Raw genomic sequence first — 115,343 nt, forward strand, 5'->3', positions numbered from 1 at the left:
CCATTATGGCTGCAAAGCTCACCGGCTGTAGCCAAATCATCGCCGTCGATATTCATGCGAACCGCCTTGAGCTGGCACGTGAACTCGGCGCAACCCACGTGATCAATGGCAAACAGGAAGATAGCGTTGCGGTTATTCGCCAACTGACCGGCAAAGGCGCGCACTACGCCATCGAAACGACCGGCGTCGCCGCCATCGTTCTGCAGGCAATCCACGCGATTAAGCCGTTAGGCACGGTGGCGGTCGTCGGCTTTACGGGCGATATCACCTTTAATGTCCAAAACGATCTCATGGCGGAAGGTAAATCATTGATAGGAGTAATCGAAGGAGACGCCGTGCCGCAGCTGTTTATCCCGCAGCTGGTACAGTTTTATAAACAAGGAAAATTCCCCATTGATAAGCTTATCGAATTCTATCCGCTCGAAGAGATTAATCAGGCTTTCGCAGATTCAGCTTCCGGTAAAGTCATCAAACCGGTGGTGCTGATGTAATGCGGGCGGCTCTTTGCGAAACAAAGAGCCGCAAGTAAAGATTATTTCACACTGACGTCGATACCGGGGAAGTACTTCGCCGCCAGACGGGTGATAGTGCCGTCGGCGCGCACTTTATCAATTGCCGCGTCGAGCTGTTTTTTAGTTGCCTCATCGCCCTTGCGCAAGCCGTAGCCAATACCGCTGCCCAGAATCGTATCATCAGCCACCGGCTTACCGATAAAACCGAATCCTTTACCCTGCGGCTTACTGAGGAACCCGGCCTGCCCGGCCGCGGACATCACCAGCGAGGCGTCGATACGGCCGTTAAGCAGATCGGCCCACGCCATGTTCTGGTCTTTATAGGAAACCACCGTGACGCCGTGTTTTTCCCAATGCTCTTTGGCAAAGGTTTCCTGAATCGAGCCCTGTAGCACGCCGATGGTTTTGCCCTTCAGCCCATCCGGCGTCGCCTGCATACCGCTGTCGGCCTTGCCCACCAGCTGTGAAGGAATACGGTAGATCGGCTGGGTGAAATCAATACTCTTGCGCCGCTGTTCGGTAATGTTCATCGCCGAATTAATCGCGTCGAATTTCTTCGCCACCAGTCCCGGAATGAGCGCATCAAAGGAGGTTTCGACCCAGCTGCATTTCAACTGCGCGGCCTGACAAATCGCGTTGCCGAGGTCAATATCAAAACCCTGCAACTCCCCTGCCGGATTACGGCTTTCGAACGGCGGATATTCCGCCTCCACGCCGTAGCGTAATTCGCTAGCGGCAAAGCTTGATACGGTACACAGCATTCCCAAAGCAAGAGTTAGGGCTTTTATTTTCATCGTCTGGCTCCTTAACGCGGCTTAACGCGGCACAGCGCCTGCGCGCCGGCCCGCAATGTGGCTTCATCTTTGGCAAAAGAGAGCCGAATCAGTTTGTTATCAGTACCATCGGTATAAAATGCCGATAGCGGAATCGTGGCGACGCCGTATTCGGTAATCAACCGCTTCACCATCTCGCTGTCATGCTCATCGCTGAAATGGCGATAATCCGCCAGCATGAAGAAAGAGCCGGCGCTCGGCAATAAGCGGAACGGCGAGTCTTGCAGCAGTTGCTGGAGCAAATCACGCTTTTGTTGATAAAAAGCGGCCAGCGACAGCCATGAAGCCGGGTTCTGCATATGCTCTGCGAAAGCGTACTGCATCGGCGTATCGGCAGAAAACATGAGGAACTGATGTACCTTGCAGATCTCATCCATCAGCGCCGCTGGCGCCACGCAATAACCAACCCGCCAGCCGGTCACGTGGTAGGTCTTGCCGAAGGAAGAGATAATCACGCTGCGTTCCGCTAGCTGCGGATGGGTCGCCATGCCGTGATGCTTTTCGCCGTCGAAGACTACGTGCTCGTAGACTTCGTCGGACAAAACCACGATATCGGTATTGCGGATCAGCATCGCCAGTTGATTAAGGTCGTCGGCGGATAATACCTGGCCGCTTGGATTATGCGGCGTATTAATAATGATCATCCGCGTCTTCGGGGTAATCGCGGCGCGCACCTCGTCCCAGTTAATCGCGAAATCCGGCACGGTGAGCTTAATCGCCACCGGCGTCGCGCCTTGCAGACGCACTATCGGGGCATAGCTATCAAACGAAGGCTCAAAGTAAATCACCTCGTCGCCAGCATGTACCAGCCCGGCAATGGCGGAATAGATCCCCTGGCTGGCGCTAGCGGTAACCAACACTTCGTTATCGACATCATATTGCGTGCCATATAACGTGGCGATTTTGTCAGCGATACGCTCTTTTAAAGCCCGCAGGCCGGTCATCGGCGCGTATTGATTATGTCCGGCGGTCATCGCCTGCGTCACGCCGGCCACCAGATGTGGGTCGCAGGCAAAATTAGGCGCACCCTGAGAGAGATTAATCGCGTTATGCTGCGCTGAAAGCTGGCCAATAACGGTAAAAATCGTGGTGCCGACATCCGGCAATTTCGAGCGAGTGGTGACCGAAGCACTAAGAGCCATGATTAATCCTTTCTCGTTTTATTTGCATATCCATTCAAACCAAAGCGACTTCAGGCGACAAGCGAATTGTTATCATAAGAGCTATGCATTCCGATCATGGCTCAGGACGCCTTTAAAACATGACGGGGCTAACACTCAGGCCATAAACCACAATTTTTGTATGCCTTATACTATTCAATTCTTTATAATCCCCAGCGGTTCTAAGGCTACTGACCGTCTTAGAGAAATTTAGAATATATCTCTTTCCGGCATTTCAGGTGCTGAATGGGGCAAGAGGCAAATCTTATGTTTATTACGCCAGCGTATATCGCGTTATTTTTAATCGCATCATGGGGACTTTTTAAACTCGACCAAAAAAGCAACTCGTTATCAAAAAGCGTTTTTATCGCTATCTTTCTCGGCGCCCTTCTCGGATTATCGCTCCATTTCATTGCCAACGAACCGCGTAAAACGGTCATTGATTGGTACAGTATCGTCGGCAACGGCTATGTTAATTTGCTGAAACTTGTCGCGGTTCCGCTGATTTTTATTTCAATTTTGTCAGCGATTAACAAACTCGAAAATAGCGCCGGCATTGGCCGAATGTCCTTAACCATCGTCGCCTGCATGCTGTGTCTGGTAATGATTGCGGGTTGGGTCGGCCTGTTTACCGCTAACCTGATCGGTCTCGACGCCAGCGCATTCAGCCATATGCAATCGACGCTGACCGCCGAAGACGTCAGCAAAACCGCAGCCGTTTCGCTACCCCAACTGGTCACTTCGCTGATCCCGACAAATATTTTTCTCGACCTGACCGGCGCGCGCAGCGTATCGGTTATCGGCATCGTCATCTTTACCCTGCTGGCCGGCGTGGCGTTATTGAAGGTGAAAAAAGAGGCGCCGGAGGAAGGTCAAAAATTAAGTAGCGGGATTAACGCGATTCAAATTTGGGTGATGAAGATGGTACGTATCGTCATAGCGCTGACGCCATACGGTGTCCTCGCATTGATGGCAAAAGTCTTTTCAACCTATCAGCTAGCGCAATTCACCAGCCTGCTAGGCTTTATCGCCGCCTGTTATCTGGCAGTCGCCATGATGTTTATCGTGCATGCGATTCTGCTGACTATTAGCGGTCAAAATCCTCTGCGCTACTTTAAAACGGTGTGGCCGGTGCTTACCTTCGCTTTTGTTTCCCGCAGCAGCGCGGCTTCGATTCCATTAGCGATCACTGCTCAGGAAAAATTCGGCGTGCCGAATACCATCGCCAACATTGCCGCCTCTTTTGGTTCCAGTATGGGGCAAAACGGCTGCGCCGGAATCTATCCGGCCATCATGGTGGCCATGATTGCGCCCACGCTAGGTATCGACCCACTGTCGTTCTCGTTTTTAGCCAGCTTACTTCCGGCTATCGCTCTGGGCTCAATTGGCGTCGCAGGCGTCGGCGGCGGCGGGACATTTGCGGCGTTGATTGTCCTGTCTACGCTCAACTTCCCGGTGGCGCTGGTCGGCATTTTTATCGCCATTGAGCCAATTGTCGATATGGCGCGTACCGCGCTGAATGTGAATGGGTCGATGATGTCTGGCGTACTGGCGACGCGGCTATTGAAAAATCAACGTACAAAGTCGCACCCTGTCGCCTCGATGAGTGAATAATCCCGTCTGATTGAAGCGGCGGCCAGGCCTGAAAACTGGCCGCCAGCTGTTTATTTCTTGCTCAACAGGTTAAAACTGGTCATCAGGTTCCGATAATCCGGAATGTGGTTAGAGAACAGGGTTCCCAATCCTTCAATATCATTGCGCCAGTCGCGGTGCAGCTCACAGGCCACGCCAAACCACGACATTAACTGCACGCCCGCCTGAGACATACGATCCCACGCCGCATCACGGGTGATCGGGTTAAAAGTACCGGAAGCATCGGTCACCACAAAGACGTCGAATCCCTCTTCAATCGCCGACAGCGCCGGGAAGGCCACGCAGACTTCAGTGACGACACCGGCGATAATCAGCTGTTTCTTACCGGTGGCTTTTACCGCGTTGACGAAATCTTCATTATCCCAGGCGTTAATATTGCCGGGACGAGCGATATAAGGGGCGTCAGGGAACTGTTCTTTCAGTTCCGGCACCAATGGGCCATTAGGGCCATTCTCAAAACTGGTGGTCAGAATCGTCGGTAGTTTAAAGTATTTAGCCAGATCGCTGAGAGCAAGGACGTTGTTCTTAAATTTATCCGGCTCGATATCACGAACCAGTGAGAGCAGCCCGGTCTGGTGGTCAACCAGTAATACTGCCGCATCATTTTTATCCAGACGAACATAAGGTTTAGACATGGTGGCTCCTTTTATACACATCAACTAATCGGTGAGAGACGTTGTATCAACGAGACTAATAATAGTGTAAGCACTGGATGACGATTAGATGGCAAAAACGGGACGCATCGTCCCAATTTCGCAACGATGCGTGGCATACTGCCCATGATCAAAATGCATAGCTGGAGCCAACATGTCGCGTAGCGCCCTGCCTTTTCATACCGTAGAAACGTTTCTGATAACCGCGAGGCATCTCAACTTAACCCATGCCGCGCAGGAGCTGTGCCTGACGCAGGGGGCGGTCAGCCGACAGATCGCCGCGCTGGAGAGCTGGTTTGGCTTCCCGCTATTTGAACGCCACGCCCGCGGGCTGCGGCTATCTCCGCAAGGCAGCGCGCTTTATCCTGAGCTGCAGTCGGCATTCGGCCGCCTGTTAACGGTAGCCGAGCAGGCGCGCCAGCAGCAAACTGTCGTGCGCCTGAAAGCGCCTACCTGTGCGATCCGCTGGCTGGTGCCGAAACTACTGGAGATAGAACGACGTTATCCGGAATTGCAGGTGGCGTTGACCACCACCACCGAACATAGCGTCAACTTTAAGACTGAGCCCTACGACGCGGCGATTATCTTCGGCACCCATCAAAGCGCCGGCGACTTGCTGTTTGAAGAGGCCCTCACGCCGGTGGCCAGTCCCGATACGCCGTGCGATCCCCAGCTATCAGGCACTACATTTCTCCATCCGACGCGCGATAAAACCGACTGGCTGCTGTGGCTGGCGCACTTCCCGCATGAACCTGCGCTAAAAATGCATAAAAACCAATATTTCGACACCATGGACCTCGCCATCACCGCCGCGATGCAGGGGCTCGGCGTGGCCATGGCGGACGAAACGCTGGTTGCGGAGGATCTTCGTACCGGGCGACTCTGTCGCCCCTTCTCGCTCAGCGTCAAAACCGGCGCCAGCTACCGGCTGGTCGTTCGCCGCTCGCAAAGTAAGGCCGACGGTCTGGCGCGCTTTCGCGCCGCGCTGGTTAATCCAGCGTCACATGATGCTTCATCACCCGGCGAAACAGCGCCAGCCGCGCGCGCATAAAGCGGTTCTCCACTTTAAAGCCCGCGCGCTTGTTGAGTCCGATACGCAATAAACGGTCCCGCCTGCGCTGACAGGCAGGCCAGCGTACAGGGCCCGTTAACTCGCTGCACTGATTGCCTGCCAGCCTGGCAAAATTAGTCCAGTAGTCGGCGACCTGCGCGGCGAAGGCTTGATCCGCCTCACTGGCGTACTGACAGACCGGCTCGGCGCGGGTCAGGTTGTCAAAAACGTAAACCACTTCATTGCCATGCCAGGCGCCATGGAGATAAGTTTCATGTTCCGCTTCGGCCACATAGTCAAACCAGTAGCGCCAGCACGGTTGCCCGAGACGCTGCTGCGCCTGCATGACAACATACCCCAAAGTCGTGAACGCCATATCGCGGCACACTTCTCTGCCTAACGCTTCATCACCTTTGACGCCTGGATACAGCAGTTTGATAAGCCCAAGGCCAAAACGGCGTTCGCGCCGCAGTTTTTGAATCTGCCCGGCAATATCGACGCCAAATACCGCCATCACGCTGGCCTCATCGCTATTGGAGCCAATCATCACCGGCATCGCATGCTGACGTCCTTTAAAGAACGTGTCGAGCATAGGCTCCGGTAGCACCGCATCGCCGACAATCGGCGCCGGGCCAATATTCAGCGGCGCTGTCAGCGCCCAAAAAGCATCGGCAGGGATTGCCCGCAGCTGTTCCGCGCTGGCATCGGCAAGAGAAAAATGTTCCGCCAGCAGCTTTCCCTTCGCCAGCGCCTTTTCCCGCGGTAAATCCGGTAAGGTATAACCGCTTTGTACGATCGCTTTATGGAACAATCCCTTCGCTTTCGGCGACGCCATTAACGACAGGACGCTGCGCGCCCCCGCGGATTCGCCGAACAAGGTGACATTGGCGGCGTCGCCACCGAAAGCGTGGATATTGTCCTGTACCCAGCGTAGCGCGGCTATCTGATCGAGCAGCGCAAAATTATACAACCGCTCGTCCTCTTCGCCTTCCAACGCCGGATGAGCGAAAAAGCCGAGGTGTCCAAGACGATAGTTCACCGTGACCACCACCACCTCGCGGCTGGCCAATGCGCTACCGTCGTAGGGCGGCAGGCTGCCGGCGCCGATGGTGTAGCCGCCGCCGTGCAGCCAGACCATCACCGGGAGCGGCTGCGAGCGGGCGGCGGGCGCCCACACGTTGAGATACAGACAATCTTCTGAGAAACGGCCAGGATCGCCGCCGCCCAGTTCACGACAATATTCGATATCCTGCCAGCTGGCGGCGGAAAAGGTATCGGCCTGACGCACGCCCTGCCAGCGCTCTGGTGGCTGCGGCGAACGCCAACGCAGCTCGCCAACCGGCGGCTGCGCGTAGGGAATACCGCGCCAGATATGGATACCCTGTTCACTGGTGCCGGATAGCGTGCCCTGCCGCGTTTTCACAAGCGGCGTAGATGAATTCTGCATAACAACGTCCTTTTGCAAGTTATGCCATGCAGAGTACCGATTTTAAAGCAGACCGCAACGGCGTTTACTGCGTTCCTCCGCCTGTTGATATAGCTCGAACTCATCGAGGACCTCACAGCCTAACGCCGCTTCAAAAGCGTCACGGCTGGCGTTACCGTGGCTGCGGGCCTGGGTTTCGTTGCCAAGATTTGATTGGAAAATCCCCGCGGCGCTCACCGGTAAAAAATCTTCATAAACAATCGGCTGCGCGACTACCCAACCGCGCTCGATCAGCGGTTGCGGATCGTCGCCGGGGCCAAAAGCATGGCGGTGCGCTTCTCCTGCGGGGGTCAGGCGATAGCGGAACCACGCCAGCCCCTGCTGACGCAACAGAAATTCGCTGTCAGGAAACTGGCAAAAGACCTCCTGCAAATGGCGCTGGTGGTTAAGGTTGTCTTTACCGACCCCGGCCTCATTCAGTAAGCGGTCATACAGCGCTCGTCCTTTCGGCGTCAACGCGACGCCGCGTTGTTCAATTTCGCCAAAGCGCGCGCTGTGCGTGCCTTTATGTTCACCGGCGAACATCACCGGCTCTTCCAGCGCTTTAAAACTGGTTTGTCGCAATAAAATCGGCACCTCGCGGCGCGGCGGCCCCTCAATGAGCGCTTTCGGTTCAATACCACACTGCGGCATCAGCGCCTGAATCCGATCGATATCGAGCGTACGCGGCGTCAGATGGTTGATGTGGCAACCGGGGAAACAGACCACATCGGCAATCAACCGGTGCTCATTATGCAGTGCGTGATAGGTTTGCTCGTCAACGGTGGCGTGACGGTGCCAACGAAAAGTTTCCAACGCTTCGTTGACGAATTCGCGCGCTTCTGCTGCCGTGAATTCCCCCCTATCTTCGTGTAACGCAATCAGCTCACGGCAGCGCGGCGTAAAGATATCGCGACGCGCGAGAATATCCGCCGCTTGCTGGCGCAACGCCTCGTTGCCGATCAGTTCAAGACGCAGCAAGGAGGTGAAAATGCGAAACGGGTTACGCGCCAGCGCCGCATCATCGACCGGGCGAAAAGCGGTAGAATGCACGGGTACCCCAGCCTGCGACAGATCGTAATAGCTAACGGGATACATCCCCATAATGGCAAACATGCGACGCAGGGTCGCCAGTTCCTCCGCCGTTCCCACGCGGATCGCGCCGTGGCGCTCAACGTTCAGCCGTGCCAGTTCGTCGGCATTAGCCAATTGTTCATGTAATTTCGGGTTGTGTTCCAGGACCGCCAGATTCACATCCGCCACCAACTCCAGGAGGGTTCCATACTGCGGAACTTCCTGCTGGTACATTGCCGACATAGCCTGTGAAAAGTTTTCCCGAATCTCATCAGCCGTGATGGTGTTCGCCATGATGTCTTACCTCCAGTGAATACTTCCTGGAGTGTAGGAAAGCGCGTTAAGAGTGGCGGGAAGAATTTACAAACTGTGATGCGGATAACCTGCTACCGCGTTTCGCCTGTACAAATCATAACCGCTGGTTATGAAAAATTAGATTTAATTTCACTTTAAATTAACAAAACATTTACAGAGACTGTTTCTGGCGAAATTACAACAACATGCCTCTCTTCCGTTTGATGGAGTACCCTATGAATAATAAATGGTCACCGCGCGAGGTCGTACATCGCGATTACAATAGCCATCCGCCGGCACTGGCGCCGGGATACAAAACCAGCGTGCTACGCTCGCCGCGCAATGCGCTCATCTCCCTGCAAAATTCACTTTCTGAGATTACCGGCCCGGTGTTCAGCAGCGAAGACCTTGGTCCGCTGGATAACGATCTCATTCTCAACTACGCCAAAGACGGCCTGCCGATTGGCGAACGAATTATCGTCCACGGTTACGTGCGCGACGGCTTTGGCCGGCCAATGAAAAATACGCTGGTCGAAGTGTGGCAGGCCAATGCCGGCGGCCGTTACCGTCATAAGAAAGACCAGTATCTGGCGCCGATTGACCCCAACTTCGGCGGCTGTGGACGGGTGCTGACCGATGAAAACGGTTATTACTGTTTTCGCACGATCAAACCCGGCCCCTACCCGTGGCGTAATCAGGTTAGCGACTGGCGACCGGCGCATATTCACTTTTCGCTCTCCGGCGATGCCTGGGCGCAACGACTGATTACCCAAATGTACTTTGAAGGCGATCCGCTTATTAAACAGTGTCCGATTGTCAGAACCATCAATAACGATGATGCCGTGCGTACCCTGATTGCCGAACTGGATACCCACGCCGCCGTGCCGCTCGATAGCCTGGCCTATCGTTTTGACCTTGTGCTGCGCGGCCACCGCGCCACGCTGTTCGAAAACCGTACTCAAGGGGCCGCCCAATGAAAGACTATTTAGCTGAAACCGCCTCGCAGACTGCCGGGCCCTATGTGCATATTGGTCTGGCGCCGGACGCTGCCGGGTTTCATATTTTTGAGAAAAACTTTGGCCCCAACTTAGTGAGCGCGGAAACCAAAGGCCAACGTATTACGATTGAAGGACGGGTTTTCGATGGTTCCGGAACGCCTGTACGCGACGTGCTGCTGGAACTCTGGCAGGCTAACGCCGACGGGCGTTATAACCATCCCGACGACCGCCAGCAGAGCAAGGCTCTGGACCCCAACTTTCGCGGCTGGGGCCGCACGTGTTCAGACTTTGCATCCGGCGTCTGGCGCTTTCAAACCATCAAACCCGGCGCGGTCGTCGGCCGTGACGGACGTGTGATGGCGCCGCACCTCAATCTGTGGGTGGTGGCGCGGGGTATCAACATCGGCCTGAATACGCGGATGTATTTTGCTGATGAGCAGGCGGCAAATGAACAGGATCCGGTATTGAATCTGATTGAATGGGAAGTTCGCCGCCAGACGCTTATCGCGCAACGTGAAGTGCGTGGAGATGAAATCGTCTACCGCTTTGATATTTATTTACAGGGCGATAAAGAGACCGTGTTCTTCGATATTTAATTTCCCACCAAAATAACTCCCTTTTTCCTTGCCCCGTCGACCACGGGGCTTTTTAACGCGCCTGACAGAAATGACTTGTAAGACAATAAGATCAAATGTTAATAATATTTTGCTAACTAGTTATCAAAATTAAACAACTTCGCTTGCTACCGAGACAGCTCTGTTTTTAACATCGATTATGGAAAAAAATGGTCTCTTCAGTCAGCGCATTCGCTTGCGCCATTTACATACTTTCGTCGCCGTCGCACAACAGGGAACCCTGGGGCGGGCGGCAGAAACCCTGAATCTTAGCCAACCTGCGCTATCAAAAACGCTCAACGAGCTGGAGCAGTTGACCGGTACCCGTCTCTTTGAGCGCGGGCGGCTTGGCGCGCAGTTGACGCTGGTTGGCGAACAGTTTCTTACCCATGCGGTCAAGGTGCTGGATGCCCTCAATACCGCGGGCCAGGCTCTCAATCGTAAAGAGGGCATGAATAGCGATGTGGTACGAATTGGCGCCCTGCCAACCGCAGCGCTCGGTATTTTGCCTACGGTGATTGGTCAATTTCATAAACAGCAAAAAGACATCACCTTACAGGTCGCCACCATGAATAACACCATGCTGCTGGCGGGGCTGAAATCCGGCGATGTCGATATTGGTATTGGGCGCATGTCCGATCCGGAGCTCATGAGCGGCCTCAACTATGAACTGCTGTTTCTTGAATCGCTAAAACTGGTCGTCCGCCCCGGCCACCCGCTACTGCAGGAGACGGTAACGCTCAGCCGGGTGATGGAATGGCCGGTAGTGGTCTCACCAAAAGGGACCATTCCGCGGCAGAATGCGGAAACGCTACTGCAAAGCCAGGGCTGTAAAATTCCCCCCGGCTGTATTGAAACGCTGTCGGCCTCGCTTTCGCGCCAGCTCACCGTCGATTACGACTATGTCTGGTTCGTCCCTTCCGGCGCGGTGAAAGACGACCTGCGTCGCGGTTTGTTAACCTCATTACCTATCGCCACCGAAGGCGCCGGCGAGCCGATCGGTATTCTTACCCGGGTGGACGCCAGCTTGTCGCAGGGGGCGCAAACTCTACTGAGCGCGATACGCAAATCCATGCCTGCCTGACCCTCAATGGCCGTTACCCCGAATCAACACATTGGGGTAATGGCACCGCTACGTTTATTCTTCTGCCACTTAATATATACATCACGCTAATCAATTAGTGCGAAATCATTCATTAACATTTGCGCTCATTTCATTAACAGATTTATCATAGCCATGATTTCACCATTTGGTTCATGTGAAATGAATTCATCTTTTGAAATCACCTTTATGAAGCTTTACAGAGCTTCACTCAAAAGCAATTTCCATTTGCACTTGATTCATTTGGTACACGCCTGGCAAGGGGTGGTATAAGGAGACAACATGGCTACGGGCAACGTGCCGCGCGGATTCCCCCGGATCCTGCAGTGGCTACTCGCCGGACTGATGTTAATCATCGGTCTGGCAATCGGCATTTTAGGCGCCAAACTGGCAAGCGTCGGCGGCACCTGGTATTTCGCCATTATGGGACTGGTGATGGTTATCGCCTCCCTGCTTATTTTCCGCAATCGTCGCGGCGGTATCGTTCTTTATGCCGTCGCCTTCGCAGCTTCCATTGTTTGGGCTATCAGCGACGCAGGCTGGACCTACTGGCCGCTGTTCTCACGCCTGTTTGCGCTTGGCGTTCTGGCTTTTCTGTGCGCCATTGTTTGGCCTTTCCTTTCCAGCGCTCCGGCCAAAAAAGGCGCGGCCTTCACCCTCGCGGGCGTGCTGGCCGTGGTACTGCTGGTCAGCTTTGGCTGGATGTTCAAATCCCAGCCGCTGGTCAGCGCCAGCGAACCCGTGCCGGTAAAACCGGTACAGCCAGGTGAAGAACAAAAAAACTGGGAGCACTGGGGTAATACCACTCACGGCGACCGTTTTGCCGCGTTGGATCAGATCAATAAAAACAATATCAACCGGCTACAGGTTGCCTGGATTGCCCATACCGGCGATATTCCGCAGAGTAACGGTTCCGGCGCGGAAGACCAGAATACGCCGCTGCAGATTGGCGATACACTCTATGTTTGTACGCCATATAGCAAAGTCCTGGCGCTGGATGTCGATAACGGCAAAGAAAAATGGCGCTACGACTCGAAAGCGACGGCGCCGAACTGGCAACGTTGCCGCGGTTTAGGCTACTACGAAGATAGCCAGGCACAGGCTAATGCCGTTGCCGGGACTCAGCCTGCCGCCTGTGCCCGCCGCCTGTTCCTGCCGACTACCGATGCGCGTCTGATCGCAATCGATGCCGATACTGGTAAAGCCTGTGAAGCATTTGGCGAACACGGTACCGTCGATCTCAGCGTCGGCATGGGGGAAATCAAACCTGGTTATTATCAGCAGACCTCTACCCCGCTGGTGGCCGGTAACCTTGTTGTCGTTGGTGGTCGCATCGCGGATAACTACTCCACCGGTGAACCACCGGGCGTAGTTCGCGCTTTTGACGTGCATACCGGTAAACTGGCCTGGGCCTGGGATCCGGGTAATCCGCAGCTGACCGGCGTACCGCCGGAAGGACAGACCTACACGCGCGGGACGCCGAACGTCTGGTCCGCAATGTCTTACGATGCCAAACTGAATCTTATTTATCTGCCAACCGGTAACGCCACGCCAGATTTCTTCGGCGGCGAACGTACGGCGCTGGATGATAAATACAGCTCATCAATCGTTGCGGTCGATGCGACCACCGGTAAAGTGCGCTGGCATTTCCAGACCACCCATCACGATCTGTGGGATTTCGACCTGCCTTCGCAACCGCTGCTGTACGATCTGCCGGACGGTAAAGGCGGTACGACGCCGGTACTGGTGCAAACCAGCAAGCAGGGCATGATCTTTATGCTTAACCGCGCGACGGGCGAACCGGTCGCTAAAGTGGAAGAACGTCCGGTCCCGGCTGGTAACGTTAAAGGTGAACGCTACTCGCCGACGCAACCGTACTCTGTCGGCATGCCGATGATCGGCAACGAAACGTTGAAAGAATCGGATATGTGGGGCGCCACCCCGGTTGACCTGCTGCTGTGCCGTATTCAGTTCAAAGAGATGCGCCATCAGGGTGTCTTTACACCGCCGGGTGAAGACCGCTCCCTGCAATATCCGGGCTCGCTTGGCGGAATGAACTGGGGCAGCGTGTCGGTCGATCCGAATAACGGCCTGATGTTCGTCAATGACATGCGCCTTGGACTGGCTAACTACATGGTGCCGCGAGCGAAAGTGGCCAAAGATGCCAGCGGTATCGAAATGGGTATCGTACCGATGGAAGGTACGCCGTATGGCGCAATGCGTGAGCGTTTCCTGTCGCCGCTGGGTATCCCCTGCCAGAAGCCGCCGTTCGGCACCATGTCGGCGGTTGATCTGAAAAGCGGTAAGCTGGTCTGGCAGGTTCCGGTGGGTACGGTAGAAGATACCGGTCCGTTGGGTATCCGCATGCATATGCCGATCCCTATCGGCATGCCAACGCTGGGAGCTTCGCTGTCTACCCAGTCTGGTCTGCTGTTCTTCGCCGGCACCCAGGATTTCTATCTGCGCGCCTTTGATACCGCCAACGGCAAAGAGATTTGGAAATCTCGCCTACCGGTGGGCAGCCAATCCGGCCCGATGACCTACGTTTCACCGAAAACCGGTAAGCAGTACATCATTATCAACGCCGGCGGCGCGCGTCAGTCTCCCGATCGCGGCGATTACATCATCGCTTACGCTTTACCCGATCAAAAATAAAACCAGGGCCCCGTTCAGGGGCCTTTCTTTATCTCCCCGGTTTCAGATTCCATTTAGGCGCCGATCTTCAGGCTTTTGTTACTATGGAAGCTCATTTCTCAGGCTGGATAAACAGGGAGGAAGCCATCATGGTTTTGATGAAAGGCTCAAGCGCGCTGCTTTTGGCCGCGTTACTATCGGGATGCGCCAACGAGGAACCACCACAGCTTTATCGCCACGACTTTGTGTTGAAGAATCCGCATACGGGTATGCCGCTGCCCTATCTCCCTTACCAAATCACCACGCCAGACGGTATAGTCTTTAAGGGCAGAACCGATAAAAACGGTTTAACCGTAGAAGCGATATCGACTATGCCGGGAGAATTTAAGATCAATATGATCCCTGAGTCAGCACTATAAGTTTCTTCGGCAGGTTCTGATTTTAGAATGTTTTATTACGTTATGTTATTATTGCGAACAGTTATCAATAACAACATGACAAGGATAAAAGATGAAAGGAGCCCTCTATCACCTGCCGATCGGCGCACTCTTATTAGCCGCAACCACCTCGGCCCAGGCGCTGAAAGCGCCAGAAGTGGATTTACGCGACCCGACGCTGTGGGAAGAGAAAAAGGTCAATCCGCTAAACGATGTCTCGGTCCCCTGCGAAGTGGCAAACGGCCCGGATTGTCCCATCTGGGAAGATCAAAAGTCCGATATTCAGCGAGAGAGAGAGCGGCGGGAGCAGCGACGTTGGCAATCCGGCTATGAGCACTGGCGCAAGTATTAACGCAACCAGAAGTCAACCCGGGCGATAGATGGCCCGGGTTTCGCTATCAGCAATACTTAGTTATCACCGAAGTGAATAACCGTACGAATCGATTTACCTTCATGCATCAGATCGAAGGCTTCGTTGATCTGGTCGAGCGGCAACCGGTGGGTGATAAACGGATCGAGGCGAATCTTACCCGCCATCGCGTCTTCAACCATTCCCGGTAGCTGGCTACGCCCTTTCACCCCGCCGAAGGCGGATCCGCGCCATACCCGGCCGGTAACTAACTGGAACGGACGGGTCTTGATTTCCTGACCGGCGCCCGCGACACCGATGATGACGCTCTCACCCCAACCTTTATGGCAGCACTCCAGCGCCGCGCGCATGACGTTGACGTTACCGATACATTCAAAACTGAAATCAACGCCGCCATCGGTTAGCTCGACAATCACGTCCTGAATCGGTTTATCGTAGTCGTTCGGGTTGATAAAGTCGGTGGCGCCCATCTCTTTGGCGAGGGTAAATTTATCCGGATTAGTGTCGACCGCCAAAATGCGTCCGGCTTTCGCCTGCACCGCGCCCTGAATCACCGCCAGGCCAATACCGCCCAGCCCGAACACCGCGACGCTGTCTCCCTCTTTCACCTTCGCGGTATTATGTACCGCGCCGATACCGGTGGTGACGCCGCAGCCCAACAGACACACTTTTTCCAGCGGCGCCTGCGGGTTAACTTTTGCCAGAGAAATCTCGGCGCAAACGGTGTATTCGCTGAAGGTGCTGGTGCCCATATAGTGATAAATCGGCTCGCCGTTATAGGAGAATCGCGTGGTGCCATCCGGCATCAGACCTTTCCCCTGCGTGGCGCGGACCGCCTGGCAGAGGTTAGTTTTGCCAGACTTGCAGAATTTGCATTCGCCGCACTCGGCGGTATACAGCGGAATAACGTGATCGCCAGGTTTCAGGCTGGTCACGCCCTCGCCGACTTCAACGACGATACCGCCGCCTTCATGGCCCAACACCGCCGGGAACACGCCTTCCGGATCGTCGCCAGAGAGAGTAAAAGCATCGGTGTGGCAAACGCCGGTGTGGGTGATTTTTACCAGAACTTCGCCTTTCTTTGGCGGCGCGACGTCAATCTCCACGATTTTTAACGGCTGACCGGGGCCAAAGGCAACTGCTGCACGTGATTTCATACTGTCCATTCCTCGTCGTGATTTTATTTTAAATAGGATCGTAGCAGGTGACCGACTTCCGCCATGCGGGCGGCGCGTTGGTCCGGGGTGGTATCGCCGCTAACCAGTTCATCCTGCAGATGCATCTCCACCAGCTCGCCCATCAAACCGTTGGCGGCGCCGCGAATGGAGGCAATCTGTTGGAGGATAGTCATGCAGGGTTCGCCGGACTCCAGCGCGCGTTCCAGCGCTTCAACCTGCCCGCGAATACGGCGTACGCGGCTAAGCGCACGCTTCTTGTCTTCTGGTGAATGTGGCACGAGATGCCCTCCATATCATATAGGGGGGTATACTATATTTATTTAGTTAAAGTGGCAAATTGAAACGCCGCTAACAACCATAGCATAGCGGCGCAGGTTTACCTTAATCGAGAGTGAGGCTCATGGCTATACAGCGTAACTCGGCGTTGGCCATTTTCGAATAATGGCTCTTTTCGCCTTGTGAAACAAAGCCATGGCGTAGATAAAAGCCCGCCGCATTGGGGGTCGCCTCAAGCGTAATGGTTTCGAGCCCCCGTCGGCGAGCTTCGGCGATAACCGCCGCCATGATCAAATCCGCGCATCCCTGCCCGCCCCACTCCGGCAGCGTAAAGATCGCTTCCACGCTTAAGGACTCAATATCGAGATAGCCGGTCGCGATAGGTTGGCCCAGCGTATTTTCCACGATATAAAACGGATTATCGGCAACGGCGTGACGATACCCCTCGGGCATCTGTTCCGGCGTCCAGGCGTCAATCAATTCAGCGCCATAGCTTTGACGACAGCCATGGCGAATCGCCTGATTACGGATATTCCACAACGCAGGGGCTTCATCGGGTACCGCGCGTCTCACTCTCATCGCTACTCCTGTTTTTTATGGCGTCGCTCGCGGACGGCTGGCCTTCATTGGGATGCGCGATACCACCAGCGCCCCCAAAACCAGGAACCCGGCAACGAGGTAAAATCCGGCGTTAAAGCTGCCGGTTAAATCCTTCAGCCAGCCGAATAATAGCGGACTCATGGCCGATCCCATATTACCCGTCGCGTTAATCACCGCAATGCCGATCGCTCGTGAGCGCGGGCTGATGGACTGATCTGGCGTGGTCCAGAAAATCACCATCGCCGCATAGGCCCCTGCCGAGGCCATAATTACCCCCAACAGTTGCATCACGCTATTTGACCCGTGCGCCGCCAGCATCCAGCCCGCGGCGGCAAACAGGTAGGGCAATAACGTGTGCAGCTTACGTTCCTGTAAGCGGTCAGAACGTTTACTCCACCAGATCATCGCCACAATGGTACAGATATGTGGTACGGCGCTAAGCAAGCCGATGGCGATATTACTGCTGCCCTGGTTAAAGCTTTTAAGGATCAGCGGCGTCCAGACGCTGAGGGCGCTTAAAGTATTACAGAGAAAGAAATAGGCCAGCGTATACATCAACACCACCGGGGTGAAGACGTCGCGCCAGAGGCTGCCTTTCCCCTGCTGCAGCGCGCTCAGGCTGGCGCTACCGTTCGGTTGCACCAGTCGTAGTTTGTCCTTCTCCATCATCTCGCCAAGGCAACGTTTGTCCTCATCGGTGAGCCATTTGGCCTTTTGCGGACTGTCGTCAAGATAGAACCAGACTACCGCCCCCAACAGCACCGATGGAAATCCTTCCAGCAGGAACAGCCACTGCCAGCCTTTAAGCGCCAGCATGCCATCCATACTGAGAATATAGCCGGAGACCAGCGACCCCAGCGCCATCGTCACCGGCATGGCAATCATAAACAGCGCATTAGCACGCGCTCGGTAGTACGCCGGGAACCAGTAGGTTAAGTAGAGCAGAAGCCCCGGAAGAAAGCCGGCTTCGGCAATCCCCACCAGCATGCGCAGCAGATACAGGCTATTTGGCCCGGTCGCGAACATGGTCGCGGTCGATGCTATCCCCCAAACCACCATAATGCTGGCGATCCAGCGGCGGGCGCCAACGATCCCCAGCATGATGTTACTGGGAATACCGAAGATGACATACATCGCGTAGAACAACGTCGTCGCGAGGCCGAACATGGTGCTACTCAGTCCCAAATCCTGGCTCATGGTGAGCCCGGCAAAGCCGATATTGATACGATCAAGAAATGAAAAGATAAAAAGCAGAAACAGAAAAGGAATTAAGCGACGGAACAATTTATTGATAACCACCTGTTCGCGCGGGCTCAAGCGTTCAGCGCCCCCCGCATCGGCGACAGGAGGGGAAGTGGCCGGTATACTATCGGTCATGTCAGGGTTTCCTTTTGCTCATCGGTATTGAAAATGCAGGCGTTTTAGCCAATGACGCTGCGGATACCGCTGAACGTGCCTGGGTGTCGTTTCGACGACCTCCCGGCTGGATTCAATCCACCGCACTGAGATTCTTATAGAACCTTTCGTTTCGTTTAGACATTTTTATTTACATACTCGATACAAATTTGCAGCATAAGTAACATTTCACGAATCATTTATTGGCGAGTTAACGGAAACAAAAAACCCGCCGGTTGGCGGGTTCAGGCATGTCAGGCGTAGTACTCAACGCTTGCGCGGCATCATGCGCAGCAGCGTATTATCTTTCCATAAATAGTGATGCAGCAGCGCCGCCAGCGCGTGCAGGCCAATCACGAAATAGCCGATATTGGCAAGTAAGCCGTGCAGCCCCTTAAGGCTGTCGACCAAAGCGAAGTTGCTTTGCGCCGCAAAGGGCATCGTCAGACCGAAAGCAAACCACGGGTTACCGCGGTAATACATCATTGCCATGCCAATCGACGGTAGCGCGATAAACAGCAGATATATCACCAGATGGCCAAGATGGGCGAAACCGGTCATCATCGGCGAGGGTTTAGGAACAATCGGCGGCGCCGGAGACTTCAGGCGCACCAGCAGTCGTGCAATCATCAGGACAAAAATGGAAATGCCGCAGGAGACATGGATCATGTTTATCACCGGACGGTCGCTGCGCGGGAAAAAACCGCGCAGTTCCATCGCCGCGTAGGCGACGACAACCAGTAAAAAGACCAGCCAGTGAATTCCTATCTGCAGGCCAGAATATTTATCGCGCATGAACAAACCTTAATGGAAGTGTGATGTTGTTAACATAACCGCCTTCCCTTAAATTTTCATTAACCTTTACCGAGGCTTAAAAAACAGCGTTAGCGCGAATTGAATAGCATCAGGGCTCTTTTGCAAAGAGCCCTGGGCGATGTTACTGCTCGGTGAGTTGCAGTTCAGCAATGACCGGCAGATGGTCACTGGCCGCTGACCAGTTAAATTCCGGCGAGTTATGCGGAATCTCCAGCTTCTTCACATCCCACTTTTGCCCTTTGAAGGTGAAAATATGGTCGATATCAATAGCCGGGTTAACGGCAGGCCAGCTACGCGTATCGGTCCCCTGCTTCGACACTTCGTTAAAGAAATAACCGATCTCTTTCACCGGCTGTTCTTCACGGGTTGAATTGAAATCGCCGGCCAGGATCTTAATTGAAGAAGCGATATCTTTAAAATCAGACGCCGCATCGCCAATACTCAAATCGAGAAGATAACGAGCCTGCTCTGTACGCATGGTGGGATCTTTTTGCCAGTCGAGATGGGTCACCATAATAATCGGCGCGGAATCAAAACCCGGTACATCAACCTGCGCCAGTAGCGCCACGCGCTGTTCCGCATTGCCTGACGGCAGCTTAACCACCTGAGAATGCAGGATTTTGTATTTTGACAGCAGCCCCAGCCCGTACTCTCCGCCGTCAAAATCAAGCGCTTTACCAAAGGCATAATGCATATTGTTGGCATCGGCAATCGTCTTAAGCTGATCGATTTTCTGGCTGCGCTGGGTTTTGTTATCGACTTCCGGAACGGCGATAATATCGGCGTTAATTTTTTTAATCGCTGAATTAAGTGCCGTAAAATCGGCCACATTATCAGAAGCTTCATTCTTGCCAATATTATAGGTTGCTATGCGTAGTTTCGGCTGATGCTGGGTATAGACTTTATCCGGCACCCCGCCTTTTTGTACCGCAAGTATTTCATTACCAGCAAGTTTCTCAGCTGCCTGGACGTTGGCCGCCAGACAAGCCAGCGCCACCATAGTCAGTGCAATGCTCTTTTTCATTGGTATGCTATTCCCCTTGTTTAAGTATTCTTATATTAAGGGTACCGAGTGAAGACATTGATTATCGTGATGTATAGCGCAAACTTATAACGCAGAGTGAATTAAGTATCCCGAAAGATTTGAGGTTATCCACAAAACGAGTCGGTATCAGATCGCATAGTTTGTGGATAACTCGCTACAGGCCCCGTCACTCCAGCCATCCCGCCTTGTGTTCATTATTCAACCACATAGCGAACCAAATGCCCGCAATAGAGTAGGATATTGGCTGTTAATCGGATTCGCCGAGGGTGATGATTCTGTCCGCGGTTTGCAGGGTCGTTTCACGGTGAGCAATAATTATTCGGGTTATATTCAACTTTTTCATTGCCAGACTGACGTCTTTTTCACACTCTGCGTCCAGTGCGCTGGTGGCTTCATCCATGAATAATATATCCGGACGGCGGTAAAGCGCCCGGGCAATAAAAATCCTCTGTCTCTGTCCCCCAGATAGCCCCTCCCCCAGTTCTCCGATTAAAGTCTCATACCCCATTGGCAGAGCCAATATCACGTCATGAATGCTGCTTGTCCGGGCACATTCTCTCATCCAGGCATCATCAACATTTTCAGTGAATCCGCAGATATTCTCCCGAATAGAGCCAGAAAACAGCCGGTCATCCTGCATCACGCAGGCGATCAAGCGATGATAGTTATTTATACCCAGTTGCCTGATATCCGTACCATTCATTAAGACAGCCCCTGATATCGGTTCAGACAAGCCGCACAGTACTTTAAGCAGCGTGGTTTTCCCCGAACCAGAGGGCCCGGTAATGGCCACACTCTCGCCTGCTCGAATCTTGAAACTGAGGCCGCTAAAGACGGGTGCTGACTGGCTGTCGTAACGGAAGCTTAGCGCTTTAATCTCCAGGCTGGCCGGAGACATGGTTGCCTTTAATCCTGAATCTGGTTTTCTTTCTTCCTTTTCATTCAACGCGATATCCGAAATCCTTTCGTTATGCAGGCTCATCATACGCAGCTGTAATAAGAAGTTGACCAGCGATCCTACCCGGTCAGAAAACTGTGCGCGGAATGCGCCAAATGCCACAAACATGCCGATGGTCATTTGGTTCTCCATAACCAGACTGATGCCCAGCCACAGAATAGTCACCTGATCGCACGTCGCCACAAGCGTGTTAATGCCGCCGAAGAACATATCAAGACGGCTGAGTCTGATACCGGTATTGATGGCATCAATCTTCAGGTTCAGCCAGTGGCTCCCACGCCGTTCTGCCATTCCCTGCATTTTAACCGTAGCTATTCCGTAGAGTGTTTCCATAAAATATGAACCAGCACGGGCTCCGGCGATTAACGCTTCTTCCGACAGCTGGCGGTACCGGCTATAGGTCAATATACGAATGAAGACATATACCGCTGTAAAGCCCAGTACAAAAACCGTCAATTTTCCACCGTACAGGATAAGCATCAACAAGAGACCGGCAACCATGATGCTGTCCATCATTGCCCCCACCACACTGGTTGTAAACGTGGCGCGAAGCGCATCCAACGAGCTGAAGCGGGAGTGAATATCGCCCATCTTTCGTCGCTCAAAATAGGTCAACGGCAACTGAAGCAGATGACGGAATAGCCCCGACTGCCATTGCACATTTATCAATGACTCCATCGCAAGGGATGACCATGCGCGGATCACGCTAACCAAAGTACGCCCCAAAATAAAAAACATCAGGACTCCACAGATAAGCATGAGCAGTCCCCGGTCATTCGCAGGAATAGCATGATCCATTACCAATTGGGTACCGACAGGCATCACCAGGCCGATAGCTTCAATAATCAGCGACAGACAGAAAATTTTGCTCAGTACGCCCCGGATACCCTGCACGCTGCTGATTAACGCCCGTATTCCGATTCGGCTTTTTATCGTTTCCTGCACAAATGTACTGCCGGGCCAGACCTCCAGCGCCACTCCGGTGAAGCACTGTGACATTTCATCGGTCCCGACAGTTCTTCGCCCCCTGGCTGGATCATGAAGCACGAAGCGATTCTTACGTACGCTGACGAGCACCACGAAATGATTAAAATTCCAGTGCAGGATACAGGGCATTCTGAGAGCATTAAGTTCATGGAGATCCAGTGACAATGCCCGGCTTTCCATCCCTAACTCAATCCCGGTTTGCTGAACACTGGCAAGCGAGGCTCCACGGGCAGACAGATTTATTTGGCGACGTAGGGCGATCAGGTCGATATTACGACCATAATGTCCGCATATCATCGCCAGACAGGCCAGTCCACATTCTGACGTTTCTGTCTGATGAACGACCGGGACTCGCCGCCGAAATTTCAGATCCAATTTCTCCTCGATGGATGATATGAAGTGGTTACGGTTCATGAATCGGCCCCGTAACACTGCGCTTCATATCGTAGAATGGCGAGAGCATCCACTGATAGATTTTACGTTTTTCCAGAAATAACGTGCTCTGTGCCTTCATGCCATTTTCCAGAGGCAGACGCTTGCCGGCGTAGCTGACAGCCTGCTTTTCTGGACTAATCACAACTTTGTAGTAAGCAGCCGCACCTGCCGCAGAGTTAATCGGGGCGGTCGTATAGGTCTGCATTTCGCGGTGGGAGGCTGGCGTCCGGGAAATGAGTGTGACTTTTGCCGAGAACTGACCAAATTTTTCAGCCGGAAAGGCTTCGTAGCGTATATTCACCCTATCACCGACTGAAATATATGGAACGGCTTCATTGGGTACCCAAAGAACCAAATAATAGCGTTGTATTTTTTCTGGAATTATCTGCAGCAGACTGTCGCCTTCGCTGACCATCTGACCTGGGGTGACGCTTAATGAATCAATTTTGCCGTCTGATGAGGCACGAATGATAATATCGCCTCCCGCATCGGTATTAATCCGCTCTTTCTGTAGCTCATAACGCTGCAGTTCCATCTGATAAACCCGATTGTCAAATTCCGCCGCCTGCGTCTGAATTTGACTTTCCAGATTGGTTAACTGTAGAGCATTTTGTTCATGCTGCGCGCTCAGGCTGAGCAAACTATTATGCTGCTGGTAGTACAAGGCCACCAGACTGGTTAACTGGTCTTTATTAATCAACCCCTGCTGCTGGTACCGTCGGTAATTATCCATGTTATTTTTCATTAATTTTATTCCCTCCTCAGCGCGCCTGACAATGCCTGCCGAGCGTTCAAAAGAGGCGCTATACTGTATTTTCTGTTGCTCAAGCATCCGCAAAGTGGTTTCCTTACTCTCTCTAAGGCGAGTGATAATCTCGGCGATGCGCTTCAATTGGTTTTCGATATCCTGTCGTTGAGTCTCATTGACCACGCCTCTACGTGTACTTTTACTGACATCAATTTGATAAACAGGATCACCCTTTTTTACAGGGTCCCCTTCCCGGACGAACTGTGTCGCGACAAATCCCTGGAAACCGGAATAGACATTAACCGGTCTCGGCCAGGTGGTAACTTCACCTTGCACGCTAATACGTCGTGTATAAGTGCCGGTGCTAATTAAAACAATGAAGCAGACGAAAAAAAGCGCGCTGGTAATTATAACCAGCCGAGAGGAGAGTCCCGGTAGTAATACTGCTTTGCCACACCATGTTTTATCCCTGTTTTCGAGCGCTTCCTTACGAAACATATTTCATTCCCGCTATGGCTAAGCCTCTCCGGAATACTGGAGGAATGACACATACTGAATACCAATTACGACCGCGTTCATCAGCGCATGAAGAATAATTGGCATCAGTATTCCGCCGGTTTTTATTCTCCCGATAACCAGCATCAGCGAAACCAGAAATAATATCAGGAACGATCGCCAGTCTATGTACTGTAAATGACAGGCTGAAAATACAACAGACACAGCGACAGCCGCCGCATAATTGTTATTCCCGAGCCAGTATTTAAACACACTGAAAAGACAGCCGCGGAAGACCATCTCTTCATAAACAGGAACCAATAGAATCATCACAATGGCATTTAGCCAGAATACATGCCCATCCAGTCGCATCTGTGAAGCTGACCAGTTTTCAGTCTGATAGCCTGCAGTGACAAAAGGCAACAGAAATTGGATCAACAGAATACACAGGAAAAGTATAATAAAAATGCCGAAACGAAAATTCCCTCTCCCCATGCCCTCGCGTTTGTAGAAATAGAGATAATAAAGGGGGGCAATTGCCAGAAACTCCAGTCCGAAAAGTAGTGGATAGAGATATCCCGTTATCATAAGGTCTTTGCTGCCCTCGAAAAAAAGCGGCAAACATGTGATGCCAAAAAATAGCGCAAATATGGCAAAACAGCCGGTTACGGCTTTGTTTCTTGCAATATTGTACTCGCGGTTATATCCGTCAACGTTCATTTTTTATTCCATCGGCGCCAAAAGGCGTGGACGACTCCCACTCGACTGACAAACTTTAATTATGGCTAGTTTTAAAGGTTAAGAGATGGAAGAGCTGATAACATGCTCTTCCATACGCTAACAGCTATCCTTATTGGCTTTTAGACTGGTTTATACCCGTACGCCAATCAGCATCTGTCAGTAACAAATATCATTGAGGTTATTCGGACTCCAGTAGCATTCTCTGCCTGCTGCTGCATTCCACGCTTCGGATGGAAGGTTAGCTGGTTTTTGTTTGAGCGTTCCGCCCAAACCAGATGGGGACATCGCTGGGTCCGGTGTTTTTGTTGCAGCCCAGTCATAAACCTGTCCCCCTGCGATCCCACCGGTTATGGCACCAGGAGTTCCGCCTACAAATGTGCCAGCTCCAGCGCCGATTCCCTGAGCAATTTCCCGCCCAATATCCCCCCCTGCACCGGAGACCATACCCAACTGTTTATTTGTCAGCTCTTTCATCTTTCATATTCCTTATGTAATTCAATAGCCAAAAATAAGCATTGCTCAGAAAATATATACATCCAACGGCAAACACAGGCAGCAGTGCTCTGGGTGCCGATAAAATATCTGCATCATCAACAAAACATCGCACAACGAGAAAACAGAATATAAGATAGAAAAGAGAATGCTCCCGGCAAGGATAATATCTTTAAACACCTGCATTATGATTTACCCTGCAGATTTTCCTTCCCGCATTTCATGCCAGCAGGATGGAATTTCGGCATGATTTTTAAATTTTTAAGCTATGGGTTGATAATTATTCCTCAGGCCGCAATCCATTTTCTATTCATCCCTGTATTATTCCTAATGCAAGGTTACATTAATATGACCAGATGTCAATGAATGATATTCATTCTCATTATCAATATTGTGCTGAACCACCGCTATAGTTATCAATACAGCCTCGATGTGGCTATATCCTTCTGCCCTTTTTCTAATTTCTGTTATTGTGATGTAGATCATATTTACCACTCAACGCCGCATGAAATAGCGAACAATGGTAGGCACTCTTTTTGTTGTACTGTCGCGGTAAGAACATTGGAACCACCTCCGACCCGGCGTTATACTTCCTTCGCACCATCTGGCTCCACGTGACAGTTACTGAAGACGCTTCAGGCAGGTAACTTAGCAATAGAAACACCTCAGGTGAACTGCTAAGCCACTGAAAGGTAGGATTTACTCTTCCCGCTCTGCCTGAAGAAGTTTTAACGTATCAACTTCACCACCAGGAGAGTATCCATGAGTAAACTTGGGATTAATGGATTTGGTCGTATTGGACGCTTAGTACTTCGTCGTCTGTTAGAAGTGAATAGCCCGCTGGAGGTCGTGGCCATCAACGATCTCACCTCACCGAAAGTCTTAGCCTACCTGCTTAAACATGACTCTAACTACGGTCCTTTCCCATGGAGCGTTGATTTTACAGAAGATGCGCTGATCGTTAATGGTAAAAAAATCACCGTTTACGCAGAGAAAGAGGCCCAGCATATTCCGTGGAAAGCCGCAGGCGCAGAGGTGATTGTTGAATGCACCGGCTTCTATACCTCGGCGGAAAAATCGCAGGCGCATCTGACCGCCGGCGCGAAAAAGGTATTGATATCCGCCCCTGCCGGCGAGATGAAAACCATTGTTTATCACGTCAACGACGACACCATGAGCCCGGATGACACCATCATCTCGGTTGCATCCTGCACCACCAACTGCCTGGCGCCAATGGCTAAAGTGCTGAACGATGCCTTCGGCATTACCGTGGGCACCATGACCACTATTCACGCTTATACCGGGACGCAATCTCTGGTCGACGGGCCGCGCGGCAAAGACCTGCGCGCCTCGCGAGCGGCGGCGGAAAACATTATTCCGCACACCACCGGGGCGGCAAAAGCCATCGGTCTGGTGATCCCGGAACTCAGCGGGAAACTGAAAGGTCACGCCCAGCGCGTGCCGACTAAAACCGGCTCAGTGACGGAACTGGTTTCCGTATTGGCGAAGAAAGTCACCGCTGAAGAGGTTAATCAGGCCATGAAAAATGCGGCGGCGAACAATGAATCTTTCGGCTACACCGAAGAAGAAATTGTCTCCTCCGACATTATCGGCAGCCATTTCGGCTCAATCTATGATGCGACTCAACTGGAGATCATGGAGGCCGGCGGCGTACAGCTTGTGAAAACCGTGGCCTGGTACGATAACGAGTACGGCTTTGTTACCCAGCTTGTCCGCGTACTGGATAAATTCGCGAAGTAAACTCAGAACCAGCGGATAGCTGCGGCTATCCGCCTTGCTCCCTACCCCAGCGTTCTGGCGTTCAGCGCCTCGCTCAATAGCGTATCTTCACGCAAGCATTGCCACGCCGCGCTAACATCGCGTGGGAAATCGACGTGGGTAATAAACCCTTTACCGTTGGGGCCATAACCCTGCGCGTTATCCAGCAGACGCGGCAGCTCGCCAAGCAGCAGCGCCAGATAACGCCCCACTGGCCACAATCCACTATCGTCTCCGTTGAATCTCAGGCCAGCAGCGCTGTTTTCAAGCCGCGGCGAACAACCGGGATAGCTCCACCACTGCGGCTGCGCCGGTGCCTCCTGCCAGACGCGGGCAAACGTCGCCATCGTCCGACGCTGCATGGTCGGGTCCTGAATCACCACGCCAGAGGAATGATCCAGCCCACGCTCTTCCAGTAACCGGCGGGTAAACCACGCGTTTTCGCCGCAGTTGGTTGAACGGTCTTCCACCACGATGCGATCGCGCGGTATTTGCCAGAAACGTTCGGCGATATCCGCCAGGATATGCGATTCCGGACGCCCCTCTACCCGCAACGCCTGATAGTGCGGATGCTTTTGTACGGCGTCGTAAAGAAAGGTCGTCGAATGACCAATACCGCCGCTTATCAATAGTGGAATCTGCCTCTGAGCCGCGAGCCGACAGGCGGCGTCAATGGTCGGGATCACCGCGTTACCGGCCAACACCGCAATCTGCGGCTGCGCATTCTGCGGCAAATCATCCTGCGCCAACCAGTCGCCGATGAGATTGGCCGCCGCTAACGTGTCGTGTGAAAGCGCCGGGAAATGCTCTGTCATACCCTTTCCTTCTTCTGTCCTGATCCAACAATGAAGTGTCGGGCGACATCATAAACCGCGCTACGGCGAAAAGGAAAATCCGGCAGCCACGCTTCAGCTGCCGGGTATCATCAGGCGCTGGCGTTATCCAATGCCAGTTGCCCTTCGCGCTTCTGTTTCACTTTCCAGAAGCACCATAGCGCAATAAACCACACCGGCGAAGCTATCAGCGCCAGCAGCGTATCCGGGTCGAAAATCATAATGAAGATCGAGAAGGCGAAAAACAGCAGGCTCAGCCAGCACATCGCCACTCCCGCCGGCATTTTAAATTTCGACCGCGCGTGCAGGTCCGGACGTTTATGACGATACACCAGGTACGCTACAAGAATCATACCCCAGCTGAAAACCACCATGATCGCCGCCAGCGTTGAAACGATGGTGAACAACGTCATCACGTTTGGCACCAGGAACAGCAGTAACGTACCGCTCAGCATGCAGAAGCAGGAGAACAGCAGGCTACGTACCGGAATGCGGGTATTACGTGAGAGTATACGGAACTGCCAGTGCGCATGTTTTTCCACCGACAGACCGTACAGCATGCGGGTACTGGAGTAAACGCCGCTGTTCGCCGACGACATGGCCGACGTCAAGGCGACAAAGTTAATTACCGCGGCGGCGGCAGGTAGCCCGGCCTTGGCGAACAGGGTCACGAACGGACTGGCATCCGGCGAGACGCCAGGCCATGAAGCCACGGCAATAATGACCACCATCGACAGCAGATAGAAAATAATGATGCGCAGCGGCAGCGCGTTAATCGCCTTCGGCAAGATGCGCTCAGGATCGCGCGTTTCCGCCGTCATGGTGCCGAGCAGCTCAATACCGGTGAAGGAGAAAATCGCTATCTGGAAACCGGCGAAGAAACCGGTCACGCCGTGGGGCATAAAGGCCGTCGGGTCGGTAATATGACCTAACGAAGCCTTCACGCCATCCGGCGAAGTCCAGCCAATAGCAATCATCCACGCGCCGGTCAAAATCAGCGCGATAATGGTGATGACCTTAATCAGCGCAAACCAGAATTCGGCCTCGCCGAACATCTTTACCGACAACAGATTAAACAAGAACAGGATCCCAAGCGTACTCAGCGCGGGCATCCACGCCGACATCTCCGGGAACCAGTACTGCATATAGCTACCGCAAACCACCACGTCGGCGATACAGGTCACCACCCAGCTAAGCCAGTAGGTCCAACCCAGATAGAAACTGGCCTGCGGGCCAAGATAGTCGCCGACGAAATCCGCAAACGAACGGTAATCCAGGCGGGTCAGCAACAGCTCCCCCATCGCCCGCATCACCATATAGGTAAAGAAACCTACCAGTAGATAGATAAGCAGAATGGATGTTCCGGCGACGGCGATGTTTCTGCCCGCCCCCATAAACAGTCCAGTACCAATAGCGCCGCCCAGCGCAATCATCTGAATGTGCCGGGCGCCAAGGCCGCGTTTGAGCTGCGACGGGCACTCCCCGTCGGCGGCAGGATGAACCTGCCCCTCACGTTGATGTTCAGTCATGTTGATTCCTTCAAGCAGGCATGGAAAGGCTTGGCGCGGTAGCGGTCAGCAGCAGCCCGGCGCGTTGACCGGCGGCGACGCCCGCATTCGGAAACAGGATGTAGGGGGCGTCGGCATTGACCACCCAGGTTTTCTGTGCCTGACGGGCGATTTCATAGCCTGCCGGCAGCGCGGTAAAGTTTTCGATTTTCGGGTCGAGATTCAGGGTAAAACCGTTCTCGCCCTTGATGATGCTCTGCTGCACCACAAAGTATTCGACCGGCGCTTTGCTACGCGGCGGCATGATGCCGTCGGCGATCAGCGCGCCGATAGCCAGTTCGGTGGCGGCAAACAAGCGCAGATCATTTTCACCGAATGGCATCACCTTCCCCAGTTCCAGCGTGGCGCTTTGCGCGCCGAACTTCTCGCTGGTGAAGTGGGTAAAGGTGCCGCCCGGTTCGGTATGACGCACGATGGCATCCATACCGCTGGCCTGCAACAGCTGATAAAAATCTGCGCTGTAGTCGCCATCATGAGCGGGCAGCAGCGCAAACTGCCGATATTTCGACCCGCGAATAGCGGTATGCAGATCGAGATGCGTGCGCGACACCTTGCCGTGGACATCGGCGCTACGGAAGAAGGCCTGTACGGCCATCTCCAGTTCAAAAGCGCGACGCGACTCGTTCCCGGGCATCGCCGCCAGATGGCGGCCGCCAAACAGCCGGTTGAGATCGTTATGCAGATAGCGACGGCCGGCGCGAATGGCGGGCAAATTGCCGAACACCACCAGTAGCGCGTGGGTCAGCGGCTGCTCGCCCAGGCTTAATCCCTGCAGGATCTGCAGCAACATTTCAATCGGCGCGGTTTCGTTACCGTGCACCCCGGCAGAAAGCACCGTCGCCTGTCGCCAGGGCGTTTTTGGCAGCAGTTGCAGAATGCCATCGCCTAACCAACTGGCTTCGATAGTCGGCGGAAAGGTCCATGTCTGCAGTTTACAATGCAGTAAATCGTTGACGTTTTGTTCCATTCCCGGCCCCTTATCGCTGGAAGTCATAAATCGCGCCCAGATGTAAAATCTGCGTCAGCTCGTCCAGCGCCTGATAAACCTCGCGCAGCAGCTGCGGGTCGGCGAGGTCGCTGGCATGCAGGCGATCGCGATAATGCTTTTCAACCCACGCGGTCAGTTGCTGGTAGCGTTCGTCATTCATCAGGCTGTGAGCGTTGACCGCCGCACGCTCAGCGTCATTAAGCACCACCCGCAGACGTAAACAGGCCGGGCCGCCGCCGTTGCGCATGCTTTCACGTAGATCGAATGCCGCCACTTCATCGATAGGCGATGCGCTATCGGCGGCGAGAGCAGAGAGATAACGCCAGACGTTTTCACGCTGACGGCACTCTTCCGGCACCACAATCAACATTTTGCCATCGGCTTTGCTGAGTAACTGGCTGTTGAACAGATAAGAGGCCACCGCGTCATCGAGGCTAACCAGCTCGTCAGGGACTTCAACGCTGGTGAATGGAATATTCAGACTGGCGTTGCTCTCCTTCAGCGTCGCCAGCACCTCCCGCTGCTGCAGGAAGGCGTGCTGATGATGGAACAGCACGTGGCGGTTGCTGACGGCGATAACATCATTGTGGAATACACCATGGTCGATAGCCTGCGGATTTTGCTGAGCGAATACGGTGTACTGCGGGTCGAGCTGATGCAGACGCGCCACCGCTTCGCTGGCCTCCAGCGTCTGGCGCGCGGGGTATTTAGCTGGCGCAATGCCGCCGCTGGCGCGCTTACCATAGACAAAAAACTGCACGCCCTGGCGGTCATAATCCCCACAGAAACGGTTATGGTTCGCCGCCCCTTCATCACCTAAATCGCCATGCTGCGGCAGCGCCGCGTGATGCGCGAAGTAGCGTTCATCGGCGAAGGTCGCCCTGAGGATGGCCGAGGTGATCGGTGCTTCCTGCATGCGGTGCAGCTTATTGTTGAGGTTCGCCACCGTAAAATGCACTTTTCCATCAGCGCTATCGGCCGACGGCGACACGGTGGCGGCGTTGGCGGTCCACATCGAGGAAGCGGAGCTAAAGGCCGACAATAGCTGCGGGGCCTCTTTAGCTGCACGCTGGATCACCTGCTCATCGCTGCCCTGAAAACCAATGCTGCGCAGCATCGTCATATTTGGCCGCGGCTGCGGCGGCAGAATGCCCTGTACAAAGCCACGATCGGCCAGGGTCTTCATCTTATAAAGTCCCTGCAGCGCCGCCTTCTTCGGGTTAGATAAACCGTCGCGGTTGTTTTGTGACGCTTCGTTGCCTACCGACAACCCGGCGTAGTGGTGCGTTGGCCCCACCAGACCGTCAAAATTCGCTTCAAATCCAGACATAGTGTCCTCACAAAAAACGGTTATCAGAATGGCAGACCTGGCGACGTCGTCGCAGGCAGCGTCAGCGTTTCGCTGACCAGAGAAGCCATCGGCCAGGCGCAATAATCGGCGGCATACCACGCCGAAGCGCGATGGTTGCCGGAGGCGCCGACACCGCCGAAAGGCGCTTTACTGGAGGCCCCGGTGAGCGGTTTGTTCCAGTTAACGATCCCGGCGCGCGCTTCGTCGGCCAGCTTGTCGAACAGCGCCGGATCGGCGGAAATAAGCCCCACCGCCAGGCCGTAGCGAGTATTATTGGCAATCGCGATCGCCTCATCGAACCGGTCGTAACGAATCACGGTGAGCAGCGGGCCGAAGTACTCTTCATCCGGCACCGCGATCCCGGTGACGTCGATAATTCCCGGCGTTAACACGGTAGAGTGAGGATCCGGCTGACTCATGCGCAGCAGCACTTTGCCGCCCAGCGCTTCCAGCTTCGCCTGCGCCGCCAGCATGCCCTGCGCGGCGGTTTGCGAAATCACCCCGCCCATAAACGGCTGCGGTTCGGCGTTCCATTTACCGGCGCGAATCTGCCGGCTGGCATCAATCAGTTGTTCAACAAGCGCATCGCCCTGTTCACCGCGCGGTACCAGTAAACGACGCGCGCAGGTGCAGCGCTGCCCGGCGGAGATAAAGGCCGATTGAATAATCACGTTGAGCGCCGCAACGCTATCGACAACGTCGGCCACGATCAGCGAATTATTGCCGCCCATCTCCAGCGCCAACATTTTCTCCGGCTGACCGCCGAGGTAACGGTGGAAGTGGAAGCCAGCGGCGGCGCTACCGGTAAACAGCACCCCGTCGATATCGCGGTTTTCCAGCAGCGCCTGGCCGGTATCTTTCGCCCCCTGCACCAGGTTTAGCACCCCATCCGGGATCCCGGCCTGCTGCCATAGCTGAACGGTGAGTTCCGCGGTTGCGGGCGTCAATTCGCTCGGTTTAAATACCACGGTGTTACCGGCGATCAGCGCCGGGATAATATGGCCGTTCGGCAGATGCCCCGGGAAGTTGTAAGGGCCAAACACCGCCATCACGCCGTGCGGCTTATGGCGCAGCAGCGCTTTGCCGTCCGGCATAGCGGACTCGCGATAACCGGTACGTTCGGCGTAGGCATCAATGGAAATCCCGGCTTTGCCGATCATCGCTTGTACTTCAGTAAGGGTTTCCCACAGCGGCTTGCTGGTTTCACGGGAAATTAACGTCGCCAGCGCCTCTTTATTCTCTTCCAGCAGCGCAGCGAACCGCTGAACCACGGCAATGCGTTCGCTTAATGGACGACGCGACCAGCCATAAAACGCCTCGCGCGCGGCGGCGCAGGCGGCCTGCACGTCGGCTGCGCCCGCACTTTGCGACTGCCATAAAACGGACTGGTCTTCCGGCGCCAGCTTAGTTAACGGCGCGCCTGCGCCCTGCTGCCACTTACCTGCTATAAACTGTGCGTTTACCGCCATGATCTGTTTTCCTCTGGGTTGAGTGTCACCGCGTGAACCCGGTCGGTGGCATTGACCTGCAGGGCGTCCAGCGCCTGCTGATCGAGCGCTCCCGGCGTCTCTTGCGCGATGAGCACCGCGCGGAAATTATCAAACTGTCCGTTGGCGACGATGGTTGGCGTCGCCTGCGGCGTCATCAGCTGCAGCGCCGGCAGCGAATAGCTCTCTCTGATGGCGCGAATATTATCGGTTTCAGCTTCCAGTACCGGGCCGGCATCGAAGATGTCGACGGACCCGCGCCAGCTAAACCCCTCTTTTTCGAGAATAGCCCGCGCCGGCGCGGTGTTGGCATGAACCTGGCCTATCACTTCGCGGGCATCATCCGGCAGCAGCGAGATGTAAATCGGGTAGGCCGGCATCAGTTCGGCGATAAAGGTTTTCATTCCTGTACCGGTGAGGCGATCGGCATCGGCGAAAGGAATGTCGAAAAAGTGGTGCCCCAACGCATCCCAGAACGGTGAATTCCCCTGCTCGTCGCTGCGCCCGCGCAGCTCGGCAAACAGATGCGACGAAAACCACTCGCGGAACGCGGCAATAAAGACAAACCGCGCTTTGGAGAGCAACAGGCCATTGCGGTTCTTCTGGTACTCAGGGTCAAGAAATAGGGTACAGAGTTCGCTGTGACCGGTATGGTCGTAGCTTAAATTGAGCAATTCCTGATGCTTATAAACCCCAAGCTCTTTGGATGCCCGTACCGTCTTCTGAATACGAAAATTGTAGAACGGTTCGTCGAGCCCCACCGCGACCTCAATGGCGCTAACGCCGACAACCCGGCTCAGTTCGGTATCTTCCAGAACAAACAGAAACCCCTGTTCGCCACGCGTCAGCTTGCCGGCAAAGGTTTCTACGCTGCGTTTAATCCGTGCGGCAAGGCGCACGGCATCATTCGGCAGCGATGTCATTCCCACGCCCGCCCGGGAGGCAAGGCGAACAATATCATCGAGGTCGTTTTCCCGTACGGGACGAAATAACATCATAGGCCGTCTCCCGGATTAGCTGATTAAGCGGGCGACGGCGCGCTCAAGGCGCATGAAGGCTTCATCAATATCCGCCAGGGGAATATTGAGCGCAGGGGCGAAACGCAGGACGTCCGGCCCGGCTATCAGCGCGATCAGTCCCTCTTCCGCCGCCAGATTGGTCAGCGCCTTGGCTTTTCCTCGCAGATGACTTGCCAGTTCGGCGCCAATTAGCAGCCCCATCCCGCGTACGGCGCTGAAGACATCATATTTAGCGTTCAGCGCATTGAGTTTATCGACAATAAGGGTATGGCGTTCGCCCACGCCCGCCAGCAGCGCGCTATCCATTTGCGCCAGCACGCTATTAGCGACGGTCGCCGCCAGCGGGTTGCCGCCGAAAGTCGTGCCGTGGGTACCCGGCTGGAACACTTGCGCCCAGGCCTCTTTCGCCAGCATCGCGCCAATTGGGAAGCCGCCGCCCAGCCCTTTTGCGCTGGTGAGAATATCCGGAACTACGTTGTAGTGCTGGTAAGCATACAGTTGGCCGGTACGCCCGGCGCCGGTCTGCACTTCATCAAAAATCAGCGTTGCTTCATGCTCGTCGCACAGCTCGCGCAGTGCCTGCAGGAACGGCGGATCCGCCGGCATGACGCCGCCTTCGCCGATAATCGGCTCGACGATGACTGCGCAGGTGCGGGAAGAGAACGCTGCTTTCACCGCGTCGATGTCGTTATACGGCAGATGGGTGATGTTCTGCGGCAATGGCGCATAGTCACTGGAGTATTTCGGCTGCCCCCCTACGGTCACGGTAAACAGAGTGCGGCCATGGAAGGAGTTCTTAAAGGCGATGATTTCGCTCTTGTCGGCGCCGAATTTGTCGTGTGCATACTTGCGCGCCAGCTTCAGCGCGGCTTCATTGGCTTCAGCACCAGAATTACAGAAGAAGATTTTATCGGCGAAGGTCGACTCCACCAGGGTTTTCGCCAGCTGCAGCACCGGTTCGTTGGTATAGCCGTTGCCGATGTGCCACAGCTTATCCAGCTGCGCTTTCAGCGCCGCGGCCAGGGCCGGATTAGCGTGACCCAGCGCGTTAACCGCAATGCCGCCAGCCACGTCAATGTACTCTTTACCCTGCTGGTCCCAGACGCGGGAGCCCGCCGCTTTCACCGGGATAAACGGCGCGGGAGCGAAACACGGAACCATATAAGCATCAAAATCTTCGCGAGTGATACTGCCTGACATAACAATTCTCCGGAACGAGGATCGGCGGCATAAATTGGCCAATCGTGAATAGTCGAATTTAACAATTTCCCTTTAGCCGTTTTCAGGGCGCACACGTCCCGCTGCGATGACAAATATTTTCACCACAACTGAAATAAGCCATTTTATTTGTATGGGTATATGTTAATTCACGGTTAATACCTTGTGTATTGCGTGAGCTAATGCTGGGCCCTGACACGCAACAAAGTCAATACAACCTCGAATCATTTTATTCACTTTTAGAGGATCATCAAGATAATGAAAAATATGAAAAAATTATTTCCATATTCACTTATCTGCATAAAATATGCATATTGATGCATGACATGCAGGCGCCTGGCCGTGCTTATTTATTCAAATGCAACCCCAAAAAACTAACAAAAATGTAAAATTCGGAATAGCCGTCAAATACTGGTTTATAAAATTGGTGATAACATTCATCACACAGATTTTACTGCTGTACCTATTCCACGGTTTTACACGACACAAATAACATTGAGATACAGGACTCTTATGGAAAAGTTATCTTACGCATCTGAAAGTAGTACATCTCCATGGACCACTTACCTGCGCCAGATCGACCGCGTCGCGCCGTATCTGGGCGACCTCGCCTACTGGGTGGAAACTCTGCGTCACCCGAAACGCGCGCTGATCGTTGATATTCCGGTGCAGATGGATGATGGCACCATCCGCCATTTCGAAGGCTATCGCGTACAGCACAATCTATCGCGTGGACCGGGTAAAGGTGGTGTTCGCTACCATCCGGATGTCGATCTTAACGAGGTAATGGCGCTTTCTGCCTGGATGACCATTAAGTGCGCCGCGGTCAATATTCCTTACGGCGGGGCTAAAGGCGGCATCCGCGTCGACCCGTTCTCACTGTCTGAAGGCGAGCTGGAACGTCTGACTCGACGCTATACCAGCGAAATCGGCATTATCATTGGGCCACAGAAAGATATCCCGGCGCCGGACGTTGGCACCAACGGTAAAGTGATGGCGTGGATGATGGACACCTACTCCATGAATCACGGCACCACTATCACCGGCGTGGTTACCGGTAAGCCGATTCATCTCGGCGGTTCGCTGGGTCGTGAAAAAGCCACCGGCCGCGGCGTCTTCGTCACCGGTCGTGAAGTGGCTCGTCGTAACGGTATCGAAATCGAAGGCGCGAAAGTCGCGCTGCAAGGTTTTGGTAACGTTGGCAGCGAAGCCGCTCGTCTGTTCGCAGACGTTGGCGCGCGTATTGTCGTTATCCAGGATCACACCGCGACCCTGTTCAACGAAGGCGGTATCGACATGCAGGCGCTGACCGCATGGCAGGCCGAGAACAAGAAGATTGCTGGTTTCCCAGGTGCGCGTGAAATCGCCAAAGAAGATTTCTGGACCACCGAGATGGATATCCTGATCCCGGCGGCGCTGGAAGGCCAAATCACCCGTGAGCGCGCGGAAAAAATCAGCTGTAAGCTGATCCTCGAAGGCGCCAACGGCCCAACCTACCCGGACGCCGACGACGTGCTGGCCGACCGCGGGGTGATCGTGGTTCCGGACGTTATCTGTAACGCCGGCGGCGTGACCGTCAGCTACTTCGAATGGGTACAGGACATGGCGAGCTTCTTCTGGAGTGAAGAAGAGATCAACGCCAAGATGGACCGTATCATGACCGATGCTATCGTTCACGTCTGCGATAAAGCCGCCGAGAAAGCGTGTTCTCTGCGTACCGCGGCCTACATCGTCGCCTGTGAGCGCATCCTGCTGGCGCGTAAAGATCGCGGCATCTACCCGGGCTAATGTCCGGTTAATCCAGATACTAAACCCGGGTTCGCCCGGGTTTTTTTATTTTTTCTCCACGTGCCAGCCGGCCTTTTCCACAAAAAACGCACATTGCGTTAACCTATTTTTATCTTCGTGACTTGAAATCGGTAAATCGCCGCGCCTAAAATCATTAGAGCTCTAATGAATTTGTAGGCGGAACATGGATAACCGACAGCTTAACTTTTCCCATCTCTTATACTTAACCGCGCATCACTGGCGGCTGGCGGTTAACCGGCGGTTGAAAAATCTTGGCATGAGCCAGGCGTCATGGGTGGCGGTGTCAGCCATTGCCCGCAACGAGCAGCCCCTATCGCAAAGCGAACTGGCGCAGGAACTCGGTGTCGAAAGCGCCACCATCGTCCCGCTCATTAACCGCCTGGTCGAACTTGAACTGGTGGAGCGCGTTAAGCCTGACAGCGATAAACGTAAGCGTCTGTTGGTCGCCACCGCAAAAGGGATGGCGCTTTTCCATCAGGTAAAAGCGGTCGCCGACGACCTGCGCGAGGAGATCCTCACCGCCATCACTCCGGAAGAGCGTGAGCAAACCCACCGGGTACTGGAAAAGCTGCTGCACGAGGTGGAAAAGAAATAATGCCTCGTCGCGATGCTAATCCCTATGTGCCCCACGACTGGGCGCCGCATGAAAAACCGGCGATGCTCGGTTCACCGTCGACGCCCATCCACAGTACGCCAAAACGTGTCGCTTACGGCATCGTCGGATTGCTGGTATGCCTGACCGGCGCGCTGGGTAATGCCGTCGTTACCGCCAACCTGCAGCTGCTGCAGGGCACTTTTGCCGCCTGGTCGACGGAAATTGCGTGGCTGCCGGCGGTCTACGTCATGACTAACGTCTCCATCAACCTGCTGCTGGTGAAATTTCGCCAGCAGTTTGGCCTGCGCGCCTTTACTGAAGGCTTCCTGGTACTGTATGTACTGGTCACTTTCTTCCACCTGTTCGTCAACGACCTCAGCTCGGCGATGATGGTGCGTGCGGCGCACGGCATGGTGGCAGCGGCGTTAAGTTCACTGGGAATTTACTATCAGGTGCAGGCCTGGCCGGCGCGCCACCGTCTGAAGGCGTTGACCATTGGGATCACCGGATCGTCGCTGGCGATCCCGTTGGCGCGTCTGTTCTCGACTGAATTACTGCAGATTGACGAATGGCGTGGTCTCTACTTCTTTGAGCTCGGGCTGGCGCTGGTGTCGCTCGCCTGCGTCATTGCGCTTAAACTGCCGCCCAGCGACCGCAAAAAAGTGTTTGAGAAGAAGGACTTTATTACCTTCTTCCTGCTGGCGCCCGGTATGGCTTTGGTCTGCGCGGTGCTGTCGCTGGGCCGTCTGGACTGGTGGTTTGAGGCACCGTGGCTTGGCTGGTCGCTGGCGGGTGCGGTGGTGCTGATCGTTTCGGCTATCGCCTTCGAGCATAATCGCACTAACCCGCTGCTTAACACCAAATGGCTTTCCAGCGGCAGTATCATTCGTCTCGGGCTGATTATGCTGCTGATACGCATCGTGCTGGCGGAACAGAACACCGGAGTCATCGGCTGGCTGCAGTACGTCGGCTTGCAAAACGAGCAGATGACCAATCTGGCATGGTCTATTTTCGCCGGTATCGTCTGCGGTATCGTCGCCAGTTGCCTGACGCTTAACCCGCAGCGCCTCTACTGGCCCACCGCGACCGCGCTGGCGTTGATCATGATTGCGTCATTGCTTGATAGCCAGTCCACTGCCCTGACCCGTCCGGAACAGTTGATGTTCAGCCAGTTTTTACTTGGCTTCGGCAGTGCCTTCTTCCTCGCGCCGGCCATGCTGGCGGGAATTGGCGGGGTGATTGCCGACCAGCGGAATCTGGTCAGCTTCTCGGTTCTGTTTGGCATGAGCCAAAATATCGGCGGCCTGCTCGGCTCAGCTATCCTCGGTACTTTTCAGACCTGGCGCGAAAAATTTCATTCCAGCCAGTTGGCCGATCAGATAACCACGCTAAACCCGCTGATCGTCGAGCGACTGCAGCAGTATAGTCAGATGTACCAAAGCCAGATTGGCGACAGCACGCTATTGAACGTGCAGGCTACCACGCTGCTGCAAAACGCCTCGACGCTACAGGCCAATATTCTCGCCTACAATGACACTTATCTCCTGACGGCGGCGATCTCTGCCGCAACGCTGGTGTGGATTTTCTGGCGCTTAATCAGATTGCGAATCACCGCCCGTATCGCGTTAAAACGCGCAACCGGCAACAAATAATAAGATAATTTTTACTCTGGAGTGGTTATGAGTCAGCAGGACGCGGCCAGGCAACAGGCCAATACCCGAAACAACATCCGCGTGGTGTCTATTTTTACCGCCGCGGCGATCGGCATCGTCGGCGTATTGGTTATTCTTTACGCCTGGCAGTTGCCCCCTTTCACCCGGCATAGTCAGTTTACCGATAACGCTTACGTGCGCGGTCAGACGACGTTTATCAGTCCGCAGGTTAACGGGTATATCACCGCGGTGAACGTCAAAGATTTCGATACCGTTCAGCCGGGACAGGTGCTGTTCCAGATTGACGATCGCATCTATAAACAGCGGGTGCACCAGGCGCAGGCAACGTTGGCGATGAAACAGGCGGCGCTGAAAAACAATCAGCAGCAGCGGAAAAGCGCCGAAGCGACCATCGTCAAAAACGAGGCCGCCTTGCAAAACGCCCGCGCGCAGAATCAGAAAACCCAAGCCGATTTAAAACGCGTACAGGAACTCACCGCGGACGGTTCGTTATCCATTCGCGAACGCGACTCTGCGCGGGCCAGCGCGGCTCAAGGCGCAGCCGATATCGAACAGGCGAAAGCCACACTGGAGATGTCGCGCCAGGATCTGCAGTCCACTATCGTCAATCGCGATTCGCTGGAGGCCGATGTGGCCAGCGCCAAAGCGGCGTTGGAGCTTGCCGAAATCGACCTGCAGAATACGCGGATTATCGCCCCGACGGCCGGGCAACTGGGGCAGATCTCCGTACGCCTCGGCGCCTATGTCAGCGCCGGTACGCATTTGACCTCGCTGGTACCGCCTCAGCACTGGGTTATCGCCAACCTGAAAGAGACACAGCTCGCCGAGGTGCGCGTCGGCCAGCCGGTCACCTTCTCGGTCGATGCGTTGAACAGCGAAACCTTCCACGGCAAAGTACAAAGTATTTCGCCAGCGACCGGCGTCGAATTCAGCGCGATCTCGCCGGATAACGCGACCGGCAACTTTGTCAAAATCGCCCAGCGGATCCCTGTCCGTATCGCGGTCGATGAGGGGCAGAAAAACAGCTATCGTCTGCGTCCGGGGATGTCGGTGCAGGTGACGATTGATACCCGCGCGGAGAATAAACAATGATCCGCCCGTTAACCCTTGCCGTGGCGCTGGCGCTGGTCGGTTGTCAGTCTGCCGATGTACCACGTGCGGAGCCCACGCTGGCGATCCCGGCCGCCTGGCGTGCCGATGTGGGTCCTTCCAGCCCGGTGGAAGGCGTGTGGTGGCGCAATTTTCACGATAGCGCGCTTAATCAGTATGTCGATCGGGCGTTGCGCTACAACAGCGACGTCCTGATCGCCCGCGAGCGGGTTAACGAGTATCAGGCGCGCGCGTACGCTGCTGATAGCAGCTTATTCCCCTCGCTTGATGCCAGCCTGACCGGTACCCGCGCTCGCGCACAGTCCGCCGCGACCGGTCTGCCCATCCACAGCACGCTGTACAAAGGGGGCCTGACCGCCAGCTATGACGTCGATATTTGGGGGGCCAACCGCAGCGCCGCCAGCGCAGCCGAAGCCAGCCTTGAAGCGCAGAAAGCCGCTGCCGCTGCCGCTAATCTGACCGTGGCGACATCGGTCGCCGTCGGCTACGTCACCTTGTTGTCATTAGACGAGCAGTTGCGGGTCACCCGCCAAACGCTGAAATCGCGAGAAGATGCGTGGAATCTGGCTAAACGGCAGTATGAAACCGGCTATACCTCGCGCCTGGAGCTCATGCAGGCGGATTCCGAACTGCGCTCGACGCGGGCGCAGATCCCGCCATTGCAGCATCAAATCGCGCAACAAGAGAACGCCCTGAGCGTTCTGTTGGGCGACAATCCCGGTGCGGTAAAACGTAACGAGTTCGCACAACTTAGCCCGCTACGCCTGCCCTCACAGTTACCCTCGACGCTAATGAGCCGCCGTCCGGACATTGTGCAGGCTCAACGCCAACTGGTGGCCGCTGATGCCACCCTCGCGTCGTCGCAGGCGCAGTTGCTGCCTTCCATCAACCTGACCGCCACTGGCAGCCTGCAGGACAGAACGCTGCCGGATCTGCTCGACAACCCGCTGCGGTTATGGAGCCTTGGCGGCAGTATTCTGGCGCCGTTACTCAACCGTCAGGCGCTAAATGCGCAGGTTGATGTCTCGATGGCCCAGCGCAATCAGGCGCTATACGGATATGAGAAAACCGTACGCGGCGCGTTCAAAGAGGTGAACGATAGCCTGGATGCCATCAGCCGCTACGGCGAACAGTTAAGCGAGCTCCAGGAGCAGGAATCGGTCGCCGCAGAAACGTTGCGTATCGCGCAGAACCGCTATCGTAACGGCTACTCTTCCTATCTGGACGTGTTGGATGCGCAACGTACGTTGTTCTCCACTCAGTTGAGCGTGGTACAGGTGAAAAATAATCTTCTACTGGCACAGATTGATTTGTACCGGGCGCTGGGAGGCGGCTGGTCTGACTCATCAGCGAGCTAAAACGGGAAATGTTATATGCAACAACAGTGGACGGCAGTAGACAAATATCTGGTTGAAACGTTAATCCCCGGCGATCCTGTACTCAATCGGGTGCTGGAAAATAATCATCGTGCCGGGCTACCGGCGCACGATGTCGCCGCCAATCAGGGGCAGTTTCTCGCCCTGCTGGTACGGCTTACCCAGGCTAAGCGGATACTGGAGATCGGCACCCTCGGCGGCTATAGCACCATCTGGATGGCGCGCGAGCTTCCTGCCGACGGCCAACTACTCACGCTGGAGGCCGACGCGCATCATGCCCAGGTGGCGCGCGAGAATCTGCAGCTGGCGGGCGTTGGCCAGCGGGTCACGCTGCGGGAGGGGCCGGCGCTACAGTCTCTGGAGGCGCTTGGCGAATGTCCCGCTTTCGACCTGATCTTCATCGATGCCGATAAGCCGAATAATCCCCATTATCTACGCTGGGCGCTACGTTATTCCCGCCCAGGAACCTTAATTATTGGCGATAACGTGGTACGCGACGGTGAAGTGGTCAACCCACAGAGCGCCGACGAGCGCGTTCAGGGCGTGCGTCAATTCATTGAGATGATGGGCGCCGAGCCACGGTTGACGGTAACGGCGCTGCAGACCGTGGGCACTAAAGGCTGGGACGGCTTTACTCTGGCGTGGGTAAACGCTTAAGCGAGTAGCCCCGGTAAGCGCAGCGCCACCGGGGACAACCAGCCAGGTTACGGCGTAATTTGCTCCATTGCCTGCAACACGCGTTTGTCCGAGATGGGATACGGGGTACCCAACTGCTGAGCAAAGAAGCTGACGCGCAGCTCTTCGATCATCCAGCGGATCTCCTGTACGTCGTCGTCATCGCGGCGATTCGGCGGCAGCTTATTCAACCACTGCTGCCACGACTGTTGCACGCTCTCGACTTTTAGCATCTGCGCGCGGTCACGATGCGGGTCGATTGCCAGCTTCTCAAGACGCTTTTCAATTGCCTGCAGATAACGCAGCGTATCGCCGAGGCGGCGGAAACCGTTGCCGGTAACAAAGCCACGATAAACCAGACCCGCCATCTGCGCTTTAATATCCGACAGCCCCAGGGCCATCGTCATATCTACCCGCCCTTTCAGACGCTTATTGATGTTAAACACCGCCGTCAGGATCTGCTCGACCTGCTTTGCGATATCGACCACCGTGTCGTTCAGTTCGGCGCGCACTTTATCGTGCAGTTTACTAAAGCCCTCTTCGGTCCACACCGGGCCGCCGGCTTCATCGATAAGCTTGTCAACACCACAGGAGATGCAGTCGTCAATCAAATCCAGCACCTTGCCATAAGGGTTGAAATAGAGTCCCAGTTTGGCTTTGTTGGGCAGTTTCTCGTGCAGATATTTAATCGGCGATGGAATATTAAGCAACAGCAAACGGCGTAGACCACGCCACATCGCCTGCTGCTGTTCCTGTGGATTATCAAACAGTTTGATGGCGACGCTGTCACGCTCGTCCACCAGCGCCGGCCAGGCTTTAACTTTATAGTTGCCGCGCTTCTGTTCGTAACTCTCCGCCAGGGTGCCGAAACTCCAGATATGCAGCCCGCTCTGTTCAATACCATCATCGGCCACCGCCGAGAGCGTCTCCTGAACTTTACCTTTAAGCGCATCCTTCAACGCCTGCAGAGAGCGTCCTTCCTGCAGTTTCTTATTTTTGTCATCCACCACCCGGAAAGTGATTTTCAGGTGATCGGGCACCTGATCCCACTGCCAGGATTCGCGGTCGATGGTCACGCCGGTCATTTTACGCAACTCACGCTCCAGCGAATCCAGCAGAGGCAACGCCAGCGGCGTCGCGCGGCCTAAAAACGCCTCGGCATAATTAGGCGCTGGGACGAAATTACGCCGAACGGGTTTCGGCAACGATTTGATTAACGCGATGACCAGCTCGCGACGCAGGCCGGGGATCTGCCATTCAAATCCGGCTTCCTCTACCTGGTTGAGCAACGGCAGCGGAATATGAACCGTTACGCCATCGGCATCCGCACCGGGTTCAAACTGATAGCTAAGACGCAGTTTAAGATTGCCCTGATGCCAGAAATTCGGGTAGTCCAGTTTACTGACCTGCTCCGCCCCCTCTTTAATCAGCATGCTCTTTTCAAAATTGAGCAAGTCTGGCGTTTCGCGGCTGGCCTGCTTCCACCACTTATCAAAGTGGCGAGCGGAGATGACATCGTGGCTAATGCGCTGGTCGTAAAACTCGAACATGGTCTCGTCATCCACCAGGATGTCGCGACGGCGCGACTTATGCTCCAGCTCTTCGATTTCAGCGCGCAGCTTCAGGTTATCGCGGAAGAAAGCATGCCGCGTCTGCCAGTCGCCCTCTACCAGCGCGTGGCGGATGAACAGCTCACGACACAGCGCCGGGTCAATCTGGCTATAGTTGACCTTACGCGCGGCGACGATTGGCAGACCGTAGACGGTGACCTTTTCTGTCGCCATGACCGCGCCCTGCGACCGCTCCCAGTGCGGTTCACTATATGAACGTTTAATCAGATGCTGGGCCACCGGCTCGACCCACTCCGGCTCAATGCGGGCGGCAATGCGCCCCCACAGGCGGCTGGTCTCCACCAGTTCCGCAACCATAGTCCACTTCGGCGGCTTCTTGAATAGACCAGAGCCGGGGAAGATAGAGAACCGGGCATTACGGGCGCCGGTATACTCCTGTTTATCGGAGTCCTTCATCCCGATATGCGACAACAAACCGGTCAGCAGCGCGGTATGAATTTCACGGTACTCCGCTGGCTCGCTGTTGATCGGCAGGCCGAGTTCTTTCACGACCTGGCGCAGTTGGGTGTAAATATCCTGCCATTCACGCACGCGTAAATAGTTGAGGAAATCCACCCGGCACTGGCGGCGGAACTGATTCGAGGAGAGCGCCTTTTGCTGTTCGCCGAGATAGTTCCACAAATTGACAAACGCAAGGAAATCAGACTCTTTATCGTGGAAGCGACGATGCTTTTCATCAGACGCCTGCTGCTTGTCCATGGGGCGCTCGCGCGGATCCTGAATCGACAGCGCGGAAGTGATGATCATCGCTTCACGCACGCAGCCATGTTTCTGCGCTTCCAGCACCATCCGCGCCAGACGCGGATCCACCGGTAGCTGGCTAAGCTGGCGGCCCAGTGGGGTTAGCTTATAAGCCGTTGCCTGCTCATCGGTAGTGATGGCGCCGAGCTCTTCTAACAGACGCACGCCATCCTGGATGTTGCGCTTATCCGGCGCTTCGACAAACGGAAACGCGGCGATATCGCCCAGCCCCAGAGCGGTCATTTGCAGAATGACCGAGGCCAGGTTGGTACGCAGAATTTCCGGGTCGGTAAATTCCGGCCGCGACAGGAAATCGTCTTCCGAGTAAAGACGGATACAGATACCTTCTGACACACGTCCGCAGCGGCCTTTACGCTGATTAGCAGAGGCCTGTGATACCGGCTCGATAGGCAGGCGCTGCACTTTTGTACGGTAGCTATAGCGACTGATGCGCGCGGTACCCGGATCGATAACGTATTTGATACCCGGAACCGTTAGCGAGGTTTCAGCAACGTTGGTTGCCAGGACAATACGCCGCCCGCTATGGGACTGGAAGACCCGGTTTTGCTCACTGTTTGATAAACGAGCATACAGCGGCAGCACTTCGGTATGACGCAGATTGAGCTTATTCAACGCATCTGCGGTATCGCGGATTTCCCGCTCGCCGCTCATAAAGATCAGGATATCGCCGGGGCTTTCGCGCCCCAGTTCATCGACGGCATCAAAAATCGCCTGGAGCTGATCGCGTTCGGTATCGTCCGCCTCTTCAACAATCGGACGATAACGTACTTCAACCGGGTAAGTCCGCCCGGAAACTTCGATAATCGGCGCATGATTAAAATGGCGCGAGAAACGTTCCGGGTCGATGGTTGCGGAGGTTATGATGATTTTCAGGTCCGGGCGGCGCGGCAGGAGCTCTTTCAGATAGCCCAGCAGAAAATCAATGTTCAGACTGCGCTCGTGCGCCTCATCAATAATGATGGTGTCATACTGCATCAGCAGGCGATCCTGCTGGATTTCCGCCAGCAGGATACCGTCGGTCATCAGCTTAACCATGGTGTTTTCGCTGACGTGGTCACTAAAGCGCACTTTATAACCAATACAGCCGCCCGGCTCGCTCTGCAGCTCTTCAGCAATACGGTTAGCGACGGTTCGCGCCGCCAGTCGCCGCGGCTGGGTGTGGCCAATCAGGCCTTTCAGGCCGCGCCCCAGCTCCATGCAAATTTTGGGTAACTGAGTAGTTTTGCCAGAACCGGTCTCCCCGGCGACGATCACCACCTGGTGGTCGCGCACCGCTTCGAGAATTTCTTGTTTTTTCTGGCTAACCGGCAGGTTTTCCGGATAGGTAATTGCCGGACGCGCGGCTTCGCGTAGCAGGACTTTCCCAGCGGCCTGTTCTATCTCCTGCGCCATCTCGTGGAGAATGGCCTGCTGGGCATCAGGATTTTTAACCTTCTTTGCGCCATGCAGGCGGCGGCTGTAGCGCGATTTATCGCGCAGCATCAGGCCATCGAGCCGTTCATAGAGCTGCGAGAAAGTGATTTTTTGTTGTTCTGTCATAGCGTTATCGGGCAGTGCTCTGCCGGAAAAATCTCTCATGAAATATTGCTGTAGATTACCACATCTGTAGAATTCATGCCTTGTTCAAAAAAATTGAACATAGAATTCGATATATTGCGCTATCTCTGCGGCATGATTGTGAATACAGTGTCATCAAGCACCAGGGCATTGACCCGTCAATCACATTAAAAGGAAACACCCATGAGCAAAGTATTAGTTCTGAAGTCCAGTATTCTTGCAGGGTACTCGCAATCCGGCCAACTGTCCGACTATTTTGTTGAACAATGGCGCGAAAAACACGCAGGCGACGTTATCACCGTGCGCGATCTGGCGGCAAACCCGATTCCGGTACTGGATGGTGAACTGGTTGGCGCGCTGCGTCCGAGCGATGCGCAGTTGACTGCGCGTCAGCAGGAAGCGCTGGCACTCTCCGATGAGCTGATCGCTGAACTGAAAGCTAACGATGTGATTGTTATCGCTGCGCCGATGTACAACTTCAACATCCCGACTCAGCTGAAAAACTATTTTGACCTGGTTGCCCGCGCAGGCGTCACCTTCCGTTACACCGAGAAGGGGCCTGAAGGTCTGGTTACCGGCAAACGTGCGGTAGTGCTAACCAGCCGCGGTGGTATCCATAAAGATACGCCAACCGACCTGGTCACACCGTATCTGTCTACCTTCCTTGGCTTTATCGGCATCACCGACGTGAACTTCGTGTTTGCAGAGGGTATTGCTTATGGTCCAGAAGTTGCGGCCAAAGCGCAGTCCGATGCCAAAGCGGCGATCGACAGCGTGGTTGCAGCCTGATAAAACAAACCTCCCGCACCAGCGGGAGGTTTTATTCTTGCCAAGAATTAAACGCTAACGCCATGCGCGGAAGCTAACGCCGCCAGACCGCCAGCGAATCCCTGACCTACCGCTTTAAATTTCCATTCAGCACCGTGACGATACAGTTCGCCAAAGATCATCGCCGTTTCCGTTGATGCATCTTCCGACAGATCAAAACGCGCGATTTCTTCACCATTGTCGTGGTTATACACGCGCATATAGCTATTCTGTACCATACCGAAGTTCTGCTTACGGGCTTCGGCGTCGTAGATGGTTACCGAGAAAACCAGTTTTTTCACCTCTGCGGCAACCTGGGAAAGCGTGATTTTGACCTGTTCATCATCGCCGTCTCCTTCACCGGTACGGTTATCACCCTGGTGCTCAACACCGCCGCAAGGGCTCTTCTTGTTATTAAAGAAGATGAAATTCGCATCCGAGAGCACCTTGCCATCCTCGCCAACCATAAAGACCGACGCGTCAAGGTCGAAGCCCTGCCCGTCAGTGACCCGAGCATCCCAACCTAACCCCACCATCGCGATATTCATCGACGGCGCTTCTTTAGTGAGTGATACGTTACCACCCTTAACCAGGGAAACAGCCATTTAAACCTCCTGTTATAAATCTACCGTATTGCCCGATTCGCAATCAGGCAGCTCGAATCACGATGCGTTGATTCCATACTGGGCACAGACGCTGGACAAGCCGCCTGCGTATCCCTGACCGACGGCACGGAACTTCCACTCGCCGTTATGGCGATAAAGTTCGCCGAAAAGCATCGCCGTTTCGCTGGAAGCGTCTTCGGTCAAATCATAGCGGGCTACTTCATGCTGCGAATCGTTGTTGACCAAACGAATAAAAGCGCCAGAAACCTGACCGAAGCTTTGGCGACGCATTTGCGCGTCGTGAATGGTCACCACAAAGATAATTTTCGCGACATTAGCGGGGATCATATCCAGTTTGACGATCAGCGATTCATCATCGCCGTCCCCTTCCCCGGTACGGTTGTCACCGGTATGAGTGACCGAGCCATCAGCCGATTTTAAGTTGTTGTAGAAGATGAAGTCGCTGTCGCTGCGCACCTTTCCTGTGTCGGATAACAGGAAGGCGGAAGCGTCAAGGTCAAAATCCTGGCCGTCGGTGGTACGAACATCCCACCCTAATCCAACCAGCACGTTTTTCATTGACGGATCGCTTTTGCTAAGAGAAACGTTACCGCCTTTTGATAGTGATACGCTCATATTAAATCCTTTTTAAAGTGAACATGAATAAGGACAGTGCAAAGAATTAACTACCTCCCGGCTGTTCCTCGTTTTTTTCCTGAAATACAAAACTAGCGACAATCCCAAGAATAAGCACCACCAGAACGACATATAGACTGGCGGTAGCCGAAATACTATAGCCATGGTGCCAGAGATGGTCGGTGGCATTCAGACCAAGTTTAAAGGCAATAAAGAAAAGTAATACGATGACCGCTTTTTCAAGATGCACTAAATAATGTTTAAGCGCCTCCAGTACGAAATAAAGCGTACGTAGGCCAAGAATGGCAAACATCATCGCGCTATAGACAATCAGCGGCTCCTGGCTTATTGCTATAATGGCCGGTACGGAATCAAAAGCGAACATCACATCAGACAGTTCAACGACCGCCACGCATAACATCAGCGGCGTTGCATATAGCGCGACGCGTTTACCAGCGCTAATAATGAGATCTTTATTCTCCGGCTTCGCCCGTTCACGGTCGACCTCTTTAGCGGTAAGTAAAAAAGCATGTCCCACCAATTTTGGCCAGATGGGGAACACACGTTTTACCAGTCGGTAAGCGATATGCTGCGAATAGTCTTCTATTTCATCGCTCTCCTCCCCGCTTTTTAACATCATGACGGCAGTCCATAGCACAATTAAGGCAAAGACTATTTCAACATACGGACCCAGTGCTAATAGACCTGTGCCGATGGCGACAAAAATAGCGCGGAAAATAATCGCGCCAATCACCCCCCAGTACAGGACGCGGTGGCGATAACGTTCCGGGATACCAAACCAGGAGAAGATCGCCATCATAACGAAAAGATTATCGACCGAAAGCACCTTTTCTAAGGCGTAACCAGTAACAAACAAACTGGCTACTTCCGCGCCGTGGTGCACCAGCAGAAATCCGGCAAAAACCATTGCCACCGCAACCCAAAATAGTGACCATAGTGCCGCGCTTTTCAGCGATATCACGCTATCGTTACGATGCATCACGAGGTCGATAACGATAGCCCCGATGGCGAGAATAATAAAAACGCTCACCGTTTCAATGGGAAAACCTAAATGCGTGGTGACCATGAAATACCTTTAAATGCTGGGGTTAAAGACCAAACTCTTCAGCGTTAAAACCAAGCGCGGCGATTATCTCTCTGGTTGCCGCCTGTTCATCCGGGTCGAAATGGCCATCGCTTTTGCCCACCGCAATGCCTACTCGCACGGCCAGTTGTGCTGCTTCTGGCTGATCTTTTAAAGCCAGAATATATTTCATGGTTTCGCCTTTGCCGATTTCCATATCGAAATCGAAGCTGGATACCAATTTATTAAAAAAGTCGATCACTTCGTTGGTATCAAAAACTTTCATTTCCTCCGACGAACGAAGAAAGCCCATCATTTTCTGTTTTTCTTCGGCGCTAACACCATCGCTGGAAACGGCAATGCGAGCACATACCGCAACCGTTCCCTGCATGAATTTCTTATTTTTAAAACGCCCAACCTGTTTGACCAGTTCATCGCGGCTGGCGTTCAATGTCGATTTTACTTTATTAAATAATCCCATCGTTCCCTCACTTGGTTTTCTTTATTTAGAACCTGCTCGCCAGCGGAATCCCCAACCGAATGCGCGATCCATCTCTTTATGGCCGGTGAAATATTGATTTATACGCTCAACTTTTATGGCGCCGTTGTCATTGACTAAGCGAGCAATAGCGCACATTGTTCGACGATTATTGCCTTCGGTCAGTCGGGTTTCGATTGGCGGCTGGCCGGGGACATGTAGCGTAACTACGCCATCTGTTTTATCCCAGCTGGCAACGCCTTCATAAATAAAGGCGTAGATTAATATCTGCTGAATATTTTGCCATTCGCTGCCATTGATACAGATCCATTCGCCATCGTTAACAGCCCCCGTACGATCGTCACCCTGAAGCTGAATAAAGGGCGGTTGTTGATATCGCCCAAATGCATTACCCAATGCCTGAACTACGCTTAAATCGCCATTTTTTAATTCGACAAAAGCGCCAAGATCCAGATCAACGTTGCTGGCCCCTCCCCCTAATAATGAACCAAATAAGCCTGTGGCCGAGCTTTGGCGATGCCAATTCAGATTAACGCGTATCTCGCCATAGTCGTCTCGTTTAGCGAGGCTGATTGCCGGTTTCTCTTTAGTCAAAGTCACTTTGCTGAGGTTCACTTTCGCGGCTTCAGCAGCAGGAGGTGTAACTTCATCGGCAATATCAACACCATAGTATTCAGCGAGCGGTTTTAGTCCGCCCGTAAAACCCTGAGCGACAAAGCGAAACTTCCACTCGCCATTACGCCGGTAAAACTCGCCCAGAATCAGCGCGGCTTCATTTCGACCGTGAACATCGACCTGACAGTCAATCAGCGTATTGCCGTTATGCTCCACCGCGATCGTCAAATGGCCTAATTCACCGATAGTCCTGTTATTATCGCAGGTTGCGGTAAATGCCACCTTTTGGACGTCCGCCTGCAGCAGACCTAATGCAACCTGAAATACAGTAGCAGAATTATTAGCGCTAACCTGTATGGTATTATCATCATTCCGCGGCTGGCCGTAAAAACACATATCCGCATCGCCTCTTACTTTATTATTGGCATAGAGACGAAATGACGACACATCAACACCGCTTCCCGCGCTTATTTTGATACTAAGATTAGCTGCAGGAACCGCGCTATTTCCTCCGGGTAATAATTTCATTAGCGCACCACAATGCGTAATACGTCACTTTCCATATCTTCGATAGTGCGCCCCTGAGCAGCTTGACCATGGGCGGTAAAATCCCAACTGCCATTCTGACGGCTTAATGAAGCAATAATAATACCGGTATGAGAACCTTGCTCGGTTAGCTGGTAGCGGGCCAACTCCTGATTGTTTTGATCGAGCACGCGGCAATGGGCATTCTCAACTTCGTTAAAAGTTTGGCCGCGAAAACTATTGACGGTAAAAGCCAGATACTCCACATTAGCGGAAAGTTTTTCCAGATTGACGCGAATGACTTCATCATCACCCTCACCCTCTCCAGTTAAATTATCGCCGCTATGAACGACAGCGCCACAGCGAGATTTCAGCTGTCCAAACCAAATGGTATCCAGCACGTTGCCATTCTTATTCAATAGAATGCAGCTGGCATCAAGGTCGATAGAACCGGCGCCACCGGAGAACAATCCGCCGAATAACCCTTTTTTCTTCGCCTGCAGCGGATCCCAGCCTAAACCGAAAGTCAGCTGCGATAATGCCGGAGACGCTTTGCTTAATGAAATTGTCTGATTCTTAGTAAGTGAGACCATTTATTATTCCCTATAAAATATATTTAGCAAATCAATATGCATTAAAGACTCGAAAAAAATCATATCATGATAAAGAACTGAGACAAGGCAATTTATAAAATTAGGAAAAAGAAAAATACGCCACTGATAGCAATGCATTCCCAAAATCATTAAAAAATATAAAAATATTCACTGCACAAATACTCATTCCGAAAACAAAAAAGCACCTCATATTATGATTGACATGCCATTATAGCGAACCTAGACTCCAGTTAAATTTAACGCTGGACGCGTGGAAGTAATATTAATGGAAAGAAAAATATGGATTATGGAGGGGCTCGCCTCCCAACGCGATATCATTTTCGGCATTAATGATTTCACAATCAATAATAACAAACACCCAATAACCACCTACGCTTCACATAGTCAATCACGACATGAAATATTATCAACGGCACATTTTTCATTAAGTGAACCCATAGACATCAATTCAAGAATGTCATTTATTTCATCAATAACAAAGGAATATGGTATATCCGCCATTCAGGTTGGCAAAGCGTGCCGTTGGTACGAACAGCACCGACGCCAAATTGAAGCGCTAGGCGTGAGTCTCACCACGGGCGCAAGCCAGGTATTCACATTTGATATTGCCGATGACAAAGTCAGCTTTGCAAAAGCCATGCAAGCGTATGGGCTTCCCGTGGTGCCATCCATTCGAGTCACTGATACCAACACGCTGGAATATCTCCTCAAAGCGTCACCTTTTCCCGGTTGCCGTTTATGTGTGAAACCCGTGACCGGTATTTATGGCATGGGGTTTTGGCTATTTGATGAGCACGCGCTTTCTACAGATATTATTAACCACCCGGAACAACGACGTATTCAGCCGGAACAGTATCTTGCCGCCGTTAAGACCAGTGAGGTCTTTACTCCACTGACCCTCATGCCCTGGTTACCTGGGCCCGAATACTCTGTCGACATGCTGCTTAGTCACGGCAAAGTACTGACAGCCATTGGTAGACGAAAAGAAGGCGCGCTGCAGTATCTGGAAAATAGAGGGCCGGCGATAGAACTTGCCTGCGCCTGCGCCGAAGCACTGCACGCTGATGGCCTGGTTAACGTGCAGACCCGGAACGATACAGAAGGCAAACCACTTTTACTGGAAATAAATCTACGCCCTTCCGGTGGTATTGGTTATACCCGTCACAGCGGCGTTAATCTGCCCGGGTTGTTCGCCGCGCAGCGGCTGGATTTACTGACAGCGGATGACATCATACGGCGCGTAGCGCATCAGTTCACCCCTGCAACCATCAGAGTAATGACAGAGAGCAGGCGATACCCTCAGCAACTCAACAACGTTCTTGCGCCTTCGTACAATGCGGAGGTGAAATGATGAAACACGAAAACTGCTACCGCCGTCAGCTCTCAAGTGGCGAATTACGCGTGTTTCACCACGGCGAGGATAACGAACTTCATGCACTGTTTGACATCGCTGAACGGCGCAATCCTAAACGGGCATTTCTGTTTGTCAGTCAGGTGTTAGGTCGACATATCCCTGTTTCGCCGGCAACGATGCGCGCAGTTTACCAGCGACTTGCCGTTGGTTTCCCCGCCGACCTCGCCGACCTCGCCGGGCCGGTGTTGTTCGTCGGGATGGCTGAGACAGCCGTTGGCCTCGGCGCAGGCGTGTTTGACGAACTCCGCAAACGTGTTGACCAGGCAATCTATCTCACCTCTACGCGTCATCCGCAAGAGGCGGAACTGCTGTGCGAATTTAAAGAAGCGCATAGCCATGCCACGGACCATTTGATTTATCTCCCCGACGATCGAGAAATGCGCCGACGGGTGCTGGAAGCAAAAACTCTGGTGCTCATCGATGATGAAGCAACGACCGGTAATACCTTCATCAATCTTGTGTCCGCGTTGCACCCGCATCTGACACATTTGCAAAGGGTTGTCTCCGTGACCCTCACCGACTGGAGCGGCGATGCCTTCGCCAGGCGTTGTAACCTGCCTGTCAGCCAGGTCGCGTTAGTTAAAGGACGCTGGGAATGGTATCCACAGTCCAACGCTACGCCTCCTGAAATGCCTGCCGTCAATATTACCTCGCGTGGAGAGTATGCCCTTTCACGGCGCCAGACGTGGGGGCGCCTGGGAATGATACGTCCCGCCGCTGACCTAGGCGGCGAGATCGTCGCAGCCACAGGCGAAACTATCCTGGTACTAGGCAGCGGTGAGTTTGTCTGGGAACCATTTTTGCTAGCTGAGCGTCTTGAGCAGCAAGGGGCCAGCATTAAGTTCAGCGCCACTAGCCGCTCGCCGATTGCGCCCGGCATGGCCATCCAATCGCTGCTGTCATTTAACGATAATTACGGGCTGGGCATCCCAAACTTTGTCTACAACGTCGCCCACCAGCGTTTCGATCGCATTATTTTATGTATAGAGACCCCTACGAAAAGCGTTGATCCCCACCTGGTCCACGCGCTGGAGTCGCTTTGTTCGCGACTGGAGATTTTATCTTATGAATAAGCCAGTAGTATTTTCCGATCTCGACGATACGTTATTTCAGACCAGACGGAAAATGGTCAATGAACTCTCTGCGGCCCCCTTTCGTTGCGCCGCGCTGGACCGGGAAATGCGTCCACGCAGCTATATGAACGAAGAGCAGGCCATGCTCGTCGATTGGCTGCTGGAACATGCCGAACTGATCCCCGTCACCGCCAGAGGAAGCGAAGAGTTGGCGCGGGTGCAAATCGCGTTTGACTCATGGGCTATAACCACCCACGGCGCGGTCATCATCACGCCTGAAGGGCTAGCGGATGCTGAGTGGCAACAGCATATGTTGGCTAACCTGGCGCCGTATGCTGACAAACTGACAGCCATGCAACACGACATCACTACCCAGATGGCTATTCAAGGCGTCGACGGCTGGGCGCGCATCAACAAAGAGTATGACGAAGTGCCCGTTTACCTGGTGATGAAACATCGCGACAGCACCAGAATCGCCGAACTTTACGCCTTTGCCGACTGGCTGACGCAGCGCTTCACCCTGCAGGGCTTTTATCTTCACCGCAACGGTAATAATGTTGCCTGGATACCTGAACCTGTCGATAAAGGGTCGGCCGTCGCTTGGCTAGTAAATAAATTGCAGGCCCAGCGCGGCAAATTCCCGGTGCTCGGTTTTGGCGACAGCCTTAGCGATCATCGCTTTTTGCAACTTTGCCATTGGTTTGCCATCCCCAGGCAAAGCCAGTTTGCCGCAGCCATTAATCACCATATTTTCGCAGGTTCTTAATATGCACGAGCTCCATCACTTTTCCGGCGCTTTTCCGCAAAATGACGTTCGCTTTCTACTCAGTCCGGTGAATATCGCCATGACGTCGGTTGATGAAAAAGAGGTGTTGATTCAATCTGGTAAAGCGCACTATTCCGACCTGCTCAGCCAGGAGCCCGCGCCAAGTCAGTGGCATCTTAATCTTTTTGCCAAGGCCCTGCAGCGTGAAACGCCACGTATGGCTAACGAGGTGCAGCAGCTCTGTCACACGCTCATCGCGCAGTTCACTGATACGCCTATCATACTGGTGAGTTTAGTGCGCGCGGGTGTGCCGCTAGGGGTGATGCTACAGCGTGCGCTGCGTGATGCGGGTAAAACGTCCTTCCACTACGGTATTAGCATCATTCGCGATCGCGGTATTGATAGCGCCGCGCTTGACTGGATTGAACACCGTCACGGCACGCAAGGTATCGTCTTTGTCGACGGATGGACCGGGAAAGGCGCCATTCGTTCGCAGCTGCAACGTTCGCTACATGGCCGTAAAGGCTACCCCGCCGATCCCAGACTGGTGGTGTTAGCCGATCCCTGCGGCTGCGCGTGGTTGTCCGCGTCCGACGATGACTGGTTAATCCCCTTCGGAATCATGGGCGCGCCGGTATCGGGTCTGATTTCTCGCTCTTTGTGGTCGCCGGTCGGCTTTCACGGTTGTGTGCAATGCGATCATTTAGCTGATTTTGAATGCGGCCAGCTACTGGTTGATACCGTTGACAACTATCGACAGACGCTACTATCCGCCGCGCAGATTAAACCTGATTTAGCGCAGAAAGCCAGACTTCGACGCAAAAGCGAAACTGTAGTGCTCCACCTTGCTGAACGATATGCCGTCGACAATCTTAACCGCATCAAACCAGGCATCGCAGAAGCAACACGAGCGGTGCTTCGCAGGGTACCCGATCATGTTCTGGTGCGCGCCATTAACGATCCGGATGTTGCGCTACTGATTGCGTTAGCCCGCGATAAAGGTATTCACGTAAGCGAAGTTGGCGATGAAATCGGCCAATACCGTGCCGTCACTATTATCAAGAAGGTATTTTAATGAAAACACGTCTCTCGGCATGGAATCTGGGAGCGACCCTATACATGCCCGCCACGCGCCATGATATTGCCTCAACCATCATTGACGGCAAAATGAAAGGACTACGCTCATTAGTGATCTGTCTTGAGGATTCGGTTAGCGATAGCGATATCAACCACGCTCTGGTAAACCTCGAAAAGCTCTGTACACAGCTGGCCCATGCCAAAGCAACACAAGAGCACCGTCTCTGGCCGCTGGTATTTATTCGTCCACGACATCTAACCATGGCGAAACAACTAATCGAGAACTTTGATTTGACGGCCATTGACGGCATGGTCATACCCAAATTCACTCACCATTCACTGGCTGGCTGGTGGCGAGCGATCGGCAGCACTTCTCTGAGCATGATGCCAACGCTGGAAACCGAAGAGGTATTTGATTGCGAGAAAATGCGCCAACTTGCCGTAGAACTCAGCGCTCATCCCTGTCGAGCCCGGATAATCGCCTTGCGTATCGGTGGTAACGATCTCATGAATGTTATCTCGCTGCGTCGTTCGCGTAACCTGACGCTGTACGACGGGCCAATGGGATACGTTATCAAAATGCTGGTATCCGTTTTCTCTCCTTATCATTTCGCCCTTACCGCGCCGGTTTGCGAACATATCGATAGCCAGGAGATCATGGCGCGGGAACTGCAGCTGGATATGGCCCACGGTCTGGTCGGAAAAACAGCTATTCATCCCAATCAATTGCTGACGATTGAACGCGCGCTAATGGTCACACCCGGCGAACACGCTGATGCGCTACGGATCCTTAACTCCAGCCAGGCTGTGTTTAAATCTCAAGGGACAATGTGCGAACCGGCCACCCATCGCAACTGGGCTGCAGCCATCCTGGCCAGAGCAGCCCATTACGGTATCGTTAGCGAATTCGCCCAAGACGCTTTTGCCCAAGGGTCGATAAATTAACCGACACACTACACTATGGATAATGCGATGGCCTCAGGATGAGATTAAATAGTAAACAAGAGCGCATTTTTAAACTGGCGCTGATTCTCGGCAACGGGCAACCGGTCCCCTCAACGGAACTGCTGGAAAAGCTAGGTTGTTCGGATCCAACGTTATCAAGAACGCTGAAAACGTTGCGTGATACCTATGCGGCGGAAATAAAATACAGTAAAGCCGCCCATACCTATCAACTTGTCGCTAGTGGCTCCTTGACTAAGGAGATGATGGAGCGAATGGCAGAAGCGATCCGTGTCAATAGCGACCTTAAAATGCCGATGACTTCGGGTAAAGTCGTATTGAATAAGGATCAAAAAACGGCTATTTCGCTGTCGGTTAAACGCTCGGTGCTACGTAAACTGGACCGTCTGGCCTGCCTGGCGATGCTTACCCGTAGCGGCGCGGTAGAGATGCTGGCGCAAAAGTTTATTGATGAATTAATTGATTCATTTTACAACCAAAAGCGCTGATTATATCGTTCGCCGCCCTACGTCCGGGCGGCAACAAACATCTACTTGAGCTGTCACGCTATCAACCCCGTTATCTCAATTTAGCCACTCAATATCTGCAGTCAGGTAGCGCCGGGAATCGTACCGGCCAGCAACAGTAATATGAAGCCGTAACGTCGCGGGTGACAACGGTACGTTCTTACGCCACGCGGGGCTCAGCCATGCGGTTCTTCTCCATTAAAGGAAGCGCTGAGCAACAGTAACTGCCGCCCTATCTGGTCTTTAAACTGCTGTTTATCCGGATGGAAATATAACGGCTCGCCAATATTGACGTCGATGAACAGGGGTAAAGGAATGCGGTTGCCTTTAGCCATCACCCGTTCGGTACCTTTGAGCCCTATAGGGATAATAGCGACCTGCGGCAAACTTTGACTGAGATACCAAAGCCCTGATTTTATCGGCGCTATCACTCCCGGTTGTCCGCGGGTACCTTCAGGAAAAAGGATCAGGATTTGTGCATCACGTAGCGCTTGTTCACAGGCCGCTAACGGATTTTTCCCCTGCCCGCGGCGCGCTACGGGAATAATATTCAGTACATTCAGGGTGAACCAGGCCAGGGCTTTATTACGTAAAAAATAGTCCGCCGCCGCCACTGGATGAACTTGTCTCTGCGTTCGCAACGAAAATAGCGCCAGCAGCGCGAACACATCCATATGGCTGTTATGATTAGCCACCACGATCGCCGGCCCCTTTTCCGGCAGGCGCTCACGATGTTTCACCCGCAGCCCTAGCCACAGCCAGGCTAATGGCCAGATAACCACTATCGCAAACAGCATTCTAAAGCCATTTTTTAGCATCATGTCAGTAGCAGGAATAACGAATAAAATGGAAGAATACCGGCGCGGTAAAGATAAGAGAGTCCAGCCGGTCAAGAATGCCGCCGTGGCCCGGCAGCAAGGTACCGCTGTCTTTCACCCCAATATCGCGTTTCACCGCCGACATCACCACATCTCCGCAGAAACCCGCGCTGCCGATCATCGCGCCCGCCAATAACGACATCTGCCAGTTAAGCGGCGTCATTATCGGCCCCAGCAGCCATGCGGCCAGCGTGGTGCAGCCAATACCGCCAAGCAACCCGGCCAGGGTCTTATTTGGGCTCACGGTTGGCGTGATTTTGATCCGCCCCAATGATTTACCCCAAAGATACTGCGCAATGTCGTTGAATTCGGTTAAGCCCACCAGAAACAGCACCAGCAGCGCGCCGGTTTGCTGACCGTTGGTTGGCAACACCAGCAAAGAAGCCACGTGGCTAAAAGCGAAGACGGTGGTCATCAGCCCCCAATGGTGCTGCGCGGCGCTATGTAAAAACCCCCGGGTATCACCCGCCAGAACCATTCTCGCAGGCAGGAATAAAAAGGCGTACACCGGAATGAAAATGATATACAGACCGTACCAGCCAATACTGATTAGCCAATAGTTGATGGGGATGGCGATGAACATCCACAGTACGGGCATGCGGTCAGCCTGTCGGGAGGGCACCAGAGTCAAGAACTCTTTCAGCGCCATAAAGCTGACCAGCGCGAAAAAGGTCAGCGCTAACCAGCGCGGGCTGAGCAACGCCAGCGAAAAAAGGACGATAATCACCCACCAGGTGTGGATCCGTAAGGTCAACTCACGCCAGTTTTTCTCAGGCTTCCGCCAGCGCAGCAGACCATCCACCGCTGTCGCCAATAGCAATAGCAAAAAGATAACCGCCAGAGAACGCAGCAATAGCGTCATGCCCTGGCTCCGGGCAGAACGCTGGAACAGCGGTTGATAATGGTCCAGATAAGCAGCAAGGTAACGAGCCCCCACAGCATATTGCTCCATACCGCCACGTCCGGCCACAGGTTCAATGCTATCCCCCAACCGCCAAACACCATAGCGCGATCGCTTTTCCCCATCGGCCCGGCGTAACTACGCACGCCGCCAATCGCCTGCGTCAGCACTCCGGCAAACTCACTGAGAACCGTACAAAGCAGCATTGTTAACACCAGCGTCGGATGGCTACCGGGAAGCAATAAAAAAGGAAGATATAACGCAACATCGGAGATCACATCGCCAAATTCGTTGAGCACCGCGCCGAGTCGGGACTGCTGACGACACTCTCGAGCCAGCATGCCATCAAGCGCATTAAGCGCCATACGGATAAACAGAACAACTGGAAGTATCCAGTAAAGAGTGTAATGCGGAAAGATCGCCAGGAATAAGCCGGTCAGAACGGATAATAACAAGGCGGCGAGCGTCACCTGATTGGCGGTGACCGCTCGCTTCGCCAACCAGAACATGATTGGCCGCAGCAGCGCCTGAAACGCAGGCTTCACGCTGTAAAGCGTCATTGTCAATCCTCGATAAAGTCAAAGGACCATATTGCGCTTAGCCGCTGCGTGACAAAAGACGGCAAAGTAAAATTCAGAATCCGTTAATATTCAACAAGCTAATAAAAAAATTAATAACATTCAGCTCGACGATTTTGGCCGCAGGTTTTCATCAAATTCCAGACGCTTGCGCCCGGCCTCCATCTCTTTTAATGGCTCCACCTGATGTAGCGTCTGCTTACAGCGTTCGACCAGCACCTGGTATTCACGGGTACCGTGTTTTTTCCACTCCAGCTCCTGTTCGCTCAGCGTACGAATCGCTTTTGCCGGGCTGCCGATAATTAAATGGTTAGCGGGCATTTCCGCTTTCGCTTTTACGAAAGCAGAAGCGCCGACAATACTATTTTCGCCAATTACCGCCCCGTCGATAATCACCGCGCTCATTCCCACCAGCGCGTTGCGGCCAATCACACAGCCATGCAGGATGGCGCCGTGGCCGATGTGACCGTCCTCTTCCACCACGGTATCCTGACCGGGGAAGCCGTGCATGACGCAGTTATCCTGAATATTGGCTCCGTCTTTTACTACAATACGGCCAAAATCGCCGCGCAGGCTGGCATTAGGCCCAACATAGACCCCTTTTCCCAGGATCACGTCGCCAATGAGTACCGCCGTCGGATGAACATAGCTCTCATCCGGCACCACTGGCGTCAGCCCATCAATCTGATAAATCGGCATGCAATCTCCTTAGACGCCCGGCAAACCGCCAAAGCGTTGAAAATAAAGCGGTCCCGGCGCGGGAAGCTCGCCAACCGAGCTTTCACCTTTCTCGCCGACAAACGCCAGCGCGCCGGGGGTCACGCGTTGATAAATATTGATGCACAGCTGCCGCGCGGTTTGCCCGGCCCAGTGTGCGGGAAGCAGCTCTTCCGGCAGCAGCGGGTCTTTAAGCACCACCCGGCGATAGAAATGGATAAGGAGCAGTTGGATCTGGAAACAGCGCTCCGGCGTCAATTCTGACGGTTCGCTGTCGCGCAGCAGCGGCAGTAACGGTCGGAACAATGCGATAAACGCCTCGTACATCTCATTTTGTTCGGTGAGATGCCAGCACTCTTCTACGCGGTCGCGCAGCGCCGCCCTTGAGAGCGCCAGCGGCGAATGGGCTTCAAAACAGATGACGTTTTCGGCAACGCCCGCTTCATGTAGCAGCGATTGGACATCGGCCAGTTTTTGCGACGGCGAGGCCAGCAGGCTCGGCGCCAGCGCGCCAAATCCCTGCCATAACAGTTGCTTTTTGACTTCCGCCAGAACCGTTTTTTCTAACCCTTCCGACAGTAGCAGCAGCCAGGTTCCGTCCCATTCCGGGGCATTCGCCCGATAGATTTTATGTTCCGCGCGCCGGGTCAGACGTAGTCCTTTATCGCTCAGGCGATAGAAGCTACGCCGGCCGATACGCACGACGTCGAGCCACTCTTCTTTATTGAGGCGAAATAGCGCGGTGCGAACAAAGCGCTCGCCAAATCCTAATCCTTCCAGCAGCGCCGCGACGCTACCCAGCCACACTTCCCCACCGCGTTGTAATAAGGCGTCGCCATACAGCGAGGCAATCAATGACGTGCCGCTTATCGGCATCGCCGTCACCGCTTGTTGAATAAAGGCGTCGAGTTTACTCATCTGATTCATTCTGTTGTTATATTTTTCCTTTATGAATCATAGCACAGGAAATTCCCGGCTTACGGCGTAAAGGCCTCAGCCGGGTTACCGGGGAGAGAATTAACCGCTAACCACCGCTTTACGCAGGTCGAATACCCGACAGGCTTTCCCTTCAGAGCGAGGAATGCTGCCGCAGTTGACGATAGTAATATCGGTGGAGATCCCGACCATCGACTTAATACGGTGACGCAACTGATGGCAAATCTGGCAGCGTTGTTCATGACTTAACGCCAGCCCGCTCTCTTTCAGCTCAACGCGTACCGCCAGCGAATCAAGATGACCGCGGCGATTGACCTCTAACTGATAGTGCGGCGCCAGGTGTTCAAACTTGAGGATCTCCTCTTCCAGCTGCGAGGGGAAGACGTTAACCCCGCGGATAATCAACATATCGTCGCTGCGTCCACTGATGCGATCCATGCGGCGCATGGTCCGCGCGGTTCCCGGCAGCAGGCGCGTCAGGTCGCGGGTACGATAGCGGATCACCGGCAGCGCTTCTTTGGTCAACGTGGTAAACAACAGTTCGCCATGCTCGCCATCCTCCAGCGGCGTACCGTCGTCCGGGTTGACGATTTCCGGGAAGAAGTGGTCTTCCCAGATGGTCGGGCCATCAACGGTTTCCAGACACTCCATCGCCACCCCCGGCCCCATCACCTCTGACAGACCGTAAATATCCAGCGCGGTGATCCCCAGGCGGCGCTCGATTTCCGCGCGCATCGCCAGCGTCCACGGCTCGGCGCCAAACACGCCGACCCGCAATGAACAGCCGCGGGCATCGCCGCCCATCTGGCGCTCCAGCTCTTCAATCAGATTCAGACAATAAGACGGCGTCACCATGATCATATCCGGCTGGAAGTCGCGGATCAGCTGCGCCTGTTTTTCGGTCTGTCCGCCGGACATCGGGATCACCGTCGCGCCTAAACGCTCCGCGCCGTAGTGCGCGCCAAGGCCGCCGGTAAACAAGCCGTAGCCGTAGGCGACGTGAATTTTATCTTTCGCTGAACCTCCGGCCGCACGCAGCGAACGGGCGACAATATTGGCCCAGTTATCAATATCGTTTTGCGTATAACCTACCACCGTGGGTTTGCCGGTGGTGCCGGAAGAGGCGTGAATGCGCACCACCTGCTCCATAGGCACCGCAAAGGTATCGAAGGGATAGTTGTCGCGCAGATCTTGTTTAGTGGTACAGGGGAATTTTTTCAGATCGTTTAATTCCCGAAAATCGTCAGGGTGCACACCGGCGGCGTCGAATTTGCGGCGATACATCGGCACATTTTCATACGCATGCTTGAGCGTCCATTTCAGGCGCTGGGTTTGCAGGGCCTGCAGTTCATCACGCGATGCGGTTTCAATCGGATCTAATTTTGTAGTAGTTATCATTGTAGGGTACTCGCAGGTAAATTAGCTCACACTCGCTCGAGGATCATGGCAATGCCCTGACCCACGCCAATACACATCGTACACAGCGCATAACGTCCGCCCCGGCGTTGCAGCTCAAGGCTGGCGCTGAGCGCCAGCCGCGCGCCGCTCATGCCCAGCGGATGGCCTAACGCGATGGCGCCGCCGTTGGGGTTCACGTGCGACGCATCATCCGGCACGCCGAGTTGTCTGAGCACCCCCAGCGCCTGCGCGGCGAAGGCCTCATTCAGCTCAATCAGGTCCATATCGTTAATATTGAGCCCGGCTCGCTCCAGCACTTTACGCACTGCCGGTACCGGCCCCAGGCCCATCAGGCGCGGCTCAACACCCGCCGTCGCCATCGCCACAATACGCGCGCGCGGCGTGAGCCCCTGTACGCTGGCCTGCTGTTCACTGGCGATAATCAGCGCCGCTGCGCCATCGTTAACGCCGGAAGCATTTCCAGCCGTAATGACTCCGCCTTTCCGGAACGGCGCTTTTAATAGCGCGAGTTGCTCAAGCGTGGTTTCCGGTCGAAGATGCTCATCATCGCGTACCGCGCTGACCGCTCCTTTCTTGCCGATGATCTGCACCGGCACGATTTCCTGCGCCAGAATGCCGTCGCGCTGGGCCTGCGCCGTGCGCTGTTGGCTGCGCCAGGCGAAAGCGTCCTGATCGGCTCGGCTAATATTTAACAATTCAGCTACATTCTCTGCCGTTTCCGGCATGCTGTCAGTTCCGAATTGTTGCGCCATGAGCGGGTTCACAAAACGCCAGCCAATCGTGGTATCAAAGAGTTCCGCCTGACGCTGGTACGGCGTGCTGGCTTTTCCCATCACGAATGGCGCGCGCGACATCGATTCGACGCCGCCGGCAATCAGCAGATCGGCATCGCCGGCTTTGATCGCCCTGGCGGCAAAACCGATTGCATCCAGACCCGATCCGCACAAGCGGTTAATCGTGGTGCCCGGTACGGTATGCGGATAACCGGCCAATAGCGTCGCCATGTGCGCCACGTTGCGGTTATCTTCACCGGCCTGGTTAGCACAACCGAAAATCACATCATCAATCGCTGCCGGGTCGAGCCCGGGGTTACGGCTCAGAAGCTCACGCAGCGGGATCGCCGCCAGATCGTCGGCGCGGACGCCGGCCAGCGCTCCGCCGTAGCGGCCAATCGGCGTGCGGATCCCGTCACAAATAAAGGCGTCGCGCATTACACTTCTCCCGTGATTGTGCCGCCGATGCGGTGCGATTTGCCGCGGAACAGGGCCACAATCTTTTGCTGTTGATTAACAATTTCGATGTCGTAGACGCCGGTCAGCTTGCCCTGCTGTTTGACTCTTGCGGTGGCGACCAGCCTGTCGCCGGCAAACGCCGGACGAAGAAAATCAATGCTCGCCGCCGAGGCCACCGCCGCCAGCCCCTGGCTGTTACAGGCGTAAGCGAAAGCGGTATCGGCAAGCGTAAATAGTTGACCGCCGTGACAGGTTTGATGGCCGTTAAGCATGTCCGCCGAGACGGTCATGCTCATCTGCGCAAAACCGTCGTCCATTTCGATAAGTTCGATCCCCATCTTTCTGGCGCAGGTATCTTTTTCGTACATCACGCGCGCGTTGCGCCACGGATCATTGCTCATGGTGCTTCTCCATCAGCGCCTTCTGGCGCAACAGGGAACTGGGGCGATAGCGCTCCTCGCCATAATGGTGTTGCAGGTTCTCCAGCAGTTGCAGCACCCGCCGCCAGCCAAGGCTTTCTCCCCACGCCAGCGGGCCTCGCGGATAGTTGACGCCAAGCCGCATCGCGGTATCGATGTCTTGCGCGCTCGCAATCCCTTTTTGCACCGCATCAAGCGCTTCGTTAATCAGCATCGCCACCGTGCGCCACACTAGCAGGCCGGGATAGTCGGCAATACGCAGGACTTTCTTGCCCTGCTGTTGGAAGTAATGCACGGCCTTATCAGTGGCCGCAGGCGCGTTGGTGGCTGCTGCGGCCAGCACTACCGTATCGCTGGCGCACAGGTCATACACCACCACCGGGCGTTTATGCTTAAGGCTCAGCGCCAATGCCGTTTCGCCTTCGGTCTCCAACAATAAGAGTTCATCGAGTTCTGTGACACTGTCACTTACAACCGTAATAGATTGAACACCACTAGATACCGGCGGCAGCGCCGCGTCCGGCTGCGTCTCGGCGGGCCAGCGATAGACGCCGTGGCCGCTCTTTTTACCCAATCGCCCGGCCAGCGCCAGCTCTTGCTGTAGTAGCGATGGTAGGTAGCGGCGGTCCTGCCAGAAGGCGTTAAACACCGAACAGGTCACGGCGAAGTTGACGTCCTGGCCAATCAGGTCAGTCAATGCCAGCGGTCCCATCGGAAAACCGCCGCCGTCACGCAAAGCGGCATCAATAACCTCAGGGACGGCAACCTGCTCTTCCAGCGCGCGCCAGGCCTCGGCGTAGAAGGGACGCGCTACGCGATTAACGATAAAACCGGGCGTTGAGCGGCAGCGCACCGGCTGTTTCCCCCAGCCGCTTACGCACTGGCACAGCTGCTCTACCACCTCATCAGACGTCTCGAGCCCACTCACTACCTCGACCAGTTTCATCACCGGCGCCGGATTAAAAAAGTGCAGCCCGGCCACCCGCTCCGGGTTTTTGACCCCGGCGGCGATGGCGGTAATCGAAATAGACGAGGTATTACTGGTCAACAGCGTTGACGGCGCGCATATCTCCGCCAGCTGTGCGAACAGCGCCGTTTTGACCTCCAGCCGTTCAGAGGCCGCTTCAATTACTAAATCTGCGTCGGCAAGCGCGGATAAATCGTGGGCCGGATGCAGGCGCGCCAGCAACGCATTGGCCTGCTCTGAGGCCAGTTTGCCGCGCTCGACACGTGATGCCAGACGCCTGGCAATGCCGTCGATCGCCTGGGCGATCGCGGTTTGATTAATATCGAAAATAAGCACCGGATGTCCGGCGGCAGCGGCCACTTCGGCAATACCGGCCCCCATGGTGCCGCTGCCAATCACCGCCACGGTAGCTAAGGATGTTGTCATGGCCTATTTCCCGCTGAACTGTGGTGGCCGTTTGGCCAGAAACGCGCTGACCCCTTCGCGGTAATCATCGCTGCGCCCGGCCAGGCGCTGATAATCGCGCTCAAGATCCAGCTGCGCATCGAGACTGTTGGTTTCAGAAGCCAGCAGCGCCTTTTTAATCAGCCCAAGACCAAACGTCGGTTGCGCCGCCAGATGGCGCGCCAGCTGCAGACTGGTATCCGCCAGTTCTGAATCGTCCACCAGTTGCCAGATAATCCCCCACTGCGCGGCCTGTTCCGCGCTGAGGCTATCGCCCAACAGCGCCAGCCCCATCGCGCGCGCACGGCCGGCCACCCGCGGCAGGAACCAGCTGCCGCCGCAGTCCGGCACCAGGCCGAGCTTGCTGAACGCCATCACAAATTTGGCTGAACGCGCGGCCAGCACGATATCGCAGCCCAGCGCCAGGGTAGCGCCCGCGCCGGCGGCAACGCCGTTGACCGCGCAGATAACCGGCTTCGGCAGCGCCGCCAGACGGCGTACCAGCGGGTTATAAAAACGTTCTACCGACAGGCCGAGATCCGGCGGCGGGCCGCTGGGGTCGACATTGCGGTCGTTCAAATCCTGGCCGGCGCAAAAGCCGCGACCAGCGCCGGTGATCAGCAAGCAGCGCACGCCGTCATCACGCTCGGCCTGCTTCAGACATTCCGCCAGCTGTTGATGCATCAGATCGTTAAAACTGTTGAGGCGGTCCGGGCGATTGAGGGTAATGGTCATGACGCCCTGTTCCACTGCGCTGAGAATGAAAGCTTCCACGATTAGCGTCCTTTAAATTCCGGTGTACGTTTTTGTAAGAAGGCGTCGATGCCTTCGCGACGGTCCTCGGTAGCGCTCAGCAGGCTAAACAGCTGGCGCTCCTGTTGCAGACCAGCCTGCAGGCTGACTTCCTGCGACAGGCGCAGCGACTGTTTTGCCGCCCGTAGCGCCAGCGGCGAATGGCTGGCAATGGTGGTTGCCAGTTTCAGGGCATACTCATCGGTTAACGCCGCCGGATGGATATCGCTAACCAGCCCGGCCTGCTGCGCCTGGCGGGCGTCAATACTCTCACCGCTCAGCACCATCCGACTGGCCAACGCCTTGCCAACGCTGCGGATCAGACGCTGGGTGCCGCCCGCGCCCGGCATAATGCCGAGGGTAATTTCCGGCAGGCCAAAGCGGGCATTGTCACCGGCAACAATCAGGTCACACAGCAGGGCCAACTCGCAGCCGGCGCCAAGCGCGTAGCCGTTGACCGAAGCGATGAGCGGTTTAGTGAAAGCATCGATACGCGCCCACAACCGCGGGCGAACATCATCAAGGGTGGCTGGCAGATCTTTTTCCGCCATCTCGTTGAGATCGGCCCCGGCGGCGAAAAAACGCGCGTTACCGCTGACAACGCATACGCCGACGCTGTCATCAATTGACGCCGCCTCCAGCACCTCGGCAATCTGGGTTAAGAGGGCATTGTTCAGCGCGTTGCGGGCCTGCGGGCGGTTCAGCGTCAGCTGTAACACCCGGCCATGACGGTGGATCAGCAGGTCACTCATGCCATCCCCCGCGCGTCAAAGTCGACCACCACATCGCCGCTGGTTGGCAGCGACTGGCAGCTCAGCACGTAACCCGCCGCCAGCTCGTCCGCTTCCAGGCTGTAATTGGCGGCCATCGCCACTTCACCGCGTAGCACTTTGCATTTACAGGTAGCGCATACCCCGCCCTTACAGGCGAACGGCAGATCGGCGCCCTGACGCAATGCGGCATCCAGGATGCTGTCGTCTTCGGCGCTGAGGGCGATAAGCCGATCGCGCCCATCCTGGCGGATGGTCACCGTGCGCCCTTCCGCCTGCACACCGGCAGCGCGCTTCACATTGCCGCCTGGCGTATTGAAGCGTTCGAGATGAATGGACTTCTCCGGCACGCCAAGTTCGCGCAGCGTCGTTTCCGCCTCATCCATCATCACCGCCGGACCGCAGATAAAGGCCTCGTCGAAACGGCTAAAATCCAGCAGATGGTCAGCGAGCTGGCGCAGTTTGTCGCCGTCAATGCGGCCCTGTAGCAGATCGCTGTCCATCGACTCCTGGCTAAACAGATGTATCACCTGCAGGCGCTGCGGATAGCGGTCTTTTAAATCGGCCAGCGCCTGGCGGAACATCATGCTATGGCTGCTGCGGTTACCGTAGATCAGCGTGAAGCGGCTTTGCGGCTCGGTCGCCAGCGTCGCGCTAATGATAGCCATCATCGGCGTGATCCCGGAACCGGCGGCAATCGCCAGATATTCACCCTGCCGTTCAGCCTGCGGTTGATAACCGAAATGCCCCTGCGGCACCATCACCTCCAGCTCCATACCCTGCTGGATATCGTGCTGGGCGTAGCGCGAGAAGCGCCCGCCGTCGATGGCTTTGACCGCGACGCTAATTTCCCCTGGCGTGCGGCTGCGACAAATGGAGTAACAGCGGCGCAGTTCTTCGCCGCCCAGACGGGCTTTTAGCGTCAGATGCTGGCCCGGGCGAAAACAGTATTCCGCCTGCAGGGCTTGCGGAATCGCAAAAGTGATGGTCACCGCATCGCGGGTTTCCGGCTCGACTCTCGCCACCTTAAGCGAATGGAACGTCGTCATGGCAACCTCAAATACATTTAAAGTAATCAAAAGGTTCGCGGCAGCTGTCGCAGCGATACAGCGCTTTACAGGCCGTGGAACCGAATTCGCTAATCAGCGAGGTATGGGTGCTGCCGCAGCGCGGACAGCTCACCTCAGCGGGCATGTCCGCATGGCAGGCGTGCCCCTGGGGCGGGCTGATGCCGTACTGGCGCAGGCGCTCGCGGGCATCCTGATTCATCCAGTCGGTGGTCCACGGCGGATCCAGCTGCAGGACGATATGTACCGGCACAAAGCCATGCTCGCTCATGACCGTACGGATCTCGCCCAGCAGATGCTCCGTCGCCGGACAGCCCGAATAGGTCGGGGTAAAGCCAATCACCCAGCCGTCGCCGTGGCGCGCGACGCTGCGCACCATTCCGAGGTCGGTGATGGTGAGTACCGGCACTTCCGGATCAGGGATCGCGCTTAATAATCCCCAGATGGTGCGAACCTCTGCAGGAGCGATATCGGCAAGACGTTGCATAGTCACCTCACTTACCACTGCAGTCCGGGATGCGAACGCTGCAGATACTGCATCTCCGCCAGCAGCGGGCCGAGATGTTCACTGTGCAGCCCCTGTTTGCCGCCGCTGCGGAAGGCCGCTTCCTGCGGGATCTGTAGCCCAGAGTCAAGCAGCGCGGTTTGCACAATGCTCTGCCATTCGGCCTGCAGTTCACGCGGATCAACCGCAATGCCCTGCTCAACCAGGCTGAGCTCCACTTCATCAGCCAGGAACAGTTCGCCGGTGAAGCGCCACAGATTGTCGACCGCCTGCTGCATTTTGCGGTTTGATATCTCGGTGCCGTTACCCAGTCGCTCCAGCCAGCCGCGGCTAAAACGCTGGTGGTAACGCACCTCTTTCAGCCCTTTAGCGGCAATGGCCGCCAGCTGCGTATCGCGGCTGTTCACCAGGCGGCTGAACAGGGCGACGTGCCAGACGTCGATAAAGAACTGGCGGGCGATAGTGTCGGCAAAATTGCCGTTTGGCTGCTCCACCAGCAGCAGGTTGCTGAACTGGCGCTCATCGCGGCCAAAGGCCAGCGTATCTTCGTCGCCGCAGCCGTTAAGCTCGGCGGCATAGCTTAAAAAATTGCGCGCCTGTCCGAGCAGGTCGAGGCCGATATTGGCCAGCGCAAGATCGATCTCGAGCTCGGGCGCATGGCCGCACCAGGCGCCTAAACGCTGGGCCAGAACCAGACCATTGTCGCCAAGGCGCAGGGCGTAGGTGGCTACGGGGTTAGGGTTATTCATCGCCGCCTCACATATGTTCCATGCCGTCCGGCACGGTATAGAAAGTCGGATGACGGTAGACTTTGCTTTCCGCCGGGTCGAAGAATTCGCCGCGTTCTTCCGGCTGCGAAGCAACGATTTCGCTGGCCTTCACTACCCAAATTGAGCAGCCTTCGCTGCGGCGGGTGTAGGCATCGCGGGCATTCTCCAACGCCATTTGATCATCGGCAGCGTGCAGACTGCCGACGTGACGATGGGATAACCCCTGTTTGCTGCGAACGAACACTTCATATAACGGCCAGTAAACTTTGCTCATGTTGTCTCTCCTCATGCCGCGCTGCGGGCCTGCTGTTTTTGCGCATGGGCCAGCGCGGCTTCGCGCACCCATTCGCCCTCTTCCCAGGCCTTACGCTTGGCGGCCAGCCGCTCGTGGTTGCAAATGCCACGGCCGCTAATCACCTCGTTAAATTCCTGCCAGTCGATTTCGCCGAAGCGGTAGTGGCCGCTGGCTTCATCAAACTGCAGATCCGGGTCCGGTACGGTCATACCGAGGATCTCTACCTGCGGCACGGTGTTATCGACGAAGCGCTGACGTAGCTCGTCGTTGGAGTGCAGTTTGATTTTCCACGCCATGCTGCGGGCGCTGTTCGGCGAGTTGTCATCGTTAGGGCCAAACATCATCAGCGCCGGCCACCAGAAGCGGTTAATGGCGTCCTGCAGCATCTGCCGCTGCGCGTCATTACCCTGCGCCAGCGCCATGCAGGCTTCAAATCCCTGGCGCTGGTGAAAGCTCTCTTCTTTGCAGATTTTGACCATCGCCCGGGCATAGGGGCCGTAGGAGGTCCGGCACAGCGCCACCTGGTTGACGATGGCCGCGCCATCGACCAGCCAGCCGATCACGCCGATATCGGCCCAGCTGAGGGTCGGGTAGTTAAAAATAGAGGAATATTTCATCTGCCCGTCGAGCATTTTCTGATACAGGTCTTCCCGGGCGCAGCCCAGCGTTTCCGCGGCGCTATAGAGATACAGCCCGTGTCCGGCCTCATCCTGTACCTTAGCCAGCAGGATCGCTTTGCGGCGCAGCGTCGGCGCGCGGGTGATCCAGTTGCCTTCCGGCAGCATGCCGACAATTTCCGAGTGCGCGTGCTGACCTATCTGACGAATCAAGGTCTTACGATAGGCATCCGGCATCCAGTCCCGCGGTTCGATGGCCGTTTCCTGCGCGATGCGCTGGTCAAAGCGTTGTTCTTCTGTCACGTCATCACCTTTATGATTCCGATATTCACAACAAAAACTTTTATGTGAATCACTTTGTTTATTGAAGGTTACATATTGGTTAAATAAAACCACAAATTTTGTTTGTTCTTTTTGTGATAACAACCGCAAAACCTTTTGTAAACAGCAAATAAATCAGAAACATAAACACAATCCCTGATTAACCATCGATCACAATGTTAATAAATTATTAAATTTGGACTTGATTTTTATGATTCATAAAAGAACTATTTATAGATAACACACGTAACACATTTGGAGATTTGCGATGCAGCAGTTAGCCAGTTACTTATCCGGCGCCTGGCAGACCGGCCGGGGCCGCGCCCGTACTATCCATCACGCCATCACCGGCGCGGCGCTTTGGGAGGTGACCAGTGAAGGCCTGGATATGGCGCAGGCGCGCCGCTTCGCGATTGAACGCGGTGGCAAAGCCCTGCAGGCGATGACCTTTATTGAACGCAGCGCGATGCTGAAAGCGGTAGCAAAACGGTTGCTGGAGCAGAAAGACGAGTTCTACGCCATCTCCGCGCAAACCGGCGCCACTCGCGCCGACAGTTGGGTGGATATTGAAGGCGGTATCGGTACTTTGTTCACTTATGCCGGGCTCGGTAGCCGCGAACTGCCGGACGATATTCTGTGGCCGGAAGACGAGCTGATCCCGCTCTCCAAACAAGGCGGTTTTGCCGCACGTCACGTGCTGACCTCGAAATCGGGCGTCGCCGTACATATCAACGCCTTCAACTTTCCCTGCTGGGGAATGCTGGAAAAACTGGCGCCGACCTGGCTTGCCGGCATGCCTGCTATCATTAAACCGGCCACCGCTACCGCCCAGCTCACCCAGGCAATGGTGAAAGCGATTGTCGACAGCGGCCTGGTGCCGGAAGGCGCCATCAGCCTTATTTGCGGCGGCGCGGGCGATCTTCTCGACCATCTCGATAGCCAGGACGTAGTGACCTTTACCGGCTCAGCCGCCACCGGCCAGCAGCTACGGACTCACCCTAACCTGGTGGCCAAATCTATTCCCTTTACCATGGAAGCAGATTCGCTCAACTGCTGCGTATTAGGTGAAGACGTCACGCCGGAGCAACCGGAATTTGCGCTGTTTATTCGGGAAGTGGTCCGCGAGATGACGGCGAAAGCCGGGCAAAAATGTACCGCTATCCGCAGAATCATCGTGCCACTGGCTCAGATTAATGCGGTTAGCGATGCACTGATCTCCCGCCTGCATAAAGTAACCGTCGGTGACCCTGCTCAGGAGGGCATTAAGATGGGGGCCCTGGTTAATCGCGAACAGCGTCAGGATGTGCAGGATAACGTCAATAAACTGATTGCCGCCGGCTGTGAAGCGCTGCTCGGCGGACAGGCAGATCTTAATGCTGATGGCGCGTTCTTCCCGCCGACCCTGCTGTACTGCCCGCAGCCGGATGAAACGCCAGCGGTTCACGCCATTGAAGCCTTTGGCCCGGTGGCGACGCTGATGTCGTATCGCGACCGCCAGCATGCGCTCACGCTGGCACGCGCCGGTGGCGGTAGCCTGGCTGGTACGCTGGTCACCGCCAGCGGCGAGCTGGCGCGCGAGTTTATCCTTGGCGCCGCGCGCGCGCATGGCCGTATTCAGATTCTGAACGAAGCATCCTCCGCGGAGTCCACCGGTCACGGTTCGCCGCTGCCGCAGCTGGTACACGGCGGCCCCGGCCGTGCTGGCGGCGGAGAAGAGCTCGGCGGACTGCGTTCGGTGAAACACTATATGCAGCGTACCGCGATTCAGGGCAGCCCAACGATGCTGGCGACCATAAGCCAGCAGTGGGTGCGCGGCGCTCAGGTGAATGAAGACCGCATTCACCCGTTCCGTAAATACTTCGAAGAGATCCAGCCTGGCGATAGCTTATTAACCCCGCGCCGAACGCTGACCGAAGCGGATATCGTTAATTTCGCCTGCCTGAGCGGCGATCATTTCTACGCGCACATGGACAAAATCGCCGCCGCTGAGTCGATTTTCGGCGAGCGGGTGGTCCACGGTTATTTCCTGATCTCCGCTGCGGCAGGGCTGTTCGTCGATGCCGGCGTCGGGCCGGTTATCGCCAACTACGGCATGGAAAACCTGCGCTTTATTGAGCCGGTCAAACCGGGAGACACCATTCAGGTTCGTCTGACCTGTAAGCGGAAAACGGTTAAACGTCAGCGCAGCGCCGATGAAAAAGCCACCGGCGTGGTGGAATGGGCAGTCGAGATTTTCAACCAGCATCAGCAGGCGGTGGCGCTGTATTCCATTCTTACCCTGGTGGCGCGCCAGCAGGGAGACTTCCCGGCGTAGTCAACACGCAGGTACCACGCGCTTAATGCCTCTACGGAGGCATTTTTTACGTCCGTCTGGCAAAACTGACAAACAAGCTGGCAAAAGCAAACAAACGTTCGCGGGCGGCAGACTGCTAGGGTAAGCGTAACAAAGCCGACATTCGCAGCGGCAACACCAACACAACAATAAGATGAGGTCACAATGGCAAACGGATTGATGTTTTCCCCCCGTAAAACCGCGCTGGCGCTGGCCGTCGCGGTGGTTTGCGCCTGGCAATCACCGGTCTTCGCTCACGGTAGCGAAGCGCACATGGTGCCGTTGGATAAAACGCTGCAGGAATTCGGCGCCGATGTGCAGTGGGATGACTATGCGCAAATGTTTACCCTGATAAAAGATGGCGCTTACGTCAAAGTAAAGCCCGGCGCCAAAACGGCGATCGTCAACGGTAAACCCCTTGATCTACAGGTGCCGGTGGTAATGAAGGAGGGTAAAGCCTGGGTCTCCGATACCTTTATCAACGATGTGTTCCAGTCCGGTCTCGATCAGACCTTCCAGGTCGAAAAGCGCCCTCACCCGTTAAACTCGCTCTCGGCGGCGGAAATCAGTGACGCAGTGACCATTGTTAAAGCCGCGCCGGAGTTTCAGCCAAATACCCGCTTCACTGAGATTTCGCTGCACGAGCCGGATAAAGCGGCGGTATGGGCCTTTGCCCTGCAGGGAACGCCCGTTGATGCCCCGCGCACCGCCGATGTGGTGATGCTCGATGGCAAACATGTCATTGAAGCCGTCGTCGATCTGCAGAACAAAAAAATCCTCTCATGGACGCCGATTAAAGGCGCCCACGGGATGGTGCTGCTCGATGACTTCGTCAGCGTGCAGAACATCATCAATGCCAGCAGCGAATTCGCTGAGGTGCTGAAAAAGCACGGTATTACCGATCCCAGTAAAGTGGTCACCACCCCGCTCACCGTCGGCTACTTTGATGGCAAAGATGGCCTGCAGCAGGATGCACGTCTGCTGAAGGTCGTCAGTTATCTCGATACCGGCGACGGCAACTACTGGGCGCACCCGATTGAAAACCTGGTGGCGGTGGTCGACCTTGAAGCGAAGAAAATCATCAAAATTGAAGAAGGCCCGGTGATCCCGGTCCCAATGGAACCCCGTCCTTATGATGGTCGCGACCGCAACGCCCCGGCGGTGAAACCGCTGGATATTACCGAACCGGAAGGCAAAAACTACACGATCACCGGCGATACCATTCACTGGCGGAACTGGGATTTTCATCTGCGCCTGAACTCGCGCGTCGGGCCCATTCTCTCGACGGTGACTTACAACGATAACGGCACAAAACGCCAGGTAATGTATGAAGGTTCCCTCGGCGGGATGATCGTCCCCTACGGCGACCCTGACGTCGGCTGGTATTTCAAAGCCTATCTGGACTCCGGCGATTACGGCATGGGCACCCTAACATCGCCGATTGTTCGCGGTAAAGATGCGCCGTCAAATGCGGTACTGCTGGACGAAACTATCGCCGATTACACCGGCAAACCGACCACTATTCCAGGCGCGGTCGCCATATTCGAACGCTATGCCGGGCCGGAATATAAGCATCTGGAAATGGGCAAACCTAACGTCAGCACCGAACGCCGGGAACTGGTGGTGCGCTGGATTAGTACCGTCGGGAACTATGATTATATCTTTGACTGGGTGTTCCATGACAACGGCACCATCGGTATCGATGCCGGCGCCACCGGCATTGAAGCGGTGAAAGGCGTGATGGCGAAGACCATGCACGACCCCAGCGCCAAAGAGGATACCCGCTACGGGACGCTGATCGACCATAATATTGTCGGCACCACTCACCAGCACATCTATAACTTCCGCCTCGACCTCGATGTGGACGGCGAGAACAACACCCTGGTGGCGATGGATCCTGAAGTGAAGCCAAACACCGCCGGCGGCCCGCGCACCAGCACCATGCAGGTGAATCAGTACACAATCGATAGCGAGCAGAAAGCGGCGCAGAAATTCGACCCTGGCACCATCCGCCTGCTGAGCAACACCAGCAAAGAGAACCGCATGGGTAACCCGGTCTCTTACCAGATTATCCCTTATGCCGGCGGCACGCACCCGGCGGCGACTGGCGCCAAGTTCGCCCCGGACGAGTGGATATATCATCGTCTGAGCTTTATGGATAAACAGCTGTGGGTGACGCGTTACCACCCGACAGAGCGTTATCCGGAAGGGAAATATCCCAACCGTTCCGCCCAGGATACCGGCTTAGGGCAGTACGCGAAGGATGATGAGTCGCTGACAAACCACGACGACGTCGTGTGGATTACCACCGGCACCACTCACGTCGCGCGCGCCGAAGAGTGGCCGATCATGCCGACCGAATGGGCGCATGCGTTGCTCAAGCCGTGGAACTTCTTTGACGAAACCCCAACCCTTGGCGAGAAGAAAAAGTAATCTTAACCCGCGGTGAAATCGAGCAGGATTTTACCGCCTCTTCCCGGCTGGCCTGCGGCGGCAATCGCCTCACGCCAGTCGCACAGCTTTATCACCTGCGCCGCGGGCTGCGCCGTGGTCGGCAGCTGTCGCCAGATCCCGGCAAACGCCGCCTGCCACGCATCAACGCTGAGTGTCGGTAAGGCCTCCCGCAGATGAAATTTGCGTACCGATGCGCTGCCTCGCGTCTGGATGAGCGGTTTACCGGATAACAAGCCATAAGAGACCAGCGTTGACGACACCGGCAGTACCGCCAGCAGAAAATTCGCCAGCTCACCACCCACCGCGTCAAACAGCAGATCGCTGTACTGACTGACTTGTTCAATCAGCGCCCTGTCGCCTTCGAGTAGCGGATAGACGCCATATTGCTGCAAGCGCGGGATGTGCTGCGGCGAGCGAATAATACCGCTGACCGAACGCGCGCCCATGGCGAGCGCCCACTGTCCCAGCAAACTGGCGCAGGACGATGAAGCAGCGGTCAAAAGCACATGCTTTCCCGCTACCTGCCAGCGCGTGAGCATCAGCATCGCGGTCAGCGGATTGATATAGCCGCGCGCGGCCACGATGTCATCGATGTCTTCAGCGACCGGCACCAGCCAGCGCGGATCAATATCGAGATAACGCTGCCAGGTTCCGGCGCCGCGTAGCGGTAGGACCCGCTGCCCCAGTCGTGGACGCCCATTCGTCGAGTCTTCAATCACCACCCCAACGCCTTCATAGCCCGCCACCGATGGCAGCGTCGTACGATGGCGGTAAGCGCCGGTAATGGGGATCAGATCGGAAGGGTTGACCGGGGCATAGCGCATTTGTACCCGAACAAGTCCGGGCGCCAGCGGCGGTAACGGCAGGTGATGCAGCGCGAGCACCGTTTCCGGCGCGCCGTACTGCTGATAGCAAAGCGCATCATTCCACATAGCGGGGCAACATCAGAAAAAAGAGCGCCGATCATAGCAAATCAGCGCTCAGGGGGAAGAGGCGCATTGCACCTTCTCCGGGCTACCAAATCGCACAGCGCTGTAGCCCCGGTAAGCGGCAGCGCCATCCGACAAAAAATCAGTAGCGCACGCACACCGATTTGGTTTCGCACCAGTCGTCCAGCCAGTCCGGGCCAAAATCGCGCCCGGTACCTGACTGCTTCATTCCGCCGAACGGCAGGTTGGCATCAATCAGCGTATGGCTGTTAACCCATACCGTACCGGCCTGCAGGCGATCGGTATAGTTCAGCGCCTGAGTCAGGTCGCGGGTCCAGACGCTGGCGGTAAGACCGAAATCGCTGTCGTTGGCTAAGCGTAGCGCCTCTTCGCCATCGGCGACGCGCACCAGGTTCACCACCGGGCCAAACACCTCTTCGCGATTCAGGCGCAGCCCGGCATCCGGATTAATCACCAGCGTCGGCGCAATATAAAAACCGTTACCATTCGGCCCAACGTTACCGCTAATCAGCTCGGCGTTTTGTTGACGCGCTTCATCCAGATAAGCGGCCACTTTGGCGCAGTGCGCCTGCGACACCACCGGGTTAATCTGCGTCGTTTCAACCATTCCCGGCCCCACCTGCAGCGACTTAACCGCCTGCTCAAAGCCAGCGACCAGGTTATCAAACAGCGGCGCTTCGATATAGATCCGCGAACTGGCGGCGCATACCTGCCCCTGATTGAGGAAACTTCCGGTCATTAACCCTTCAATCACCCACTGCGGATCGGCATCTTTCAGCACGATGGCGGGGTTTTTGCCGCCAAGTTCAAGGGTTACGCGGGTCAGGCGATCGGCCGCCGCGCGGGCAATCTGTTTGCCGGTGGCGGTCGAACCGGTGAAGCTCACTTTCGCCACCTGCGGATGGGTCGTTAAGGCCGCCCCGCACTCGGCGCCGCTACCGGTGACGACGTTAAAGACGCCGTCCGGGATCCCGGCCTCCGTTGCCAGCTCCGCTACCCGTAGCAACGTTAACGGCGTCGTCTCGGAGGGTTTAATCACAATGGAACAACCGGAGGCCAGCGCCGGCATCACCTTCCACATGCCGATCATCAGGGGGAAGTTCCACGGAACAATCCCCGCCACCACCCCAACCGGCTCTTTACGGGTCCACGCCTGATAGCGCGCGCCTTCCGGGAACGGAATGGAAACGTCCAGCGTACGGCCGCTGATTTTAGTGGTCAGTCCGGCGGTATAGCGCATCCAGTTGAGGGTGCACCCGACTTCAAACGCGCGCGAGATATTGATCGACTTGCCCTGCTCAAGGGTTTCGAGCTGCGCCAGCTCTTCACCATGTTGTTCCACCAGATCGGCGAAGCGCAACAGGATCCGTTCGCGCTCGGCCGGCGTTCGTCCGGCCCAGCTACGGGCGACAAAAGCGCGCCAGGCGGACATCACCGCGCGGTCAACGTCGGCGGCATTAGCATCTGCCGTAGTGGCAATCGCCTGGCCGGTGGCCGGGTCCCAGACGGTTAAGCGTTTTTCGCTCTGCGCCGCCTGCTGGTTGCCATCAATATATAAGCCATGCTGTCTGTCGAGAAATTGCTGTACGCTGGCGAGCAGCGCGACCTGTGATGTGGACATGCGACTTCCTTATTGTTCGCGGATAGTGCACACAGTCTAGGACGGGTCAGCCATTTGCGCTTTTTTCTCTGTGACAATCATTTTTGCCGCTGTGACAGGTCCCGCAATTAAGCACCCTGGCAGGCGGCGAAATGTGCCGTAGGTAATAGTTCTTTCATATACTCCGCGCTGCGCTCTTGCCACTCACGGCGTAAATGCAACAATACAGAAACATTATTTTTACAGGGTGCAGACGATGGCGACGGTAGAAAGCGGGCAGGACTATCAGCGTTGGTTAGCAAAGATTAATCAAGTGTGCGGCCATTTTGCCGCTCGTCCGCTGGGCGACGAATTCCATGGCGAGATTGATGCAAGCTATACCGGTAGTCTCAAAGTCAGTACCGTCACCGCCCGCGGCGTCAATCTTTACCGCACCCGTAATGAAATCAAACGCGACAACGACGCCTGGTTCTATACCGTTTTTCAGCTCGACGGCCAGGCGGCAATCGAGCAGGACGAGCGCCAGGTGGTGCTCGAGGCCGGCGATATCACGCTCATTGATGCTTCTCGTCCCTGCTCTATCTTCTGGCAACACACGTCAAAACAGGCTTCGCTGCTGCTGCCTCGCCAGCTCGTGGAAAGCCAGCTGCACGGCAGCGACATCAGCATCGCCACCCGGCTGAATAAAACGCTGCCGATGGTCCAACTTAGCCAGCGGCTGCTGCAAGAAAGCATGCGCAGCCCGGCGCTCTCAGAAAGTGAAGGCGAAGCGGCGCTGGAGGCCATCGTCTGTCTGCTGCGACCGATGCTACAGCAGCATGAAGCGCCGCCGACGCGCCGCGACAAGCAATTTCAAAAAATCATGGCGTTGATTGATGAGTCGATACAGTCGGAACAGCTGCGTCCGGAGTGGTTGGCCGGGGAAACCGGCATGTCGGTACGAAGCCTGTACCGCCTGTTTGCCGATAAGGGTCTGGTGGTCGCGCAGTATATTAAAAACCGGCGTCTTGACCTGTGCGCCCGGGCGTTACAAAACGCGCACGATGAAGAGAAACTGGCGGGAATTGGCTACAGTTGGGGATTTAGCGACCATAGCCATTTTTCAACGGCGTTTAAGCAGCGCTTCGGCGTGTCGCCCGGCGAATACCGCAAGCGCTATCGTTAACTATTTGCGCAGCCATTTGCCGTTAATACCCTGCACATATTCCCCCGGCTGCGCCCGGGCGACCAGCTTCTGCCCGGCCATTTTCGCTACTTCATCCACCGGCAGGTTATTGTCATCCGCCAGTTGCTGATAACTTTCGCTGCGCGCGGCATTAATCTGTTTAACTAACGCCAACGTCTGCGCATCCTGTTTCAGCGGCGCCAGATAGCCGTTCAGCGTTTCTCCTACTCGCCCCTGCGCCCGCGCCTCATTCAAGGTCAGCGCCAGCGCCGGGCTACTCAACAGCATTAACGCCAGGGTGGCAGTCAGCAGTCGTTTTCTCATCATCGCCTCAGAACAGATCGCTACGCGACTTCAGCAAATTTTCGACATCCTTATCCACCTTAATATGAATCTCATGCTCAATTTTGACATTCATATTGATGGTGATCGGCTCCTTGGACGCGGCGATTTCAATACGCGGCGTACAGCCTGCCAGCAGCAGGGTCGCCAGCGCCGCGGCGAACAGTTTTATCATTTTGGTTCCTTACATGTATCCGTACAGCGCGGGGCGGGCAGTTTCGCATTCTGCTCAAGCCATGCCTGCAAATTATCGCCGAAGCGCAAACTGCGCCACAGATCGAAAATATTCTCTTCATGGGTATAGTTTAAATGCACGGTGCTGCTTTTTCCGTCCACTCGACTGGTGCCGCTAATCGCCGCGCTCATCGTCAGCTTGCCAAGATTATCAAGGTTGATACGCGTCCAGGATTTCGAGACCTCCATATAGCGCAGCCAGTTAATCGCCGCGCCCGCGGAGACATTATCGGCCACCAGCGCATCGGCGGTGTCTTTATCCAGACGCATGGTCATCGGGCCGGGGTTGCTAAACCAGCCGTCTTTAATGATCCATTTCTCATTGTTCAGCCATAGCGGTAACGCGCCGTTAAACGCGCCAGAGACCGCAAATTGTTTTACCTTGATGGCGCTGATTAATTCACTACTGGATATATTCTGCAGACGCAGCAGCGCCGGCTGGTGCTGCGGCATCCTTAGCTGCTGCATGGTCAGCTTGCCGCCAAGGATATCAACATTGACGTTGCTCAACTCCAGCGGATCCTGCTCGCTCCAGGGCCATGTTCCCTGGAGATCGGCGCTCAGGTTTTTGGCGGTAAACTGGTTGACGATTTCGCCAATGCGCAGCGAAACCGGGCGGCGGGTACCGAGCTGCCAGCTCCCGCCGCTGAAGCGGAACGGCAGAACAAAGTCGACGCCGTTGATCTGGTTGTCCGGCATCCAGGCGCTACCGCCTTTTAAGACCCCGTGCCCACCGGCCTCAAAGCCCTGCCCGGCGGCCGCGGAAAATGCTACCTGCGCATACATATCACCTTCACGCAGGGTCATTTTCCAGTCCGGCGGGATCAGCGGCTGGAATACGCTTAGCGCCTGTTTCGGCCACCATGCCTGGCCACGCAGGCGTTCGCCGTCCCAGCGCCCGGTCAGACGAATCGGGCCGATTTTCTCCGCGTGTAATGAGCCGTTGAACAGAAACCAGGTCGGATCGCGGCCATCAATATTAAATTTGAGCGTTGACGGCGGCAACACGCTGCCGCCGCTAAAGGTGGTTTTACCGGCATCCAGCGACAACGCGCCGCTAAATTTCGGATGCTGCTCATTACGCAGCCAGTGAATGGGTTTATCGAGAGTCAGGCGCGGCGTGCTGACCAGCATGGTGCCGTACTGTAGCTTATCGAACCCGGTCGACAGGCTGTTAAGGATAATGGCGCTGTCCCGCCACTCACCGGCGCCTTTCACATCCCAGCGCGCCTGCATCGGCGTAAAGTGACCATCGCCCCAATAACGCCACGACCAGCGACCGCGGTCGGGCATAAAGTTGTCGGCCTGCCCATCCAGATGCAGGGTAAAATCGCCCATTTCCTGTTCATGGGCGCGCAGTATCGCCTGCAGGCGGCCATCCACTCCCTGCTGAGTCACTTTCACCCCCGCCAACGGCAGGCGGATCTCATCGATATTCAGCGAGTCGATCACCCGCCCGCGCGAGCGCAGCAGCGCTCCGGGATGAAAAGCCAGCTCTGGCGTCATCAGCGGGCCGCTCAGTTTAGCGGGCAGCACGGCGTAAAAAATCATATCGTCGAGCTTGGCTTCGCCGGTCAGGCTAAGCGGCATGTCGCTGTGGTCCATACTCAGCTTACCTGGGCCGATATTCAACACGGCGTTCCCCTTACCCGCTTCGCCGTGCGTTAACACGTTGAGCCGGCCGCTGATTTCCATCTCTTCGGTGCCTTTCTGCCAGTCGCCAACCGATAGCGCAACCCGCCCGCTAAGCGGATAGCCGGCATACACCGCGTTCCAACGCCCATCGCTGATGGTGATACGTTCAGGGGTTATCTCCCACGGCAGGTCGAGCATCGGTTCAACCTCGCCGCGCGGCGTGACCAGCAGCTGACCGCGGTTTTTCTGCCATTCCAGTTCCGCATCCACCAGACCCGGCGTTTGCGGGAATTCGAAGGTGCTGACCAGATGGCCATCGACCGGTAGGCCATCCGGCACCAGCGGCATTTCGAATTCACCGACCAGCTTAACCGGCGCCTGATCTTCCACCAGCCGCGCGCTGAAATTGCTGACCGTTAAGGTCTGGCCGCGCAGTTTCGCCTGTAGCGTAACCTCTTTGCCGGAATAGCCGATATCCTGCTGCCCAGGCGTCAACGACATCACCAGTTTCCCTTGCCATTTTTCCCACGGCGACAGGCGCAGATTGTCGATAGTTAACCAGCTATACGGCAGCATCGATTGCCACTCGGCGAGGGTTCGCGGCGCGCCGGAGAGCGGCTCGCTGGCGGGGATCTTAGCCAGGCAGGCGCTATTGATATCCAGTTCACTCAGGTGTAGCCGCCAGCGGCTGGGACGGGTAAGGCGCGCGTTGCTGACGCGAGCAATTTCGCAATCGCCCACCAGGTAGCGTAGATCGGGGATGACCAGCGAGGAGCGCGTCAGGCGCGGACTTTCACCAAGCGAGATACGCGTCCCGACCGGCAGCCAGATACCCGCCAGCGTCGGAACCCAATGCGTTAATGTGGCCAACAGGGCCAGCGGCAGCAAAATAACTGCTAATAACAGCGCAAGAGCGGCTTTATATTTACCCTTCATGGGCAGTCAAATCCTGATTCTAAGTATAAGCCGATAGGCGCCTATTGTGGCACGTTCGACCCGCGAGTGAAAGTTAACGTCCTGATTAAGGATAGTCGCACTCATTTCTGCTGAATAACTATTTAGTCTTCGTTTAAATTGTGCCTGCGACACTTGGAAAAACAGGTAATAAGGAGCCGTTATTTCGTGGAGCTCATTATCTCGCTGATCGAACGCGCGCAGAGCCACTATTCATTGGTATTACTGATTGTTTTTCTACTGACGTTCAGTAAATCCTGCGCCCTCATCTCTTTTGTGATCCCCGGCACCTCCGGTTTGCTGGTGCTCGGGGCGCTGGCGTCAACCAGCATCGGTCATTTCCTGCTAATGTGGCTAAGCGCCAGCCTGGGCGCAATCGGCGGATTCTGGCTCTCATGGCAAATTGGCCGTCGCTATCAGCATCATCTGCCGCGTCTGCGCTGGCTCAGTGCCGAGCGAGTACTGCGCAGCCAGCTATTCCTGCGCCGTCACGGCGGTTGGGCAGTATTCTTTGGCCGCTTTCTGTCGCCGCTGCGCGCAACGTTACCGCTGGTCACCGGCGCCAGCGGTACATCGCTATGGCGTTTCCAGATTGCCAATGTGGCATCGGGTTTACTCTGGCCATTTATCCTGCTGGCGCCGGGGGCATTCAGCCTCAGTTTTTGGTGAAACGTATTGTCTTTTAAAGAGATTTCTTAAGACTGCGATATGCTCTAGAATTAATATCATAACCTGATGATTAAACTAATTTTTAATATTTGTAAGATTATTTTAATTATGCTACCGTGACGGTATTATCACTAGAGGAAAGCCTTATGAAAATCGCTGTTTATAGTACCAAGCAGTACGATAAAAAGTATCTGCAGCATGTTAACGACGCATACGGCTTTGAACTGGAATTTTTTGACTTCCTGCTGACCGAAAAGACCGCGAAAACGGCCAACGGTTGTGAAGCGGTATGTATCTTCGTTAACGACGACGGCAGCCGCCCGGTGCTGGAAGAGCTGAAAGCCCACGGCGTGAAATACATCGCGCTGCGCTGCGCCGGGTTTAACAACGTCGATCTTGACGCGGCTAAAGAGCTGGGCCTGCGCGTCGTGCGCGTTCCGGCCTACTCGCCGGAAGCCGTTGCTGAACACGCCATCGGTATGATGATGTCGTTAAACCGTCGCATCCACCGCGCCTATCAACGTACCCGCGATGCCAACTTCTCGCTGGAAGGGCTGACCGGCTTCACCATGTACGGTAAAACCGCAGGGGTGATCGGCACCGGCAAAATTGGCGTCGCAACGCTGCGGATCCTCAAAGGTTTCGGTATGCGCCTGCTGGCGTTTGATCCCTATCCGAGCGCGGCGGCGCTGGATCTCGGCGTTGAATATGTCGACCTGCCGACGCTGTACGCGCAGTCCGACGTCATCTCTCTGCACTGCCCGCTTACCAACGAAAACTATCACCTGCTCAATCAGGCGGCATTCGATCAGATGAAAGACGGCGTGATGGTCATTAATACCAGCCGCGGCGCGCTTATCGATTCGCAAGCGGCTATCGACGCGCTGAAACATCAGAAAATCGGCGCGCTGGGAATGGACGTGTATGAAAATGAACGCGATCTGTTCTTTGAAGATAAATCGAATGATGTCATCCAGGATGACGTGTTCCGCCGGCTCTCCGCCTGCCACAACGTGTTGTTTACCGGTCACCAGGCGTTCCTGACCGCTGAAGCGCTGATCGGTATTTCCGAAACAACGTTGGGTAATCTGCAACAGGTTGCTAAAGGCGAAACCTGCCCGAACGCGCTGGTCTAAGTATCTTTCCCCTTTTGTGCTCCCCGCTAGCGGGGGGCACATTCAGACAATCCCCACAGATCCTGCCTGCATTACAGTTACACTGTTTTTCGTTTTATTGATATGACAAATGTTTTGGAGTACGAATGAATAAGTTTGCTGCACTGCTGGCGGCGGGCATGCTGCTATCGGGCTGCGTGTACAACAGCAAAGTTTCTACCAACGCCGAACAACTACAACATCATCGTTTTGTGCTGACCAGCGTTAACGGCCAGGCGCTACCGGCAAGCCAGACGCCGCCGCCGGAAATTAGCTTCGGCGAAAAAATGTATGTGTCAGGCACGATGTGCAACGGCTTCAGCGGCCAGGGCAAACTGTCAGACGGCGAGCTAAAAGTTGAACAGCTGGCGATGACGCGTAAGTTGTGCGCGGATCCACAGCGGAACGCGCTGGATAATACCCTCAGCAAAATGCTGCGCGATGGCGCGCAGGTCGATCTGACGGAGAATCAGCTCACGCTGGCGACCGCCGACCAATCGCTGGTGTATAAACTCGCCGATTTAATGTAGCGATACGCCTTGCGTACTAGTAGTTTCCGCAGCTTCCGCCCGCTAATGCCTGCTCGCTGCAGCGTTTACCATTCGGTAGCGCGCACATACCAATAGCGCTGCCATCAAGCTGGCGGGCAACGGATAATGAACCGCCAACCATCGCGCAATTCGCCTGGCCGCTGTCGCTCATCGCCGCGCGCATGCCGGGCGGTACGTGTGCCGCAGTGGCTTGTTGCACCGGCTCGTTGCTACAAGCCGACAGTAATAACGCAGCGCACCCCACTAAAAACGCAGCTCGCATTCTCTCCCCCTTTCAGAAACATCTTAGAATAAACAAACTCAAGAATAATAGGCAGCGCAGCGCCTGCCGTCGAGAGGCGAAATACGTATTTATGCGCCTCATTAACATTTTCTAGCAAATTTTCCGCTTAAAGCTTGATCTCGTCAGGCAAAGCGCAGCCTCCGCGCGGCTTTTATCCCAGCCCGAAATATTTTCCCGACGAAAAAATCACGCTTGCAGCGACCGGGCAGCATAGTTTGCGGATGGTGGTTGCGGTGCCGGGTGCCTCCCGGTGAATTAGCCAGTTCGAACTAATTCGCGTGCTAATTTTCGCCAACAGGAGACTGAACTGAACGCTCCGCCGCAGAGGGGAATTCACCGCAGCAAATAAATAGCATGCGATTGCCGGTTGGCTAAAAGCTATTAAATTTAAAAATATATTTTGCTTTATTTAAGTGGTGCATCGCCGGTATCCGTCACTACCTTTTGAGCCCTCTGGCCAGCCACTTTTCTGTTTTTCCGCCAAAAAATTGATCCAAACATAGATAAGGACATTCCCAAGGACACAAATGCGAAAATGGTCGCGGCGGGCGTTTGCTAAAATATGGAAATAACAACAGGACTCGTCGCCGTTTCACGAGTCCCTTCTTTTTGCGCAATGTAAGGGTGTCTTCTTATGATTACGATTGACGGTAATGGCGCGGTCGCTTCAGTCGCGTTTCGCACGAGTGAAGTTATCGCCATCTACCCGATTACGCCCAGTTCAACGATGGCGGAGCAGGCTGACGCCTGGTCTGGCGATGGGCTGAAAAACGTCTGGGGCGACGTCCCCCGCGTGGTCGAAATGCAGTCGGAAGCCGGGGCTATCGGCGCCGTGCACGGCGCGCTGCAGACCGGCGCCCTTTCCACTTCCTTTACGTCATCGCAGGGCCTGCTGCTGATGATCCCAACGCTATACAAGCTGGCCGGCCAGTTGATGCCCTTTGTCCTGCACGTCGCCGCCCGTACCGTCGCCACTCACGCACTATCAATTTTCGGCGATCATTCCGACGTGATGGCCGTGCGCCAGACCGGCTGCGCGATGCTGTGCGCCAGCAGCGTCCAGGAAGCGCAGGACTTCGCGCTGATTTCCCATATCGCCACGCTGCAAAGCCGGGTGCCGTTTATTCATTTCTTCGATGGTTTCCGCACCTCGCACGAAATCAACAAAATCGCGCCGCTGGCGGATGACACCATTCGCTCCCTGCTGCCGCAGGATAAAATCGCCGAGCATCGCCAACGCGCCCTTAATCCAGAGCATCCGGTCATTCGCGGTACATCAGCCAACCCGGACACTTATTTCCAGTCCCGTGAAGCAACCAACCCTTGGTACGACGCGGTATATGAGCACGTAGAAACGGCGATGAATGATTTCGCCGCCGCAACCGGTCGTCAGTACAAACCGTTCGAATTTTACGGCCACCCGCAGGCGGAACGGGTTATTGTCATCATGGGGTCCGCTATCGGTACCTGTGAAGAGGTTGTTGATGAACTGCTGAGCCGTGGGGAAAAAGTCGGCGTGCTGAAAGTTCGCCTCTATCGGCCGTTCTCCGCCGCGCATCTACTGCAGGCCTTGCCGGAGAGCGCCCGCGCGGTTGCCGTACTGGATCGCACCAAAGAACCCGGCGCGCTTGCCGAACCGCTGTACCTCGACGTGATGACCGCGCTGGCGGAAGCCTTCAACCGCGGCGAGCGCGAAACGCTACCGCGTACTATTGGCGGCCGCTATGGCCTCTCCTCCAAAGAGTTTGGCCCGGAATGCGTGCTGGCTATCTTTAATGAATTACAGGCCGCACAGCCAAAACCCCGCTTTACCGTTGGCATTTACGATGATGTGACGAACCTTTCGCTGCCGCTGGCGGAAAATACGCTACCGGCGGAAGCGAAGCTGGAAGCGCTGTTTTACGGCCTCGGCAGCGACGGTAGCGTCTCAGCGACCAAAAACAATATCAAGATTATTGGCAATTCCACGCCGTGGTTCTCACAGGGCTATTTTGTCTATGACTCGAAGAAGGCCGGCGGCCTGACCGTCTCGCATCTACGCGTCAGTGAAAAACCGATCCGTTCGTCGTACCTTATCTCGCAGGCCGATTTCGTCGGCTGCCACCAGCTGCAATTTATCGACAAATATCAGATGGTCGAACGGTTGAAGCCCGGCGGCATTTTCTTGCTCAATACGCCCTACAGCGCTGATGAGGTATGGTCGCGCCTGCCACAGGAAGTACAGGCCGCGCTGAATCAAAAGCAAGCACGTTTTTATGTGGTCAACGCGGCGAAAATCGCCCGCGAGTGCAGCCTTGGCGCGCGCATCAACACCGTTATGCAGATGGCTTTTTTCCATTTAACCCAAATCCTGCCGGGCGACAGCGCGCTGGCCGAGCTACAGGGCGCGATTGCTAAAAGCTACAGTAGCAAAGGCCAGGAGCTGGTGGAACGCAACTGGCAGGCGCTGGCGCTGGCCCGCGAATCGCTGGCGGAAGTGCCGCTGCAGCCGGTTAACGCCAGTAGCCCCAACCGCCCGCCAGTGGTCTCCGATGCCGCGCCGGACTTTGTCAAAACCGTCACCGCAGCGATGCTTGCCGGTCTTGGCGATGCGCTGCCGGTCTCCGCGCTGCCGCCAGATGGTACCTGGCCCATGGGCACCACCCGTTGGGAAAAACGCAACATTGCCGAAGAGATCCCAATCTGGAAGGAAGAGCTGTGTACCCAGTGCAACCACTGCGTCGCCGCCTGTCCGCATTCGGCGATCCGCGCCAAAGTGGTCGCTCCGCAAGAAATGGAAAACGCGCCATCCAGCCTGCACTCGCTGGATGTGAAATCCCGCGATATGCGCGGGCAGAAATACGTTCTGCAGGTCGCGCCGGAAGATTGCACCGGCTGCAACCTGTGCGTTGAAGTGTGTCCGGCGAAAGATCGCCAGAATCCGGACATCAAGGCCATCAATATGATGTCGCGCCTTGAGCACGTTGAAGAAGAGAAAGTCAATTACGATTACTTCCTCAACCTGCCGGAAATCGATCGCACGAAACTTGAGCGCATTGATATTCGTACCTCGCAGCTGATTAGTCCGCTGTTTGAATACTCCGGCGCCTGCTCGGGCTGCGGCGAAACGCCGTATATCAAACTGTTGACCCAGCTGTATGGCGATCGGATGTTGATTGCCAACGCCACCGGTTGTTCGTCCATTTACGGCGGCAACCTCCCCTCAACGCCTTATACCACTGATGCTAACGGTCGTGGTCCGGCGTGGGCCAACTCGTTGTTTGAAGATAACGCTGAATTCGGCCTGGGCTTCCGCTTAACCGTCGACCAACACCGCCAGCGTGTGATGCGGTTGTTGAGCGAATTTGCCGATAAACTCCCGGCTGAACTAAATACCGCGCTACATGCGCAAGCGACGCCGGAAGCGCGCCGCGAACAGGTAGCCGAGCTGCGTCAGGCGCTGACGGGCGTCGCCGGGGCCGAAGAACTGCTCACCGATGCGGATGCGTTAGTCGAGAAGTCGGTCTGGCTTATCGGCGGTGATGGCTGGGCTTATGATATTGGCTTTGGCGGCCTTGACCACGTGCTGAGCCTGACGGAAAACGTCAATATCCTGGTACTCGATACCCAGTGTTACTCCAACACCGGCGGGCAGGCATCGAAGGCGACGCCGCTCGGCGCGGTCACCAAATTTGGCGAGCACGGCAAACGTAAGGCACGCAAAGATCTCGGCGTGAGCATGATGATGTACGGTCATGTCTATGTGGCGCAGATTTCGCTCGGCGCACAGCTTAACCAAACGGTGAAAGCCATTCAGGAAGCGGAAGCCTATCCGGGCCCTTCGTTGATTATCGCCTATAGCCCGTGCGAGGAGCACGGTTACGACCTGGCGCTAAGCCACGACCAGATGCGTCAGCTAACGGCCACCGGCTTCTGGCCGCTGTATCGCTTCGACCCGCGCCGCGCCGATGAAGGCAAGCTGCCGTTGGCGCTGGACTCACGCCCGCCATCAGACGCGCTGGCTGAGACGCTGCTTAACGAGCAACGCTTCCGCCGCCTTAACGCCCAGCAGCCGGAAGTGGCCGAGCAGTTGTGGAAAGACGCGGCCGCCGATCTACAAAAACGCTATGACTTCCTGGCCCAGTTGGCAGGTAAAGCGGAGAAACCGACAACCGAAAGCTAAACCGGCTGACGGAAATCTGGCGCTATAAAAAAAGCCCGAATAGTAAATCTATTCGGGCTTGTCATTTTCCGACAAATTAATCATTCAATATGAATGAGACGGCAATAATATAAATTCTCAATGACAATAAAGGCATATAACGCAGGCAGAATACGATATTCAACCTATATTGTATAATTTTTATTTTATATATATCAAGATCAAACATTCACGCTGGAAATTATCATTACTGTATATTTATTTGCTTTAGAATTTACTTATATTGTAACAATTGATACTTATCATATCAGAATGCGCTCCTTTAGCATGGCCGTACTTCCACCCAGGAAGTTAAAACAAAAAAAGTTAAAGGAATATCCAAATGAAAAGAAAAGTACTGGCATTGGTTATCCCGGCATTATTGGCTGCCGGCGCTGCTCACGCGGCAGAAATTTATAATAAAGATGGCAACAAATTAGATCTCTACGGCAAGGTAGACGGTTTACATTATTTCTCCAGCGACTCCAGTAAAGACGGCGATCAGACCTACCTGCGCTTCGGCTTTAAAGGTGAAACGCAAATTAACGATATGCTCACCGGCTATGGTCAGTGGGAATACAACGTTCAGGCTAACAACACCGAAAGCTCTGGCGATCAGGCGTGGACTCGTCTGGCGTTCGCCGGGATCAAAGCGGGTGACTACGGTTCATTCGACTATGGCCGTAACTACGGCGTCCTGTACGACGTAGAAGCCTGGACCGATATGCTGCCAGAGTTCGGCGGCGACTCTTATACCCAGTCCGACAACTTTATGACCGGCCGCGCCAACGGTGTCGCAACTTACCGTAATAGCGATTTCTTCGGCCTGGTTAACGGCCTGAACTTCGCGCTCCAGTATCAGGGTAAAAACGAAAACCAAGCCAGCCATGAATTTAATTCTTCCGCCAGCCAGGAAGGAACCGCTAACGGCGATGGCCGCAGCGTGAAAAACTCCAACGGCGACGGTTTCGGTATCTCCTCTACCTATGATTTAGGTATGGGCGTCAGCCTCGGCGCGGCCTACAGTTCTTCTGACCGCACCAACGAACAGACCCATCAGTCTACCGCGGGCGGCGATAAAGCCGATGCCTGGACCGCAGGCGTGAAATATGATGCGAACAACATCTATCTGGCGACCATGTATTCAGAAACCCGTAACATGACGCCGTACGGCAATCAGAACGGCACCATTGCTAATAAAACGCAGAACTTTGAAGTAACCGCACAGTATCAGTTCGATTTCGGCCTGCGTCCGGCAATTTCCTACCTGCAATCCAAAGGTAAAGATCTTGTTTACAAAGGTCAGTATGCCGATCAAGATCTGGTTAAATATATGGATGTCGGCGCGACCTATTACTTCAACCGTAATATGTCTACCTACGTTGATTACAAAATCAACCTGCTCGACGGCAATGACGACTTCTATAAAGACAACGGTATTTCTACCGACAATATCGTAGCACTGGGTCTGGTATATCAGTTCTAATGCTTGCGCCCGCCGTTCACGGCGGGCGCTTCACTTAAACCAACAATAAATTGCCAGTTGTCGTACCAATTTGTGATTCACGCTGTAGTAGAACCTCAATCCTGATGGCATACTGTTTTGGTGGTTATTAAAACAGGAGGTTTTATGAGTAGAATGATTCTGGTACCCATCGATATTTCTGATAAAGAATTTACTCAACGTGTGATCCGCCACGTTGAATCCGAAGCACGCGTCGATGACGCGCAGGTGCATTTCCTCACCGTTATCCCTTCGCTACCCTACTACGCCTCTCTGGGTATGGCCTATACCGCTGAACTACCGGCTATGGATGAACTGCGAGCCGAATCGGAAGCACAGTTGCGTGAGCTGGCAAAAGGCTTCGCCATTCCGGAAGACAGAATGCATTTCCATGTTGCCGAGGGCTCGCCAAAAGATAAGATTCTGGCGCTGGCTAAATCGCTGCCCGCCGACCTGGTCATTATCGCTTCGCATCGCCCGGACATCACCACTTATCTGCTCGGCTCTAACGCCGCGGCGGTGGTGCGCCATGCCGAGTGCTCGGTGCTGGTCGTCAGGTAATCGCAAGCCCGCCTCCCGGCGGGCTTTACGCATTCTACCTCTCGAGTGACATATTCAGTATGTCGGAGGTGCATGGTTCTTTTGCAGGAATACCTACAACCCCACCAGCAAACGCACCCTCACAATAAGTGATCTGCTTTTCAACCTGTAATCTGAAGAAGATTAAAACGCACTTGCGCACTGTGCGTGAGTGCATTACAATATCCACATAAAGGATCAGGGAGGCTTAAATGGAATGCAGAATCACATAGGTAGCTTCCGTGATGTATGGTTGGAAGAATTTTTTTTACACTCGGCGCCACATAAAAAAGTTCCTCCAGACATACATACCACGCTAGCCCGCAAGCTCGATATCATCAATGCTGCCACTACCTATCTGGATTTACGATCGCCACCTGGCAATAGATATGAAGAGCTAAACGGCAAATTGGAAGGTTATTCGTCAATCAGAATTAACCAGCAGTACCGCTTAATATTTAAGTGGGTGGATGGTAAAGCGGAAGACCTTTACCTGGATCCTCACAAGTACTAAATAAGGATGCCAGTTGCAGCTGGCTCCTTTTGAAACTCAAAAACCTCAAGGGAATACTATGAAACAGGCAACCAGAAAACCAACTACCGTAGGTGACATCCTGCTGTATGAATACCTGGAGCCGCTAGATTTGAAAATCAACCAACTTGCGGAAATGATACATGTGCATCGTAATAGTGTAAGTGCATTAGTTAACAACAACCGCAAACTCACTACTGATATGGCATTTCGCTTGTCTAAAGCCTTCGATACCACCGTTGATTTCTGGCTTAACCTTCAGGCGGCGGTGGATTTGTGGGAGGTTGAAAATGACACCCGCGCGCAGGAAGAATTTAGCCGCATTGTTCCCGTCTCCAAATTTATCGCCAGCAAAGCTGATAAGAAAGTCGCCTGATTCCACGCGAGCCCGCTTAATTGCGGGCAGTTCATAATGGCGAGCAAAAACCGTACTACTCAAACAACAGTCCAGGAAGCCGTTGTCAGTCTGCAGTAAAACGCGCTGGTATTCGCCGCAAGAATCCGTACCATACGCGGCATACTTTCGCTTGCTGGCTCCTGTCGGCTGGCGCTAACCCGTCTTTTATAGCCAATCAGATGGGGCATGAAAACACGCAGATGGTGTACGAAGTTTACAGTACATGGATTGAAGAGATGAACGGCGACCAGGTTTCAATGCTGAAATCCCGGCTTGGGCTTTAAATCATTTTGCCCTCTATATGCCCCTTTTAGTTTCAGAGAACGTTAATAATGCAAGATAATCAGCAAGTTACAAAGAAAGAAAAATACAATATCGACAAACTGCAGAAACGTCTGCGCCGCAATGTCGGTGAGGCGATCGCCGACTTCAACATGATTGAAGATGGCGACCGCATTATGGTCTGTCTTTCCGGCGGCAAAGACAGCTATACCATGCTGGAAATTCTGCGCAGTCTGCAGAAAAGCGCGCCTATTTCTTTCTCGCTGGTGGCCGTTAACCTCGATCAAAAACAGCCGGGCTTCCCGGAACACATTCTGCCGGCCTATCTGGAACAGCTGGGCGTTGAGTACAAGATCGTCGAAGAGAACACTTACGGCATCGTTAAAGAGAAAATCCCGGAAGGCAAAACCACTTGCTCACTGTGTTCTCGTCTGCGTCGCGGCATTCTCTACCGTACGGCGACCGAACTGGGCGCAACCAAAATCGCGCTCGGCCACCACCGCGACGATATTCTGCAGACGCTGTTCCTCAACATGTTCTACGGCGGCAAAATGAAAGGTATGCCGCCGAAACTGATGAGCGATGACGGCAAACATATCGTTATCCGCCCGCTGGCCTACTGTCGCGAAAAAGATATCGAACGCTTCTCGCAGGCCAAAGGCTTCCCGATTATTCCTTGTAATCTGTGCGGCTCCCAGCCTAACCTGCAGCGTCAGGTGATCGCCGATATGCTGCGCGATTGGGATAAACGCTATCCTGGCCGTATCGAAACCATGTTTAGCGCAATGCAGAACGTGGTGCCGTCGCACCTGAGCGACGTCAATCTGTTTGATTTTAAATCCATCACACACGGTTCTGCGGTAGTTGACGGCGGCGATCTGGCCTTTGACCGCGAAGAGATTCCGCTGCAGCCTGCGGGCTGGCAGCCGGAAGAAGAAGACGCTCAGTTAGATGAACTGCGTCTGAATGTGGTTGAAGTAAAATAATACGCAACGCGTCTCCGGCAACCGCCGGAGACCGTCACTTGCCGCCCTTACTTCAGCAAACGTACGCGGCAGGACTTGCCTTTGATCTTGCCGTTTTGCAGCTGCTTATAGGCCTTTTGCGCCACGCCCTGACGAATAGCGACATAAACATGCGCGGGATGAACGTTGATCTTACCGATATCGGCGCCATCAAACCCCATATCGCCAGTTAACGCCCCCAGCACATCGCCCGGACGCATTTTCGCCTTCTTACCGCCATCAATACACAGGGTCGCCATCTCCGCCTGCAGCGGCGCAATATTATTACCCGCCGGCGCGTTAACCCAGTTGAGTTTGATCTGCAGCATTTCAGCAAGAATGTTAGCGCGCTGCGCCTCTTCCGGCGCGCAGAAACTAATCGCCAGGCCGCTTTCACCTGCGCGAGCGGTTCGCCCGATACGGTGAACGTGAACTTCAGGATCCCACGCCAGTTCAAAGTTAACCACCAGCTCCAGCGATTTGATATCCAGGCCGCGCGCCGCAACGTCGGTCGCCACCAGTACGCGCGCGCTACCGTTGGCAAAACGCACCAACGTCTGATCGCGGTCACGCTGCTCCAGGTCGCCATGCAGCGACAGCGCGCTCTGGCCGGCAGCATTCAACGCATCGCATACCGCCTGACAGTCGCGCTTAGTATTACAAAATACCACGCAGGAAGCCGGCTGATGCTGGCTGAGCAATTTTTGCAGCAGCTTGATTTTACCGCTTTGCGAAACGTCGAAGAACTGCTGTTCAATAGACGGCAGCGCATCAACGCTATCGATTTCAATCGTCTGCGGATCCCGCTGCACCCGGCCGCTGATGGCGGCGATAGCTTCCGGCCAGGTCGCGGAGAACAGTAATGTCTGGCGCGAAGCTGGCGCATAACGAATCACTTCATCAATAGCATCGCTGAAGCCCATATCGAGCATACGATCGGCTTCATCCATAACCAGCGTCTGCAGCGCATCCAGCGATACGGTCCCCTTCTGCAGGTGGTCAAGCAGGCGGCCAGGCGTGGCGACAATAATATGCGGCGCGTGCTGTAAGGAATCGCGCTGGGCGCCGAAAGGCTGGCCGCCGCAGAGGGTTAATACTTTAATATTTGGCAAAAAGCGCGCCAGGCGACGCAGTTCGCCAGCGACCTGATCCGCCAGTTCGCGGGTCGGGCACAGCACCAGTGATTGGGTCTGGAACAGACCGGCGTCAACGTGCTGTAGCAATCCCAGACCAAAGGCCGCCGTTTTACCGCTGCCAGTTTTCGCCTGTACGCGCACATCCTTCCCGGCCAGGATAGCCGGCAATGCGGCGGCCTGCACCGGCGTCATCGCGTGGTATCCCAGTTCGTTAAGGTTGTTCAGTTGAGCTTCGGGCAAAAGGTTCAGTGTTGAAAAAGCGGTCACAATGTTTTCTCGCATTAAAGGGCGGACAATCTGCAGGCGCGTATCCTCGCAGATCTCCGCTCTTGATGCGACAATTTAATCGGATCATCGTCCGGAGGCGGGTCGGGAAGCGGGTGCGGACGGGGCCGCGGATCGGGTACGGGCACCGGGTCGTTGGGCTCAGGGCCGATGGGTATCGACTGCAAGGAAAGCGCCAGGTTACGCATAGTTTATCCCCTCTCTTTACAGGACTATTCTTTAAGCGTAGAAGTTAGCTGGCAGAGGGCAAAAAAAAGCCGACTCAATGAAGTCGGCGTCGTACGAATCAATTGTGCTATGCAGTAATTCAAAAAAGGAAGTAAGACAATATGGAGCGCAACGCCCATCGCTTGACGTTGCATTCACCTGCGAGAGAGATATTGCCCTGAATGGGTAGATGGTTTATTGATTTCGCTCAAATATTGCCGGGGTTTCAGCGGCAAAATCGCCTGAAAAGACAATTTCTTACAACCATTTACTACGATGTAACCACCAGGTAACACCACCGATTAGAACGACTAACATTACGCAAAATATCGAAAAACCAAGATGCCAGCTGTTACCCGGGATACCGCCAAGGTTGACGCCAAACAGCCCGGTCAGGAAGGTGCTGGGCAAAAAAACCATCGCCATCAACGACATCGTGTAAGTCCGTCGCGACAGCGACTCCTGCATAATCTGCGCGATTTCATCGCTCATGATTGCCGTACGGGCAATACAGCTGTCAATCTCATCAAGGCCGCGGCCAAGGCGGTCGGCAATATCCTGCATCCGGCGACGGTGATCGTCACTCATCCATGGCAAGCGCTCACTGGCAAGACGGGCGTAGACATCGCGCTGGGGAGCCATATAGCGGCGCATCACGATGAGCTGCTTACGCAGCAGCGCCAGAAATCCGCGCGGCGGCACCTGCTGGTCGAGCAGGTCATCTTCAAGGTCGATAATCCGGTCATGCAGCTGTTCGATAAACTCGCTGGCGTGATCGGTCAACGCATCGCAGATTTCCACCAGCCAGCTGCCGCAATCCGTCGGCCCGTTGCCCTCCTGCAGATCGCCCAGCACGTCATCCAGCGCCAGCACCTTGCGCTGACGGGTAGAGACAATCAGCCGCTCGTCCATATACAGACGCATCGCCACCAGTTGATCGGGGCGTTCATCGGTGCTGCCGTTGATACAACGCAAGGTAATCAGCGCGCCATCGCCGATGCGCGTCACCCGCGGACGAGTGCTTTCCCCGGCCAGCGCATCACGAACGTTATTCGGCAACAGCGGCGTGGCGGCTAACCAGTCGGCGCTGTCGGTATGGGTATAATTGAGATGTAGCCAGCAGGGATTGCTCTTATCGATATTATCGTTATCAGCCAGCGGCTTTACGCCGCCCTGCCCGTCGAGCACCCATGCAAAGATGGCGTCCGGCACTTTCAGCTCCGAGCCCTTAATCGCGTCCACTGAACCTCCATTAATGCATGCCTGTAAAAAGCGTGAATAATCCATAAGGTACGCTATTCGGCTGAATTTCGCCTCCCGCAATCGTCGCAATCGCCTAACAAATACGCAGCATAGCGCGTTTGGCGACAGCTGATCATATTTGTATTACAATTACATCCGTAATTGTAATGAGGTTTTAGTATGAATATTTATCAAGCCCAGCCCCAGGATGTCGATACCGTCCTGCCGCTGTATCTCGCCTATCGTCGTTTCTATCAGGTCGAAGAAAATCTCGTTCAGGCGCGGGAGTTCATCCTTAAGCGCCTGCAACTGAATGAGTCGGTCATTTTCTTCGCAGAAGTGGACGGCAAAGCGGTGGGCTTTACCCAGCTCTATCCCCTGTTCTGCTCGCTGGAAATGAAGCGCATCTGGCTGCTTTACGATCTGTACGTTGATGAGTCTGCCCGCCAGCACGGCGTAGCGCAGCAGTTGATTGCCCGTGCCGAACAGCTGGCAAAAGAGAGTGATTCAGCATTTATTATGCTCAGCACGGCAACCGATAATACTAAAGCGCAGGCGTTATACGAGCGTAGCGGCTTCGTACGTGATACGGATTTTTACGTCTATAACAAAATGCTCAAGTAAGTTGTTCAGGCCATCAGAAAGGGAGAACCCGCCATTGGCGGGTTCTTATTAGTTCGTATCAGTCGTCGGCTAATCCACAGTATTAACCCTTGCCATCGTCTGGGCGGGCGCAGGGCAGGATTAGCAGGAAGCGTTCATTTTTTCTCTTCCGCATAGCGGCGGGCGTTATCGTGTAAATTGGTGCACATGGTTATTACTCCATTGTTATAAGCAGATTAAGAGCCTATCCCATTAGGGCTATTTTACTTGCCATTTTGAACCAGGGCAGTGCTCGAAATCCTCACGTACTACGTGTACGCTCCGGTTTCTGCGCGCTGTCCGTGTTCAAACTGGCTGCGCCAATTACGCCTACTGGGATAGGCTCTAATCCTAGAAGCTTCCGTCAGATCTGCCACATTTCTGGTTAAAATTTTTCCCAGCCCAGCACCGATGCCCCCAGTAATCCCCCTTCGCGACTAAATTGCCCGGCGACCAGTAGTGGCTCAGCGCTCTTCAGCAGAATCTTTGCCCGCAACGCTGTATCAAGGCGCGCCAGCAACGCCGTTTCACCCGCCAGCCCGCCGCCAGCGACGATTTTATGCGGCCCGAGAATGTTCACCGTATGGGCCAACGGTTCGCTCACCAAATCAAGCCATACTTCAAGGGTGAACGCCGCAGTCTCTTCCCCCGCCATGCCTCGCGTTACGATCTCCACGCTGCTCAGCGCCTGGCCGTTGAGCAGTTGATGCAGCCGCTGCATCCCTTTTGCCCCGCCGAGCGTATCGAGGCAGCCCTGCTGTCCGCAGCCGCAGGCCAGCCGAGGCAACTCAATTCCCCGCAGATGAGTGCGCGTAATGGGTCCGTGCCCCCACTCGGCGCCGATTCCCTGATTGCCGTAGAGAATGTTACCGTTGATGGCAATCCCCCCGCCGATCCCGCTGCCGAGGATCACGCCCAACACCACCGGCAGATCTTTTGCCGCGCCGAAACGCGCCTCGGCTAAGGTAAAACAGTCCGCATCGTTGGCCATCGTCACCGGACGCCCAAGCTCAGCCTGCAGCGATTGGGTAATATCAATACCGGCGAACGGCGGAATGTTGCTCGACAGAATACGGTCATTGGCGACATCCACCACTCCGGCGCAGGAGAGCGCCAGTGGACTCTGTTCACTAATCGCATCGCCATATTGCGCGATAATCTCCTGCACGGCGCAAACGAAGTCGGGCCAGGAGCTTAGCGGCATCGCCCGCTGGCGCGGCATAACCAGTTTCCCCGGCGCTGGAGAAACCGCGCTTTTAATAAAGGAGCCGCCAATATCCAGACACAGCACGCTGTTACTCATAGGCGCGAATCCATTAAATCACGCAGGCCATCTCCCAACAGGTTGAAGCCCAATACCGAAAAGACAATAGCCAGTCCCGGCCATAGCGAAATTCCCAGGCTGATGCCAAGGAAGTTACGCCCGTCGCTCATCATTGTCCCCCACTCCGGCATCGGCGGTTGCACGCCCATGCCGAGGAAGGAGAGCGAAGCCGCGGCGAGGATCACCGAGCCGCCGGTCAATGTCGCCTGCACGGTAATCGGCCCCAGGGTATTACGCAGAATGTAGTGAATTATCTGTCGGCGGTAGCCAATCCCCAGCGCCCGCGCCGCTTCCATGTACTCCATATTCTTGATGCCCAAGGTAAGGTTACGGCTGAGACGCGCGTAAACCGGCACCGAGAAGATAGCGATCGCCAACAGCATATTCATCAACCCTGCGCCGAGGACGCTGACCAGCAGGATAGCCAGCACGATGCCGGGAAAAGCGAAAATGACATCCATCACCCACATAATCAGGTGGTCGACACTTTTACCGCACAGGGCGGCGATAATGCCCAGAGGTAGCCCCATCAGTAGCGACAGCGCCACGCTGACCACCACTTCAATCAGCGAGATCCTGGCGCCGTAAATGGTGCGGGAAAAGATATCGCGGCCATAGTCATCGGTGCCCAGCCAGTGGTCGGCCGACGGCGCGGAGAGAATATTCAGCAGGTCCTGCGCATAGGGATCGTAGTGGCTTAACCACGGCGCGAAGAGCGCACATACCAGGATTAAGGCGACGATGATGCCGCCGAGGGTCAGCGAGGGATGCTCCATCCCCCAACGCAGGCCGCTGAGAACGCCGCTGCGCGATTTGGCGAGTGAAATTTCCGACATATCAGTCAAACCTTATTTTCGGATTGATTCTGGCGATGATCATCTCGCCAACCAGGTTCATCACCACCACGCTTGCCACCGTAATCATCGTCACTCCCTGGATGACGGGGTAATCGCGATAGCGTACCGAATCCACCAGATAGCGGCCTATCCCAGGCCAGTTAAATACCGACTCGGTCACCACCGCGCCGCCGATCAGGCTACCGAAGTTCAGTGCGATAATCGTCACGATGGGGATCAGCGCATTGCGCAGCGCATGCTTGAAATAGACCTGAAACGGCGCCAGCCCTTTGGCCCGCGCGGTGCGGATGTAATCCTCTCCTAATACGTCAACCATACTGGAGCGGGTCATCCGCGACATCACCGCCATCGGGAAAATCCCCAGGCAAACCGACGGCAGGATATAGCTTTTCCAGCCTTCGGCGCCCAGTAGCGGCAGCCAACCCAGCTTCACGGAAAAGGTATCCATGGCGATCAGCGCTAGCCAGAAATTGGCTATCGACGCGCCGGCAATCGCCACCAGCATCAGCACATGGTCGGCCACATGATTGCGGTAAATCGCCGCGCACATTCCCATTGGAATGCCGAGGATCACCGCCATCATCCACGCCAGCAATGCCAGGCCTAAAGTATAAGGAACCCGCTCGCTCATTTCGGCGGAGACCGGCTGGCCGGACTTCAACGAAGTGCCAAAATCACCCTTCAGCATTCCGCTAACGAAATGGCCATACTGCACCGCCAGCGGATCGTCCAGACCGAGGCGCGTATGCATACGGCTGACATCATCCTGGGTGGCCTGCGGCCCGGCCATCAGGCGGGCCGGGTCACCGGGGAGCATTCTGATCGCCATAAAGACAATCAGCGATGCCCCCAGTAGGATCAGCGGCAAAGAAAGCAGTTTTTTAATCACATAAGCTTTCATAACAACTCCACGCTGGCCCTAGCGTTATGGTTTTTGCGCTTCGGTAACGATAATTTCGCCGCCCGGTTCCATTCGCACGCCTTTAATGGTGGCGCGGGTGGCGTACAGATCGTCCTGGAAGTAGAGCATCACATGCGGCGCGTCGTGCATAATGGCCTTTTGCGCCGCCACATATTCGGCGATACGCGCGTTGTCATCCATGGTGGTCGCCGCTTTGTCTAACAGTTCATCCACCTGCGGGTTGCGGTAGAATCCGAGATTGGCCCCAGCCGGCGCGGCGCTCTGCGAATAGTAAAGCGGGCGCAACTGCAAATCAGATCCATTAAGCCCGGAAGACCAGGAAGCCAGCACCGCATCGGTACGGTTGGCCAACTTTTCCGCCGCCGGGGCAAACGCCGCTTTGCTCCAGACGCCGCTCTCCATCTGCTGGATATTGAGCTTCACGCCAACTTTGCCCCACATCGCCTGCAGGATTTGCGCGGTACGCGCATCCGGTCCCTGCACGGCGATGTTCATCTCAAAACCCTGCGGGTAACCGGCCTCTTTTAATAGCGCTTTCGCTTTATTGAGATCCCACGGATAGTCGTTGAGGGTTTTATCATATCCTTCGTTCACCGGGGCCAGCGGCGAGTTGGCGGCAGAAGCAAACCCAAACATCACCGCCTTCAGCAGCGCTTCTTTGTCGGTCGCCAGGTTCAGCGCCTGACGCACGCGGACATCATTTAGCGGTTTTTGCTCAACGTTGAGCGCCACCCAGAATACGGATGCACCCTGCCCCTGCTCCAGCTTCACCTGCGGGTTGCTTTTCAACTGCAGACCAAACTGCGGCGGTACTGGGTTAATCACATCGACCTGACCGGAAAGCAGCGCCATGTTCATCACCGACGGCTCCGCGCTCCAGGTCCACTTAATCTCATCCGGGCCGTGATTCTCGCCCCAGTATTTCGGGTTTTTCCTCTCCAGCACGTATTCACCGGTTTTATACTCCTGCAGCATATATGGGCCGGTACCGTCCGCTTTCCGGCCAATGGTGCCAGCTTTCGCCGCCGCAGGGCTCACCATCTTCGCCGAGCCGCCGGTCAACAGATTGAGGAAAGAGGGATAGACCTTTTTCAGCGTAATCTCGACGTTGTCATCATCGAGCTTCTTCACGGATGCGATCACGTTGCGCATCCGCGAACTGGCTGCCAGTCCGCCTTTCGGGTCGATATGTCGTTCGATATTGGCGACTACCGCATCGGCATTGAACGGCGAGCCGTCATGGAAAGTGACGTTTTTACGCAGGGTAAAAGTCCAGACTTTACCGTCATCGCTGACCTTCCAGGCGGTAGCCAGCGCCGGGGCGATTTTGAAATCCGGCGACAAATCCACCAGACCTTCATACATCGGTTTTAATACGGTATCGGTAAAGGTCGCGGTTTGGTCGCCCGGATCCATGCTACGCGGAGGTTCGTTTTGCATCACGTTCAGCGTTGCCGCCTGCAGCGCCGTCGCTCCGCCGGCTGCCAGTAAGCCTGCCAGAATGGCAAGTCGATATTTATTCATAATTGCCTTCATCCGTTAACCCCTACCTGTCTGTTATGTCGCCAGTTGTGGCTGTTATGTTGCGATTAGGTTTTCTTTTTACCCAAAACAGAGTCCCATAAATGTGATATTAGCCATGATTAACGCTTAATTAGGTAATAAATTTAACTTATATGTGATGATTTAGTTATTTTTGAAAATAAACTGATTGCTAAAGCGCCAGTCCGCGATTATGTTCAGAAAAAAGCGTTATGGCTGAGTAACTATGCTGAACAAACTCCACCAACAATTGATTCATCTGGTCTGCAGCGAGGAAGGCGCCAGCCGCGCAGATCTCGCCCGCCTGACGGGTATGAGTAAGGCGGCCATTGGCGCACTGGTAAAAGAGATGCTGGCTGATGGTCTGCTACAGGAGAGCGATATGGCCGCTTCCGGCGGTCAGGGACGCCCCTCCGTCACCCTTTCGCTGGCGCCGGACGCCGCTTACGCCATCGGCATCTCGCTGATTGATAACCAGTTGGTGTTGGTACTGATAAATGCCAGCGGTGAGAAAATCGCCGAACGCCTGCTCACGCCGCAGCTTGAAATTCCCGACGTAATCCAGCAACTGGCGGGTGAAATCCGCAGTTTGTTAAACGATACGCTCATTGAGCGCCAACGGCTGGTCGGCATCGGTTTTGCCCTGTCTGCCTTTGTCGACGCCGCGCAATCGGTCTGCGTACAGTCGGCGTTGCTCGGCTGGCATCAGGTGCCGCTGGCTGAACTGTTAAGCCGCGCGACCGGCGGGATCCCGGTATTTATTGAAAACGACACCCGGGCGCTGGCGAACTGGGAGAAAACGTTTGGCCATCTACGCAAGCTGGAGAGCGCAGTGGTGATATCGCACGGCAGCGGCATCGGCAGCGCGGCGGTTATCTATAACCGAATCTGGCGCGGCGCCCACGGCGGCGCAGGCGAAATAGCCCACTGCACCATCGTGCCGGCGGGCACGCCTTGTCGCTGCGGGAAGCGTGGCTGTCTCGACACCATCGCGTCTCTCACCGCCATCTTTGAACAGGCGCGCATGGCTGGTATCGACACCGACCACCTGGATGAACTGGAGGCCATGGCGCGTAAGGGCCACACCGCCGCCATCCAGATCCTGCATCGGGCCGGCGACGCCTTAGGATTGGCTATTTCACATCAGATCCAGACCCACGATCCGGCGGCGATCATGCTTGCCCACCAGCCGGATAGCTTTAACGGTTTACTGAATACCGTGATGCAACAAGCCATTGAAACCAACCTGCTGCCGGGGATGGCGGGGAAAACGCCGCTTATCTATCGCCCGCTGGCTCCAGATAGCTGGGCGCTCGCCGCGGCGAGCGTCGCTCTGACTCACGTTCTCTTTCCAGGATAATTTCGAGGTCCCTATGCGCATTGCCGTTGGTGGAATACATATTGAATGCAGCACGTTTAACCCGGTACTGACTCATGAAGCAGAGTTTCGCACCGTCAGAGGCGATGCCCTGCTGCAGGCGCCCCACTTTCAGTTTTTACGTGAGTATCCGGCGACGTTTCTGCCGACGCTGCACACCCGGGCGATTCCCGGCGGCCCGGTAGCTCGGGAAACTTACGAACAGTTCAAGGCCGAATTCTTAAGCCGTCTGCAGGCGCAACTGCCGATCGACGGCCTGTACCTCGCGATGCACGGCGCAATGTACGTTGAAGGTATGGAAGACGCTGAAGGCGACTGGATCGCTGCTGCCCGCGCCTGCGTCGGCGATGACTGCCCGATTGCCGTCAGCTACGATCTACACGGTAACGTGACCCAGCGCATTATCGACGCCATCGACATGTTCTCAACCTATCGCACCGCGCCGCATATCGATATTGAAGAAACCATGCGCCGTTCGGTCAGTATGCTGGTGGATAGTCTGCAAAGCGGCGTGCGCCCGGGCATAGTGTGGGCCCCCATCCCGGTATTACTCCCTGGCGAGCGGACCAGTACGGAAGATGAGCCAGCGAAAAGCCTCTATGCCATGCTGCCAAACAGCGACCAGATAGACGGCGTACTCGATAGCTCATTAATGGTCGGCTACGTGTGGGCCGACGAACCGCGCGCCACCGCCGCGGCCATTTTTACCGGCACCGATCGCGCGGTACTGGAGCAACAGGCCGCGAAACTGGCGCAGGCCTATTGGGACGTGCGGGAAGATTTTGTTTTCGGCTGCCGGACGGGCAGCGTCGCCGAATGCGTCGTTCAGGCTATCGCCAGCGCCACGGGCCCGGTTATCCTGGCGGATTCGGGCGATAATCCCACCGGCGGCGGCGTCGGCGATCGCGGCGACGTGCTCGCTGAACTGCTACGTCAGCAGGCGCAAAATACCCTTGTCGCCGGCATTACCGACGCGCCGGCAACACGTTCGGCGTTTGAAGCCGGCATCGGCGCAGAACTGCAGTTAACGGTCGGCGCCAGCCTCGATCCGGCGGGCGTCAGCGCGAGCGCGCGTTTTACCGTCACTGGTCTGCTGGCGGCGGATCCGCAGCGCCCGGCCAATCAGGCGGTGCTACAGACAGATGGGATTACCGTAGTGGTGGCCGACCGTCGTCGTCCGTATCACGATATCGCTGACTTTAGCGCGCTGGGACTCGACCCGCGGCAGGTGAAAATTCTGGTGGTCAAATCCGGCTATTTATCGCCGGAACTGGCGCCGCTGGCCAATCCGAATCTGATGGCGCTCTCGGAAGGGGTGGTCGATCAGGATATTGAACGGGTGGCGCGTCTGCGAATGCTGACCCCCACCTGGCCGTTTAAGCGTGACCTCGAATTCACTCCACTGGTGCGGGTTTCCGCCCGCGCGCCCTTTGCCAGGGAGTCCTGAGTCATGAACCGTGAAACGCCTGCGCCAGTGCTGGCCGTCGACAATCTGAGCGTCTCATTCCGCCACGGCGAGAGCTGGCAGAAGGTGGTGCGTAATATTAGTTTTAGCCTTTATCCTGGTAAGACGCTGGCGATTGTTGGCGAATCCGGCTCAGGCAAAAGCGTGACGGCGATGGCCATTATGCGCCTGCTTTCTACCCGCCATAGCCGTACCGAGGGACAGGTTCTGCTCGGCGGTAAATCACTGCTCGAGATTCCTGAAGAGGAAATGCGTCGCGTACGCGGCGCCGAGGTAGCGATGATTTTTCAGGAGCCGATGACCAGTCTCAATCCGGCATTTACCATTGGCAACCAAATAGCGGAAGTCTTTATTCGCCATCAAGGTTTATCGGCGCGCCAGGCGAAGCAGGAGGCCATCGCCCTGCTGGATAAAGTCCGCATTCCGCATGCTGCGCAGCGTTTCGATGAATATCCGCATCAGTTTTCCGGCGGTATGCGCCAGCGCGCGATGATCGCGATGGCGCTGGCCCTGAAGCCTAAACTGCTGATCGCCGATGAACCCACGACCGCACTGGACGTCACTATCCAGGGGCAAATCCTTGATCTGATCAAAACCCTGCAGGCAGAAAACAATACCGCGGTGCTGTTTATTACCCATGATATGGGCGTAGTCGCGGAAACCGCCGACGATACGCTGGTGATGTTCCGCGGCGATGCCATCGAATGCGAGCGCACGCCGACGCTATTCGCCGCCCCGCAGCAGCCCTATACCCGCGCGCTGCTGGCCTCGGTACCCGCGGCAGGTGAAATGGATATGAGCTCGACACCCTGTAAGTTCCCATCGGTGAACCTACAAACGGGGGACATTCGTCGTTTTCCGCCAGAGCCAGACCTTAGCCTGACCAGCAACGAACCGGTGTTATCCGTCAAAAACCTGGTCACCCGGTTTCCGGTTAAAAAAGGCTTTTTTAATCAGTTAGCCGGGCATATTCACGCCGTAGAAAACGTCAGCTTTGATTTATGGCCCGGCGAAACGCTATCGCTGGTGGGCGAATCAGGTTGCGGTAAATCGACTACCGGTCGCAGTCTCATTCGTCTGGTCCAGGCGCAATCCGGTCAGGTTCGCCTGAATGGCTATGACGTCCTGCAAGCCGGGCGCCAGCAGCAAAAGCGGATGCGCCAGGATATCCAGATGATTTTTCAGGATCCGTTCGCCAGTCTGAATCCACGGCTGAAAATCCAGGAAACGCTGATTGAACCGCTGCTGGAAAATGGCCTTGCCACCCGCCAGCAGGCGCTGGCGCGCGCCCATGAATTAATTGAGAAAGTGGGTCTCAGCGTCGCGGTGCTTAACCGCTATCCACATGAATTCTCCGGTGGTCAGCGCCAGCGCATCTGCATTGCTCGCGCGCTGGCGATGAATCCCAAGGTGATTATCGCCGACGAGTCGGTGTCGGCGCTGGATGTATCGGTCAAGGCGCAGGTGGTCAATCTGATTATCGAACTGCAGCGAACGATGAAAATCGCGTTTCTGTTCATCTCGCATGATATGGCGGTGATTGAACGCATCAGCCACCGGGTGGCGGTGATGTATCTTGGTGAAATCGTCGAAATTGGCCCACGGCAGGCCATTTTCGCTAATCCGCAGCACCCGTATACTCAAAAGCTGATTGCGGCGATCCCGAAAACCGATCCGTCTCGTCGCCATCTGTTGCGTGAAGTCAATAACGATGAACTGCCCTCGCCGTTTCGCGATAAAGACTGGCAGCCGCCGACCCGCCGCTACGAACAAGTCGGTAATCAGCACTGGGTAATGCGCTGAGCGCATTATATTTAAATAGACCGGTTGAACGCGCCTCAGGCTGCGCTAAGCCGGTCCCCCTTCCCAAAAAGCGATGCACAATCACCCTGTTAACTGGTAACGCATTTTTTGCTGTTTATTGCGATTCACATTCCCACATCATGCTGTATTATGCATGTTATTGCAGTATTTTGCAGGAAAAGCGATTATGCATAAAACCGCACGACAACAGTTTTTGCTCGAACTACTGAGCGAAAACGGTCAAATTAGCATCAGTGAACTGGTTGAACGATTGCAGGTCTCGCCCGATACCGTCCGCCGCGATCTTGGTGACCTGGAAAAACGCGGACTGGTACAGAAAAACCATGGCGGCGCTATCGCTCTCGATCTTCCAGCCATGAATCGTCAGGGGCGCAATGCGCTGCTGCCCGAGACTAAACAGCGCCTCGGCGCGCTGGTCGCCCGTGAGGTTCCACCGGGAGTAACACTATTTTTAGACGCCGGCAGCACGGTACTTGCCGTCGCCGCTCATCTAAAAGGGCCGCTGACGGTCATCACCCCTTCGCTGGATATTGCACAACTATTTAGCGAACGGCCCGATATCGAGTTGGTTTTACTCGGCGGTAGATGGGATATGCGGCAGCGGTTGTTTGCCGGTAGCGCTACGCTTACGCTGCTTTCCCGTTACCGCGCGGATATCGCCATTCTCGGCGCCTGCGCGATCCATGCGCGGCAAGGGCTTAGCGCCAGCCAGGAAGCAGATGCGGGAGTAAAACGCGCCATGCTGGCAGCCAGCATCGAGCACTGGCTGGTGGCTGACCATCTAAAACTTGATCGCTGCGAGCCTTACCTGGTCGCCGAACTGAAACACATCGATCGTCTGTTCCTCGACAAGCCGTGGCACGCGCTTGGCGAAGACAATTCAATGCAGGTCAGCATTGCTGACGCTGAATAACGTGGAGAAAGTCATGCATAAAGTTATCACCGGCGCAGGTAAACCCATTAATATTGCGCTGATCGGCTATGGATTTGTCGGCAAAACGTTTCACGCGCCGCTCATTAACTCGGTCGAAGGGTTAAAGCTTGCCGTCGTTGCCTCCCGCGATGAAGCCAAAGTGAAGCAGGACCTGCCGGATGTCACGGTAATCGCTTCGCCGGAAGAGGCCATTCAGCATCCGGACGTTGACCTGGTGGTACTCGCTTCGCCAAACGCCACCCACGCCCCGCTGGCTCGCCTGGCGCTCAATGCCGGTAAGCACGTAGTGGTAGATAAACCTTTTACTCTCGATATGCAGGAAGCGCGCGAGCTGATCGCGCTGGCTGAAGAAAAGCAACGCCTGCTTTCAGTATTCCATAACCGCCGTTGGGATAGCGATTATCTTGGCATTAAGCAAACCATCGAGCAGGGGCTAATCGGCAAGGTTAAGCATTTCGAGTCGCATATCGATCGCTTCCGCCCGGAAGTACGCGTCCGCTGGCGCGAGCAGAACGTGCCCGGCAGCGGCCTGTGGTTTGATATTGGCCCCCATCTGATCGACCAGACGTTACAACTTTTCGGCCTGCCGCAAACTGTACAGGGCAATATCGCCACCCTGCGACAGGGTGCGGAGATCAACGATTGGGCGCACGTGGTACTGAACTATCCGCAGCACAAAGTGATTCTGCACTGTAGTATGCTGGTTGCCGGCGGCGTCTCGCGTTTTACGGTCCACGGCGATAGCGGCAGCGTTGTGAAACTGAAAGCAGACCAGCAGGAGAGCCAGCTGCTGGCTGGGGTCATCCCAGGGAGCGAAAGCTGGGGCCAGGATGACGACAGCATGACGCTGTTCGATGCCAGCCTGCAGACGCACACGCTCGCCACGCCGAAAGGCGATCAGCGCCAGTACTATATTCAGGTTCGCGATGCCCTGCTGGGCAAAATCGCCAACCCGGTGCCGCCGCTACAGGCGCTGGCGGTAATGGCGGTGCTGGAAGCCGCCGTTGCCTCATCAGAAAGCGGCAGCGTGCAAAAGCTGGCGTTAACCGCCGACGAACTGGCCGGGCTTCAGTAAATATCCAGATGGAATAGCGGCTGCACCTCCTCGCGGCCGCTAGGTTTCTCTCTCCTGCCGGGCGTATAAATAAGCTGTCGCCCGCGAAATACCAAGATGCTGCGCAACCATTTCCATCGACTTGCGCAGATCTAATAGCCCCTCTTTACGCAACTGTTGAATGACCATTTTACGATCCGCTGCGCTCAGCGCCCTGGCTGTCGTCGCCCGCTCGGCGGCAAATGCATCAATCCGTTGGCGAATGGCCGCCGCACCGCCGGGTTCAAGATGTTCGGTCACCGCGGCGCTTTCCGTAGCGGTAAAACGCGTTAACGCGCTTTGCATACCGCGAAACAACGTGATATCGACATTAAGACAAAGCGCGGCTACATATTCACCACTCTCCCCTTTAATACCGATAGAGGTACTTTTCACCGCACGACCGTCAGCAAACTGATTAGCATAGTTGGCGACAACGGCCGGGAACTCGGCGCTGGCAATCCGCGCTAACCCCATCTCGGTCGCCGCTTGACCAACCTCTCTGCCCGAGAGGTTATTGTGAATTGATAAAATGGCGTGCTGAGGATGCGTGAGGTCATGCACGACCACTTCGCAAAACGGCGCAAAGGTTTCGCTTAACCCCTGAGCGAGGATATCAAGCTGCGCCAGCAAGGGTGACATCTCACTACTCATAAGCCGTTCCCGGTGCCTAATAAGGCGCTATAACGGCTCATATCCACATTACCGCCGCTGATGATAATGCCGACTTTTTTACCCCGCAGCTGCGCCATAGCGTTCCGGGCGGCAGCAAAACCCAGACAACCTGTCGGTTCAACCACCATTTTCATTCGCTCAGCGAGAAATTTCATCGACGCGACTAATTCATCGTCACTCACGGTCAGGATATCGTCGACGTGTTGCTGTATTAGCGGAAAAGTATATTGCCCCAGATGCTGGGTTTGCGCGCCGTCGGCGATGGTTTTCGGCGTCTCAATGTGCACAATGCTTCCGCAACGAAACGACTGCTGGCCGTCATTGCCAGCTTCAGGCTCTACGCCATAGACTTTACACCCCGGAGACAGATGACGTGCCGCCAGCGCCGAGCCTGACAGCAGACCACCGCCGCCGAGGCAGACAAACAGCGCATCGAGCGGACCGACCTCTTCTATTAACTCTTTCGCCGCTGTCCCCTGCCCGGCAATCACGTGCGGATGATCGTAAGGAGGGATAAGCGTAAACCCATGCTGCTGCGACAGGTCACGTCCGATCTGTTCGCGATCCTCCATGTAACGGTCATAAAAAACCACTTTGCCGCCGTAGTCCCGGGTGGCGGCGACTTTCGCCGCTGGCGCATCATGTGGCATCACGATGGTTGCCGGAATGCCCAGCAGTTTGGCCGCCAGCGCGATGGCCTGCGCATGATTGCCAGAAGAAAACGCCACTACCCCGGCCCGTTTTTGCGCTGGGCTAAACTGTTGCAACGCGTTCATTGCGCCGCGAAATTTAAACGCCCCCATGCGCTGAAAGTTTTCACACTTTAAAAACAGCTGCGCTGAGTATCGTTCATCCAGGGTACGCGAGGTCATCACAGGCGTTCGGTTGGCGTAGTCGGCAATGCGCTGCGCGGCTGCCGCCACGTCGCGATAATCGGGGAGTTGTAGAGTCATTGTTTCGCCTTGTTGATCAATGGATAGCCATCTTTAATACATTTAGTCTAATTAAATACATTATGTATGATCAACAATCAATCGCAAATGGTATAGATCGCAACCAGAGGAAAATGTGCCCCGCCGGGCTATTGCCTGCTGGAAATTTCCCACATTTGGGAGCAGGATATAATCAAATACCTGATTATTGTGGTAACGCCCCATTAGCTTCTGCGGACGCAGCCCGACACACTGGACAGGAGAATGTCATGTATTACACGTTAGGAGAAAAGACCCTCCACTTTTATCGCTATCAGTGCCGTTACTACGTCGCCCATTGGGACGGCGGCCACGTGATGACCGAGCAGTTCAAGCCTTTTATCGCCGGGATCAGCGAAAAGACCGGCCTGGAAGCAAAGCGTGTGGAAGCGGTCGCTCGCGATTACTTTACCAACGTGGATTAACGCAACGCTTCAGTATCACCAGAAAATACTAAAACGGCACCTTAAAAGTGCCGTTCTACATTCACTTCACTGATAAATAATCACGCTACGGGGATTTTTGAAATAATATATTCTAATGATTCATCAATATTCTCACCTGCCAGCATTTTCTTGCGCACGTCAAACGCCCGTCCGGTACGTAAGAACTTTAAAGAAACTTTATCATTATTCACCCCTTTATCGGTTAATACGACTTCACTCAACGGAACGATAAAGGTGTCTGAGTACAACTTTGGTTTAACTATCAATTTATCGCCAGAAAGACCGATTATAACGCGCTCCTTGAGGCGTACCCCATTCCAGATATTGAGAACTCCTACTGCGACCAATAGGTAGCCAATTCCCTGTCCCATCACCAGCACAATAACCCCCATGCATAAAGCAATAGCACCAGTAGGAACAAATCGGGATGTATCGCATGTTAATTTATAACTTTTGTCTTCAGGCTTCGATATATCAACCGCAGTTTTAGTACTGTAAATATCAAGACCTGCGTTGCAGTATCGTTCGTAGCTAAAAAGATAACCGATTAAAAACACCAAACCAATCGGCACCATAGTAATTCCACCGAGATAAGCAAACACAATACCAACACGCGGAGCTTTCGGTAATAACAGAACGCTTACAACCTGAGCAACTATAGCAAGAGGAATTAGTGTTGTGACCAAATCTTTAATCAAACGCAGCGTTCGATCGTAGCCATAATAATCTGAGAGCGAGTTAACCTCATTGAGCACCAAAAGAAACATGGCTAAGTTAATAATAATACCAATCAATGTCAGACGGTGAATTTTATTCATTCATACTCCATTATGCTTACTCATCGTAAAATATTACTTTAAATAATAAATTTACACTATACCGGCAATATTAAAAGCCATTATCAACGCCCACCAACGCTCAACCACTCGAGATACCCGAATATATTCACAGGTGTGAAAAATGGAAAGCATATATACGGCAGACAGTATATCCCAACGGACTACCCCCCAATTAAATAGAGAACAAGCCGATACTAACAAATACATTGTATCCGTCAACAAAAAAGGAAAAACTTAGAAAATAGAAGTTATTTATTTATCGATAAATTTCTTGCCACTCCATTTAATTCATATTTTAAATTTATTAGACATTATCCAATACACCCAAACTATATTTTATCGCTATTGTCGCTATCCTGTCTTATTCATACGTTAACTGTTGGCATTGTTCATTTTACCAGGCTATACCTTAGGCATCATTATTCATCAAGGAGCTGTCGCAATGGGCAAGAAAATATTGATGCTGGTGGGCGATTACGCCGAAGATTACGAAACCATGGTACCGTTTCAGGCGCTACAGATGATCGGCTATCAGGTTGATGCCGTTTGTCCTGATAAAAGCAAAGGCGACTATATTTTGACGGCGATTCATGATTTTGACGGCGCGCAAACCTACAGCGAAAAACCCGGTCATCGCTTCGTGCTGAACGCCGACTTCGAAAGCGCAGAAGAGCAAGACTACGACGCGCTGCTCATCCCCGGCGGCCGTGCGCCCGAATATTTACGCCTGAATGAGCAGGTAATTAAGCTGGTACAGGCTTTTGACGCTGCGCAAAAGCCGATTGCCGCCGTCTGCCACGGCCCGCAAATTCTCGCCGCGGCGGGGGTTCTCAAAGGCCGTACCTGTAGCGCTTATCCGGCTTGCGCCCCGGAAGTGCGGCTGAGCGGAGGCCAGTATGCGGATATCGGCATCGACCAGGCGCACGTTGACGGTAATCTGGTCACCGCCCCCGCCTGGCCCGCGCACCCACAGTGGCTGGCTAAATTCATCGAATTACTCCCGCAGTAAGGTTCTGGTCTTCTCAGGGACTGGCATTCATTATCGCGTATCTGCTGTAGTGCCAGTCCTGCTAATCACGGACATTTTGTATCACTCACTATATTATTTCTTGACAGCTTTCACCGCTGAACAATATTGTATCGATCACTACAATATAGTGAGGCAAAGGTCATGGCTGTATTTGATAACAAATCGGTACTGGTATTGGGCGGGAGTCGCGGCATTGGCGCGGCGATTGTACGGCGCTTTCGTGCCGACGGCGCGTCGGTGGCTTTCAGCTACGCGGGTTCAGAGCAAGCGGCACAGCAGTTGGCTGGCGAAACCGGCAGTACCGCGGTATTTACCGATAGCGCCGATCGCGATGAAGTGATCAAGCTAGTTCGCGATAGCGGGCCGTTGGATGTACTGGTCGTTAATGCTGGTATAGCCCTCTTTGGCGATGCGCTGGAGCAAGATAGCGATGCGATCGACCGTCTGTTCCGCATCAACATTCATGCCCCCTACCATGCGGCCGTCGAGGCGGCGCGCACGATGCCGGAAGGCGGTAGAATTATCATAATTGGTTCGGTGAATGGGGATCGCATGCCGATGCCTGGCATGGCGGCTTACGCGTTAAGCAAGTCCGCGTTGCAGGGACTGGCGCGCGGGCTGGCGCGAGATTTTGGCCCCCGCGGTATTACGGTGAATATCGTGCAGCCGGGCCCTATTGATACCGATGCCAACCCGGAGAACGGCCCTATGAAAGAACTGATGCACAGTTTTATGGCGATTAAGCGGCATGGCCGCCCGGAAGAAGTTGCGGCAATGGTTGCCTGGCTGGCAGGCCCGGAATCATCGTTTGTGACGGGGGCAATGCACACCATAGATGGCGCATTTGGCGCCTGATATACAGGAGGGCTAGATTAGCTAGCCCTTTATCGCAGCAACCATAACGACTATTCCTTCATGTCTAATTTCAGCAAGGCATAACGAGTAATCAACTGCTGCAAATGCTGTTCTGCCTGATGTTGCTGCGCTGAACTTTGGGCCTGCTCTTGCGGCATCTCCGCCAGCTGACGCAGTTGTTCTTCGAGCGGAACAGTACGATTAAACGACTGGGTCATTGCGAACACCGCTGATTTCAGCTCGCTTACGGTTAGATATTTTCCCTTTTGTTCATCCAGCGCATCAAGGCGCTGGGCCAATTGCTGCAACTGCTTCATTCCTTGATGCCATCCATTGAGATTTTCAACCGGCAGCGCGGCGGCGGCGAGCTGTTGCCGCCACTGCCGGGAGAGCGTTTGAGCCTGCTCAGGCCACAGCGTTAGCGCCTGCTGCACCAATCGCTCTCCATCATCGATAGCCCAATCCGGATTGAGCTCAGCCAGCCGCGCCAGCTGCTGCTGGGTCTGTAGTATCCCCTTATCAGCTGACGGCGAGCGCGGCTGAAAGGAACGCAGCTGCTCAGCCGAAAGCGCCACTGGCAATGGCGCCAGGCTGGCGGCGAATTGCACTTGCTCCTGGTCTGATGAATAGTGAACCCGCCATCCCCATATCGTCGCCACCGTTAACAACAGCATGGTGATCATACCGGCAGCAAAGGGGCGCCAGCGCTGTACCGCCGACGGAAGGTCACAAGCTGTCGCCATCTCCGCAGTGGTATCCGCGGGGGCAATGTACACCCGTTTTATCCGTTCAACCGACTCATCAACCTCAATAATTGCGTTCCCCGGCACGGTCACGCCGGCGTGCTGCGAATTATCGGCGCGAGCTATGCCGTCGCTGTTTTCCAGCCGCACGGCGGCGTTATGTATCAGAGCGACCAGGACATCCAACTGACCGGCATGCTTTAGCTCGAGCCGTTGCAGGGCTGCATCGAGCGCTTTTAGATGTGTTTCCGCTTGATATAATTCGCTGAGGTCGGCATATGCCAGGGTTAACGTGCGCAGCGCCTGCTGTAACCGCTTGCTCAACCCGCAGACGATTTCCATCCGCGCATGCACCGGCTGCGGCCACAAAGCGCCCCATTGACGTGTAATCAACGTTTCAAGAATAGCGAGACCTTCATTGAGGCCAAATAATCCAGCCAACTGCGTGCGGGCCAGCGTGTACCAGGCTGCTGTCTGAAGATCCACACCGTTACGATCAAACAGCGACAGGCATAACTGTTCCGCATATCGCCAGTTAACGTCCGGGCGCGCCGGGTGGATGAGCTTTTGCATTTCTTCACGCAGCTTTGCGTAGTCCGCCTGCGTGCGCGGGTCCCCCCCGGTAGTGAGGCGGCGTTCAGAATATGTCGTCATAAGGATTAACCAAAGTGAGTACTAAATGGCGGTACGGGCGTCCAGGTACTGTTGCTGTTTGAGATGGCGAATTAGCACCCTACCCTCAGGCATAAACTCCGTGCCATAACGCACCAGACCAATTTCCTTCAGTTCCGCGTCAATGGCATAACGCAGTTCGCCAGGCTGTGTCTGTTCCAACATCTCAACACGAATGCTGCTTAGACGCGGCTCGTATTT

107 protein-coding genes and 1 pseudogene (2 of these 108 cut by a window edge) are annotated in these 115,343 nt (G+C 54.9%); 45 read left to right on the plus strand and 63 right to left on the minus strand.

Annotation, left to right across the window (positions count from 1 at the left end; translation table 11 throughout):
• Positions 1-491 carry the 3' end of an NAD(P)-dependent alcohol dehydrogenase gene (locus tag PGR10_RS04705; RefSeq protein WP_045382581.1) on the plus strand. The gene continues 598 nt to the left of window position 1, outside the view, so only the last 491 of its 1,089 coding nucleotides appear in the window; its start codon lies off the left edge, out of view; its stop codon occupies positions 489-491.
• Between the two features lie 41 nt (positions 492-532).
• Here the strand turns inward: PGR10_RS04705 and PGR10_RS04710 are convergent, their stop codons facing one another.
• Together PGR10_RS04710 and PGR10_RS04715 are read right to left on the minus strand one after the other, a co-directional pair.
• Entirely contained in the window at positions 533-1,306 is a 774-nt protein-coding gene (locus PGR10_RS04710) for an ABC transporter substrate-binding protein (RefSeq protein ID WP_087859510.1), read from the minus strand.
• A gap of 11 nt (positions 1,307-1,317) precedes the next feature.
• Positions 1,318-2,487: a pyridoxal phosphate-dependent aminotransferase gene (locus PGR10_RS04715; RefSeq protein WP_087859509.1), complete on the minus strand. Its 1,170-nt coding sequence runs from the start codon at positions 2,485-2,487 to the stop codon at positions 1,318-1,320.
• A gap of 285 nt (positions 2,488-2,772) precedes the next feature.
• Between PGR10_RS04715 and PGR10_RS04720 the strand changes: the two genes are divergently transcribed.
• A complete protein-coding gene (locus tag PGR10_RS04720) occupies positions 2,773-4,119 on the plus strand; it encodes an L-cystine transporter (RefSeq protein WP_087859508.1) in 1,347 nt (448 codons plus the stop codon).
• Positions 4,120-4,169: 50 nt separating this feature from the next.
• Here the strand turns inward: PGR10_RS04720 and ycaC are convergent, their stop codons facing one another.
• Positions 4,170-4,793: an isochorismate family cysteine hydrolase YcaC gene (gene ycaC / locus PGR10_RS04725; RefSeq protein ID WP_015366381.1), complete on the minus strand. Its 624-nt coding sequence runs from the start codon at positions 4,791-4,793 to the stop codon at positions 4,170-4,172.
• Positions 4,794-4,965: 172 nt separating this feature from the next.
• On the opposite strand from ycaC, the gene PGR10_RS04730 reads away from it, so the two are divergent.
• Positions 4,966-5,862 (plus strand): LysR substrate-binding domain-containing protein, encoded by an 897-nt coding sequence (locus tag PGR10_RS04730; protein ID WP_087859507.1) that lies wholly within the window; start codon positions 4,966-4,968, stop codon positions 5,860-5,862.
• Here the strand turns inward: PGR10_RS04730 and PGR10_RS04735 are convergent.
• Both PGR10_RS04735 and hglS read right to left on the minus strand, forming a co-directional pair.
• Positions 5,801-7,309: a carboxylesterase/lipase family protein gene (locus PGR10_RS04735; RefSeq protein WP_430923043.1), complete on the minus strand. Its 1,509-nt coding sequence runs from the start codon at positions 7,307-7,309 to the stop codon at positions 5,801-5,803. The two genes, PGR10_RS04730 and PGR10_RS04735, sit on opposite strands and share 62 nt — an antisense overlap.
• Positions 7,310-7,351: 42 nt before the next feature.
• Positions 7,352-8,695: a 2-oxoadipate dioxygenase/decarboxylase HglS gene (gene hglS, locus PGR10_RS04740; RefSeq protein ID WP_430923044.1), complete on the minus strand. Its 1,344-nt coding sequence runs from the start codon at positions 8,693-8,695 to the stop codon at positions 7,352-7,354.
• Positions 8,696-8,931: 236 nt separating this feature from the next.
• Here hglS and pcaH point away from each other — a divergent pair, with 236 nt between their 5' ends.
• The 6 genes from pcaH (at position 8,932) to PGR10_RS04770 (ending at position 14,832) form a co-directional block, all read left to right on the plus strand.
• Entirely contained in the window at positions 8,932-9,672 is a 741-nt protein-coding gene (pcaH, locus tag PGR10_RS04745; protein ID WP_087859504.1) for a protocatechuate 3,4-dioxygenase subunit beta, read from the plus strand.
• Positions 9,669-10,289, plus strand: a complete 621-nt coding sequence (gene pcaG, locus PGR10_RS04750) for a protocatechuate 3,4-dioxygenase subunit alpha (RefSeq protein WP_087859503.1) — start codon at positions 9,669-9,671, stop codon at positions 10,287-10,289. Before pcaH ends, pcaG begins: the two co-directional genes overlap by 4 nt.
• Positions 10,290-10,467: 178 nt before the next feature.
• Positions 10,468-11,391 carry a LysR substrate-binding domain-containing protein gene (locus tag PGR10_RS04755; RefSeq protein ID WP_045382604.1) on the plus strand — a complete coding sequence of 308 codons (924 nt, stop codon included), beginning with the start codon at positions 10,468-10,470 and terminating at the stop codon, positions 11,389-11,391.
• Between the two features lie 300 nt (positions 11,392-11,691).
• Positions 11,692-14,064: a glucose/quinate/shikimate family membrane-bound PQQ-dependent dehydrogenase gene (locus PGR10_RS04760; protein WP_375156788.1), complete on the plus strand. Its 2,373-nt coding sequence runs from the start codon at positions 11,692-11,694 to the stop codon at positions 14,062-14,064.
• An 83-nt stretch (positions 14,065-14,147) separates the two neighbouring features.
• Positions 14,148-14,462 (plus strand): hypothetical protein, encoded by a 315-nt coding sequence (locus tag PGR10_RS04765; RefSeq protein ID WP_228302256.1) that lies wholly within the window; start codon positions 14,148-14,150, stop codon positions 14,460-14,462.
• Between the two features lie 91 nt (positions 14,463-14,553).
• Positions 14,554-14,832: a hypothetical protein gene (locus PGR10_RS04770; protein ID WP_213316179.1), complete on the plus strand. Its 279-nt coding sequence runs from the start codon at positions 14,554-14,556 to the stop codon at positions 14,830-14,832.
• A gap of 56 nt (positions 14,833-14,888) precedes the next feature.
• Here PGR10_RS04770 and PGR10_RS04775 read toward each other — a convergent pair whose 3' ends face one another.
• The 10 genes from PGR10_RS04775 to PGR10_RS04820 all read right to left on the minus strand — a co-directional run bounded on the left by PGR10_RS04775 (position 14,889) and on the right by PGR10_RS04820 (position 24,998).
• The gene (locus PGR10_RS04775) at positions 14,889-16,007 is read right to left on the minus strand and encodes an S-(hydroxymethyl)glutathione dehydrogenase/class III alcohol dehydrogenase (RefSeq protein ID WP_045393936.1); all 1,119 of its coding nucleotides are present in this window, start codon (positions 16,005-16,007) and stop codon (positions 14,889-14,891) included.
• A gap of 23 nt (positions 16,008-16,030) precedes the next feature.
• Positions 16,031-16,306, minus strand: a complete 276-nt coding sequence (locus tag PGR10_RS04780; protein ID WP_015705585.1) for a metal/formaldehyde-sensitive transcriptional repressor — start codon at positions 16,304-16,306, stop codon at positions 16,031-16,033.
• Between the two features lie 103 nt (positions 16,307-16,409).
• On the minus strand, positions 16,410-16,883 hold the full coding sequence (locus PGR10_RS04785; RefSeq protein WP_271032636.1) for a GNAT family N-acetyltransferase: 474 nt from the start codon (positions 16,881-16,883) through the stop codon (positions 16,410-16,412).
• A gap of 15 nt (positions 16,884-16,898) precedes the next feature.
• Positions 16,899-18,281 carry a 4-hydroxyphenylacetate permease gene (gene hpaX / locus PGR10_RS04790; protein WP_430923046.1) on the minus strand — a complete coding sequence of 461 codons (1,383 nt, stop codon included), beginning with the start codon at positions 18,279-18,281 and terminating at the stop codon, positions 16,899-16,901.
• Between the two features lie 285 nt (positions 18,282-18,566).
• Complete coding sequence (gene cybB / locus PGR10_RS04795; RefSeq protein ID WP_113373252.1) at positions 18,567-19,094, minus strand: cytochrome b561; 528 nt, start codon at positions 19,092-19,094, stop codon at positions 18,567-18,569.
• A 142-nt stretch (positions 19,095-19,236) separates the two neighbouring features.
• Complete coding sequence (locus PGR10_RS04800) at positions 19,237-20,139, minus strand: endonuclease/exonuclease/phosphatase family protein (RefSeq protein ID WP_032708195.1); 903 nt, start codon at positions 20,137-20,139, stop codon at positions 19,237-19,239.
• Between the two features lie 268 nt (positions 20,140-20,407).
• Positions 20,408-22,519, minus strand: coding sequence for a peptidase domain-containing ABC transporter (locus tag PGR10_RS04805; protein WP_271032639.1), 2,112 nt, complete (start codon positions 22,517-22,519; stop codon positions 20,408-20,410).
• Positions 22,509-23,786: an HlyD family efflux transporter periplasmic adaptor subunit gene (locus PGR10_RS04810; protein WP_271032640.1), complete on the minus strand. Its 1,278-nt coding sequence runs from the start codon at positions 23,784-23,786 to the stop codon at positions 22,509-22,511. The genes PGR10_RS04805 and PGR10_RS04810 overlap by 11 nt, the downstream gene beginning before the upstream one ends.
• 18 nt (positions 23,787-23,804) lie before the next feature.
• The gene (locus tag PGR10_RS04815; RefSeq protein WP_271032641.1) at positions 23,805-24,503 is read right to left on the minus strand and encodes a CPBP family intramembrane glutamic endopeptidase; all 699 of its coding nucleotides are present in this window, start codon (positions 24,501-24,503) and stop codon (positions 23,805-23,807) included.
• A gap of 177 nt (positions 24,504-24,680) precedes the next feature.
• A complete protein-coding gene (locus tag PGR10_RS04820; RefSeq protein WP_042894619.1) occupies positions 24,681-24,998 on the minus strand; it encodes a colicin V family bacteriocin in 318 nt (105 codons plus the stop codon).
• 780 nt (positions 24,999-25,778) lie between these two features.
• On the opposite strand from PGR10_RS04820, the gene gap reads away from it, so the two are divergent.
• On the plus strand, positions 25,779-26,777 hold the full coding sequence (gene gap / locus PGR10_RS04825; protein ID WP_015366361.1) for a type I glyceraldehyde-3-phosphate dehydrogenase: 999 nt from the start codon (positions 25,779-25,781) through the stop codon (positions 26,775-26,777).
• A 41-nt stretch (positions 26,778-26,818) separates the two neighbouring features.
• On the opposite strand, the gene PGR10_RS04830 is transcribed toward gap, so the two are convergent.
• From PGR10_RS04830 to PGR10_RS04860, 7 genes are all read right to left on the minus strand, one after another.
• The gene (locus PGR10_RS04830; protein WP_271032642.1) at positions 26,819-27,610 is read right to left on the minus strand and encodes a YdcF family protein; all 792 of its coding nucleotides are present in this window, start codon (positions 27,608-27,610) and stop codon (positions 26,819-26,821) included.
• A gap of 110 nt (positions 27,611-27,720) precedes the next feature.
• Positions 27,721-29,157 carry an amino acid permease gene (locus tag PGR10_RS04835; RefSeq protein ID WP_213316186.1) on the minus strand — a complete coding sequence of 479 codons (1,437 nt, stop codon included), beginning with the start codon at positions 29,155-29,157 and terminating at the stop codon, positions 27,721-27,723.
• A gap of 10 nt (positions 29,158-29,167) precedes the next feature.
• A complete protein-coding gene (gene astE / locus PGR10_RS04840) occupies positions 29,168-30,163 on the minus strand; it encodes a succinylglutamate desuccinylase (RefSeq protein ID WP_213316187.1) in 996 nt (331 codons plus the stop codon).
• A gap of 10 nt (positions 30,164-30,173) precedes the next feature.
• Positions 30,174-31,514 (minus strand): N-succinylarginine dihydrolase, encoded by a 1,341-nt coding sequence (astB, locus tag PGR10_RS04845; RefSeq protein WP_271032644.1) that lies wholly within the window; start codon positions 31,512-31,514, stop codon positions 30,174-30,176.
• 23 nt (positions 31,515-31,537) lie between these two features.
• Positions 31,538-33,004: a succinylglutamate-semialdehyde dehydrogenase gene (gene astD, locus PGR10_RS04850; protein ID WP_271032645.1), complete on the minus strand. Its 1,467-nt coding sequence runs from the start codon at positions 33,002-33,004 to the stop codon at positions 31,538-31,540.
• The gene (gene astA, locus PGR10_RS04855; protein ID WP_430923112.1) at positions 32,995-34,017 is read right to left on the minus strand and encodes an arginine N-succinyltransferase; all 1,023 of its coding nucleotides are present in this window, start codon (positions 34,015-34,017) and stop codon (positions 32,995-32,997) included. Before astA ends, astD begins: the two co-directional genes overlap by 10 nt.
• An 18-nt stretch (positions 34,018-34,035) precedes the next feature.
• On the minus strand, positions 34,036-35,241 hold the full coding sequence (locus PGR10_RS04860; RefSeq protein ID WP_430923047.1) for a bifunctional succinylornithine transaminase/acetylornithine transaminase: 1,206 nt from the start codon (positions 35,239-35,241) through the stop codon (positions 34,036-34,038).
• A gap of 531 nt (positions 35,242-35,772) precedes the next feature.
• On the opposite strand from PGR10_RS04860, the gene PGR10_RS04865 reads away from it, so the two are divergent.
• From PGR10_RS04865 to PGR10_RS04890, 6 genes are all read left to right on the plus strand, one after another.
• Positions 35,773-37,047: a Glu/Leu/Phe/Val family dehydrogenase gene (locus tag PGR10_RS04865; protein WP_015366353.1), complete on the plus strand. Its 1,275-nt coding sequence runs from the start codon at positions 35,773-35,775 to the stop codon at positions 37,045-37,047.
• Between the two features lie 184 nt (positions 37,048-37,231).
• On the plus strand, positions 37,232-37,663 hold the full coding sequence (locus tag PGR10_RS04870) for a MarR family winged helix-turn-helix transcriptional regulator (protein ID WP_015366352.1): 432 nt from the start codon (positions 37,232-37,234) through the stop codon (positions 37,661-37,663).
• Positions 37,663-39,315: an MFS transporter gene (locus PGR10_RS04875; protein WP_213316191.1), complete on the plus strand. Its 1,653-nt coding sequence runs from the start codon at positions 37,663-37,665 to the stop codon at positions 39,313-39,315. The genes PGR10_RS04870 and PGR10_RS04875 overlap by 1 nt, the downstream gene beginning before the upstream one ends.
• Positions 39,316-39,342: 27 nt before the next feature.
• Positions 39,343-40,428, plus strand: a complete 1,086-nt coding sequence (locus PGR10_RS04880; protein ID WP_015705600.1) for an HlyD family secretion protein — start codon at positions 39,343-39,345, stop codon at positions 40,426-40,428.
• A complete protein-coding gene (locus PGR10_RS04885; RefSeq protein WP_430923048.1) occupies positions 40,425-41,804 on the plus strand; it encodes an efflux transporter outer membrane subunit in 1,380 nt (459 codons plus the stop codon). The genes PGR10_RS04880 and PGR10_RS04885 overlap by 4 nt, the downstream gene beginning before the upstream one ends.
• Positions 41,805-41,819: 15 nt before the next feature.
• Positions 41,820-42,479 carry an O-methyltransferase gene (locus tag PGR10_RS04890; RefSeq protein WP_430923049.1) on the plus strand — a complete coding sequence of 220 codons (660 nt, stop codon included), beginning with the start codon at positions 41,820-41,822 and terminating at the stop codon, positions 42,477-42,479.
• Between the two features lie 47 nt (positions 42,480-42,526).
• Here the strand turns inward: PGR10_RS04890 and hrpA are convergent, their stop codons facing one another.
• The gene (gene hrpA, locus PGR10_RS04895; protein ID WP_213316195.1) at positions 42,527-46,429 is read right to left on the minus strand and encodes an ATP-dependent RNA helicase HrpA; all 3,903 of its coding nucleotides are present in this window, start codon (positions 46,427-46,429) and stop codon (positions 42,527-42,529) included.
• Between the two features lie 201 nt (positions 46,430-46,630).
• Here hrpA and azoR point away from each other — a divergent pair, with 201 nt between their 5' ends.
• Positions 46,631-47,236 (plus strand): FMN-dependent NADH-azoreductase, encoded by a 606-nt coding sequence (gene azoR / locus PGR10_RS04900; protein WP_049052730.1) that lies wholly within the window; start codon positions 46,631-46,633, stop codon positions 47,234-47,236.
• 47 nt (positions 47,237-47,283) lie between these two features.
• Here the strand turns inward: azoR and PGR10_RS04905 are convergent, their stop codons facing one another.
• From PGR10_RS04905 to PGR10_RS04930, 6 genes are read right to left on the minus strand one after another with little or no spacing between them, the layout of a single operon-like run.
• On the minus strand, positions 47,284-47,859 hold the full coding sequence (locus PGR10_RS04905; RefSeq protein ID WP_087859478.1) for a TerD family protein: 576 nt from the start codon (positions 47,857-47,859) through the stop codon (positions 47,284-47,286).
• Positions 47,860-47,916: 57 nt separating this feature from the next.
• Positions 47,917-48,495, minus strand: coding sequence for a TerD family protein (locus PGR10_RS04910; protein ID WP_047067806.1), 579 nt, complete (start codon positions 48,493-48,495; stop codon positions 47,917-47,919).
• 46 nt (positions 48,496-48,541) lie between these two features.
• Positions 48,542-49,582: a TerC/Alx family metal homeostasis membrane protein gene (locus tag PGR10_RS04915; RefSeq protein WP_430923050.1), complete on the minus strand. Its 1,041-nt coding sequence runs from the start codon at positions 49,580-49,582 to the stop codon at positions 48,542-48,544.
• 22 nt (positions 49,583-49,604) lie between these two features.
• Entirely contained in the window at positions 49,605-50,060 is a 456-nt protein-coding gene (locus PGR10_RS04920; RefSeq protein ID WP_087859475.1) for a tellurite resistance TerB family protein, read from the minus strand.
• 21 nt (positions 50,061-50,081) lie between these two features.
• The gene (locus PGR10_RS04925; RefSeq protein ID WP_430923052.1) at positions 50,082-51,221 is read right to left on the minus strand and encodes a TerD family protein; all 1,140 of its coding nucleotides are present in this window, start codon (positions 51,219-51,221) and stop codon (positions 50,082-50,084) included.
• Positions 51,221-51,811: a TerD family protein gene (locus PGR10_RS04930; RefSeq protein WP_213316197.1), complete on the minus strand. Its 591-nt coding sequence runs from the start codon at positions 51,809-51,811 to the stop codon at positions 51,221-51,223. The genes PGR10_RS04925 and PGR10_RS04930 overlap by 1 nt, the downstream gene beginning before the upstream one ends.
• Before the next feature lie 286 nt (positions 51,812-52,097).
• Between PGR10_RS04930 and PGR10_RS04935 the strand changes: the two genes are divergently transcribed.
• The 6 genes from PGR10_RS04935 to PGR10_RS04960 are packed head-to-tail and all read left to right on the plus strand — an operon-like array spanning position 52,098 to position 57,613.
• Positions 52,098-53,183, plus strand: coding sequence for an ATP-grasp domain-containing protein (locus PGR10_RS04935; RefSeq protein WP_430923053.1), 1,086 nt, complete (start codon positions 52,098-52,100; stop codon positions 53,181-53,183).
• Positions 53,180-54,319 carry a phosphoribosyltransferase domain-containing protein gene (locus tag PGR10_RS04940; protein ID WP_430923054.1) on the plus strand — a complete coding sequence of 380 codons (1,140 nt, stop codon included), beginning with the start codon at positions 53,180-53,182 and terminating at the stop codon, positions 54,317-54,319. The genes PGR10_RS04935 and PGR10_RS04940 overlap by 4 nt, the downstream gene beginning before the upstream one ends.
• Positions 54,312-55,085, plus strand: a complete 774-nt coding sequence (locus PGR10_RS04945; protein ID WP_113373232.1) for a hypothetical protein — start codon at positions 54,312-54,314, stop codon at positions 55,083-55,085. Before PGR10_RS04940 ends, PGR10_RS04945 begins: the two co-directional genes overlap by 8 nt.
• 1 nt (position 55,086) lies before the next feature.
• Entirely contained in the window at positions 55,087-56,160 is a 1,074-nt protein-coding gene (locus PGR10_RS04950; protein ID WP_337071904.1) for a cysteine protease StiP family protein, read from the plus strand.
• Positions 56,160-57,107 carry an HpcH/HpaI aldolase/citrate lyase family protein gene (locus PGR10_RS04955; RefSeq protein WP_113373230.1) on the plus strand — a complete coding sequence of 316 codons (948 nt, stop codon included), beginning with the start codon at positions 56,160-56,162 and terminating at the stop codon, positions 57,105-57,107. The genes PGR10_RS04950 and PGR10_RS04955 overlap by 1 nt, the downstream gene beginning before the upstream one ends.
• 38 nt (positions 57,108-57,145) lie before the next feature.
• Positions 57,146-57,613 carry a tellurium resistance protein TerW gene (locus PGR10_RS04960; protein WP_113373229.1) on the plus strand — a complete coding sequence of 156 codons (468 nt, stop codon included), beginning with the start codon at positions 57,146-57,148 and terminating at the stop codon, positions 57,611-57,613.
• 194 nt (positions 57,614-57,807) lie between these two features.
• Here the strand turns inward: PGR10_RS04960 and PGR10_RS04965 are convergent, their stop codons facing one another.
• The 16 genes from PGR10_RS04965 to paaA all read right to left on the minus strand — a co-directional run bounded on the left by PGR10_RS04965 (position 57,808) and on the right by paaA (position 71,241).
• Positions 57,808-58,449, minus strand: a complete 642-nt coding sequence (locus tag PGR10_RS04965) for a lysophospholipid acyltransferase family protein (protein ID WP_430923113.1) — start codon at positions 58,447-58,449, stop codon at positions 57,808-57,810.
• 4 nt (positions 58,450-58,453) lie between these two features.
• Entirely contained in the window at positions 58,454-59,371 is a 918-nt protein-coding gene (locus PGR10_RS04970) for a phosphatidate cytidylyltransferase (RefSeq protein ID WP_087859467.1), read from the minus strand.
• Positions 59,368-59,970, minus strand: a complete 603-nt coding sequence (locus PGR10_RS04975; protein ID WP_430923055.1) for a CDP-alcohol phosphatidyltransferase family protein — start codon at positions 59,968-59,970, stop codon at positions 59,368-59,370. Before PGR10_RS04975 ends, PGR10_RS04970 begins: the two co-directional genes overlap by 4 nt.
• A 120-nt stretch (positions 59,971-60,090) precedes the next feature.
• Positions 60,091-60,687 carry a phenylacetic acid degradation protein PaaY gene (paaY, locus tag PGR10_RS04980; protein ID WP_113373226.1) on the minus strand — a complete coding sequence of 199 codons (597 nt, stop codon included), beginning with the start codon at positions 60,685-60,687 and terminating at the stop codon, positions 60,091-60,093.
• A gap of 9 nt (positions 60,688-60,696) precedes the next feature.
• Positions 60,697-61,623 carry a phenylacetic acid degradation operon negative regulatory protein PaaX gene (gene paaX, locus PGR10_RS04985; protein WP_026612287.1) on the minus strand — a complete coding sequence of 309 codons (927 nt, stop codon included), beginning with the start codon at positions 61,621-61,623 and terminating at the stop codon, positions 60,697-60,699.
• A 99-nt stretch (positions 61,624-61,722) separates the two neighbouring features.
• Entirely contained in the window at positions 61,723-63,039 is a 1,317-nt protein-coding gene (gene paaK, locus PGR10_RS04990; RefSeq protein WP_004224503.1) for a phenylacetate--CoA ligase PaaK, read from the minus strand.
• Positions 63,040-63,065: 26 nt separating this feature from the next.
• Positions 63,066-64,271 carry a 3-oxoadipyl-CoA thiolase gene (gene pcaF / locus PGR10_RS04995; protein ID WP_430923056.1) on the minus strand — a complete coding sequence of 402 codons (1,206 nt, stop codon included), beginning with the start codon at positions 64,269-64,271 and terminating at the stop codon, positions 63,066-63,068.
• Positions 64,271-64,693, minus strand: coding sequence for a hydroxyphenylacetyl-CoA thioesterase PaaI (gene paaI / locus PGR10_RS05000; protein ID WP_023279988.1), 423 nt, complete (start codon positions 64,691-64,693; stop codon positions 64,271-64,273). Before paaI ends, pcaF begins: the two co-directional genes overlap by 1 nt.
• A complete protein-coding gene (locus tag PGR10_RS05005) occupies positions 64,683-66,104 on the minus strand; it encodes a 3-hydroxyacyl-CoA dehydrogenase (RefSeq protein ID WP_430923057.1) in 1,422 nt (473 codons plus the stop codon). Before PGR10_RS05005 ends, paaI begins: the two co-directional genes overlap by 11 nt.
• A 3-nt stretch (positions 66,105-66,107) precedes the next feature.
• A complete protein-coding gene (gene paaG, locus PGR10_RS05010) occupies positions 66,108-66,896 on the minus strand; it encodes a 2-(1,2-epoxy-1,2-dihydrophenyl)acetyl-CoA isomerase PaaG (RefSeq protein WP_032711767.1) in 789 nt (262 codons plus the stop codon).
• Positions 66,897-66,898: 2 nt separating this feature from the next.
• Entirely contained in the window at positions 66,899-67,666 is a 768-nt protein-coding gene (gene paaF, locus PGR10_RS05015; RefSeq protein WP_430923058.1) for a 2,3-dehydroadipyl-CoA hydratase PaaF, read from the minus strand.
• On the minus strand, positions 67,663-68,733 hold the full coding sequence (paaE, locus tag PGR10_RS05020) for a 1,2-phenylacetyl-CoA epoxidase subunit PaaE (protein WP_316424019.1): 1,071 nt from the start codon (positions 68,731-68,733) through the stop codon (positions 67,663-67,665). The genes paaF and paaE overlap by 4 nt, the downstream gene beginning before the upstream one ends.
• Before the next feature lie 7 nt (positions 68,734-68,740).
• Positions 68,741-69,238 carry a 1,2-phenylacetyl-CoA epoxidase subunit PaaD gene (gene paaD, locus PGR10_RS05025; RefSeq protein WP_308958708.1) on the minus strand — a complete coding sequence of 166 codons (498 nt, stop codon included), beginning with the start codon at positions 69,236-69,238 and terminating at the stop codon, positions 68,741-68,743.
• Positions 69,239-69,249: 11 nt separating this feature from the next.
• Positions 69,250-70,005, minus strand: coding sequence for a 1,2-phenylacetyl-CoA epoxidase subunit PaaC (gene paaC / locus PGR10_RS05030; RefSeq protein WP_411324992.1), 756 nt, complete (start codon positions 70,003-70,005; stop codon positions 69,250-69,252).
• A 7-nt stretch (positions 70,006-70,012) separates the two neighbouring features.
• Positions 70,013-70,300 (minus strand): 1,2-phenylacetyl-CoA epoxidase subunit PaaB, encoded by a 288-nt coding sequence (gene paaB, locus PGR10_RS05035; RefSeq protein WP_004224492.1) that lies wholly within the window; start codon positions 70,298-70,300, stop codon positions 70,013-70,015.
• A gap of 11 nt (positions 70,301-70,311) precedes the next feature.
• On the minus strand, positions 70,312-71,241 hold the full coding sequence (paaA, locus tag PGR10_RS05040; RefSeq protein WP_015366333.1) for a 1,2-phenylacetyl-CoA epoxidase subunit PaaA: 930 nt from the start codon (positions 71,239-71,241) through the stop codon (positions 70,312-70,314).
• A gap of 286 nt (positions 71,242-71,527) precedes the next feature.
• Between paaA and paaZ the strand changes: the two genes are divergently transcribed.
• Both paaZ and tynA read left to right on the plus strand, forming a co-directional pair.
• Positions 71,528-73,573: a phenylacetic acid degradation bifunctional protein PaaZ gene (paaZ, locus tag PGR10_RS05045; RefSeq protein WP_430923059.1), complete on the plus strand. Its 2,046-nt coding sequence runs from the start codon at positions 71,528-71,530 to the stop codon at positions 73,571-73,573.
• A 183-nt stretch (positions 73,574-73,756) separates the two neighbouring features.
• On the plus strand, positions 73,757-76,024 hold the full coding sequence (tynA, locus tag PGR10_RS05050; RefSeq protein ID WP_316424022.1) for a primary-amine oxidase: 2,268 nt from the start codon (positions 73,757-73,759) through the stop codon (positions 76,022-76,024).
• 2 nt (positions 76,025-76,026) lie between these two features.
• Here the strand turns inward: tynA and PGR10_RS05055 are convergent, their stop codons facing one another.
• Complete coding sequence (locus tag PGR10_RS05055; RefSeq protein ID WP_430923060.1) at positions 76,027-76,977, minus strand: zinc-dependent alcohol dehydrogenase family protein; 951 nt, start codon at positions 76,975-76,977, stop codon at positions 76,027-76,029.
• A gap of 139 nt (positions 76,978-77,116) precedes the next feature.
• Complete coding sequence (locus PGR10_RS05060; RefSeq protein ID WP_430923062.1) at positions 77,117-78,616, minus strand: aldehyde dehydrogenase family protein; 1,500 nt, start codon at positions 78,614-78,616, stop codon at positions 77,117-77,119.
• Between the two features lie 235 nt (positions 78,617-78,851).
• Here PGR10_RS05060 and feaR point away from each other — a divergent pair, with 235 nt between their 5' ends.
• Positions 78,852-79,760 (plus strand): transcriptional regulator FeaR, encoded by a 909-nt coding sequence (feaR, locus tag PGR10_RS05065; RefSeq protein ID WP_213793920.1) that lies wholly within the window; start codon positions 78,852-78,854, stop codon positions 79,758-79,760.
• Here feaR and PGR10_RS05070 read toward each other — a convergent pair whose 3' ends face one another.
• Genes PGR10_RS05070 through PGR10_RS05080 form a run of 3 tightly spaced genes read right to left on the minus strand, consistent with a single transcriptional unit; the run spans position 79,761 to position 82,907 of the window.
• Positions 79,761-80,084 (minus strand): YdbL family protein, encoded by a 324-nt coding sequence (locus PGR10_RS05070; RefSeq protein WP_015366327.1) that lies wholly within the window; start codon positions 80,082-80,084, stop codon positions 79,761-79,763.
• A 7-nt stretch (positions 80,085-80,091) separates the two neighbouring features.
• The gene (locus tag PGR10_RS05075; RefSeq protein ID WP_015366326.1) at positions 80,092-80,277 is read right to left on the minus strand and encodes a YnbE family lipoprotein; all 186 of its coding nucleotides are present in this window, start codon (positions 80,275-80,277) and stop codon (positions 80,092-80,094) included.
• The gene (locus PGR10_RS05080) at positions 80,274-82,907 is read right to left on the minus strand and encodes a YdbH family protein (protein ID WP_430923063.1); all 2,634 of its coding nucleotides are present in this window, start codon (positions 82,905-82,907) and stop codon (positions 80,274-80,276) included. The genes PGR10_RS05075 and PGR10_RS05080 overlap by 4 nt, the downstream gene beginning before the upstream one ends.
• Positions 82,908-83,093: 186 nt before the next feature.
• Here PGR10_RS05080 and PGR10_RS05085 point away from each other — a divergent pair, with 186 nt between their 5' ends.
• The 3 genes from PGR10_RS05085 (at position 83,094) to hslJ (ending at position 85,278) form a co-directional block, all read left to right on the plus strand.
• Positions 83,094-83,594 carry a DedA family protein gene (locus tag PGR10_RS05085; protein ID WP_087859452.1) on the plus strand — a complete coding sequence of 167 codons (501 nt, stop codon included), beginning with the start codon at positions 83,094-83,096 and terminating at the stop codon, positions 83,592-83,594.
• 146 nt (positions 83,595-83,740) lie between these two features.
• The gene (locus PGR10_RS05090; RefSeq protein ID WP_015366323.1) at positions 83,741-84,730 is read left to right on the plus strand and encodes a 2-hydroxyacid dehydrogenase; all 990 of its coding nucleotides are present in this window, start codon (positions 83,741-83,743) and stop codon (positions 84,728-84,730) included.
• Positions 84,731-84,855: 125 nt separating this feature from the next.
• Positions 84,856-85,278, plus strand: coding sequence for a heat shock protein HslJ (gene hslJ, locus PGR10_RS05095; protein ID WP_087859451.1), 423 nt, complete (start codon positions 84,856-84,858; stop codon positions 85,276-85,278).
• Between the two features lie 16 nt (positions 85,279-85,294).
• Here hslJ and PGR10_RS05100 read toward each other — a convergent pair whose 3' ends face one another.
• Positions 85,295-85,561: a putative hemolysin gene (locus PGR10_RS05100; protein ID WP_032711780.1), complete on the minus strand. Its 267-nt coding sequence runs from the start codon at positions 85,559-85,561 to the stop codon at positions 85,295-85,297.
• Positions 85,562-86,216: 655 nt separating this feature from the next.
• On the opposite strand from PGR10_RS05100, the gene nifJ reads away from it, so the two are divergent.
• The 7 genes and pseudogenes from nifJ to ttcA all read left to right on the plus strand — a co-directional run bounded on the left by nifJ (position 86,217) and on the right by ttcA (position 94,042).
• The gene (gene nifJ, locus PGR10_RS05105) at positions 86,217-89,744 is read left to right on the plus strand and encodes a pyruvate:ferredoxin (flavodoxin) oxidoreductase (RefSeq protein WP_213316214.1); all 3,528 of its coding nucleotides are present in this window, start codon (positions 86,217-86,219) and stop codon (positions 89,742-89,744) included.
• A gap of 361 nt (positions 89,745-90,105) precedes the next feature.
• Positions 90,106-91,248: a porin OmpC gene (ompC, locus tag PGR10_RS05110; RefSeq protein WP_087859449.1), complete on the plus strand. Its 1,143-nt coding sequence runs from the start codon at positions 90,106-90,108 to the stop codon at positions 91,246-91,248.
• A 144-nt stretch (positions 91,249-91,392) separates the two neighbouring features.
• Complete coding sequence (uspF, locus tag PGR10_RS05115; protein ID WP_015366316.1) at positions 91,393-91,827, plus strand: universal stress protein UspF; 435 nt, start codon at positions 91,393-91,395, stop codon at positions 91,825-91,827.
• A 235-nt stretch (positions 91,828-92,062) separates the two neighbouring features.
• On the plus strand, positions 92,063-92,359 hold the full coding sequence (locus PGR10_RS05120; RefSeq protein WP_113373210.1) for a type II toxin-antitoxin system RelE/ParE family toxin: 297 nt from the start codon (positions 92,063-92,065) through the stop codon (positions 92,357-92,359).
• A 58-nt stretch (positions 92,360-92,417) separates the two neighbouring features.
• Complete coding sequence (locus tag PGR10_RS05125) at positions 92,418-92,753, plus strand: HigA family addiction module antitoxin (protein WP_113373209.1); 336 nt, start codon at positions 92,418-92,420, stop codon at positions 92,751-92,753.
• A gap of 29 nt (positions 92,754-92,782) precedes the next feature.
• A pseudogene (locus tag PGR10_RS05130) lies at positions 92,783-93,058 on the plus strand (tyrosine-type recombinase/integrase); the annotation flags it as partial.
• A 48-nt stretch (positions 93,059-93,106) separates the two neighbouring features.
• Positions 93,107-94,042: a tRNA 2-thiocytidine(32) synthetase TtcA gene (gene ttcA, locus PGR10_RS05135; RefSeq protein WP_032711785.1), complete on the plus strand. Its 936-nt coding sequence runs from the start codon at positions 93,107-93,109 to the stop codon at positions 94,040-94,042.
• Between the two features lie 47 nt (positions 94,043-94,089).
• Here ttcA and dbpA read toward each other — a convergent pair whose 3' ends face one another.
• From dbpA to zntB, 3 genes are all read right to left on the minus strand, one after another.
• Positions 94,090-95,463 (minus strand): ATP-dependent RNA helicase DbpA, encoded by a 1,374-nt coding sequence (gene dbpA, locus PGR10_RS05140; protein WP_087859635.1) that lies wholly within the window; start codon positions 95,461-95,463, stop codon positions 94,090-94,092.
• 14 nt (positions 95,464-95,477) lie between these two features.
• Positions 95,478-95,669, minus strand: a complete 192-nt coding sequence (locus PGR10_RS05145) for a hypothetical protein (protein ID WP_087859447.1) — start codon at positions 95,667-95,669, stop codon at positions 95,478-95,480.
• Between the two features lie 277 nt (positions 95,670-95,946).
• Complete coding sequence (gene zntB / locus PGR10_RS05150; protein ID WP_045397470.1) at positions 95,947-96,930, minus strand: zinc transporter ZntB; 984 nt, start codon at positions 96,928-96,930, stop codon at positions 95,947-95,949.
• 180 nt (positions 96,931-97,110) lie between these two features.
• Here zntB and PGR10_RS05155 point away from each other — a divergent pair, with 180 nt between their 5' ends.
• Positions 97,111-97,554: a GNAT family N-acetyltransferase gene (locus tag PGR10_RS05155; RefSeq protein ID WP_045397472.1), complete on the plus strand. Its 444-nt coding sequence runs from the start codon at positions 97,111-97,113 to the stop codon at positions 97,552-97,554.
• Positions 97,555-97,957: 403 nt separating this feature from the next.
• On the opposite strand, the gene PGR10_RS05160 is transcribed toward PGR10_RS05155, so the two are convergent.
• From PGR10_RS05160 to PGR10_RS05175, 4 genes are read right to left on the minus strand one after another with little or no spacing between them, the layout of a single operon-like run.
• Positions 97,958-98,875: an ROK family protein gene (locus tag PGR10_RS05160; RefSeq protein ID WP_430923064.1), complete on the minus strand. Its 918-nt coding sequence runs from the start codon at positions 98,873-98,875 to the stop codon at positions 97,958-97,960.
• A complete protein-coding gene (locus PGR10_RS05165; RefSeq protein WP_087859443.1) occupies positions 98,872-99,732 on the minus strand; it encodes an ABC transporter permease in 861 nt (286 codons plus the stop codon). Before PGR10_RS05165 ends, PGR10_RS05160 begins: the two co-directional genes overlap by 4 nt.
• 1 nt (position 99,733) lies before the next feature.
• Positions 99,734-100,654, minus strand: coding sequence for an ABC transporter permease (locus PGR10_RS05170; RefSeq protein ID WP_032711787.1), 921 nt, complete (start codon positions 100,652-100,654; stop codon positions 99,734-99,736).
• A 24-nt stretch (positions 100,655-100,678) separates the two neighbouring features.
• Positions 100,679-102,211, minus strand: a complete 1,533-nt coding sequence (locus tag PGR10_RS05175; RefSeq protein WP_430923065.1) for an ABC transporter substrate-binding protein — start codon at positions 102,209-102,211, stop codon at positions 100,679-100,681.
• Between the two features lie 232 nt (positions 102,212-102,443).
• On the opposite strand from PGR10_RS05175, the gene PGR10_RS05180 reads away from it, so the two are divergent.
• From PGR10_RS05180 to PGR10_RS05200, 5 genes are all read left to right on the plus strand, one after another.
• Positions 102,444-103,577, plus strand: a complete 1,134-nt coding sequence (locus PGR10_RS05180) for an ROK family transcriptional regulator (RefSeq protein ID WP_430923066.1) — start codon at positions 102,444-102,446, stop codon at positions 103,575-103,577.
• Positions 103,578-103,590: 13 nt separating this feature from the next.
• A complete protein-coding gene (locus PGR10_RS05185) occupies positions 103,591-105,042 on the plus strand; it encodes a M81 family metallopeptidase (protein ID WP_430923067.1) in 1,452 nt (483 codons plus the stop codon).
• A gap of 3 nt (positions 105,043-105,045) precedes the next feature.
• Positions 105,046-106,863, plus strand: coding sequence for an ABC transporter ATP-binding protein (locus tag PGR10_RS05190; protein ID WP_316424031.1), 1,818 nt, complete (start codon positions 105,046-105,048; stop codon positions 106,861-106,863).
• Positions 106,864-107,050: 187 nt separating this feature from the next.
• Positions 107,051-107,797: a DeoR/GlpR family DNA-binding transcription regulator gene (locus PGR10_RS05195; protein ID WP_430923069.1), complete on the plus strand. Its 747-nt coding sequence runs from the start codon at positions 107,051-107,053 to the stop codon at positions 107,795-107,797.
• Between the two features lie 13 nt (positions 107,798-107,810).
• Positions 107,811-108,893 carry an oxidoreductase gene (locus tag PGR10_RS05200; protein WP_271032672.1) on the plus strand — a complete coding sequence of 361 codons (1,083 nt, stop codon included), beginning with the start codon at positions 107,811-107,813 and terminating at the stop codon, positions 108,891-108,893.
• A gap of 39 nt (positions 108,894-108,932) precedes the next feature.
• Here the strand turns inward: PGR10_RS05200 and PGR10_RS05205 are convergent, their stop codons facing one another.
• Both PGR10_RS05205 and PGR10_RS05210 read right to left on the minus strand, forming a co-directional pair.
• The gene (locus PGR10_RS05205; RefSeq protein ID WP_213316225.1) at positions 108,933-109,565 is read right to left on the minus strand and encodes a helix-turn-helix transcriptional regulator; all 633 of its coding nucleotides are present in this window, start codon (positions 109,563-109,565) and stop codon (positions 108,933-108,935) included.
• On the minus strand, positions 109,562-110,539 hold the full coding sequence (locus tag PGR10_RS05210; protein WP_430923070.1) for a threo-3-hydroxy-L-aspartate ammonia-lyase: 978 nt from the start codon (positions 110,537-110,539) through the stop codon (positions 109,562-109,564). The genes PGR10_RS05205 and PGR10_RS05210 overlap by 4 nt, the downstream gene beginning before the upstream one ends.
• A 248-nt stretch (positions 110,540-110,787) precedes the next feature.
• Between PGR10_RS05210 and PGR10_RS05215 the strand changes: the two genes are divergently transcribed.
• Positions 110,788-110,982, plus strand: coding sequence for a hypothetical protein (locus tag PGR10_RS05215; protein WP_015366303.1), 195 nt, complete (start codon positions 110,788-110,790; stop codon positions 110,980-110,982).
• A gap of 80 nt (positions 110,983-111,062) precedes the next feature.
• On the opposite strand, the gene PGR10_RS05220 is transcribed toward PGR10_RS05215, so the two are convergent.
• Complete coding sequence (locus PGR10_RS05220) at positions 111,063-111,821, minus strand: hypothetical protein (RefSeq protein WP_308958923.1); 759 nt, start codon at positions 111,819-111,821, stop codon at positions 111,063-111,065.
• 463 nt (positions 111,822-112,284) lie between these two features.
• On the opposite strand from PGR10_RS05220, the gene PGR10_RS05225 reads away from it, so the two are divergent.
• Positions 112,285-112,851, plus strand: a complete 567-nt coding sequence (locus tag PGR10_RS05225; RefSeq protein ID WP_087859434.1) for a DJ-1/PfpI family protein — start codon at positions 112,285-112,287, stop codon at positions 112,849-112,851.
• 162 nt (positions 112,852-113,013) lie between these two features.
• Entirely contained in the window at positions 113,014-113,727 is a 714-nt protein-coding gene (bdcA, locus tag PGR10_RS05230; RefSeq protein WP_213316229.1) for an SDR family oxidoreductase, read from the plus strand.
• A 50-nt stretch (positions 113,728-113,777) separates the two neighbouring features.
• Here the strand turns inward: bdcA and PGR10_RS05235 are convergent, their stop codons facing one another.
• A complete protein-coding gene (locus PGR10_RS05235) occupies positions 113,778-115,124 on the minus strand; it encodes a VasL domain-containing protein (RefSeq protein ID WP_430923072.1) in 1,347 nt (448 codons plus the stop codon).
• A 21-nt stretch (positions 115,125-115,145) separates the two neighbouring features.
• A protein-coding gene (gene tssE, locus PGR10_RS05240) for a type VI secretion system baseplate subunit TssE (protein WP_087859431.1) crosses the window boundary here: on the minus strand, positions 115,146-115,343 show its end. It continues 246 nt past the right edge of the window; only the last 198 of its 444 coding nucleotides appear in the window; the start codon falls outside the window, past its right edge — the gene reads right to left on this strand; its stop codon occupies positions 115,146-115,148.

The organism is Klebsiella sp. 141198 (assembly GCF_050600785.1).
Classification (GTDB): domain Bacteria; phylum Pseudomonadota; class Gammaproteobacteria; order Enterobacterales; family Enterobacteriaceae; genus Klebsiella; species Klebsiella aerogenes.

What these genes read in the sequence shown, in the direction of transcription:
- pcaG (WP_087859503.1), top strand. Translation starts at nt 9,669, where the DNA reads ATGAAAGACTATTTAGCTGAAACCGCCTCGCAGACTGCCGGGCCCTAT.
- PGR10_RS04955 (WP_113373230.1), top strand. Translation starts at nt 56,160, where the DNA reads ATGAAAACACGTCTCTCGGCATGGAATCTGGGAGCGACCCTATACATG.
- PGR10_RS04815 (WP_271032641.1), bottom strand. Translation starts at nt 24,503, where the DNA reads ATGAACGTTGACGGATATAACCGCGAGTACAATATTGCAAGAAACAAA.
- PGR10_RS04835 (WP_213316186.1), bottom strand. Translation starts at nt 29,157, where the DNA reads ATGACTGAACATCAACGTGAGGGGCAGGTTCATCCTGCCGCCGACGGG.
- PGR10_RS04915 (WP_430923050.1), bottom strand. Translation starts at nt 49,582, where the DNA reads ATGGTCACCACGCATTTAGGTTTTCCCATTGAAACGGTGAGCGTTTTT.
- PGR10_RS05145 (WP_087859447.1), bottom strand. Translation starts at nt 95,669, where the DNA reads ATGCGTAACCTGGCGCTTTCCTTGCAGTCGATACCCATCGGCCCTGAG.
- PGR10_RS05060 (WP_430923062.1), bottom strand. Translation starts at nt 78,616, where the DNA reads ATGTCCACATCACAGGTCGCGCTGCTCGCCAGCGTACAGCAATTTCTC.
- PGR10_RS04920 (WP_087859475.1), bottom strand. Translation starts at nt 50,060, where the DNA reads ATGGGATTATTTAATAAAGTAAAATCGACATTGAACGCCAGCCGCGAT.
- PGR10_RS05195 (WP_430923069.1), top strand. Translation starts at nt 107,051, where the DNA reads ATGCATAAAACCGCACGACAACAGTTTTTGCTCGAACTACTGAGCGAA.
- astB (WP_271032644.1), bottom strand. Translation starts at nt 31,514, where the DNA reads ATGTCTGGATTTGAAGCGAATTTTGACGGTCTGGTGGGGCCAACGCAC.
- PGR10_RS05215 (WP_015366303.1), top strand. Translation starts at nt 110,788, where the DNA reads ATGTATTACACGTTAGGAGAAAAGACCCTCCACTTTTATCGCTATCAG.
- PGR10_RS04925 (WP_430923052.1), bottom strand. Translation starts at nt 51,221, where the DNA reads ATGAAATTATTACCCGGAGGAAATAGCGCGGTTCCTGCAGCTAATCTT.
- PGR10_RS04830 (WP_271032642.1), bottom strand. Translation starts at nt 27,610, where the DNA reads ATGACAGAGCATTTCCCGGCGCTTTCACACGACACGTTAGCGGCGGCC.
- PGR10_RS05165 (WP_087859443.1), bottom strand. Translation starts at nt 99,732, where the DNA reads ATGTCGGAAATTTCACTCGCCAAATCGCGCAGCGGCGTTCTCAGCGGC.
- PGR10_RS04760 (WP_375156788.1), top strand. Translation starts at nt 11,692, where the DNA reads ATGGCTACGGGCAACGTGCCGCGCGGATTCCCCCGGATCCTGCAGTGG.
- PGR10_RS04805 (WP_271032639.1), bottom strand. Translation starts at nt 22,519, where the DNA reads ATGAACCGTAACCACTTCATATCATCCATCGAGGAGAAATTGGATCTG.
- PGR10_RS05180 (WP_430923066.1), top strand. Translation starts at nt 102,444, where the DNA reads ATGCTGAACAAACTCCACCAACAATTGATTCATCTGGTCTGCAGCGAG.
- paaK (WP_004224503.1), bottom strand. Translation starts at nt 63,039, where the DNA reads ATGATAACTACTACAAAATTAGATCCGATTGAAACCGCATCGCGTGAT.
- PGR10_RS05225 (WP_087859434.1), top strand. Translation starts at nt 112,285, where the DNA reads ATGGGCAAGAAAATATTGATGCTGGTGGGCGATTACGCCGAAGATTAC.
- PGR10_RS04820 (WP_042894619.1), bottom strand. Translation starts at nt 24,998, where the DNA reads ATGAAAGAGCTGACAAATAAACAGTTGGGTATGGTCTCCGGTGCAGGG.
- PGR10_RS05175 (WP_430923065.1), bottom strand. Translation starts at nt 102,211, where the DNA reads ATGAAGGCAATTATGAATAAATATCGACTTGCCATTCTGGCAGGCTTA.
- pcaF (WP_430923056.1), bottom strand. Translation starts at nt 64,271, where the DNA reads ATGCGCGACGCCTTTATTTGTGACGGGATCCGCACGCCGATTGGCCGC.
- PGR10_RS04710 (WP_087859510.1), bottom strand. Translation starts at nt 1,306, where the DNA reads ATGAAAATAAAAGCCCTAACTCTTGCTTTGGGAATGCTGTGTACCGTA.
- astA (WP_430923112.1), bottom strand. Translation starts at nt 34,017, where the DNA reads ATGTTATTTCGTCCCGTACGGGAAAACGACCTCGATGATATTGTTCGC.
- PGR10_RS04960 (WP_113373229.1), top strand. Translation starts at nt 57,146, where the DNA reads ATGAGATTAAATAGTAAACAAGAGCGCATTTTTAAACTGGCGCTGATT.
- cybB (WP_113373252.1), bottom strand. Translation starts at nt 19,094, where the DNA reads ATGCGCGATAAATATTCTGGCCTGCAGATAGGAATTCACTGGCTGGTC.
- PGR10_RS05100 (WP_032711780.1), bottom strand. Translation starts at nt 85,561, where the DNA reads ATGCGAGCTGCGTTTTTAGTGGGGTGCGCTGCGTTATTACTGTCGGCT.
- PGR10_RS04975 (WP_430923055.1), bottom strand. Translation starts at nt 59,970, where the DNA reads ATGACGCTTTACAGCGTGAAGCCTGCGTTTCAGGCGCTGCTGCGGCCA.
- PGR10_RS04715 (WP_087859509.1), bottom strand. Translation starts at nt 2,487, where the DNA reads ATGGCTCTTAGTGCTTCGGTCACCACTCGCTCGAAATTGCCGGATGTC.
- PGR10_RS04775 (WP_045393936.1), bottom strand. Translation starts at nt 16,007, where the DNA reads ATGAAATCACGTGCAGCAGTTGCCTTTGGCCCCGGTCAGCCGTTAAAA.
- paaY (WP_113373226.1), bottom strand. Translation starts at nt 60,687, where the DNA reads ATGCCGATTTATCAGATTGATGGGCTGACGCCAGTGGTGCCGGATGAG.
- paaE (WP_316424019.1), bottom strand. Translation starts at nt 68,733, where the DNA reads ATGACGACGTTCCATTCGCTTAAGGTGGCGAGAGTCGAGCCGGAAACC.
- hrpA (WP_213316195.1), bottom strand. Translation starts at nt 46,429, where the DNA reads ATGACAGAACAACAAAAAATCACTTTCTCGCAGCTCTATGAACGGCTC.
- PGR10_RS05200 (WP_271032672.1), top strand. Translation starts at nt 107,811, where the DNA reads ATGCATAAAGTTATCACCGGCGCAGGTAAACCCATTAATATTGCGCTG.
- paaB (WP_004224492.1), bottom strand. Translation starts at nt 70,300, where the DNA reads ATGAGCAAAGTTTACTGGCCGTTATATGAAGTGTTCGTTCGCAGCAAA.
- PGR10_RS05190 (WP_316424031.1), top strand. Translation starts at nt 105,046, where the DNA reads ATGAACCGTGAAACGCCTGCGCCAGTGCTGGCCGTCGACAATCTGAGC.
- PGR10_RS05070 (WP_015366327.1), bottom strand. Translation starts at nt 80,084, where the DNA reads ATGAGAAAACGACTGCTGACTGCCACCCTGGCGTTAATGCTGTTGAGT.
- PGR10_RS05235 (WP_430923072.1), bottom strand. Translation starts at nt 115,124, where the DNA reads ATGACGACATATTCTGAACGCCGCCTCACTACCGGGGGGGACCCGCGC.
- paaC (WP_411324992.1), bottom strand. Translation starts at nt 70,005, where the DNA reads ATGAATAACCCTAACCCCGTAGCCACCTACGCCCTGCGCCTTGGCGAC.
- gap (WP_015366361.1), top strand. Translation starts at nt 25,779, where the DNA reads ATGAGTAAACTTGGGATTAATGGATTTGGTCGTATTGGACGCTTAGTA.
- PGR10_RS05120 (WP_113373210.1), top strand. Translation starts at nt 92,063, where the DNA reads ATGCAGAATCACATAGGTAGCTTCCGTGATGTATGGTTGGAAGAATTT.
- PGR10_RS05005 (WP_430923057.1), bottom strand. Translation starts at nt 66,104, where the DNA reads ATGACAACATCCTTAGCTACCGTGGCGGTGATTGGCAGCGGCACCATG.
- astD (WP_271032645.1), bottom strand. Translation starts at nt 33,004, where the DNA reads ATGGCGGTAAACGCACAGTTTATAGCAGGTAAGTGGCAGCAGGGCGCA.
- ompC (WP_087859449.1), top strand. Translation starts at nt 90,106, where the DNA reads ATGAAAAGAAAAGTACTGGCATTGGTTATCCCGGCATTATTGGCTGCC.
- hglS (WP_430923044.1), bottom strand. Translation starts at nt 8,695, where the DNA reads ATGGCGAACACCATCACGGCTGATGAGATTCGGGAAAACTTTTCACAG.
- PGR10_RS04935 (WP_430923053.1), top strand. Translation starts at nt 52,098, where the DNA reads ATGGAAAGAAAAATATGGATTATGGAGGGGCTCGCCTCCCAACGCGAT.
- azoR (WP_049052730.1), top strand. Translation starts at nt 46,631, where the DNA reads ATGAGCAAAGTATTAGTTCTGAAGTCCAGTATTCTTGCAGGGTACTCG.
- PGR10_RS04755 (WP_045382604.1), top strand. Translation starts at nt 10,468, where the DNA reads ATGGAAAAAAATGGTCTCTTCAGTCAGCGCATTCGCTTGCGCCATTTA.
- PGR10_RS04905 (WP_087859478.1), bottom strand. Translation starts at nt 47,859, where the DNA reads ATGGCTGTTTCCCTGGTTAAGGGTGGTAACGTATCACTCACTAAAGAA.
- paaF (WP_430923058.1), bottom strand. Translation starts at nt 67,666, where the DNA reads ATGAGTGACCTGCTGATCCACCGTCATGGCCGGGTGTTACAGCTGACG.
- PGR10_RS05160 (WP_430923064.1), bottom strand. Translation starts at nt 98,875, where the DNA reads ATGAGTAACAGCGTGCTGTGTCTGGATATTGGCGGCTCCTTTATTAAA.
- PGR10_RS04810 (WP_271032640.1), bottom strand. Translation starts at nt 23,786, where the DNA reads ATGTTTCGTAAGGAAGCGCTCGAAAACAGGGATAAAACATGGTGTGGC.
- uspF (WP_015366316.1), top strand. Translation starts at nt 91,393, where the DNA reads ATGAGTAGAATGATTCTGGTACCCATCGATATTTCTGATAAAGAATTT.
- hslJ (WP_087859451.1), top strand. Translation starts at nt 84,856, where the DNA reads ATGAATAAGTTTGCTGCACTGCTGGCGGCGGGCATGCTGCTATCGGGC.
- ttcA (WP_032711785.1), top strand. Translation starts at nt 93,107, where the DNA reads ATGCAAGATAATCAGCAAGTTACAAAGAAAGAAAAATACAATATCGAC.
- PGR10_RS04910 (WP_047067806.1), bottom strand. Translation starts at nt 48,495, where the DNA reads ATGAGCGTATCACTATCAAAAGGCGGTAACGTTTCTCTTAGCAAAAGC.
- tynA (WP_316424022.1), top strand. Translation starts at nt 73,757, where the DNA reads ATGGCAAACGGATTGATGTTTTCCCCCCGTAAAACCGCGCTGGCGCTG.
- PGR10_RS04945 (WP_113373232.1), top strand. Translation starts at nt 54,312, where the DNA reads ATGAATAAGCCAGTAGTATTTTCCGATCTCGACGATACGTTATTTCAG.
- PGR10_RS04950 (WP_337071904.1), top strand. Translation starts at nt 55,087, where the DNA reads ATGCACGAGCTCCATCACTTTTCCGGCGCTTTTCCGCAAAATGACGTT.
- PGR10_RS04730 (WP_087859507.1), top strand. Translation starts at nt 4,966, where the DNA reads ATGTCGCGTAGCGCCCTGCCTTTTCATACCGTAGAAACGTTTCTGATA.
- hpaX (WP_430923046.1), bottom strand. Translation starts at nt 18,281, where the DNA reads ATGACCGATAGTATACCGGCCACTTCCCCTCCTGTCGCCGATGCGGGG.
- PGR10_RS04860 (WP_430923047.1), bottom strand. Translation starts at nt 35,241, where the DNA reads ATGTCAGGCAGTATCACTCGCGAAGATTTTGATGCTTATATGGTTCCG.
- PGR10_RS04800 (WP_032708195.1), bottom strand. Translation starts at nt 20,139, where the DNA reads ATGAAAAAGAGCATTGCACTGACTATGGTGGCGCTGGCTTGTCTGGCG.
- PGR10_RS05220 (WP_308958923.1), bottom strand. Translation starts at nt 111,821, where the DNA reads ATGAATAAAATTCACCGTCTGACATTGATTGGTATTATTATTAACTTA.
- PGR10_RS04785 (WP_271032636.1), bottom strand. Translation starts at nt 16,883, where the DNA reads ATGAGAGTGAGACGCGCGGTACCCGATGAAGCCCCTGCGTTGTGGAAT.
- PGR10_RS05090 (WP_015366323.1), top strand. Translation starts at nt 83,741, where the DNA reads ATGAAAATCGCTGTTTATAGTACCAAGCAGTACGATAAAAAGTATCTG.
- PGR10_RS04770 (WP_213316179.1), top strand. Translation starts at nt 14,554, where the DNA reads ATGAAAGGAGCCCTCTATCACCTGCCGATCGGCGCACTCTTATTAGCC.
- PGR10_RS04890 (WP_430923049.1), top strand. Translation starts at nt 41,820, where the DNA reads ATGCAACAACAGTGGACGGCAGTAGACAAATATCTGGTTGAAACGTTA.
- PGR10_RS04940 (WP_430923054.1), top strand. Translation starts at nt 53,180, where the DNA reads ATGATGAAACACGAAAACTGCTACCGCCGTCAGCTCTCAAGTGGCGAA.
- PGR10_RS05205 (WP_213316225.1), bottom strand. Translation starts at nt 109,565, where the DNA reads ATGAGTAGTGAGATGTCACCCTTGCTGGCGCAGCTTGATATCCTCGCT.
- PGR10_RS05210 (WP_430923070.1), bottom strand. Translation starts at nt 110,539, where the DNA reads ATGACTCTACAACTCCCCGATTATCGCGACGTGGCGGCAGCCGCGCAG.
- paaI (WP_023279988.1), bottom strand. Translation starts at nt 64,693, where the DNA reads ATGAGCAATGATCCGTGGCGCAACGCGCGCGTGATGTACGAAAAAGAT.
- PGR10_RS05125 (WP_113373209.1), top strand. Translation starts at nt 92,418, where the DNA reads ATGAAACAGGCAACCAGAAAACCAACTACCGTAGGTGACATCCTGCTG.
- PGR10_RS04720 (WP_087859508.1), top strand. Translation starts at nt 2,773, where the DNA reads ATGTTTATTACGCCAGCGTATATCGCGTTATTTTTAATCGCATCATGG.
- paaD (WP_308958708.1), bottom strand. Translation starts at nt 69,238, where the DNA reads ATGCAACGTCTTGCCGATATCGCTCCTGCAGAGGTTCGCACCATCTGG.
- feaR (WP_213793920.1), top strand. Translation starts at nt 78,852, where the DNA reads ATGGCGACGGTAGAAAGCGGGCAGGACTATCAGCGTTGGTTAGCAAAG.
- paaZ (WP_430923059.1), top strand. Translation starts at nt 71,528, where the DNA reads ATGCAGCAGTTAGCCAGTTACTTATCCGGCGCCTGGCAGACCGGCCGG.
- PGR10_RS04965 (WP_430923113.1), bottom strand. Translation starts at nt 58,449, where the DNA reads ATGCTAAAAAATGGCTTTAGAATGCTGTTTGCGATAGTGGTTATCTGG.
- ycaC (WP_015366381.1), bottom strand. Translation starts at nt 4,793, where the DNA reads ATGTCTAAACCTTATGTTCGTCTGGATAAAAATGATGCGGCAGTATTA.
- PGR10_RS04865 (WP_015366353.1), top strand. Translation starts at nt 35,773, where the DNA reads ATGGAAAAGTTATCTTACGCATCTGAAAGTAGTACATCTCCATGGACC.
- PGR10_RS05155 (WP_045397472.1), top strand. Translation starts at nt 97,111, where the DNA reads ATGAATATTTATCAAGCCCAGCCCCAGGATGTCGATACCGTCCTGCCG.
- PGR10_RS05170 (WP_032711787.1), bottom strand. Translation starts at nt 100,654, where the DNA reads ATGAAAGCTTATGTGATTAAAAAACTGCTTTCTTTGCCGCTGATCCTA.
- PGR10_RS04930 (WP_213316197.1), bottom strand. Translation starts at nt 51,811, where the DNA reads ATGGTCTCACTTACTAAGAATCAGACAATTTCATTAAGCAAAGCGTCT.
- PGR10_RS04870 (WP_015366352.1), top strand. Translation starts at nt 37,232, where the DNA reads ATGGATAACCGACAGCTTAACTTTTCCCATCTCTTATACTTAACCGCG.
- PGR10_RS05075 (WP_015366326.1), bottom strand. Translation starts at nt 80,277, where the DNA reads ATGATAAAACTGTTCGCCGCGGCGCTGGCGACCCTGCTGCTGGCAGGC.
- PGR10_RS05185 (WP_430923067.1), top strand. Translation starts at nt 103,591, where the DNA reads ATGCGCATTGCCGTTGGTGGAATACATATTGAATGCAGCACGTTTAAC.
- PGR10_RS04880 (WP_015705600.1), top strand. Translation starts at nt 39,343, where the DNA reads ATGAGTCAGCAGGACGCGGCCAGGCAACAGGCCAATACCCGAAACAAC.
- PGR10_RS05080 (WP_430923063.1), bottom strand. Translation starts at nt 82,907, where the DNA reads ATGAAGGGTAAATATAAAGCCGCTCTTGCGCTGTTATTAGCAGTTATT.
- pcaH (WP_087859504.1), top strand. Translation starts at nt 8,932, where the DNA reads ATGAATAATAAATGGTCACCGCGCGAGGTCGTACATCGCGATTACAAT.
- nifJ (WP_213316214.1), top strand. Translation starts at nt 86,217, where the DNA reads ATGATTACGATTGACGGTAATGGCGCGGTCGCTTCAGTCGCGTTTCGC.
- paaX (WP_026612287.1), bottom strand. Translation starts at nt 61,623, where the DNA reads ATGAGTAAACTCGACGCCTTTATTCAACAAGCGGTGACGGCGATGCCG.
- PGR10_RS04970 (WP_087859467.1), bottom strand. Translation starts at nt 59,371, where the DNA reads ATGACGCTATTGCTGCGTTCTCTGGCGGTTATCTTTTTGCTATTGCTA.
- PGR10_RS04735 (WP_430923043.1), bottom strand. Translation starts at nt 7,309, where the DNA reads ATGCAGAATTCATCTACGCCGCTTGTGAAAACGCGGCAGGGCACGCTA.
- PGR10_RS04765 (WP_228302256.1), top strand. Translation starts at nt 14,148, where the DNA reads ATGGAAGCTCATTTCTCAGGCTGGATAAACAGGGAGGAAGCCATCATG.
- PGR10_RS05055 (WP_430923060.1), bottom strand. Translation starts at nt 76,977, where the DNA reads ATGTGGAATGATGCGCTTTGCTATCAGCAGTACGGCGCGCCGGAAACG.
- PGR10_RS04885 (WP_430923048.1), top strand. Translation starts at nt 40,425, where the DNA reads ATGATCCGCCCGTTAACCCTTGCCGTGGCGCTGGCGCTGGTCGGTTGT.
- PGR10_RS04875 (WP_213316191.1), top strand. Translation starts at nt 37,663, where the DNA reads ATGCCTCGTCGCGATGCTAATCCCTATGTGCCCCACGACTGGGCGCCG.
- astE (WP_213316187.1), bottom strand. Translation starts at nt 30,163, where the DNA reads ATGGAACAAAACGTCAACGATTTACTGCATTGTAAACTGCAGACATGG.
- bdcA (WP_213316229.1), top strand. Translation starts at nt 113,014, where the DNA reads ATGGCTGTATTTGATAACAAATCGGTACTGGTATTGGGCGGGAGTCGC.